This is a genomic window from Corynebacterium urealyticum DSM 7109 (genome assembly GCF_000069945.1).
In the GTDB taxonomy this organism is placed as follows: Bacteria; Actinomycetota; Actinomycetes; order Mycobacteriales; family Mycobacteriaceae; genus Corynebacterium; species Corynebacterium urealyticum.
Window position 1 is genome coordinate 633034 of the sequence record NC_010545.1, and the last position, 115343, is coordinate 748376.

Below are 115343 nucleotides of genomic sequence, written 5' to 3' on the forward strand. Positions count from 1 at the left end.
CAACAGTGTGGGTTGCTGCTCTGGGTGGGTACCATTTCTTGCGGTCGCGCAGGGCTCCAGTGAGGGGCACCGTCGTGGCTTGGGCCGGGGTGGGGTGCGTGATGCTGCTCCTTGGTTTTGGTTCGACGGCGCTTTATGCGTGGGAAGAAGTCGCGGCAGGGCAGGCGCTGCCCATAAATAACCTCTTTATCTTGCTTATCCCGCTCGGCATTATCGCGGTAGCCGTTGCTTTTTCGCGCTCTTGACTGGGGCTTGTGGGTGCCTGTGCTACCCGCGAAAATAAGCCAGCGCACGCGTTGGGCGGTGCCGGAGCACTCTGGGAAGAAGTGGCTGCTCGCATCGGGGGGGGTTCACTGGAAACAGTGAGGGGGACTTCGTCATCCCCGGGGTTGGAATTTTGTGGGAGCATGGGGTCATGAGCGCGAATAAAGATACTTCCACGAAGCAGCCGTATAACTCCGCCGGCGAAGGCTGGACGTACCTCACCCAGCTGGACGCAGAACACAGCCAGGAAGAGGGGGAAGGCCGTGCCGTCCCTGAGGTTCGCATCCAGGAAAAGCTTGGGCACGCGTCCGTCGTCCGCATTGCCTTCCGAAAGGGGGACGTCATGGCGGACCACCACGCACCGGCACCGATCATGGTGCTTGGCCAGACCGGTGAGGTCGAGTTCGACGTTGGCGGAGAGACACTTCTCATCAAGCCAGGCACCGCGGTCTCTGTGGTGGCGAACGTCTCCCACGAGCTGCGCGCGGTCAACGGACCAGCCACGGTGACCTTGATGCTGATCACCGGGCCCGAGGGGTAAAACTCCGGCACGACACGAAAAAGCAAACAGTGCCAGAATGGAAGTATGGCTGATTTTGAGAACCCCATTGAGATCCTGAAGGAAGACGAGGCCCTGGAGCTGATGGGTGACCAGCAGCTCGGTCGCCTGGTTGTTCGCATCAAGGATGACTTCGACATCTACCCGTTGAACTACGTGGTGAACGAGGGGAAGATCTACTTCCGCACCGCGGAGGGCTCCAAGCTGTTTACCGTGTCCATCAACGAGCGGGTGCTCTTCGAAGCCGATGATCACACCGAGGACAAGGCATGGTCCGTCATCGTCAAGGGACGCGCTCGCATCCTGCAGAGGACGGACGAGATCCAGGAGGCCGACGAGCTGCCGCTGAAGCCGTGGCTGCCGACCCTGAAGTACAACTACGTGGAGATCACCCCTGAGGAGATCTCCGGCCGGCGCTTCCAGCTCGGCGAGGAGCCGGAGCGCTACTAGCTCCAGCAATAATCCCCCATCCGGTGAGCACGTACTGACCGGATGGGGGATTTTTTGTGCCCAGCTGGGCTGGGGAGGGACGCGCTAGTGGGGAGGAGAAGGCGCTACTCGCGGGGGTCGGTGCTGTTGGTTGAAACAGCGGACTCGGCATCTTTCGCGGCCTCGGCATCTTTCGTGGCATCGCCAGCCACAGGCTCGTCGGCGGCAGCCTCGCCCTTCGGGTCGGTCAGCCCCCTCGTGGTTCCAGGTTTCCGAAGCTCATAGGCCTCGCCGAGTGCCGGGAACATGTCATTGCCGCGCAGATAGCGCACCACCGAGTTCACCAGTGCGGCCACCGGCACCGCGAACACCGCGCCCGCCAGGCCGAAGAGGTACGTGCCCGCGGCCACCACCACGATTACCGCGAGCGGGTGCAGCGCCACAGCGTGCCCCATCAGGAAGGGCTGCAGCACGTGGGTCTCAATCTGGTGCACCGCCGTCACGATGATCACCATGACGATCGCGGTGAACACGCCCTGGTCCACCAGGCCGATCAGAGCAGGCACCGCACCGGAAATCAGCGCGCCCACGATCGGGACGAAGGAGGCGATGAAGACCAGCACCGAAATCGGAATCGCGAACGGCACCTTCATCACCCAGCAGCCAATACCCACCGAGACCGCGTTCAACGCGGCGACCAGCACCTGGACGTGGGCGAACGTCCCGAGCGAGACCCAACCGCGGCGGAAAGCCTCATCCATTGGCACCTGCGATGCCTGGGGCGCCAGGGATACCAGCCACAGCCAGATGCGCCGGCCCTCGTAGAGGAAGAAGAACAGGGTGATCAGGAAGATCAGCAGGGCAGCCCCCGAGTTCACCGCCGTTGTGCCGGTGCGCACCGCGCCGTCCGCGATGGTTTTGGAGTTCTCGGACAGCGCGCCCTGCACGTGGCTAACCATCTCGGAGAGCTTCGCCTGCGTGAGCTTAAACGGGCCGTTCTCCAGCCAATCAACGATCTGATTCACGCCCTGACGGGCGGAATCCCGCATCGCCGGCACCCCAGAGATCAGCTGGGTCGTGAACAGCGTTATGCCCGCCGAGATGAGCCCGATCAGCCCCAGAACCGTCAGCAAAGATGCCAGGGAGCGGGGGAGGCGCAGCTTGACGTCGAGAAAATTGACGACCGGGGTGAGCATCGCGGAAAACAGCACCGCGATGGCCAGCGGCGCCACAACCACCGCGAGCTTTTCCACCAACCGGGCGCCGACGATCGCCCCGCCCGCGATCAGCAGCAGGCATGCGCTCCACCAGGCGGCGAGCACCAGCCCGTACGGCAGGTGAGCGCGAGAGGGCAGAATCCGCTGCCTCTGCTCGGGGATAGTTTCAGCCATGCATCAAATAATAAGCCCGCGGGCGGCCCGCCACCCACCCTGCTGCAAGAAAATCAGGGGGGAATGCGACCGGGGAAGCCCAACGCATGTGGGCCTCGCGCATTCGCGTTTTAGCGCTTCAGCCCCGCGATCATGGTTTTCAAGTTGCTGCGCAGGAAATCCTCGTAAGTCCCGGCGACCGTGCCTGGCTTGCCGAGCTCATCGGAGTGCAGCGGCTCGGCGAAGATCGGAATCCCGGCTTCCTTCGAGACGGTCTTCATGGGGCGCGTATCCACGTTCGACTCCACGAACAGGTGCTTCGGGCGCTTGTCCTTCAGCTGGCGCACGAGGTGTCCGATCTGCGCGGGGGAGCCGTTTTCATCCGTGTCGATCTGCCAGATATACAGCTGCTCCATGTCATAGGTGTCGACCATGTATTGGAAGGCGTGTTCGCTGGCCACGAGCACACGATCCTCCTTCGGCAGCGCACCGATCTGCTCGCGGTAGTCGGCGTCGATGCTCTCCAGCATGGCCTTGTACTCCGCGCCCTTCTCCTCGATCTGATCGGCGCGCTCGGGCAGAGCCTCCGCCAGCGCCGCGGTCACGTTCTCGGCCATCGCGATGCCGACGGTCGGGTCCAGGAAGGCGTGCGGGTTGATCTCCTGATTGCCCTTTTCGTCCTTGAGGTACTTCGGTTCCACGCCCTTGGTGGTCTCGACCATCTGGGAATCGTCCAGGCCCGCGGTGTTCTTCAGTTTCGCGAGCCAGCCGTGCTCGCCGCCCTCGAGGTTGAGCCCGTTGTAGAACAGCAGGTCGGCCTCGCTCGTCGCATCCAGGTCCGCGGGCAGGGGGTCGTAGTCGTGCGGGTCCGTGCCGGTCGGCACGAGGTTATGGACGTTCACCGCCTCGCCGCCGATCTCCTCCACCAGGTCCGCCAGCAGCGTGAAGGTGGTGACGACGTTCAGCTGCTCACCGTCTGCCTTCTCCTCCGTCGAGAAGGTCACGGCCCCGAACACGAGGGCACCGCCCACCAGGAGGGCCAACAGCGCGGCCAGTGGCTTATTGCCCAGCGAGCGAGCGACCAGGCCCTTGCCTGGCGCGAAGAGGAAAGCCAGCAGGAACAGCGCGCTGGCGGTCAGCACGATCGTGACACCGGAGGACACGTTGTAGCTATAGCTCAGGAACAGCCCCACTACGGAGCTGAGCGCCGAGATCGCCACCGAAAGCCCGATCATCACTCCCAGCCGGTTCGTCAGCAGGTACGCCGCCGACGCCGGAGTGATCAGCAGGGAGACCACCAGGATCACGCCCACCGTCTGCAGGGAAATGACCGTCACCAGCGTGAGCACCACCATCAGCCCGTAGTGGATTGCCCGCACGGGCACGCCAGCCGACTGGGCCATCATGGGGTCGAAGGTGCTGAGCTTGAGCTCCTTGTAAAAGACCAGCGTGAGAATCAGCACGGCAGCGGCGATGCCGATCGAGAGGTTGCGGTCGGCGTCCTGAACGGTCAGGACGTTGCCGAAGAGGATCTCCGTCAGATCCGTCGCCGTCTGCGCTTTCGCCATGAGCAGCACGCCGATCGCGAAGAAGGTGGAAAAGACGATGCCGATCGCCGAATCATTCTTCACCGTGGAGCGTTCGCTGATCAGCCCGATCGCCAGTGTGGCGAGTAGGCCCGCGACCACCGCCCCGAGGAAGAGGTTCGTGCCGAGCAGGTAGGAGGCCGCGACCCCCGGTAATACGGCGTGCGAGATGGCATCACCGATCAGGGCCATGCCGCGCAGCACGATGAAGCTGCCGACGATGCCGCAGGCCACGCCCACGATCACCGAGGTGATCAGCGCTTTTTTGCAGGTAGCCGTGGCTGAGTAGTGAGTCGAGGAACTCCGCGATCATGCTGTCTCCTCCTGAAGAGCTGCCTGCCGTGGCGTGGGGTGGGCTGGTGCTGACGGCTCGCGGATGACGAGCGCGCCGAAGGCCTTCTGCAGCACGTCGGGGACGAAGACCTCCTCGGTGGGACCCGCCGCGACGAGCTCGCCGTTGAGGACGATGAGGTCGTCGTAGTAGTCGCGCACCGTGTTCATGTCGTGGTGCACGACGACGACGTGCTTGCCCGCGTCCGCCATCTGCCGCAGCAGGGTCACGATCGTCTTCTCGCTGGGGACGTCGATGCCGACGAAGGGCTCGTCCAGGAAGATGTACTCCGCGTCCTGGACGATGGCGCGGGCAAAGAGGACGCGCTGGAACTGTCCGCCCGAGAGTTCGCTGATGTGGCGGTGGCGGAAGTCCCACATGTCGACGTCCTTGAGAGCCTGGGTGGCTGCTTCGCGTTCGGTCTTGCCGGGGCGGTGGAAGAGCCCCAGTCGCGGGTAAGTGCCCATCAGGACGGTGTCGAAGACGCTGGTGGGGAAGTTGCGGTCGAGGTCAGAGCGCTGCTCGATATACGCGATTGCGCGGCGCTGCTCGGCGGGGGCCTTGCCGTCGAGGGTGACGGGGTAGTCGGCAGGGGTGCCGGTGGTGCTTGTGCCGTGGACGTTGTGTTTGTCCAGGATCTGAAGCATCGCCTTCATGAGGGTGGATTTGCCCGAGCCATTGGGGCCGATGATGCCGTGCATGCCGGGGGAGTCGAGGGTGAAGCTGATGTTCCGAATCGCGGTGTTCGCGCCGTAGCTCACGCTCAAGTTCTGGACGCTAATACTCATGACAGCCAAGAATAGTGTTCAGTTCAATGAATCACCAAGTTCAATGTATTGAACTTTGGGGTGGGGTGGTGTTGGGGGGGTAGCGCCAGGACTGCCATGCGCGTTGGCGTAGGCGGTGTCTGGTGCGGGCGCTATGGTTAGAGGGAATCGAGCCCCACCTGTCACATAAGGAACACGCCATGCAGCGCACCACCCGGACCCATGCCCGCCACCACCGCACCCTGCGCGGGCGCATCCTGCGAGGTGCTGCGGGTCTGCTCGCCAGCCTCGGCATCGCTGCCGGGCTGGGCGTCGGCACGGCCGGGCAGGCGGCGGCCAACCCGATGGGCTCCCTCGACGCAGCGCTCACGGCCACCGGCCAGCCAGGCCCACACCGTGTGCCGGGGCACTACTTCACCTCGCCCACCGCGCCGGCTGCCCAGCAGCGCATCAAGCCCCGCGCTCTGCTGGGGCCATCCACCCCGATCATGGTGGGCGACAGCATCTGCACCCTCTCTGTGACGGGTATTGATGCCGCGGGCAACAAGGTGGGAATCACCGCCGCTCACTGTGGCGTGCCGGGGAGCCCGGTGCGCTCCCTCGACGCCCCCGAGGCCGGTGTGATCGGCAAGGTCGTGAAGTTCGGCAACCTGGACTACTCCGTCATCCGCCTGCGCCCCGACGTGCAGCTGACCCGGAACTACGGTCGCGTGGCGCTGAACCGTAGCGGTGGCCCGGCGCCTGCTGTGCCGAATGCAGCCTGCAAGACCGGTGTGGCCACCGGCACCAAGTGTGGGCCGGTGCTGGGGCATCTTGGCCAGACCTTCGTGAGCCACATCTGCGCCTCCCTCGGGGACTCCGGCGCACCCGTCTACGCGGGTGGTCGCCTGGTCGGCATCCTCAACGGTGGCTTCCAGCCGCTGCCGAGCTGCACCACCCCGCTGCAGGGCCCGCTGCACTCCCCGGCAGTGTCCACCACCTGGGATGCCATCGCAGCGGACATGAACGCGCTCGGCGGTTCCGGCGCGGGCTTCCGCCTGCCCTAACGGATAGCGTGAGCGGAAAACGCTAGTGCGCAGCACTGGCGTGCCGGCGCACAGCAACGCCCCTGACGCCCAAGCGCGAGCGCAGAACCCTCGGTCATAAAGCTGCCCCCGACGACACATCGTCGGGGGCAGCTGCGCGTTGGGGTAGGGTGCGCAGGGTCTAAAGATTGAGGGGGTTAGCCCAGCCGACCACGGCCGAGCTGCAGCAGCGCCTTGGCGATCTCCACGCCCTCGGAGCCGAACTCCTCACGGAACTGGTTAATGATCGCCACCTCGCGGGTATAGACCAGGCGAGTACCGCCGGAGCCCAGGCGAGTCTTGCCGATGGCCTTCGAGACGGCGGAACGGCGGTGGATCGCATCAATGATCGTCCGATCCATCCGGTTGATCTCCTGGCGATACTTCTGAATCTCCTCATCGGAGAGCGGATCATCGGTACCGGAGGGCATGCGCACCTCGAAGCCCTTAGCCGGAACCTCCGGCCCCTCCCCGATGCCAGGGTTCATCGTTGCGCCATCTTCGCTAGTCATAGCTTTGATTGTACGTCGCGCAGCCGTGTCTGGGGTATCTACTAGCCTGGTAGGCGATGAACACTCCTGATGAGCAAGATGGTCTCTTTCCCATGAGCCCTGGTGCCGCACGTCCGGCGGACCAGACGGCCAGCCCTGCCGGCGAGCAGCCAGCAACCGGTGCGAGCGGACCGGAGGCAGAACAGGCAGAGGAAGTGCCGCTGCCGGAACCGCAATTCGACGCTGAGTTCGACTCTGGGTTCGACCCAGGGTTCGACCCAGCCCCGCCCCCGGAGGACGCCCCACCCGCGGGTTACGAAGAGCTGGTCGCGCTCATGAACGAGGCTGCGGCCCAGCCGAGTACGCAGGACGAACATGCCCCTGCGCAATCGATGGGCCAGCAGGTGCCGAACCAGTCACAGCCGGGGCAGGCACAATTTTCGCAGGCACAGCACACCGGGGGCGTCGACGACTTCCTGGGAACCGCAAGCGGCGGGAACCGACGTGGTGAAATGGCAGCGGGAAGTCCCTTCGACCGCCGCCACGCGCCGGACAACCGTGAGCAACTGCTGGCCGGGTTAAACCCGCAGCAGAAGGAAGCCGTGCAGCACACCGGCAGCCCGCTGCTCATCGTCGCGGGCGCGGGATCCGGGAAAACCAGCGTGCTGACCCGCCGCATCGCCTGGCTGCTGTCCACCGGTGTTGCGCCCTGGCAGATCCTCGCTATCACCTTCACCAATAAGGCTGCGGCGGAGATGCGCGAGCGCGTTGCGGACCTCGTTGGTCCCGCCGCTGAGCGGATGTGGGTATCCACCTTCCACTCCATGTGCGTGCGCATCCTGCGCAGCAACGCCCACCTCGTGGCGGGGCTGAACACCAACTTCACGATCTATGACTCGGATGACTCCAAGCGCCTGATCACCATGGTCATCAAGGACCACAACCTGGACGTCAAGGAGTTCGCGCCCCGCGGCGTGCTCTCCACGATCAGCAACTGGAAGAACGAGCTCGTCGGGCCTACTGCTGCGAAGGCCGAGGCGGACGCGGACAGCAACTTCCACAAGCAGACCGTTGCTTCGCTGTACGCGGATTACCAAAAGCGCCTGCGGGCGGCGAACGCCGTGGACTTCGACGACCTGATCGGCGAGGTCGTCGGCATCCTGCGCAATAACCCGCAGGTCGCCGAACACTACCGCCGCCGCTTCCGCCACGTGCTCGTCGACGAGTACCAGGACACCAACCACGCGCAATATGTGCTGGTCTCCACCCTCGTCGGCGAGGAGGGAAGCGGTGGTGGCGAACTCGCCGTAGTGGGTGATGCAGACCAGTCCATCTACGCCTTCCGTGGCGCGACGATCCGCAATATCGAGGAATTCGAGCGCGACTACCCGAACGCCCACACCATCCTTCTGGAGCAGAACTACCGCTCCACGCAGACCATTCTCTCCGCGGCGAACGCCGTGATCGACCGCAATACCGAGCGGCGACCCAAGAAGCTGTGGACCGACCTCGGTCAGGGCGAGAAGATCGCCGGTTACGTGGCGGATAACGAGCACGACGAGGCCCGCTTCATCGCAGGCGAGATCGACCGGCTCGTCGACGAAGGGGTGGCCTACGGGGACATCTCCATCATGTACCGCACCAACAACGCCTCCCGCGCGTTGGAGGACGTGCTCATGCGCTCCGGGCTGCCGTACAAGGTGGTGGGCGGCACCCGCTTTTACGAGCGCAAGGAGATCCGCGACATCGTTTCCTACCTCAAGGTGCTCGATAACCCGGAGGACACGGTCGCGCTGCGCCGCATCATCAACACCCCGCGGCGAGGCATCGGCGACCGGGCGCTCGCGCAGGTCACCGTCCACGCCGAAGCGCAGGGCGTGAGCTTCGCGCAGGGGCTGCGCGACGCCGCTGAGGACAAGGTCGCCCGGCTCGGCGGGCGTGGTCGCAACGCCATCGCGGGCTTCCTCAGCATGATGGACGGCTTGCGAAAGACGGTCGAGGACGCGGAACTGCGCGCCTCCGACGGCAGTCCGCTGGGCCTGCCGGACCTGGGCGCGATCATCGCCGCCATCGTGGAGCAGAGCGGCTACCGGGCCGAGCTGGAGAAGTCTAATGATCCGCAGGATCAGACCAGGCTGGATAACGTCAACGAGTTGATCAGCGTGGGCCACGAGTTCAGCCAGGAGGCGGCCCACCAGAAGGCCTACGAGGAGATGCCCGCCGGGAAGGCGGTGCAGCCCGAGGTGCAGCTCACACAGGACGTCGCCGACGCGATGCTGGACGAGGGCGAGGCCCCGCTGGGCAGCGTGCAGGCCTTCCTGGAACGGGTCAGCCTGGTCGCTGATGCCGACCAGATCCCTGAGGAGGGCGCAGGCCAGATCACGCTGATGACCTTGCACACCGCCAAGGGGCTGGAGTTTCCGGTCGTCTTCCTCACCGGCTGGGAGGACGGCCAGTTCCCGCACATGCGTGCGCTGAGCGACCCGACGGAGCTCGCCGAGGAACGCCGCCTGGCCTACGTGGGCATTACCCGCGCGAAGGAAAAGCTCTACATCTGCCGCGCGATCACCCGTTCCGGCTGGGGTGCGCCCGTGAACAACCCTCCCTCGCGCTTCCTCTCCGAGGTGCCGGAGGAACTGGTGGAGTGGCTCCGCGAGGAGCCGGATTGGTCCGGCTCGTGGGGCAGTGGCGGCTATGCCGATGGCTCAAGCTTCGGCGGCGGCTCTGGCTACTCGGGAGGCTGGGGTCGCTCCGGGGGATGGGGCTCCGGTGGTTCTGGCAGCTACGGCAGCCGGAGTGGCGGTTTCGATGGCGGGCGGACCTACGGTGCAGGCCGTGCGGGATCAGGCTTTAGCTCCGCGGGCAGCGGCTCTGGTGGCGCGTCCGGCGGCAACTCCACCGGTTTCCGTCCGGGCAAAGCTGCGGGTAAGGGCGCGGCAGCGAAGGCTAAGAAGAAGCCCACCGACCGCAGCGGCAAGCCCCTGGAGCTGGCCGTGGGTGACCGGGTTAACCACGACAAGTACGGCCTTGGCACCGTCAAGAGCGTCGATGGGGTGGGCAGCCACACCACCGTCATGATTGACTTCGGCAGCCGTGGCACCGTGCGGCTCATGCTCTTCGGCGGCGTGCCGATGGAGAAGCTCTAGGGCAGGGGCGGTACCGCCCCTAGATCGTGCGCTTTAACAAACCCAGTGCGGTCGTTATAAGAACAACAGCTCCCACCCGTGCAGGGTGGGAGCTGTTGTCGTTTTAGCGACGGCCTAGAGCTCGATGCCGAGGTTCCGCAGCCACGGCACCGGGTCGATCGGGCCGGAGCCGTTCGGGTGGATCTCGAAGTGCAGGTGCGAGCCGGTGGAGAAGCCCTCGTTGCCCATGCCGGCGATCTTCTGGCCGGCGGTCACGCGGTCACCGACGGAGACGTCGATGGTGGCGATGTGGCCGTAGACGGTGATGTCACCATTGTCGTGCTTGATGCGCACCCAGTTGCCGAAACCGGAAGCCGGGCCTGCGTCGATGACGGTGCCGTCCTTGACTGCGAGGATCGCGGTGCCGATGGCGTTAGCGATGTCCACGCCGTTGTGGTTGGTGCCCCAGCGAGCACCGAAACCGGAGGTGAAGGACCCCTCGGCAGGCTTAGCAGCCTGTGGGGCGCGGGATGCGGCGTCAGCGGCAGCGCGCTGCTTCGCGAACTCCAGAGCGGAGGAGAGCTGTGCGGACAGGTCGGCGGTGGTCTCCTGCAGCTGCGGGACCTCCAGGATGCGCGGCGCATCAGCTGCGGAGCTGCCCTCGGCCTCCTGGGCCAGGAAGGAGGAGTCAGCCGCCAGCTCGATGGAGCCATCAGCTGGGGTAGCGGAGTTTGCCTGCTGAGCGCCAGCGGTTGCGCCTGCAGCGCCAGCCGTGGATACGGCACCCGTTGCAACGGCGACCAATGCGAGACGGCGCTTGGCGCTGTTATCTACCTTGCGGTGCTGCCCAACGCGCCGGGTGCTGGAGGTCTTCTGCACGTTCCTTGCCCTTTCAAGCTCTGGAGACTGTGATCTACTCGCTGGTTTTTCGTAACCAGATCGTTATGAACGAGAGTTACTCTATTGTTTCCTTCCGTATCTTTCAACCAATATTGCGGGAATATAACAATGAGTGAACGCTGTGGCTGGTGTGGTTAACGGGGGAATGGTGGGGAGGTGGATTGAAAGTGCAGATCAGGGTGCATTTTTGCGGGATGATGTGGCGCATTTTGGTCGTCGTTTTCGCGGAATACACCCAAAAGGGTGGGGAAAGTCACATTTTTTCCGCCGATATTCCTGGCTCATGCCCCTTCTCTGGATTCGACCAGGGCAACAGTCACGCGAGGTTCACCCTGTCTTCGCCCGGAAACGCCGGAAAGTGCCGTGAATGTCACAGCGCGGGCAGCGGCAGGCACAATAGACACTGTGAGTAGACAAGCCGACAACCCCCGTTCCAGACCGCGCCGCAGTGCTGCCCGCCAGGCAGGACGCCGCCCGGCCGGCCCCCACCGGCGCCCGCCGGCACGTCCGTCGTCTATTCAGGCCGCTCCGGCCGGGCGCTCCGCGGCAGGTCAAAGCTCTCAGGACCGTTTCCACCGTTCGGAACGCGGCGAGCGTACCGTCCCACGCACGGGCCAGCGACAGCAGCCGGGAAGGGGGGCGGGGCTGAAGCACCGTTGGGCGTTGTGGCGCCCCCATATCAAGCGTTTCCTTCCCTCCCTGCTGGCCAACCACGGGGTCACGATCGCGATCGCCCTGACCTTCGCAGTGATCGTGGGAATTGGTGCGAAATTCTCGATGGTGCCCAGCGTCCTCGCCAGCGTCTGGATGGTGGCGAACGCCGCCCCGCTGAAAATGCAGGGTGTGGAGCTGGGATTCGTCCCACTGCTCCCCGCGATTGCCGTGATCCTCGGCCACTCCCGCCGCATCACGAAGGCGCTGGGGGATAAGGTCAGCGTCCGGGGCTTAAGGGTCTTCGCCGCTCTCGGTATTGGTCTGCCGATGGTGCTGACCTTTATCGCTTGGCTCATGCTCCTGGATGCAGGTCGTGTCTTCGACGTCCAGGCGCCCCACCTGGGGCGGGCGCTGTTGAACACCTTCCTCGTTAACGGGCTGGCCGTGGCTATCGGGATGCGGGGGCGCATCTGGCGGGCCCTGCTGATGCGCCGCCACTGGCCGACCTGGCCCGTGGAGTCCGTCCGCCTGGGTCGGAACTTCCTGGGCTGGATGTGTGTCGCCGGCCTCCTGGGCGTCGTGATCGCCCTGATCGGCAACTGGTCCGCCGCCAGGGCGGCTTATGAGATCGCGCCGGGCTTCTGGCCAGGCGTGGGGATGACCCTCCTGGCACTGCTCTACCTGCCGAACATCGTCATCGGGGCGGCAGCCGTCTTACTGGGCGGGGAGTACAACCTCGGCTTTGGTCTATTTAGCCTGTTCAATATCACCAACGTGGAGCTGCCCCCGCTGCCGATCCTGGCCGCCGCCCCAAATGCCCCCATCCCGGGTGGGCCGTTCCTGCTGGCGATCCCGGCGATCGTCGCCGTGGCCACCGTCTACCGCTTCGTGCGTCAGCGCAGCTACGTGGAGTCCCCGGTCTTCACGGGCCTGGGAGCTGGCGTCGCTGCCTTGGTGTTTGCCTTCATTGGTGCGTGGTTGGCACGCGGAGTGCTGGGCACCGTCGGCATCACCGGGCCGCTGCCGTGGCTCGCCGCCGTGGAGGCGGGTGGCTGGTTGCTGCTGCCCGCTACGGTGCTGATGTGGTTCCTTGCCCGCGCCGGTGCCACGGTGACCGAGGCCGTCCCGGCCGACGAGGTCGCTTCTGCCGAGGACGCCGAGCGCGAAGACGCCGAGTACGAGGACGATGACGCTGACTACGACGGCGAGGACGCCTCCGATGACGGAGATGTTGCCGCAACCGACATCGCCGATGATCAGGACGTCGAAAACGAAGATGCCGACGACGGGGACGTCGCCGCGGATGACGCTGAGGACGAAGACGCCGCCTCCAACAACGTGGACGCTGCCGCGGATGACGTCGCTGAGAACGCTGAGGGCGAGGCCGAGACCGTCGCCGCCGAAGAAGACGAAGAAAACGATGAGACCGACAACGCGGACCTCGAAGACCAGACCGACGCCGACGGCGAGAACAGCGAGATCGAGGAGAACGAGGAGAACTAATGAGTCAGAATTTTCACACCACACTGCCCGCACCCCAGGGCCGACCGCTGCGCATCGTCGCGCTGGCCTCCGGCTCTGGCACGCTCGTCCAAGCCCTCATCGACAACCTGGACTCGGCGAAGGTCGAGCTGCTCGCCATCGGGGCGGACCGCGATTGCGCCGCGCTCGAGCGAGCCGAGAAGGCGGGCCTGCCCACCTTCAAGGTGGAATACATCCCCAAGGTCACCGACCGTGGGCAGTGGAACCGTGACCTCATTGCGGCGCTGGAAAGCTGGGACGCCGACCTCATCGTTTCCGCCGGGTTTATGCGCATCATCGGCGCGGACGTCGTGGAACGCTTCCCGGGCCGCATCATCAACACCCACCCCGCGCTGCTGCCCTCCTTCCCGGGCGCACAGGCGGTCGTGGATGCGATCGAATACGGCGTGAAAGTCACCGGCTCGACCGTGCACGTGGTGGACGCCGGGGTTGATTCCGGCCCGATCGTGGCACAGGAAGCGGTAAACGTGCACCCAAGCGATAAAGTGGAATCGTTGCACGAAAAAATTAAGCACGTGGAGCGGCGTTTGATCGTGCAGGTCCTGCACGAGATCGCAGGAAACGGACTCACCATCGAGGGACGAAAGGCCCAGATCAGCAGCAATGACTGAACTTTCGAATTCTAAGAACCCAGCGCAGGCAACCGGCGAGCGCAAGCCCATCCGCCGCGCCCTGGTCAGCGTGTACGACAAGACCGGCCTGGAGGAGCTCGCGCAGGGCTTGCACGCCGCAGGGGTGGAGATTGTCTCCACCGGCTCGACCGCCAAGAAGATCGCTGATGCCGGCGTGCCCGTCATCGAGGTGGAACAGCTCACCGGCTTCCCCGAGGTCCTCGAGGGCCGCGTGAAGACCCTGCACCCGCGCGTGCACTCCGGCATCCTCGCCGACACCCGCAAGCAGGACCACCTTGACCAGCTCAAGGAGCTGGAGATTGAGCCCTTCGAGCTGGTGGTCGTGAACCTCTACCCGTTCACCCAGACCGTCGCCTCCAGGGCCTCCTATGACGAGGTCATCGAGCAGATCGACATCGGCGGCCCGTCGATGGTGCGCGCCGCCGCGAAGAACCACGCCTCCGTCGGCGTCGTCGTGGACCCGACCAGCTACGACGAGGTCGTTGCTGCTGCGAAGGAGGGAGGCTTCACCCTCGCGCAGCGCACCGAGCTGGCCATGAAGGCCTTCCAGCACACCGCCTCCTACGATGTCGCGGTAGCCAGCTGGCTGACCGCCCAGGTTGGCAAGGATGACGAGCAGTTCCCGACCTGGTCCGGCGCCTCCTATGAGAAGGCCCACGACCTGCGCTACGGCGAGAACCCGCACCAGAAGGCCGCGGTCTACACCGCGCCGGGCGAGGAGCCTGGCCTGGCGCAGGCAGAGCAGTTCCACGGCAAGGAGATGTCCTACAACAACTACACGGACGCCGACGCCGCGTGGCGCGCCGCCTGGGACCACGAGCGCCCGGCCGTCGCGATCATCAAGCACGCCAACCCGTGTGGCATCGCTGTGTCCGAGGAGTCCATCGCTGCCGCTCACCGCGCCGCGCACGCCTGTGACCCGATGTCCGCCTTCGGCGGCGTCATCGCCGTCAACCGCCCGGTCAGCGTGGAGATGGCCAAGCAGGTTGCGGAGATCTTCACCGAGGTCATCGTCGCCCCGGATTACGAGGATGGCGCGGTTGAGATCCTGAGCCAGAAGAAGAACATCCGCATCCTCAAGGCCGCCGCCCCGACCCGGGCTGCCATTGAGTCTCGCGCGATCTCCGGTGGGCTGCTGCTGCAGGAGCGCGACGTCATCGACGCCAACGGCGACGCCCCGGCCAATTGGACCCTGGCTGCCGGCGAGCCGGCCGACGAGGCCACCCTCGCCGAGCTGGAGTTCGCGTGGCGTTCCGTGCGTGCCGTGAAGTCCAACGCCATCCTTCTTGCCGCCGACGGCGCCACCGTGGGCGTGGGCATGGGCCAGGTCAACCGCGTGGACGCCGCGAAGCTCGCCGTCGAGCGTGCCAACACCCTGTCCGACGGTGCGGAGCGCGCCAAGGGTGCGGTCGCCGCGTCCGATGCATTCTTCCCATTCGCTGATGGCTTCGAGGTGCTCGCCAACGCCGGCGTGCGCGCTGTGGTCCAGCCGGGTGGTTCCGTCCGCGACGCCGAGGTCATCGAAGCCGCCACGAAGGCCGGCGTGACGATGTACCTCACCGGGGAGCGTCACTTCTCGCACTAACCCCGAGCGCATGAGCGCACAGTGAGAGGCCGAGCAGCAGAAACGCTGCCCGGCCTCTTTCTATCTTTTTGGAACCAGACGCGGTGGGGCCGAATATGAGATGATGATCACACCATAAATAGCTCGCCCAGCCGACAACGGGAGGTTTTTAACCCATGCCACTGAACCCGCAGCCACAGGACGTCGTCATCGTCGGCGCCGCCCGCACCCCGCAAGGCCGCCTGCTTGGCGCGCTGTCCCGCAAGACCGCCGTCGACCTCGGCGCCGCCACCATCTCCGCAGTGCTCGAGAGGTCCGGCGTGGGCACTGAGCCGGTGGACTACGTCCTCATGGGCCAGGTCGTGCAGGCCGCCGCCGGGCAGAACCCCGCCAAGCAGGCAGCCGTCGCCGCGGGACTGGGGATGCACGTCCCAGCCATGACCATCAACAAGGTCTGCCTCTCCGGTCTGGACGCCGTCATCAGCGCCGCACGCATGATCAAGGCCGGGGACGCCACCGTGGTCGTCGCCGGTGGTCAGGAGTCCATGTCCAACGCCCCGCACCTCGCCGCAGGCGTGCGCGCCGGCAAGGGCTTCGGCGGCCTAAAGCTGGACGACGCCCTCGAGCGCGATGGGCTCACCGACCCGGTCCAGGGCACCGCCATGGGTGTGGAGACCGATGCGAACGCCGAGGCCGCCGGCCTGAACCGTGAGGAGCAGGACCACATCGCCGCCCTGTCCCACCAGCGTGCCGAGCGCGCGATCGCCGAGGGCACCTTCGAAAACGAGATCGTCCCCATCGAGGTCGCCACCCGCAAGGAGACCATTACCGTCTCCCAGGATGAGGGCGTGCGCCCTGGCACCACCGAGGAGGGCCTGGCCAAGCTGCGCCCGGCATTCCGCAAGGAGGGCACCATCACCGCCGGTTCCTCCTCCCAGATCTCCGACGGCGCGGCAGCTGTGGTGCTCACCACCCGCGAGAACGCCGAAGCCAATGGCTGGAATATCCTCGCCACCATCGGCGCGGCCGGGCAGACCGCAGGCCCTGATACCTCGCTGTTGTCCCAGCCCTCCCAGGCAGTGGCGGCCGCCCTGGCCAAGGCCGGTTGGACGACCGGGGACCTGGACTTCCTGGAGATCAACGAGGCCTTCGGCGCGGTTGTCGCCCAGTCCCTGAAGGACCTGGACTACCCGCTGGAGAAGACCAACATCCACGGTGGCGGCATCTCCCTGGGCCACCCGATCGGTTGCTCCGGGGCCCGTGTCCTCGTCACCGCGGCCCACGAGCTCAACCGCCGCGGCAGCGGTAAGGCAGCCGTCTCCCTGTGCGGTGGCGGCGGCCAGGGCGATGCGCTGCTGATCTGGAAGTAACGCCTTAGGGAGCTGGGCTGGCTTCGGCGAGCCCAGGGGAGGGGAACCCGACCCAGCTAACCCAGGAAGAGCACGATCCCTGCCATGATCGGCAGGGAAATCGCCGTGGACACCACGCCGGTGTCCCGGGCCAACACCTGCTGGGTCTGGAAGCGCTGCGCATAGGTGAACACGTTCTGCCCCGTCGGCAGTGCCCCCATCAGCACCATCGCCAGCAACAGCTCCCCGCTCGCGCCGAAGATCAACGTGCCGACCAGGAACGCGAGCGTGGGGTGCAGCACCGTCTTCAGAAGGGATGCCACCAGCACCGACTTACGCGGGCTAATCCCCGGCTGCAGGACCTTCACCTCGGCCATGGACATGCCGAAGACCACCAGCGCCACGGCCACCATGGACTGCGCGATCAGGTCGATTGGGTCCGCGATCAGCGCCGGCAGTTCGAAGCCGAAGCGGGTGTTCATCCAGGCCAGGATCATGCCGGCAAAAGCCGAGATCAGCAGGGGAGACTTAAACAGCGCCGAGGCCACCGCCGGTGCGAGCCGGGTACGCGAAGCACCGGACTGCGCGCCCGAGCCACGTTCCTCGGCGATATCCAGCAGCAGCACCGCGGTGGGGGCGTAGAGACCTACCTGGAAAAGGATCACCGGCAGCGTCAGCGTCGGGTCGTCCAGCAGGTAGGTAGCCAACGGGATACCCAGGTTCGAGCCGTTACAGTAGCTGGCCGCCAGCATCCCGATGAGGGACTCCTTGGCGGTTCGCCGGGCAATCCAATAGAAGAGTGCGAAGCTGGTGAACCCGGTCAGCAAGCTACTGATCGCCACGACCGCGAGGTTCGGGCCGAAGATCTGCCCCAGGTCCGCATGGCTCATGAAACGCAGCAACGTGGCGGGCAGGGCGATCCAGAACACGTACATGTTCAGCGGATAGAGCGCCTTGGGCCCCAGTAGCTGCTTGTGGCCAATGACGTAGCCGAGTCCGATGATGAGGACGACGACGCCGAAGCCGGTGAGCACATTGAGCATGGCTCCCATTGAACCACCCGCCCGACTCGGCTCAACCGCCAGGGGTGCGGCCAACCCAGTGGGAGCCGGGTCAGCAGATGGTGAGTGGACACAAGAAACCCCGCCGGGCTGCTGCCACGGCGGGGAGTCCGGAGGGGGAGTGGTGCCTAGAGGGCCTTCACCACGTAGGCCTTGGCCCACTTATCGGTGTGGGACTGGTTGTACGGATCGCGGGAGATCCCCACGCCGTAGACGATCATGTAGATGAATCCGAGGAAGGGCAGGATGCTCAGCAGGCCTTGGATGAGGTAGAAGCTATTGCGCTTCAGGGACTGGCCAAAACTAAGCTGCCCGCCTTCGAAGTTCACCACGCGCTGGCCCGTGGCCAGCTTGCCCAGTGAGCCCTTCATGCCGCTGGACTCCATCGCCGCTCGGTAGACGAACCACAGGACGAAGGAGAGCAGCGAGGCGATCCCAATACCCATCGGCATCTCGGCATCGATGCCTTCGGAGACATTAAACAACCAATCAATAACCTCCTGCGGGGAGGAGAGCAGCAGAAACGCTGGTGCGCTGGCAACGTTGACCACGATTCCGTCGATGATGAGGCTCAGCAGCCGAATCCACGGCCCAGGACGCGATGGCGCCAAGGGCGCGGCACCCGCCGAGGACTCGTAGTCCGGCATGCTGGGGAAACCGCCCGCGGCCGCGGAGCGCTCATCGCCCATGGGCACGCCGAGGCTAGCCGTCCCGTAACCCTGGCTGCTCGGGGAATCGTTGAATGCGTCCCCAACGGTCGGCTGGTTGTACCCGCTAGCGTGCGCCTCGCCGCCAGGAGTAGCTCCGCTGTATCCGTTATTCGGAGTCGAGCCGCCGTAGCCACCGTCGTCTGGGGTCCCCGAATCGTTGTGATTGTTGTTATAGGGGTTCGTCATCACAGGGCCTCTCGTTTTTCGCGCAGCCCCTGCCTTGGTGCGTGCACGAGGGGCATTTCCCACGAATATAGTTACGCGCTATCCGAAGTGCACGATTGCGCCTGCCGGAAGTGCACGAAGACTCGGGGAGACCCAGGGAGTTTACGCTCGGGTTCCCACGGGTCTAGAGTGAAAAGGCGTAAAAAGTAGCGCACGATGACGCCCCGAGCGGGAGCGACCAGCGCTGCTGATGCTTTGAAAGGAATAAGCTACGCCCATGACCCACGGCATCGGTTTCGACCGCGATAAGTACATCCAGCTCCAGTCTGAGCACATCAACGAGCGGCGCGAGCAGATCGGTGGGAAGCTCTACCTCGAAATGGGCGGCAAGCTTTTTGACGACTACCACGCCTCCCGCGTCTTGCCCGGCTTTACGCCAGATAACAAGATCGCGATGCTGGAGAACATCAAGGAAGACGTCGAGATCGTCGTTTGCCTCAACGCCCGCGACCTGGAGCGGGGCAAGGTCCGCGCCGACCTTTCCATCCCCTACGAGGAGGACGCACTCCGCCTTGTCGATGTCTTCCGTGACCGCGGTTTCCGGGTGAATAACGTGGTGCTGACCCAGCTGGAGGACAGCAACCACATGGCTGTCGCCTTCGCCGAGCGCCTGGAGCGCCTCGGCCTTAACGTCGCCCGCCACCGGGTGATCCCCGGTTACCCGACGAACACCGAGCTCGTGGTCTCCGACGGTGGCTTCGGGCTGAACGACTACGTGGAAACCTCCCGCGACCTCGTCGTCGTTACCGCGCCGGGACCGGGTTCCGGCAAGCTTGCCACCTGCCTCTCGCAGGTCTATCACGAGTTCCGCCGCGGGGTCCCCGCCGGCTACGCGAAGTTCGAGACCTTCCCGATCTGGAACCTCCCGCTGGAGCACCCGGTCAACCTCGCCTACGAGGCCGCGACCGCGGACCTGGACGACATCAACGTCATCGACCCCTTCCACCTGCAGGCCTATGGCAAGCAGGTGACCAGCTACAACCGCGACGTCGAGGTCTTCCCGCTCCTGAAGACCCTGCTGGAGAAGCTCTACGGGCACTCGCCGTACCAGTCGCCGACGGACATGGGCGTGAACATGGTCGGCCACTGCATCTCAGACGACGAGCTGTGCCGCGAGGCCGCGAAGCAGGAGATCGTGCGCCGCTACTACAAGGCGCTCGTCGACGAACGCCGCGAAGACACGGACGATACCGTGTCCTCCCGTGTGGCGATCGTGATGAGCAAGGTGGGCGCGAGCACCAAGGACCGCCGGGTCGTTGCTGCGGCCAACGAGGTGGAGGAGCGCACCGGGGAGCCAGGCAGCGCCTTGGAGCTAGCGGATGGCACCATTATCACCGGCAAGACCAGCGAGCTGCTGGGCTGCTCCGCGGCGATGTTGCTCAATGCGTTGAAGCACCTCGCGGGCCTGGATGACGACATCCACCTGCTCTCGCCGAAGTCCATTGAGCCCATCCAGACGCTCAAGGTCGATCACCTGGGCTCCCAGAACCCGCGCCTGCACACCGACGAAGTTCTCATCGCGCTCTCGGTCTCCGCCGCCGAGTCTGAGGACGCGCGGGCCGCGCTGAAGCAGCTGAAGAACCTTGCGGGCTGCGACGTCCACACCACCACGATCTTGGGCTCGGTGGACGAGGGCATCTTCCGCAACCTCGGAGTGCTGGTGACCTCCGAGCCGAAGTACTGGCGCAAGGCCCTCTACCGCAAGCGCTAGGCCCGCCCGCACCGGCTGTCATCCGGGGGATTGCTTGTCTGCAGGCGGTCTTCCCCCGCGGGGTGGTGGCACGCGGAGCGTAAAAAATAGAAGAAGACCCGCCCCGGCATAAAGCCTGGGCGGGTCTTCTTTGTCTACGTAACGTCTACCTGCCGGTTCTTAACGGCTGTTGAAAGGCAGGAGAGCCATCTCGCGGGCGTTCTTGATCGCGGTAGCAACCTCACGCTGCTGCTGCGGGGTCAGGCCCGTGACGCGGCGAGAGCGGATCTTGCCACGGTCGGAGATGAACTTACGCAGGAGAGCGTAGTTCTTGTAGTCAACCTGCTCGATGCCTTCGGCCTTGAGCGGGTTCTTCTTGGGGCGGCGGGACTGCTCCATCCGCGCCCGCTTCATGTTGTTGCGCTTCATTTAAAGAGCCTCCCTAATTACCAGCTGGACTTACGAACGCCCGGCAGCTCACCGCGGTGAGCCATCTCGCGGACGCGGACACGGGACAGGCCGAACTTGCGGAGGTAGCCACGTGGGCGACCGTCGGCGGCGTCACGGTTGCGGACGCGAACAGGGGAGGCGTCGCGCGGCTGACGGTTCAGCTCGAACTGCGCCTCGATGCGATCCTCGTCGCTGGTGTTCGGGTTCTTGATGATCTTCTTGAGCTCAGCGCGACGCTCCGCATAGCGGGCGACGATTTCCTTGCGCTGCTCGTTCTTCGCGATCATGGACTTCTTAGCCATAGATTATCGCTCCTCGCGGAATTCGACGTGCTTGCGGGCAACCGGGTCGTACTTCTTCAGAGTGATGCGATCCGGGTTGTTGCGCTTGTTCTTACGGGTGACATAGGTGTAACCGGTGCCAGCCGTGGACTTGAGCTTGATGATTGGACGAATATCGTTACGAGCCATTTTAGATCTTCTCCCCACGAGCGCGAATCTTGGCAACGACAGACTCGATGCCATCACGGTCAATGGTCTTCAGGCCCTTCGGAGAGACCGTCAACGTGATCGTGCGGCCCTCAGAAGGCAGGTAGAACTTGCGACGCTGAACATTCGGGTTCCAGCGGCGGCTCGTGTGTCGGTGAGAGTGGGAAACCTGCTTGCCGAAACCCGGCTTGCGGCCCGTCACCTGGCAATATGCCGACATGGGTTTTCTCCTTCCACCATGCATTACACAACGAAAAATGCAGGCTCCCCGGTGGGTAGACAGTCCGCTGGGAAGCACGAAATGCGCTGCATGCACGGTGATGACGTTTACATAGACAACAGCAGAGGACGATTATACAGCTCAGGTGGCGAAGCTCCTAATCTTGCCCAGTTGGGGCCGGCCCTTGAGGAGTGGTTGGTCAATTATGTCCATCGGTCGACATGCGATAGACTTTTGCGGTCGTACGTGCTGCCATCGTGGCATCTCGAACGTGAAGACAATGTTTCGCCCCGACTCGGGCACGACCCGCGCTCATGCGCTCGGGACCGACCCGATGTGATCAACCTAAGGGAAGAAGTATGAAGAAGGATATCCACCCGGATTACCACCCAGTGGTATTCAAGGATTCTGCTACCGGTAAGCAGTTCCTGACCCGCTCCACCGCCACCTCCGACCGTACGGTCGAGTGGGAGGATGGCAACGAGTACCCGCTGATCGTCGTCGACATCACCAGCGAGTCCCACCCGTTCTGGACCGGCGCACAGCGCGTCATGGACACCGCAGGTCGCGTCGAGAAGTTCCAGCGCCGCTACGGTGGCATGGCTCGCCGCAAGAAGAAGACCCAGTAAGGCTCGAGGAGGGTAGAAGAAAATGGCAGTACCAAAGTTTAAGAAGTCCCGCGCCAACACCCGCGCCCGCCGCTCCCAGTGGAAGGCGGATAACGTCGAACTTCAGACTCAGAAGATCAACGGCCAGGAGGTGCAGATCCCTCGCCGTCTGGTGAAGGCTGCTCAGCTCGGCCTGATCGACCTGGATTAATTCCGGTCAGCCGGCTAGCCGGTTCAACGCCCGTACCTGCGCTCCAGGTGCGGGCGTTTTTGCTATCACCGTCACATCCGAGAGGCACGCGCAACTTGCAGCCGAGGTGTAGAAAATACCTGACCTATGGGTGCGAGTAACCTAAATAGGTGCTGAGCTTTAACACAAAGTCACGCCGGGAAGGCACAATAGCTATATGAAGATTCTCGTTGTGGACGACGACCCCGCTGTTCGCGAATCGCTCCGGCGTTCCCTGATTTTCAACGGTTACTCCATCGTGCTCGCCGCAGACGGGGAGGAAGCGCTGGCTAAGGTCCAGTCTGAGCGTCCCGACATGGTGATTCTCGACGTCATGATGCCGAAGCTCGACGGGCTTGAGGTGTGCCGCGAGCTGCGTTCCCAGGGTGAGGACACCCCCATTCTGCTGCTCACTGCCCGCGACTCCGTCTCGGAGCGCGTGGCCGGGCTGGATGCGGGCGCGGACGATTACCTCACCAAGCCCTTTGCGCTCGAGGAGCTCCTGGCTCGCACCCGCTCCCTTGTCCGGCGTGCCGCGCGACCGGCGGCGGTGGACACCCAGCAGATTGAGATCCTGAAGTTCGAGGACCTTGAACTGGACCCTGCGACCCGCGACGTTACTCGTGGGGGCCGCCAGATTAGCCTGACCCGCACCGAGTTCGCCTTGCTGGAGCTCCTGCTGCGCAATCCACGCAAGGTGCTCTCTCGCACGACGATCCTCGAGGACGTGTGGGGCTATGACTTCCCGACTTCGGGCAATGCTTTGGAGGTTTACATCGGCTACCTGCGTCGAAAGACCGAGGCCGACGGCGAGCCGCGTCTGATCCAGACGGTGCGCGGCGTGGGTTACGTTCTGCGCGAGACCGCACCATGAGTTTGCGGAGGCTCTCCTCGGACCCCCGGGGCCGTGCCTCCCACCCGGCGACGGGGGAGCGAACTGCGGGTGAGGTCGGCGACCACGGCATTATCCTCAACCACGAGCACGTCGCCGAGCTGACCAACCTTCCCCGGTGGCGTCGCTTTCTGGACGGCACCTTGGGCAGCATCAAACAACGGCTGACCGTCCTGACCTCCTTGGTCATTATTTTTTCGATCGCCACCGTGACCTTCGCTGCCTACGCGACGGTGTCCCAGATCCTGTGGCGAACCAGCGATAGCCTTTTGCGATCCCAGGCTCAAAGCATCATCGAGATGCCCCCCGAGAAGGTTCCAGGTGGTGTTCCGGGGGAGAACTATCAGCCGGCCTTCGAGCGGATCTCCAACACGCTCAGTTTGATGGTCGTGCCGGAGATCTATACCGGTGTTGCCGCTCCCGTTACGAAGTTTGAGCCCGTCCTGGAGGATGCCGAGATCGCGGTGATCCGGGGCGCGCGCCCACATTCTTACCGCTCCGATGATGACGAGCGTTATTTCGCGGTCGCGGCACCTGACGGCCGCGTCGTCGTCCTCGTTTCTGATACCTCGGCGACGAAAAAGGCGTTGGAATCGCTTGCCCTCATTTTGACGATGATCGGGATCTGCGGGGCGCTCGGCGCGATCGTGCTGGTCGCCGCTGTGGTTAGCGCCGGGCTGCGGCCCATCGACCGACTACGGCGAGCCACGGACCGAGTGACGGAGACGGGCGAGCTCCGCCAGCTCGTCGTTTTCTCTCATGACGAGGTCGGCACCCTCACCACGTCCTTCAACAACATGATGCTGGCCCTCCAGACCTCCCGGGAAAAGCAGAAGGAGCTCGTTGCAGACGCTTCACACGAGCTCAAGACACCGCTGACATCCCTGCGGACCAATATCGAACTATTGCTGCTCGCGACGCGCGAGAATTCCCCAGGCATCACGGAGGCTGACCGCCAAGACCTCGAACGTGATGTGCTGAGCCAGTTGGACGAGATGAGCGCCCTGATTAAGGACCTGGTGGACCTCGCCCGTGAGGATGGTCCCGTTCTCAGCGACGAGGAGGTTGATCTCAATGAATGCCTGCGCGTCGGTGTGGCGAAGGTTCAGCGGCGTCGCCCGGACGTTACCTTCGAAATTCACGCCGAACCCTGGGTCACCCAGGGGGATCCGCTCAGCCTGAAACGGGCGCTGTTGAACCTGCTGGACAACGCAGCCAAGTGGTCACCGCAAGGGGCCAGCGTGCGCGTCTGGATGCAACCCATCCCGCCGGCAGCGTCGGGGCTTACTGCTGGGACACCGGCAAGCGATGGGGAAGAGGAGGCCGTGGAGATCCGAGTCGCGGACTCCGGGCCGGGTATCCCCGCCGCGGATCGGAAGAAGGTCTTTGACCGCTTCTACCGTTCGATCAATTCTCGCTCGATGCAGGGCTCTGGCCTGGGACTCTCCATCGTTAAGCAGGCCGTGGTAAATCACGGCGGGGCGATCATCGTCGATGAGTCCGACGACGGTGGCGCGCTGATGCGGGTGGTATTGCCGGCCCGCCGTGGAACTCCCAGCGAAAAATAGGGCTGCGTCCCAGGATTTTTTATAAGGGAAGTGGAGGATGGTTCCTATGGAAAAAAATGGTGAAAATCTGAATAGCGGTAACGGTATCGGCGGCAACGGCGCCAGCGGTAGCGGGGGAGAGCGCTACCCGAAGGCGTCGGATTTTGGGCCATTCGGACACAATGGCCACACCGGCCGTGGTGAGGCTGGAGCGCAGTACGACCACGGGGGATGGGCGGGCGATACTCAAGACAACCAGCCTGCCCAGTGGGATCAGTCGAATACCAGCCATACCCAGCCGCACCAGTTTCAGAGTCACCAGGGCATGCAGGCGCCGCATCACCAGCAGGCGCTACCGCACGAGCCGGGCTACCCGCCCCAGGCAGGGCCGGGCGAGTCTGGGGAGGGCACCCTCACCGCCCCTCCGAAGGAGAAGAAGCGCTGGTCCACCGGAGCAGTGGCCGCCCTCATGGTGGGGGCAGTAGTTCTCGCATCCGGCACGACCTTCGCCCTGACCTCCATGCAGGGCAATTCGAGCACCCGCTCTGTCAACACTCTCGACTCCGCGCCCACCGGCAATGAGGACACCAGCACGAGCAGGCTCGAGGAATCAGGATCCATCGCCCAGGTCGCGAACAAGGTCACCCGCTCGGTGGTGCAGATCCAGGTGCAAAGCGCCCGTGGCGGGGAGGAGGGCTCCGGATCCATCTTCACCAACGACGGCATGATTCTCACGAATAATCACGTCGTTGGTGCTGCCGCCCAGGGTGGCGCGAAGATGCAGGTCATCACCGCTGACGGCCGCGTGCTCCCAGCCAAGTTCATCGCCGCTGACCCGCAGACCGATATCGCCGTCATCAAGGCGGAGGGCGCCGATAACCTGCAGCCCATGGCGATGGGGGACTCCAACGCCATCAATGTCGGCGAGACGGTCGCCGCCATCGGCTCTCCGCTGGGCCTGAACTCCACCGTGACCTCCGGCATTGTGTCTGCCAAGGACCGCCCTGTGCAGGCAGCCGGCGAGGATGGTGGCGAGGGTTCCCTCATCGACGCCATCCAGACCGATGCAGCTATCAACCCCGGCAACTCCGGTGGTGCGCTCGTGAATCTTAAGGGCGAACTCGTGGGCATCCCGACGGTCATCGCCACCCTGGGCGGAGGGGGCACCTCCGGTTCTATCGGACTGGGCTTCGCTATCCCTTCCAACCAGGCGGTGCGTATCGCCAAGCAGCTGATTGATAACGGCAAGGCCGTCCATCCGATGATCGGCGCGCAGATCAACACCGCCAGCAACTTCATCGGCGCCGAGGTCATGGAGGTCAACTCCGGAAGCCCGGCTGACAAGGCCGGCTTGAAGAAGGGGGACGTGGTACGCAAGGTCGACGATCGACTCATCGACACTGGTGTGGGGCTCATCGCCGCCATCCGTTCTCACGAGGTTGGGGACACCGTGAAACTCACCGTCTTGCCTGGGGGACGCGGACCGGAAAAGCAACTCGACGTCACTCTCGGCACCGAGGCTGAAACCCAGGAGTAAACACACACGGGGGAGGGATGAAAATAAAACCCCATTAGGGGTTTTAAAATTTCTCTCCCGCGTTAAAGTTAAAGCGACCTACCCGCCGTGAAGGAGCAAACGCGTTGACGCTAAACCGGAATGAAGCCCACGAGATTGGTGTCCGAAACCCCATCGTGGACGACATCGACCACAGTCAGCTAGACCGGCTGGACGCCACCATTCCGGAGCCAGACGATAGCTTCCTCCACAGCCTTGACCAGAGCCTCGATGCGCAGGCCGCCGCCAAGCGCGCAGCCGCCGAGGCCGTGCCCACCCGCCACGCGCTTGTCGTGCTGATCGGGGAGGACCGCGCTGGCCAGGGCGGCAGTGGCGAGCTCGTTGCCGAACTGCTCGCAGAAGACCGCTTCATCGTCGATGCGGTGGTCGATGTCGCTGAGCGTAAGAGCGAGATCCGGCACGCCATCGAAACTGGGGTGGTCGGGGGCGCGGACCTCGTCATTACCATCGGCGGCACCGGCTTCGGCCCACGTGACCGCGCCCCCGAGGCCACCCGCAAGTTGCTGGATCGCCGCATCCCGGGCATCGCGGAGGCGATCCGCAGCTCCGGGCTGGCCGCCAATAATAAGGATGCTGCCCTCTCCCGCGGCCTCGCCGGGATCTCCGGGTCCACCGTGGTCGTCAACATCGCTGGCAGCCGGGGCGCAATCCGCGACGGCATGGCCACGCTCGGCCCGCTGGTCAACCACGTGCTCGACGAGCTCGGCGTCTAAATGGCCTGCCGCGCACCACGCGGGCTTGCCAGCCTCGCTAAAGCCCGCAGTGCCCGGAACGCCGCCGGGAGGGTCAAAGACCCCAAAGCCACGGGCCGGGGCGTCGATAAAGAAAAGAACTCGGCCGACGATGGCGGGTTCGATAAAAACTTCTGGATAGAACAACGCCCGCCCCACTGGGGGCGGGCGGAGAACTAGTTCGACGGGCGTCGAGCTGGCATTCGTCTGAGCGAATTTCTTAGCGGGAATTACTCAGCGTGACGACCGGTCGGGTCATCGTCGTTGACGACAGAAGGGTCGACCTTCTTGGTGGAAACGCCGTTCTGCTGCTGCAGCAGGTCGCGGATCTCGGCCAGCAGCTCGGTCTCGGTTGCAGCTGCCTCCTCGGTGGAGATTCCCTTGCGGCGAGCGTTCATCTCAGCCAGCTTGTTCATCGGCATGATGAGGATGAAGTAAACGACGGCTGCGACAATCAGGAAGTTGATCGCGGCGGTGATCACGGCACCGAAGTCGACGAAGGTGGCCGGGTTGCCCTCACGGATGTGGAAGCCCAGGCCGAACTCCGGGGAGCCTCCCAGTGCGGCGATCAGCGGGTTGACGATCTTGTCAGTGAAAGCGGTGACGATTGCGGTGAACGCGGAACCGACAACGACGGCCACTGCGAGCTCAACCACGTTGCCGCGCATCAGGAATTCCTTGAATCCAGATAGCATTAAAAATCCCCTTCTTAAAGGTATAAAAGACTGGGTTTATTATACTGATGAGCTGGAGAAATGATAGACCCCGTTTTGTGTGATGCCCGCCGATACGGCGAGGTCATGTGGGGCGGCGGGAACGCGGACTCGCAGTTCGGCGTGGTCGACGACAGCCCAGATTGCCTGCAGCCGAGGTCCAGGGAAACGTTGGTCGACGTGCGGTTTTGTGAAGGGGTTCACATCATGCGTTGGGGTGGCGTTGGCGCTCGAGGGCTCCTCGCTTTCTGACGGGAGGGCGGAATCGCCCGGTACGAAGGCTGCGAGCGTGCGGTCGTAGAACCCGCCGCCCTGGCCCAGCCGGGTGCCTTTGGGACCCAGGGAGAGGGCAGGAAGGATGGCGACGTCCGCCGCATCGACCAGTTCGCCGAGGTTCTCGCCCGTGGGTTCCAGGATCCCCATCGAGTTTGCCACCAGGTCAGCTTGGCCCGTGAAGGTGCGCCATTCCAGCCGGCGTGGGTTGTACTGAACCACCGGCAGAATCACCTCATAGCCCGCCTCCTGCAGAGCTTCCGGCAGGTCCGCCCCTCCTGGCTCACCCGGCAGCGCGCAGAAAGCGGCCACTACCGGCCGGGAGTTGGGGAACTGTTGTCCCAGGGCTGCCACCAGATGGCGTTGGATGGCCCGGTCGCGGCGGGCGCGCTCGGTTGCTGGGACCTGCTTGCGGGTGCCGCGAACCTCAGCGCGCAGTGCAGCCTTCGCGGCGCGGGTTTCTTCGGGGTTATGGGGCATGGTCTCCTTCGCTGCTCGTGCTCTCTGTACGGGTGGGTTGGCGGCGCCGGAATTCTCAACGGATCTTTTCCGGCCCGCACCGGGTGTAAGTCCAGCATTGTGGCCCAGCTGGGCGGTACGATGCACCTCATGACATCCAATGAGCTTCGCACAGTTGTAGTCCCCGCCGCAGGACTGGGGACGCGCTTCCTGCCTGCAACGAAGACGGTGCCCAAGGAACTGCTCCCCGTGGTCGACACTCCCGGTATCGAGCTTATCGCCAAGGAGGCCGCCCAGGCTGGTGCGGAACGGCTGGCGATCATCACCGCCCCGAAGAAGCAGGGCATCATGGCCCACTTCCGCACCGATGCTGAGCTCGAGGCCACCCTCGAAGCCCGCGGTAAGGAGGACCAGCTCGCGAAGGTTCGCGCCACCGACGGCCTGATCGACGTGGCAGCCATCGAGCAGCCGGAGCCACTCGGCCTCGGCCACGCCATCGGCCTGGCCGAAACCCACCTCGCCGAGGATGAGGAATGCTTCGCCGTCATGCTGCCAGACGACCTCGTCCTGCCCTACGGGGTCATGGAGACCATGCTGGAGGTGCGCCAGCGCTATGGTGGCTCCGTCCTGTGCGCAGTCGAGGTGCCGGAGGAGGACGTCTCCAAGTACGGTGTCTTCGATATCGCCGCCGACTCCGATGACCCGCAGGTCAAGAAGGTCAACGGCATGGTCGAGAAGCCGGACCTCGAAGACGCCCCGTCGAACTTCGCGGCCACCGGCCGCTACCTGCTGGACCGGCAGGTCTTCGAGGCCCTGTCCCGCACCAAGCCGGGCAAGGGTGGGGAAATCCAGATCACCGATGCCATCGAGCTGATGATCTCCGAGGGGCACCCGGTGCACATCGTCGTCCACCAGGGCAAGCGCCACGACCTCGGCAACCCAGGCGGCTACATCCGCGCGTGCGTGGACATGGCTCTCGAGGATGAGACCTACGGGGAGTCCCTGAAGCAGTGGCTCGAGCAGCGACTCGGGGAGTAGCCCCATGCGCAGCGTTGAGGAACAGCTAGCGATCATCTCCGCGGCGGCGGTCACGCCGGAACCGGTGCGCATCTCCATTTCTGAGGCGCTCGGTCTGCGCTGCGCGGAGCAGATCGAGGGGGACCGGGCGGTACCCGGCTTCAACCAGGCCGCCATCGACGGCTACGCGGTGCGCGCCGTGGACGTCCGCGAGCCCGCCGACGGCGAGCTGCCCACCCTCCCGGTCGTCGGTGAGGTCACCGCAGGTTCGAGCCGTCCCGTTCGGCTGCAGCCGCGCCAGACCGTGCGCGTCCACGCCGGGGCGCCGATCCCGACGCTCGCCGATGCTGTTCTTCCGCTTGACTGGGTGGAGGTCGACGGCCGCCACGTGGAACCGCTACGCACCGTGAACTCGGGGGAGTTCGTCCACCGCCTCGGTTCCGACGTCCAGCCGGGCGACGTCGTCGTCGAGCAGGGCGCAGTGCTCGGCGCGGCCCAGGTGGGCTTGCTCGCAGCCATCGGCCGCTCCAAGGTGCTGGTCTACCCACGCCCGCGACTGAGCGTGCTCGCCTTCGGCCCCGAGCTCGTCGACATCGACCGCGACCCGGGTCTGGGGCAGGTCCACGACGCCAATTCCTATGCGCTCGCCGCCGCCGCTAAGGAGGCGGGTGCCGAGGCCCACCGCATGGGCATCCTCGCGGGTGAACCGCGCCGGATTAAGGAGGTCGTGGAAGCCCAGCTGATGCGCAGCGAGGTGCTCGTCATCACCGGGGCGATCGGTGGGGAAGGCAGCGACCAGCTGCGCCAGATTTTGGGCGAGCTCGGCCCAATGGAAACCACCCGCATCGCGATGCACCCGGGCTCCATCGTGGGCTTCGGCACCCTCGGTGCCGACCAGGTGCCGACCTTCTTGCTGCCTGCCAATCCCTCCGCCGCGCTCGTGGCCTTCGAAGTGCTGGTCCGACCGCTGATCCAGATTATCCGCGGCCAGCGCCAGGCCACCCGCCGGGTGGTGCGGGCCCGCACCATTGCCGCGATCGACTCGGCGCCGCGCCGCCGAGGCTTCATCCGTGGCCAGCTGATGCGCGACCGGGAGACCCGCGAGTTTCTCGTGGACCCGCTCGGCGCGGTCGGCGGCGGGGAACCGACCCACCTGCTGGGCAGCTACGGCCAGGCAAACTGCCTGATTACCGTGCCTGCGGAGGAGACGCACGTCGCGCCTGGTCAGTTCGTCGACGTCCTCTTCCTGACGAACCGCTCCTAGCCGCGGGAACCTCACAGGGGAGCGGTGGACGTGGAGCTGGATAGGCGCCTGGCCAGGGGTAATGGGGCGCGGTGGCGCGTACCTACCGTGTGGTTGCCTCCAGCACTCCAGCGGCCAGGCGCCGTGCCCGACGCAACCGTAAGGGCTACCACGAGCGCAGCCCCCGCACGTGGCGTTCATCGGACCAGCGAGCACCTACACGCCCAGCCCTCCGCGGAATTGCCGGTGCGGCTGCGGGAGCTGCGCCGCTCCGACGGGGCATCGTGGCGCGCGTTCCGCATCGCCGATGAACACCTCTTGCGCCCCGTCGAGCCGACCGTGGCGACCTCGTGGGAGGAGGCGCACTCGCCGAAAATGTGGCGCCAGACTTACCGCGGGCTCAAGTTCGCGGAGCGCCAAGGGATAGCGATGTCCTTGGCGATCGAGGTGGCCGGCGAGTTCGCGGGCCAGCTCACGCTAGGCAATATGCAATACGGCACGATTGGTAACTGCTGGATCGGCTACTGGGTGCATTCCCGCTGGCAGGGGCGCGGGGTCGCCACCGCGGCCGTCGCTTTGGGCACCGACCTGGCGATGCTAGGGCTCGGCCTGCACCGGGTGGAGGCTACCGTCATGGAGGACAACCCCGCGTCCCGCCGCGTGCTGGACAACACCGGTTACCGGGTGGAGGGGCGGCTGGAGCGCAACCTGCACATCGATGGGCAGTGGACGGACCACCTGCTGGTCGCCCAGACGGTCGAAGAGCTCGGCCCCGGCATTACCCAGCGGCTCGCGTCCCAGGGGCGTTTTCGGGTCGATTAGGGCGGCGGCAAAACTTCCGCGTTTTGGCCCGCCGCGCGGCGTGGCAGAAAGCGAAGCGCCCAGGTTGTCTATACCTTGGAAGGTATTGTTGCTGGCCCTGCCGCCATCCTCCGGCGGGGCTGGTTCATCCGCTGGGCAAGTCCCAGGGGTTCAAACCGCTGTCTAGCTTTTAGGAGCATTAGTGTCCGGCTCCCTTCTGTTGATCCTCGCAGTATGGCTGCTGCTGATGGCGCCGCTGTTGCTGCGCAAGCAGTCCCCGGTGCGCCGCACGTCGCGGGGCATGTCCGAGACCCGAATCCTGCACGAAGGCGGTGCCAAGCGTTCCCGCCGTCCGCGCCGTCTGCTGCCCGCTGAGGGGCACTACATGTCCTCAGATGAGGACGTGGACGCGGACATCGATTTCGTCGAGGCGGAACCGGAGTACGTCCTTTTTGACGAGGACGTCGACGCCCGCGACGAGGAGCGTGCCAGCGAGCATGCCGACATCGCTGACGGCGTGGAAACGGTGGACGCAGAGGTCGACGAGGACCACGCCGACGTCGTCGAGCACACCGCAGACGAGACCACCAACCTGGAGACCCTGGAGGGAGAGCTCGTCGACGCTGATGCTGAGGAGCTGGACGGCGAGGAGCACGTGGCGGACGCCCAGCACCGCACTGTCCCGGCCGAGGCACCGGCCATGAGCGCTGAATCCGTCACGGTCGACGCGGAGCTGGCCGACGACGCAGCAGACACGATGGCGCACGAGGATGACAAGCACGAGGACGCCGGTGCGGACACGCCGACGACCCTGCGCGTGGCTGAGGCCGAGGCGGACACTGCCGACGCGGACACCGAGAATGAGCCGGAAGAGCAGCCCGCGCTGCGCACCATCTCGACTGCCTACTTCCGCGGCGGGGATCTGCACGTGGATGCAGGGGTCCGCGAGGAAGGCGAGGCTGCGGAGGCCGAGTCGCCACTGACTGAGGCGGAGGAGGAGAGCTTCGAACTGTCCGAGGAGGACATGGAATTCATCGCTTCCCGTCGAGGTCGTGGCGTCTACGACCCGGTCGCATCCCAGCAGCTGTACAACCGCCGCCTGCAGCGCCGCAAGCAGGTGCTCGGGGTGCTGGCTGGCCTGACCGCGATTGCGCTGATCGTTAGCCTCCTCGTCGGCGGTGGCCTGTGGATTGCCTTCCTCGTCACTGCCGCACTGACCGGCGTGTACCTGTTCAACCTGCGCCGCCAGGCGATCGAGGAGGCTAAGCTGCGCCGCCGTCGTCTCGCACGGATGCGCCGGGCCCGCCTGGGCGTGCGCAACCTGGAGGATGCAGAGCTCGGTGTACCGGACCGGCTGCTGCGGCCAGGCGCGATCGTCGTCGAAACGGACGAAGCGGACCCGGAGCTGGAGAACCTGGCCTACGCCAATGGTGGAGACTTCTTCGACGACGGCTTCGACGACTACCCGGGCGAGGACGCGAACCTGGACAACTGGGATGGCCCGCACGGTCGCGCCCACATCCGCGCGGTCTAAGCCGTACGAACACACCACGGCGGATCATTAACGATGCTGGAACACCCGGTCGCCCGCGACGGCGCATTGCTGCTCATCCGCGCCGTGCTGGGCACCATCTTTATCGCCCACGGCTGGCAGAAACTCTTCATGCAGAAGCTCGGGGGCGACTCCGGGGTGATCGCGGACTTCGCCCACCAGGGGATCCCGCAGCCTGAACTCTCTGCCTGGTTAGCTACCGGGCTGGAACTCATCGGGGGAGCCCTCCTGATCGTGGGGCTGCTGGCGCCACTGATGGCCGGCCTGCTGATCCTGCATATGATCGCCGCGATGTACCTGATCCACTGGTCCCAGGGCCTCTTTGCCGCCGATAACGGCATCGAACTACCGCTGGTGCTGTGCGCGGGGCTGCTGTCGATCGTGGTCTTCGGCTCCGGTCGCGCCAGTCTGGACCGGGCGTTTTCCCGCTTCGGGTGATCCTGTGCAGAGGACTGCGACTCTCGCTGCTTGGCAGCGGGCGGATTTTGGGGGAGCATAAGTCCTGTGGAATGCGCAGAAGTTCGGGCAGCGCTCTCGGCGAGGCTAGACGGCGAGGAGGTCGCCCTGCCGGGAGACATCGTGGACGCCCACGTGGCCCAGTGTGAGGAGTGCCAGGCGTGGTACGCACAGGCGACTGCGATTGGCCGCGATCTGCGGTTGCGGGCTAACCCGCCCGCGCCGACCCAAGGGGCAGGCGCGGATCTCGCTGCCAAGGTGCTTCAGGTGGCTGAGGATATCCCAGAAGTTGGCGGTGACATGCGCCGCCGGCAGCTTCCGCTGCTGGGAGCCCGCATTGCGCTAGCGGTGCTTGCGGTCGTCTACTTCCTCTGGGCGATCCTGCTATTTGCTGGCTCGACCGCAGGCACCGCGGACCCCGCGCAGCTCTACGAGGCTATCCGACCGGGGGAGGGGCCGCAGGCGGGGGCCGCGGACCCGAAGCTCGCGAAATACATGATCGATGCGGCCATCAGCCGCTTCGCCTTGGGCGCGGGACTGGCCTGGGCGTCCTGGGCGCCGCGAGCTGCCGGCGGGCTGCTGCCGATCTACCTGGGGATGTGGGCCTTCGGCGGAGGCTTCGCCACCCGTGATATCGTCATGGGGCTGACGGGTGGCACTGGGGTGGACCCGGAGCTCATCGGCAGCCTCGCCATTCACCTCGCCGCGGTGATCGCGCTGGTCACCTGCTGGCTTTCCCGGCACCACACGATCAGGCCCCTGCGCGATTCCTGGCACGTGCTCTCAGCCAAGCCGATGAACTTTTCTGCGGTGGATGCTGAGGCCCACTCCCGCTACTATCCCGGCGATCACCGTCGCGGCTAGCCGACCCCCTAGTGCCAGGAGGGTAGCCACATGCGGGCTGCCCACTCGGCTGGGCTCAGTGGCATTGCTGTGTACAGCGGCAGGAAGAACAGGAAATTCCACACCGCAAAGCCCACATACGCAACGACCAGCACCAGTCCGGCGTGCGCCTGCAGCCACGCCACCGGGCGGTGCTTGCTGCTGGGCGCCATGCGCCACCCGAGTACGCGGCCGCACACGAGCGCCAGTCCGATGACGAGGAAGGGCGCGAGGTTCAGCGCGTAGAAGAGGTACATCTGGCGGTCGGTGTTCAGCAGCCACGGCAGGAAGCCCGCGGCGAAACCGACGACGGGGATGACCCACGCTAGGTCCCGGAACCGTGCCAGTCTGTAGCAGCCATAGGCCAGCACCCCCACGGTGGGGAACCAGATCGCCGGCGTGCCGACCAATAGCTCTACGGTGCGGGTGCCGTCCTCGTGGCTGGGGTTGTAGTACATCAGCCCGCGGGTGGAGGCCAGCCACGACCACGGCTTCGACTCCCACGGGTGGATGTGACCATTCGAATTGGTCAACTCCGAGTGAAAGCGCAGCACGGAGACGTGGTAGTAGAGGAAGTTCAGGAAAGAATCCGGAAGGAAGCCCAGCGGTGACTCGGCCAACGCGGTGGCGTCCTCGACGAGGCCGGATTCCACCGCGTGCCGGTAGACGGAGGTCTCGCTACCGAACCATGCCCGCCAGGACAGCAGGTAGCAGCACAACGGGATGATGACGACCGCGAAGAAATGCGGCGGGGCGTCCCGAAGCAGCGCACCCAGCAGTGGACGGCGCACGCCAAAACGCCAGCGCCGGTGCGCATCCAAGGCGACGAGGACCACGCCGAAGAAGGCCATGTAGTACAGCCCAGACCACTTGATCGCCAGCGTGCCGCCGAGCGCGATACCGGCGGCGAAGCGCCACCAGCGGAAGCCCAGCCGCGGGCCAGCAGGAAAGTCCCCGATTCGCCCCTCGCGGAACACCACCCGGTAGCGGCGTTCCATCTCCTCGTGGTCCCGGACCAGGAAGTACACGGCGGCCACCAGGAAGAGCGTTTGGAAGTGATCCAGCATCCCGGAACGGCTGGTCAGCAGCAGAATGCCATCGGAGAGGGCAAGGACGCCGGCCAGTAGACCGACCAAATCCGAGCGGGATATCCGCCGGGCGATGCCCGCGATCAGGCAGACCACCGCCACGCCGGCAAGCGCGGCGCACACCCGCCAGCCGAAGGGGGTGTAGCCGAAGAGCCCCATCCCGGCGGCCATGATTTCCTTGGCCAGCGGCGGGTGCACGACCAACCCATAGCCGGGGTTATCCTCGATGCCGCCCAGCACCAGGTGGTCCCAGCCTCGCAGGATCTGCCAGGCCTGGGGGACGTAGTGCTTTTCGTCGAAGACCGGGGTGCCGCCGTCGGTGGGGGAGCCCAGATTAACCAGCCGAAGGAGGGCAGCGAATGCAGCCAGGAGGGCCTGGATGATCGCCCAGCGGCGTTGGTTTTGCCGCTGATTCGGCTGGGCCACGCGGGGTTCGGCTGAACCGGCTGCTGGCGCCGGGGAGGTCTTCATTGTCACAGGGAAAGCTTATCCGATGTGGATTTTGGTTTAAGCGGTGCCATGCTGGTGGCATGAGCTCCGCACCTACGCATTCCCACACCATTGACGCCCCAGCACCGGACTTCGGCCGCCTATGGGAACAGGCCTGCGCCAATCCGCCGCTACCGGGCGGCGGCATCATCCTCGCGGCCACGCCCCTGGGTAACCCGCAGGATGCGTCGATCCGGCTGCTCCACGCCCTGGCCACCGCAGACGTCATCGCGGCGGAGGACACCCGCCGCAGCCGGGCGCTCGCCGACGCGCTGGGGCTCAGCATCCGCGGCAAGGTGCTCTCAAATTTCGATCACAACGAGGAACACCGCGCCGAGGAGCTCGTCGATGCCGCAGCCACCGGCCAGCGGGTGCTCGTGATCACGGACGCGGGCATGCCCTCCGTGTCGGACCCGGGCTTTCCCGCGGTCGTCGCAGCCCACCGGCGTGGCGTCCCGGTGACCTGCCTTCCGGGCCCGTCCGCGGTTCCGACGGCACTGGCGCTCTCGGGGATCGGCGTTGGTCACTTCCGCTTCCTGGGTTTTGCGCCGAGAAAGGACGGCCAGCGCCGCCAATTCTTCGACGCGGCCCGCAGCGGAGACGAGGCCGTCTGTTTCTTCGAATCACCCCATCGGTTGGCCTCCACGCTGGGGATTGCCGCCGAGGTACTGGGTGCGGAGCGTGCGGCGGCGGTGTGCCGGGAGCTCACCAAGACCTTCGAGGAGGTCAAGGCGGGCACGCTTGCGGAGCTCGCCGAGTGGGCAGCGGCTGGGGTGAAGGGGGAGATCACCGTCGTGATTGAGGCGACCGCGGCCGTGGCGGAGGTGGCGCCCGAAGACGTTGTGGGCGAGGTCGAGGAATTGGTCTCACAGGGGCAGCGGCTGAAGGCCGCCGCCGGGGAGGTTGCCGCCTCCCATGGTCTCGGAAAGCGGGACGTTTACGAGGCTGTATTAGCGGCACGGGCGGAAAAATAGGCCACAACCTGCGCGTCGAAGCGAAGTTGTTATCAAATTGTTATCCATCGGCGGGGAGGGGTGCCCTGAACAGCGCTATAGCGATTCTGGCAGCCACCTAGAAAACCGCTGTGAGCCCGTTGCGAACCCCATTGCGGCACCGAAAACTAGCGAAACGCAAAAATCCCACGCACAGTGGGACAATGAGCAAATCTGAAAACACCCTTGATCAGTTGAAGGAAGGAAGCATCTCGCCGCAAGAGGCCCAAGACGCCGCGCGGCTGAGTGAGCCCGCGGATAGCGCCGCGGCCAAGGACGAGCACGCAGGCATCGACTGGGTCGTCACCGGCCCCGCCGCCGCGCTCGTCCTCGCCGTGGTGGCCTGGGGGCTCGTGGGCTCCGAATCCTTCGCCAACTTCGCCAGCCAGGCGCTGGACTACGTCGTGGTTGACTGGGGCTGGCTGTTCGTTCTGGCCTCGACCGTGTTCGTCTTCTTCGTGCTTTTCGTGGCTTTCTCGAAGTTCGGCCACATCAAGCTCGGCAAGGACGGTGAGCAGCCGGAGTTCTCAACATTCTCCTGGGTCGCGATGATGTTCGCCGCCGGTATGGGTATTGGCCTGATGTTCTACGGAACCACTGAGCCGCTGACCTTCTTCCGCGACGGCGTGCCGGGGCGCGCGGAGGGCAACGTGGGCGAAGCCTTCGCGTCCACGCTCTTCCACTGGGGCCTCCACCCGTGGTCGTTGTACGCCATCGTCGGCCTGGCTATCGCCTACGGCACCTTCCGACTGGGCCGTAAGCAGCTGCTGAGCTCCGCGTTCATCCCGCTGATCGGCCACCGCCTGGCCGAGGGCTGGCTCGGTAAGCTCATCGACATCCTGGCCATCTTCGCTACTGTCTTCGGTACCGCCGCCTCCCTGGGTATCGGTGCCCGCCAGATTTCCTCCGGCATGGAGATTGTCAACTGGGTCGATAGCCCCGGCAACGCCCTGATCGTCGGCATCATCATCGTGCTCGGCATCGCCTTCCTGATCTCCGCCGCTTCCGGCGTGGGCAAGGGGATTCAGTGGATCTCGAATACGAACATGGTGCTGGCCTCGATCATTGCCCTGTTTGTTCTCATCGTCGGCCCGACCGTCGTCATCATGAACATGGTCCCGACGACCCTGGGTAGCTACCTGCAGGACTTCTTCGCCATGGCCTCTCGCACCGCCCAGTCCTCCGAGGACGCCGGTGACTGGCTGTCTGCCTGGACCATCTTCTACTGGGCATGGTGGGTCTCTTGGTCCCCGTTCGTGGGTATGTTCCTGGCCCGTATTTCTCGCGGCCGCACCGTTCGCGAGTTCATCATGGTGATCCTGCTCGTCCCGACCTCCGTGACGATCCTGTGGTTCTCCATCTTCGGCGGTACCGCCATCCACCTCGAGGAGACCGGCAAGTCCATTTGGGGCGACGGTGATGCCACCAAGATGCTGTTCAACCTGCTGCACGAGTACCCATTCGGTGCGGGCGTGTCCATCATCGCGATGCTGCTGCTGGCTACCTTCTTCATCACCTCGGCGGACTCCGCCTCCACGGTGATGGGCAGCATGTCCCAGCGTGGCCGCCTCGTTGCATCCCCGATCGTCACCGTCCTGTGGGGTGTTCTCACCTGCGCCATCGCGGTGATCATGCTGACCACCGGCGATGCGGACTCGCTCGATAACCTGCAGAGCATCACGATTATCGCGGCCTCCCCATTCGTGCTCATCATCATCGCCCTGATGTTCGCCGTGGTGAAGGCCCTGGGAGACGACCCGCTCTACCTGGACCAGAAGAACCAGCGGAAGATGGTGCTGCGCGTGGCCCGCGAATACCGGGAACGCGAAAACCGCGAGCTCGTGAAGCGAGCCCTCCGCATGAAGAACCGCCGCGAAGAGGGCGCCGCCGCGACGGCAGCCGCAGTACCGGACGCTCCGGCCACGGCAGAGGCCGAGGCCGCGGTCGAGGACTCCTCCGATGCACACAGCTACGTCGCCGAGGACCTCGACGGTCTGGAGACGATGAGTGTCTACGACGGCGACAAGGTCGTTGAGGTCGTCGACGCCGAGGACGTTGCTGACTACATCAATAACCGCAATGACGAGAACGGCGACGGGCGCAGCTAAGCGCCCCCGCGGTCCCTCGTAGAACCCAGCCCCACCTACCCGGTCGGAACTAGCCCCGGGAGGTGGGGCTTTGTTCGCGCAGCAGGCACGGATCTAATAGGGTTTAAGGCATGTCAAAGCGCGTACTCACCTCTGTTGCCTGGCCCTATGCCAACGGCCCCCGCCACATCGGCCACGTCGCCGGCTTCGGCGTCCCGTCCGACGTTTTTGCCCGTTATCAGCGAATGATCGGCAACGACGTGCTGATGGTCTCCGGCACGGATGAGCACGGCACCCCGCTGCTGGTGCAGGCGGATAAGGAAAACACCACGGTCCGCGAGCTCGCCGACCGCTACAACCGCATCATCGTCGAGGACCTCGTGGGCCTGGGCTTGTCCTACGATCTGTTCACCCGCACCACCACCCGCAACCACTACGCGATTGTGCAGGAGCTGTTCCGCGGGCTCAATGAGAACGGATACATGCTGAAGCAGACCACCCGTGGCGCCGTGAGCCCGTCGACCGGTCGCACTCTGCCGGACCGATACATCGAGGGCACCTGCCCGCTGTGTGGCGCTACCGACGCCCGCGGCGACCAGTGCGATAACTGCGGCAACCAGCTGGACCCGGCCGATCTGATCGACCCGCGCTCCAAGATCAACGGCGAGACCCCAGAATTCGTGGACACCGAGCACTTCATGCTCGACCTGCCCGCTTTGGCCGAGGCACTGGAGGAGTGGCTGAAGGGGCGCAACGACTGGCGTCCGAACGTCCTGAAGTTCTCCCTGAACCTGCTGAAGGACATCCGTCCACGCGCGATGAGCCGCGATATCGACTGGGGTGTGCCCGTCCCCATCGAGGGCTGGCAGGACAATAACGCCAAGAAGCTCTACGTCTGGTTCGACGCGGTCGTCGGCTACCTCTCCGCATCCATTGAGTGGGCCTGGCGTACCGGCGACCCGGAGGCCTGGCGCAAGTGGTGGAACGACCCAGAGGCAGTGTCCTACTACTTCATGGGCAAGGACAACATCACCTTCCACTCCCAGATCTGGCCAGGTGAAATGCTTGGCTACGCCGGCAAGGGAAGCAAGGGCGGCGAGCAGGGCGAACTGGGCGAGCTGAACCTGCCCACCGAGGTCGTCTCCTCCGAATTCCTGACCATGTCCGGCTCCAAGTTCTCCTCCTCCAAGGGGGTCGTGATTTACGTCCGCGACTTCCTCAAGGAATTCGGCCCCGACGCGCTTCGCTACTTCATCGCCGTCGCTGGCCCCGAGAACACGGACACGGACTTCACCTGGGACGAGTTCGTCCGCCGCATCAACTCCGAGCTGGCCAACGAGTGGGGCAACCTCGTCAACCGCACGGCCTCCATGGCGCACAAGAACTTCGGTGAGATCCCGCAGCCTGGCGAATTCACCGCCGAAGACCAGGCGCTGCTCGACGAGGCGAAGCAGGCCTACACCGTGGTCGGCGACGCACTGCAGCTCTCCAAGTTCAAGGCCGGCATGACCGAGGCCATGCGCATCGCAGCGCGGGCCAACCAGTACATCGCAGCCCAGGAGCCGTGGAAACTGGCGAAGGACGAAACCCAGCGCGAGCGCCTGGCCACCGTCTTGTACGTCGCCCTGCAGGTTGTCTCTGACGTCAACACACTGATGACCCCATACCTGCCCTTCTCCGCGCAGAAGGTCTTCGAGACTCTCGGTGGCGAGGGCATCTGGGCGGCCCAGCCGGAGATCGTCGAAGTCAAGGATGAGTCCCCCTACACCCCGGTCGGAGTTGGCCTGCCGGAGGAGGGGAGTAGCTACCCGGTCATCATGGGTAACTACACCGAGCAGAAGGCTATCTGGCAGCGCACCGAGCTTGCCCCGGGCACCGCGCTGAGCAAGCCGAAGCCGCTGTTCCAGAAGCTGGACCCGGAGCTGGCGGAGACCGGCCCGGAGTGGGCACCGGTCGTCAAGGACTAGTCACCCGGTAGCGTGGGGACCATGTCTAAGAAGAAACGCCCCACGCCTGTCCTGCCGGAGAGCATCGGAGCTCTCTTCGATTCCCACACCCACCTGGCCTCCACCATTGCCAAGGGGGCGCAGGAAGGGCAGGATCGCCGTGCTGCCACCGCAGAGCTGGTCGCCCGCGCCGGGCAGGCCGGGGTTGAGCGGATCTGCACCGTCGGTGATGGGCTGGCCGAGACCGAGCTGGCGCTGGAAGCAGCGCAGCAGTTCGACAACGTCTGGGCCGCCTGCGCGATCCATCCCACCCGCGCCGACGAGCTGGATGAGGCGGCCAAGGCTCGGCTCACCGACATGGCGGCCAATGACCGTTGTGTGGCGATCGGGGAGACCGGCCTGGACGCGTACTGGATCAAGCACGACGAGTCCACGCCTTCCCTCGAGGTGCAGGAAGCCGCGCTGCGCTGGCACATCGACCTCGCGGTCAACTCTGGCAAGCCACTAATGATCCACAACCGCGAAGCCGACGAGGACCTGATGCGCATTCTCGCGGACGCCCCGCAGCCCAACGACGTCATCCTGCACTGCTTTTCCTCCCCGCTGGAGGTGGCACGCGAGGCCATCGACCGTGGCTATGTGCTCTCTTTCGCGGGCAACGCGACTTTCAAGCGCAATGATGAACTGCGGGAGGCTGCGCGCCTGGCCCCGGCCGACCAGATCCTTGTGGAAACGGATGCTCCCTATATGACCCCCGAGCCCTTCCGAGGGGCGTGCAACGAGCCGGGGTTCGTGGGATACACGGCCCGAGTGCTCGCTGAAGCGCGCGGCCAGTCGCCGGCGGAGTTCGTGGAACTCGCATGGGCGAATGCCAACCGGGTCTTTGGGCTCCAGGGTTAAGGGCGAGCCAAGCGCCGTTATATTTTTGTGCGGCCCGGGGGATCGCAGGCGCGTGCGGCGCCGTTTACCCTGGTGCGCAATCAGGCTGCCGTTGCGCATGTGACGAGTTGTTATTGCTGTTAAAGCGCGCATTCCCCGACTGAGGGTGATTTTGCGCACGTCTAGGGATTCTTCTGGATTTAATCTCATCGTTATCGTATTGTGATAAAAGTTCAGCCCCGCCAGGGGGTCGGAGCGATCACGGGAATAACGAGAGGTTTCGAGTGTCTCCTAAGAAGAAGTCCAGCCTGCACCGCATCAACAACACCAACTCCACGCCACTGCGCCTGGCCACCGGCGGCATGCTGGCGACCCTGGTTGTCGGCGGTGGCGTTGCTGCTGCGGCACACAAGAACATCACGCTGGACGTCAACGGCGAAATCATCGAGGCTAGCTCCGTCACCGGCAACGTCGGCGACATCCTGGAGAAGAACGGCGTCGAGGTCAACCCCAAGGACCTGGTCAGCCCGGCACCGTCCGAGTCTGTCTCCAATAACGACACCATTAAGGTGCGCTCCGCGAAGCAGGTTGCCCTCATCATCGACGGCAAGCGCGAGAACGTCGACACCACCTCCGTCACCGTCGAGGAGATGCTGCGCCAGGTCGGCAAGTACGACGAGATCGCTACCGGCTCCCTCTCTGCCGGTATGAACACCAAGATCCCGGCTGAGGGCATGGATCTGGATGTCACCACGTCCAAGTACTTCACCCTGAACGACGGCGGCAAGCAGGGCCGCATGAAGCTGCCCGCCCGCACCGTCGGTGACATCTTCGAGCTGCGCGGCACCCCGCTGGGCGAGGACGACATCGTCACCCCGTCTGCGGATACCCCGCTGCGCGAGGGCATGCATATCGATGTCGTCCGCGTCTCCAAGAAGGATCACACCTTCGAGCGCACCGTCGCTGCACCGGAGCGCGAGATCGAGGACGCCAACCTGCCGGAGGGCGAGCGCAAGGTCGTCAAGGAGGGCAAGGACGGCAAGGAGCGAGTCAAGCTGCTGGTCACCCGCCACAACGGCAAGGTCACCGACCGCAAGGTCCTGGAGCGCGAAGAGCTCGAGGCCCCGGTTGAAGCCGTGGTCAAGGTTGGCACCAAGCCGAAGAAGCCGGCCGGCCCGGATGCCCCGGCTGTCGCGAACGGCTCCGTTTGGGACGAGCTCGCACAGTGTGAGTCCACCGGTAACTGGTCTATCAACACTGGCAACGGCTTCTCTGGCGGCCTGCAGTTCACCCCATCCACCTGGGCGGGCTTCGGTGGCACCGAATACGCTCCGGCAGCCCACATGGCCACCCGCGAGCAGCAGATCGCCGTGGCAGAGCGTGTCCAGGCCGCGCAGGGCTGGGGCGCATGGCCCGCCTGCACCGCGAAGATGGGTCTGCGCTAAAGCCCACCGGCGGCAAAACACAAAACTCACCGGCAGTCGTAGCGGGGAAGCATTTTCGCTCGCTACGCTGCCGGTCGTTTATATTCGAAGGCGTGAATGATGACGTGCGTGCCCAGGATGCCCCGGAGTTAGACGGGGGAGTATCGCTGCTCGGGCCGGTGGAGATCCGCCAGCTCGCCGAGGAGCTGGGGGTCAACCCCACTAAGAAGCTCGGCCAGAACTTCGTGCACGACCCCAACACGGTCCGCAAGATCCTGCACGCCGCAGATGTCGGCCCGCAGGACCACGTGATCGAAGTTGGCCCCGGGCTGGGCTCCCTGACGCTAGCGTTGCTCGGCGCGGTGGGGGAGGTTACCGCGATCGAGATCGACCCGCTGTTGGCAGGACGTCTGCCGCGCACCGTCGCCGAGCACGCCGCCCCCGTCGCCGACAAACTCCACCTCATCCTCCGCGACGCCCTGAAAGTCACCGCTGCGGACTGGGCTGAACAGGGGCTGGCCGCACCCACCGCGCTGGTGGCGAACCTGCCCTATAACGTCTCCGTCCCGGTGCTGCTACACCTGCTGGAGCAGTTTCCCACGATCAGTCGGGTGCTCGTGATGGTGCAGCTGGAGGTCGCGGACCGGCTGGCGGCCAAGCCGGGCAGCAAGATTTACGGGGTGCCCAGCGTGAAGGCTCGCTACTTCGGCGATACCTTCCGTGCCGCGACGATCGGCAAGAACGTCTTCTGGCCCGCGCCAAAGGTGGACTCCGGGCTGGTGCGCATCGACCGCTGGGGCGTGGGCGACAAGCCGGCTGCCCCGTGGGCCGAGGCGGTCGCTTCCTCCGGATTCGCTGAGGAGGTCGTGCGCGGGGAGACCTTCGCTCTGGCCGACGCAGCCTTTCTGCAGCGTCGTAAGACCCTGCGTGCCGCCCTCTCCGGCCACTTCGGTGGCGGCCAGCAGGCCGAGGACGTACTGCGAGCGGCAGGTATCGACCCGAAGCAGCGGGGGGAGAAGCTCGGTGCTGAGGAATTTTTGGCGCTTGCCCTGGCTAGCCTCGCGAGGAAGGAGGGCGAGCAGTGAGCACGCAGCACCCCGGTGACGAGCGCGGGGACACCCCGCGCATCAGCGTGGCCGCCACCGCGCACGGCAAGATCAACCTCCACCTAGGGGTCGGCGACGTCCGGCCGGACGGGTACCACGAACTGGAAACCATCTTCCAAGCCGTAAGTCTCACGGAGACCGTGACCCTCACCGCGGTTCCGCGCGGAGCAGAACCTGAGCTCACCGTCGCGGGACCGGATGCCCACCTCGTGCCGCGCGACCCCAGCAACCTCGCCTGGCGGGCCGTCGAGCTCGTCCGTGACCTGTGGTGCGAGCGCGCAGGGCTCTTGGAGGACCCCGCGGCCGACCCGGCGACCCGCGCGCCGTTGGTGAGCATCCACATCGATAAGAACGTGCCCGTGGCCGGCGGGATGGCCGGTGGTTCCGCGGACGCTGCCGCAGCCCTCGTCGCCGCCGTGGAGTTCTACTTCGGCCGCCAGCCCCTGCCATATCCCACCCCGCGCAAGGCTGTGGCGCCCAGCCAGGCGGAGTTACTGCAGATCGCCGCCACCCTGGGCGCCGACGTGCCCTTCTGCGTGCTCGGCGGCACCGCGCTCGGGACCGCCCGCGGGGACGAGCTGATCAGCATCATGTCCCAGGGGCCGTATCACTGGGCGATTGCCACCGACAAGCGCGGGCTGTCCACCCCGCAGGTCTTCGCGCAACTGGACCGCCAGCGGGAGGCCGCCCGCACCGGCAACCGGCCAGATATCCGCGCCCAAGGCATCGAGGAGTTGATGCGCGCGCTGGTGACCGGCGACCCCCATCAGCTCGCCCCGCTGCTGGTCAATGACCTGCAGGCCCCGGCGATCAGCCTGCTGCCCAGCCTGCGGCAAACGCTGGCGGTGGCCAAGGAGGCCGGCGCGCTCGCGGCCATCGTCTCCGGTTCCGGGCCATCCATCGCCATGCTGTGCGAGGACGAGGCCAGCGCCGTGGAGGTCGCCACCGCCGTGTCCGTGGCGGGCAAGGCCAGCGCAACGGTCGTGACTAGTTCGCCCGCGCCGGGGGCGCGCGTGGTCCGCAGCTAGCCTGGAAGAAGCACAAGAAAACACAGCGCTGCGGCAACCCCGTCGTGAATGTGAAGAAATTAAAGGAGAGCGAAAACCCACCGTGGTGAACCTCATCAACCTGGAAAACGTCGAGAAGTCCTATGGCCTGAAAACCCTGCTGGACAAGGTCAGCCTCGGGATCAACGAGGGCGACCGCATCGGCGTCGTGGGCCTCAACGGTGGCGGTAAGTCCACCCTCCTGAAGGTGATCTCCAAGCAGGTCCCCGCCGACGCGGGGCGGGTGTCCCACAACAACGACCTGCGCCTGGCCATGGTCACCCAGGATGTTCTTCGAGAGTGCCTCACCGACCCGGAGAAGAAGGACCTGACAGTCGGGCAGGCTGTCCTCGACCCGCTGGGCATGGAGACCTACGAGTGGGCCTCCCAGCCCAAGGTGCGCCGCGTGCTGCACGGCCTGGGCATCGTGGAGCTCGGCCTGGATACCCCGGTCTCGCAGCTTTCCGGTGGTGAACGCCGCCGCACCGGCCTGGCCGCCGCCCTGGTTCAGGACCTCGACCTGCTCATCCTTGATGAGCCCACCAACCACCTCGACGTCGAGGGAGTCCAGTGGCTAGCCGAGCACATCCTGTCCCGCAATACCGCGCTGCTCGTCGTCACCCACGACCGTTGGTTCCTCGACACCGTCGCCACCTACACCTGGGAGGTCCACGACGGGAAGGTGGACGTTTACGAGGGCGGCTACAACGACTGGACCTTCGCCCGAGCCGAGCGCACCCGCCAGGCCAACGCAGCCGAGCAGCGCCGCCAGAACCTCGCCCGCCGGGAGCTCGCCTGGCTGCGACGCGGGGCACCGGCCCGTACATCCAAGCCGCGCTACCGCATCGAGGCCGCCGAGGCCATCATCGCGGACGTCCCGCCGCTGCGCGACAGCGTGGAGCTGATGAGCTTCGCCGTCCGCCGGCAGGGTAAGAAGGTCATCGACCTGGAGGATGCCAGCATCAGCACGCCGGACGGTCGGCGCCTCATCGAGCACCTCACGTGGCGTCTGGGGCCCGGTGAGCGCATCGGCCTGGTGGGGGTCAACGGCTCTGGCAAGACCACTCTGCTGCGCACGCTGGCGGGCGACTACCCGCTGGACTCAGGCAAGCGCATCGAGGGCAAGACCGTGCGCATCGGTTGGCTCCGGCAGGAGCTCGACGATCTGGACCCGGAGCGCCGTCTGCTGGACACCGTCACGGACGTGGCGAGCTACGTGACGATCGGGGAGAAGGAGATCTCGGCCTCCCAGCTGGCCGAGCGGCTGGGCTTCAGCCCGAAGCGGCAGCGCACGCCGGTGAAGGACCTCTCCGGTGGTGAGCGCCGCCGTCTGCAGCTGACCCGAGTGCTCATGAGCGAACCCAACGTACTGCTGCTCGACGAGCCCACCAACGACCTGGACATCGACACCCTCCAGGAACTGGAGACGCTGCTGGACAACTGGGCTGGCACCCTCGTGGTCATCTCCCACGACCGCTACCTCATTGAACGGCTCTGCGACTCCACCTGGGCGCTCTTCGGCGATGGGGAGCTGACAAACCTCCCCGGCGGCATCGAGCAGTACCTCACGCTGCGCGCCGAGCAAGCCAAGGCCGACGGCACGGATGAAAACTCCATGAACCTGGGTGGCCAGGGCGGCGACGTCGAGAAAGCAGAAAAGAAGGAATCTAGCGGCCTGAGTGCCCAGGAAGACCGCGAGCTGCGGAAGCAGATGAACGCCGCGGAGCGGAAGATGGCGAAGCTGGCCGAAAAGATCACGGGGCTTGAAGAGGAGATGGCCGCGGCAGCCGAGGCCATGGACCACGAAAAGCTCGCCGAGCTCAACGAGGCGCTGCAGGCCGCCAACGATGAGCACGAGGAGCTGGAAATGGAGTGGCTGGAGGCCGCCGAGCGCCGCGAAAACGCCTAGCCACCTGCGGGCGCTCGCCCTCTTCCTCGGTCATCAGTACCTTCTCCCCACTGGGATTCAATCATCCGTACCAAGCAGAACATCGCGCCAATGGCCTGCTTGATCTTCGGGTTTCCCTAATGGGAGCTTTCGTGGCGAGGAAGCGGAACACTACTGGAGGCATGATTCTTCAGTGCCACCAGCCTGAATACATTTCCAGAAATTTGCGGTCGCGTCGTGCTCGATGTTGCCGGTGGTGGACATAGGTACTTCGCCCTTAGGCACGAACTTTTCCGTGTTCAGTGGCCCTACGTCTTCCGGCTGCGGTGCCGGAGCTTCTGGCTGTGGCGCAGGGGTTTCTAGGCCTCTAGGGGTCGAACTCTTAAGTTCCTCTCCCAGAGGTTTGATGTCTTCGACCTTGATTTTCTGCCCGAGTAGGTAGACATAGTCGGTATTCTCGGCGACTTCCCAGGAGCCGTATACCTTCATGCTGTGTCCCTCGTCGAGTGTGCTGCTCCAGTCCTCGTAGCCGGAGTCTGCGTCGTCGCAGACGTTGGCCTGTGCTGGAGGCTCGGTGTCCCTGTCTCTGTTGATGGTGGCGGGGTCGTCCAGCATCGTCCACCCGTTTTCGGCGGTGTCAAGTGTGAAGTGCCCCTTGATCTGAAGCAGGCTGTTTCCGGGTTTGATGGTGCGAGGGTCGTAGTCCTTCATCCCGTAGTCGCAGGAGCCGCCGAGGGTGATGGTTTCTATCTTGAGTTCGCCCTCGCAGGGGAGGTGTGAGTAGCAAGTGATGGGGAGGGGGTCGGCGATGTTGTGTTCTTCGGAGCTGCAGCCTGCGATGAGGAGGGGGACGGCGAGGATTGCTGGGATGATGCGGGCCTTCATGGTTTTTCTTCCTAGTGGGTTAGTGCTTGGCGCATGTAGACGGCGAGTAGGTGCTGGGTGACTGCGAGTTCGTCGGCGAGTTCTTGCTGGTCGCCTTAGCACCCCGGTACGCCGTAGCGAAGGTCGCGCGGGGGATCAGCAGGCGGGCGGCGTACTCGTCGGTGCGGGCTTCTTGTCCTTGGTCGTAGTGTCCGTTGCCAGTCGGCTCGTCGCCGTAGTACGCGTGCCCCAGCTCGTGGGCGAGCGTGGACCGATATTGGGTGATACTCATGCCGCGTCTGGTGCTGATCGTGCGGGGCTTGTGGTGGTAGTAGCCCTTCGCCCCGCCCGTGTGGCGTACGAGGCGTAAACCAAGTTCGCGGGCGTGGTCATGGAGGTCAGGGGCAGGTGGGGGTGTTCATTCACCGTTCCTTCGCCGTGGCCGTGCCCGGGGGTGGGGCGTGTTAGTACTGTTTCCAGACTTGAGCGCTGCTGCTTTCGACCTCTCCGTCGGAGTAAATGTCAGCGGTGCACGCGTACTCCATCCGCACGGGGGTCCCAAAGCCGTTGGGGAAGTCCACAACGCCTTCTGCGGTGTAGGTTCGGGGACTGTCTAGCCAGTCGTTGGCGGTGGCCGGCTTGGGGCCGTCGTCGGGGAAGGTAACGCCACCTGGGTACTTGGCGCGCTTTTCGACATCTTCGATGCAGGCCGCTTTGGCGCGTTCGAGATCGAGATCGTCTGACTTCGTTTTGACGTAGTAGAGGCTGAGGGCCGTGGCTACAGCGAGGGCGAGGAGTGCGAGCAGGACGGCCGTAAGGATTCTCATTGTCGACGAGTTTCCGGTGGCCGGGCTGAGGTGGGCCGATGGTGGGTAGCCCGGGTTGTGGGTCGTTGGTGGGTAGCCCGGGTTGTGTTTTTGGTTGGTCATGGGTGCTGCCTTATGGGGTATCGAAGGGGTCGTCGTGGTGAGGGTTGCGTAGCGCGTCTTCGTCGGGGCTGAAATCCGCCACGGCGTGGAGGTGCGGGGTGGCGCTGCGCGCTTCTAGCTCGTCGATGAGAGGGGCGTGAGTAGCGGGGTTCAGCTTCCGAGCTAGTTCTAGTGCAAGATAACCCGGTTCAGCCGTGGCGACTAGGGCGCCGTCAGAGTCGAGGTAGTTCGTAACTTCTGCGTGGGTGATGTAATCGAGTTCCACCAGAGCGATGACGGGGTTCACGTCGAGGGCGCGGCAGATTGTGATGAGGTCACCTGCATCGAGTTGAGCGTTCAGCCGCTTGTTGGCCGTTTTGCGCGTTACGCCCAAAACATTTGCGATGTCTTGGTCGTAGATGGGGCGCTTGGCGGCTTCTGACAGCCACTGCTTGATATCCACACCGGAATCGTAATGTGTAGTTTCCTGCCCATCAAATACATCTTTAGGTACCCATATGGGCGATCATGTGTCCGCGTGAGAGTAATTACCGTCGCATGACTAGGGGTTAGGTTACAGGTAATCGAGGAAATAGGAGATGAAGATAATGCTTCTACTGTCGATCGATGAGATTGACCGGGGTTAACTGACTTCATTGCATTACCTCGTGCATCGGCCTGGAAGAGAAAACGGGGGCGCCCAAGACATGGACTAAGGCCGTCTTGAATCAGTAGTTCGCCCAAAAGACCCTTATCGCGCCCAGTGCGGGGAGGATCTTTCGTGCCTAAAATCCCGCAAAAATCCCGCACGCGGTGCGATAGCGACCATAACCACGGCACCAGTGGCACTAGTGGTACGCCCCTGACCAGCAGAAATAGCGAACCCGCAGGTGGGCAAGTACCGTCGAAATTATGATTCTCATTAATGTTCGATTCAAGCCCCTGGACGAGTACGTGGAGAACTTCCGCGAGCACGTCGCGGAGTTCACCGAGGCTACCCGCAAGGAGCCGGGCTGCCTCTGGTTCGACTGGTTCCGCAACACGGATGACCCGAGCGAGTACATCCTCATCGAGGCTTTCGAGGACGATGCCGCGGAGGCACACGTGAACTCCGAGCACTTCAAAAAGGCCACGGAACTGTTCCCGAAGATCCTCAAGGAGACCCCGCAGATCATCAACACGCTGATCCCGGGCAAGACTGAGTGGGATCGCATGGCGGAGTTCCAGGTCGACTAAAATTATCGTGGCGGCGCGCCGGGAAACCCGGCCCGTCGCCACAGCTATATCTAGCGAAAAAACGATCAACTAAGGGTGGGTATCGTGACGCAGTTTATTTCCACAGTGGTTGAAGGACGGACGGGCATCATCGAGCTCAACCGTCCAAAGGCGCTGAACTCCCTCAATCCGGAGATGATCACGGGGATCCGTGAGGCCGTGGATGCCTGGTTGGACGACGCGGCCGTCGAGCAGGTCCTCATCCGTTCCAGCAGCGAGCGGGCGTTCTGCGCCGGGGGCGATGTCCGATCCGTGGCCGAGGAGGACGCCGCCGGCTTCCACCAGTCCGGGGACGAGTTCTTTACGGAGGAGTACGGGCTGAACCGCCGCCTGGCTACCTACCCAAAGCCTATCGTCGCCGTCTGGCAGGGCGTGGTGATGGGTGGCGGCTTCGGGATCTCCGCCCACGGCTCCCATCGCGTCGTCGGACCCAAGGTGATGGCTGCGATGCCGGAGGCGGCGATCGCTTTCGTTCCGGACGTCGGCATGACCCACCGCCTGAACAATCTCACGCCCCCGGAGGGGTACGCGGAGCAGCTCCCGGAGGCGGGGGCGTTGGCTGTGTTCCTCGGCACCACCGGCTGGCGGATGAATAGCGCCGATCTGCTGGCCACGGGGCTGGCCACGCACTTCGCGCCCGATCCGCAGGCCTTCGGCGACGCGGTGGGGGCGAAGGGCCTGGATCGGGCACTCCGGGAGGATGCTCAGGAACCGGCCACGGCCTTGGCCGGTGGCGCGGTGGGTGAGCCCTCTACTCTCCTCGCGAATGCACAGCTGATCAGCGAGATTTTCGGTGGGGAGACCTGGCTGGAGATCGACAAGGCGCTAGCTGCGGCCAGCGCCCCAGATGAGGCGGGGGAGAAGTTCCTCGAAGACGTGCGCGCGGCGGTGAAGAAAGCGAACCCGACCAGCTTGGTGGCGATCACGGAGATCATGCGGCATGCCCGCCACACAGACCTGGCCACCGCGTTGCGCAACGAGTTCGCGGTTGGGGCTGCCCTGCGCCGCGACCCCAATTTCCCGGAGGGCATTCGGGCGGTGCTGGTGGATAAGGACCAGTCGCCTCACTTCGAGCCGGCGGATGCCGGCGAAGTGGACCCAGCCGTGTGGCGAGAGATGCTGGAGTCCTAACCCGGCTTAGTTAGCGCCGAAACCGCGCTCGAGGCGGTTGAAGCCGGTGTTGAGGATGTCCTCGAGCGCCTCTTCGCCGGCGTAGCCCGGGTTGTTGGCGATCTCGGTGGCGGCATTGACCATCGCGGTCACCGCGTTGATGAGCAGGTGGATCTCGACGAGGCTGAGCGAGCCATCGCAGTAGCGGTGCACCGCGTGGGTCAGGCTGCCGAAAAGCTCGAGCAGCACGCCCGTGCCCTCGCGGTCCATCTGCACCGTCATGTGCTCGCCAAGGGAGGACGCGAGGTTGATCGCGGGTAGCGGGTTCTCCCCCGAGGTCATAATCTCGTGAGTGATCTGGCGTAGCAGCTGTACCGGGGTCAGTCCCGGCTCGGTCCGATCGATCCACCCGGCGATCTGGTGCACGTAGGTCTCGATGAAGTACAAGAACGCCGCGTCACGGTTGGGGAAGTAGTTGTGGAAGGTGCGGGAGGACACCCGGGCGCGCCGGGTGATCGCCCGGATGCTGGCGCCGTCGGAGCCCTCTTCGAGCATGAGCTCGGCCGCCGCACGGGCGAGGGCGTCACGGGTATCCGCCTTCTTCCGGTCCCGCAAGGTGCGTAGCTTCTTCGCAGCGCCATCGACGACCAGCGGCCGCTGGCCCTCCGAGCCCCCGCCGAGGGGAGTGCGTGAGCTGTTCTGTACTGTGCTCAACTCGAACCACCTAAATGACTAGCTTCTTGCCCTTATGTGCGGGGCAAACCTTATAGGGATTTTCCCTGTCTGGTGCAAAACTACGTGAAATTCTGTTCATCAATGATAGCCGAATATGTAGCTGCCCTATGGAATAAGGAAACTTTCATTGTCTGCTACGCCGTGGCGGGGGTGGCTCGTAGGGCTGTAGGGGCCGTGCGTGCCAGTGATGGGGTGGTGAGTGCATCGGTCAGGGACGTTCGGCCATAGGGGTTCTAACGGGTGTTCAAAATCACGGCGAGGCGCCACCTGAGAATGCACGTTATCAGCTTGTTCCCAGTATTCTATTAACTATGAACAATGCCATAACCTTTCAGGGACCGCACAACCCTCACCCGAAGAAGCTGAAGAAGAAGGCTTATGAAAAGGAGCTCAAGCGCCTGCAGGCTGAGCTCGTAGAGATGCAGCAGTGGGTCGTCGAGACCGGAGCCCGTGTCGTCATCGTCATGGAGGGGCGCGATGCCGCTGGTAAGGGATCGGCTATCAAGCGCATCACCCAGTACCTTAACCCGCGCTCCTGCCGCGTCGAGGCGCTGCCGGCGCCGACCGAGCGCGAGAAGGGCCAGTGGTACTTCCAGCGCTACGTTGAGAAGCTCCCCACCGCCGGTGAGATCGTGATCTTCGACCGCTCCTGGTACAACCGCGCTGGCGTGGAACGCGTCATGGGCTTCTGCACCACCGACGAGTACCGCCGCTTCCTGCACCAGGCCCCGATCTTCGAGCGTCTGCTCGTCGAGGACGGCATCATCCTGCGTAAGTACTGGTTCTCTGTCTCCGACGAGGAGCAGTACGCGCGCTTCACCTCTCGCCTCGAGGATCCGCTGCGTCGCTGGAAGCTTTCCCCCATGGACCTGCAGTCCATCACCCGCTGGGAGGACTACTCCCGCGCGAAGGACGCCATGTTCGTCCACACGGACATCCCATCTGCCCCGTGGTACACGGTGGAGAGCGAGGACAAGAAGCGTTCCCGCGTGAACGTCATCGCCCACCTGCTGGATTCCATCCCGTACCACCACATTGAGCGCGAGCTGCCGGAGATCCCGGAGCGACCGGTCTCCGAGTCCAACTACCAGCGCCCGCCGCGCGAGGAATTCCGCTACGTACCGGACTACGCCGCCAAGCTCGAGGTCGATGAAGAGCCCAAGGGCAAGGGCTCCAAGAAGTCCTAAAACCCGCCGATGGGGTAGCGGTGACGAAGTGCTAGTAGCCTAGGGCGTCATGCTGCATGCCGTTTCCTTCGCGCTAGTTGATTCGCTCAACGCGCTGCTCATCGGAGTCATCGTCGCCCTCGGCGTGATGCTGCCGCCCGCCGCGCCCTATCGGCGCATCGCCGCGCTTGTGGTGGGCGGGGACTGGCTCGGCGTGCTTGTTCTTTCTGTGGTGACCATGCTGGCGTTCGACGGGCTCGGCGACGCGGTGACCCGCGCGCTGGAGTCCCCGGTCTTCGCCATCGTGCTCATCGCTATCGGTGTTCTCACCCTTGTGCTGACGCTGCGCAGCAAACCAGGCGCCGAGCAGTCCCAGCTGCTCAACCGGATGGTAGGACCGCTGACTACCCCGTCCGCCGCGACCTTCGGCCTGGGCTTTCTGCTCGGCGTGATCCAATCCGCAACCTCAGCGCCCTTCTTCACCGGCCTGGCTTACCTCTCCGCCGGGGACTATTCTGCGGTCTTGCGCTACGTCGGGCTGATTTTCTACGCCAGCCTGGCGCTCAGCCTCCCTGCCTTGAGCGCCGTGTTCGTCGGCCTCGTGCGGGCCTACCCGAACGGTGCGTTCGGCTCGGCGATGGCAGCTATGCGCGAACGCAAAGCCGCGATGGCCAAGGCTGCCGGCTACCTGGTTGCCGCCGTCCTCATTCTTTTCGGCGCCTCGCTGCTGCTGTAAAAATCTTCTTTGAGGACGTCAACGGCCCCGCTGCAGGAAAGCAGCGGGGCCGTTCGTGGTACCGGCTGGGCGGCGCCTTGCTCTCGTGCCCATGCACACCAGGCCGAGGCTAGTCTGCGACCAGCGTCTCCAGGGTCAGATCCGGGAACTCCTTCTCAATGAAGGCCAGCTTCCACTTATCGCCGAACAGGGCGATCAGCTCGCCATCGCCGCGGGTGAAGATCTCCACGCCACGCTGGCGTCCCAATTGTGGGGCGGAGGCCTCATCCGTGCGGCGGGCCACCGAATACGGCACCGGCTCGGTGACGGTCTCCACGTTGTACTCCGCGGCCATGCGCCCCTGCATCACCTCGAACTGCATCGGGCCCACCGCGGCCATCACCGGGGCAGCGTCGCCGCGCAGGTCGTTGCGCAAGATCTGAACAACGCCCTCGGACTCCAGCTGCTCCAACGCCTTGCGGAACTGCTTGTACTTGCCCAGGGACTTCGCGCGCAGCGTCTGGAAGTGCTCCGGGGCGAACTGCGGCATCGGTGGGAACTGCACCTTCTTGCCGGTGTAGATCGTGTCGCCCGGGGCCAGCGCGCCCGCGTTGACCAGGCCGATGATGTCGCCCGGATAGGCGTTTTCCACCGTCTCGCGGGTCCGGCCAAACATGGTCAGCGCGTGCTTGGAGGAGAAGCTGCGGCCCGACTGGGCGTGGGTGACCTGCATGCCACGCTCAAACTCGCCGGAGATGATCCGCATGAACGCCAGGCGGTCGCGGTGGTGGGCGTCCATGCCGGCCTGCACCTTGAACACCACGCCGGAGAAATCATCTCCGGTATCGCGGAACTCCTGCACCGCGGCGGAGGCGCCGGACTGGGCGGCCAGCGTCTTCTCGTCGGATGCCCGGCCGGCGGGGGATGGGGCGAGCGCGCACAGGGTGTCCAGGATCTGGTGCACACCGAAGTTCAGCATCGCGGAGGCGAAGATCACCGGCGAGGTCACGCACTGCAGGAAGAGCTCCTGATCGTGCAGTGCGCCGTCGGCAGCCAGCAGCTCGGCCTCCTCGACGGCCGTCTCCCACACATCCCCCTCACGGTCGGCGGCTTCATCCGGGGTGTAGTGCTCCTCCGGGGCGATCGTGGAACCACCGGCGGTGCGGGTGAAGTGGATGTACTCCTCCGCGTTGCCGTCTTCGTCGATGCGGGCGAGTCCCCGGAAGTCCCCAGCCTCGCCGACTGGCCAGAACAGTGGGGTGGGCTGGAGGTCGATCTCGCTGACAATCTCCTCCACCAGGTCCAAGGCGTCCCGGCCCACCCGGTCCCACTTGTTAATCACCGTGACGATGGGCAGCCCACGGGCCTTGCACACCCGGAACAGCTTCAGAGTCTGGGGCTCCAGGCCCTTGCCGCCGTCCACGAGCATCACTGCGGCGTCCACAGCGGAGAGCACGCGGTAGGTGTCCTCCGAGAAGTCCGCGTGCCCCGGGGTATCCACCAGGTTGATGACGTAGGGCTCGCCCTCGTGCCCCTCCGGTGCGTAGTCGAACTGCAGTGCCGAGGAGCCGATCGAGATTCCGCGGTCCTTCTCCATCTCCATCCAGTCCGAGACGGTGGACTTGCGTCCAGCCTTGCCGTGCACCGCGCCGGCCTCCTGAATGACGTGGGCATGCAGCGCCAGTGCCTCGGTGAGGGTGGACTTACCGGCGTCCGGGTGGGCGATGACAGCGAAGGTACGGCGTCGGGTTGCTTCAGCAGCAGCGTGGGCGTTCATGAGTACCCAGGGTAGCGCCCCACAAGCCCCAGCCCGAATCCCTCCAGCCGCTGGGCAGGGGGCGGGGCCAGTCGGCTAAACTTTCACACCATGTCCAGCACTGACCCCCAGCACGTCGCGATCGATACGGTCGTGCCCGCAGTACTTGGGATCGTGCTGATGATCCTGATTTGGGCGACCCTGCGCTCCATGCTGGTGCTCTCCTCGGAGGACAGGATGTTGGGCGTGCGCATCCCTCGAATCAAGCGCCTCAACCCCGTTGTCTTGGCCGCGAAGTCTGACTTCAAGAAGGCCAATACGCGAGTGCTGCTGCTGTTCGCCATCGCGGTGCTGGTCGCGCTCGGGCAGGGGGCGCACCGCCTGGTGCTGTGGGGCTGTGTGGTGCTGCCCGGGATCCAGATCTGCGCAGGATTGTGGTTCTGGGTGAGGGGACGCCGGGCTATCCGGCAGGAGCGACGGCTCTCGCGATGGTGGGAGATCGGCGACGAGGACGCGGACTTCGCGGACACGGCATCGGCCTCGGAATCAGCCCGCCAGCAGTACGCCCACTATCAGCAGCAGCCCGGCACCGTGCCCCGCTCCTTTGACCAGCTGGTGTACCCGAAGACCGCGGGCTGGTTGTTTATCTTCGCCTACGGTGTGGTGGTCGCCGCCGGGGTGGTGCTGTGGTGGAACACCGATGTACACAGTGGCCGGGAACTGGGGCAGGTCTACCGCACCCCGCTTTTCGCGGCGCTGCTCGCGCTGGTGGCCTTCGTTGTCTCCTACTGGCTGAGCTTTTATGACCCCTCGGCACCTGGGCAGCCCCGTGGTCCGGAGCTCATTGCGTGCATGGCGAGGTTGCAGCGAGGGATCGCGTTGCTGACGCTTATCGGCCTCATTGTGGTGAACGTGGGCGTAATCACACCGGCTGTCCCTGAACTCGCGGAGTACGCAGGGATGGTGGGCACACTGCGGGCCGCAGGCTGGGTATGTGCCGCCGTCGTGCTTGCCGTGGATATCCTCTGGCCTGCGTTAACGCTGTTGAGGCTGCGCAAGAATGCAGTGGCGAAGAAGTACTCCTAACGCGCCGGGGAAGCGGGTCGTCGAGCCGGGCCTGGGGGAGACGGAGCGAGAAAAAGGGGCAACACTAGGGGTGGAATCCCACTTTCAACCCCAAGACAATTAGGGTTTAGGGTGGTTAATCGTTACCCCTTTAATTTTTGGAGGTCTCATGTCCGCTTCTGCGTCCATCGACAAGCAGCAAGCTGATTGGAACGAGCGCGTCGCCCTGGCGGAAAAGATGATCCCGCTGCTCGGGCAGCTCCGCCGCGAAAAGAACGTCGTGACGTCCATCTTCGGTCGCCAGCTCATCAACGTTGCTGAGACCGACATTCTGAAGCAGCACCGCTTCGCACGTCGCATCACCAACAACGACCTGCCGATCGCGCACACCATGCCGATCCTCGAGCGCATCGCAGAGCTCGACCTGAATACCGTCGCCGCAGACCTTGGTGCCCTGGCTACCGCATTCGAGGACAAGGGGGGTGACTTCGGGGACACCGCAGCCATCGACGAGTTCCTCAAGGAGCAGTTCGCCGACGTCATCGGTACTCGCGGTGACACCCCGACCACCGACGTCGTCCTCTACGGATTCGGCCGCATCGGTCGCCTCCTGGCCCGCATCCTGCTCGCCCAGAGCTCCGAGAAGGCCGGCCCGCGCCTGCGCGCCATCGTCGTCCGTAAGAACTCCGAGGACGACCTGCAGAAGCGTGCCTCCCTGCTGCGCCGCGACTCCGTCCACGGCAGCTTCGACGGCACCATCTGGGTCGACGAGGAGAACAACGTCATCTGGGCCAACGGCACCCCGATCCAGGTCATCTACGCCAACAAGCCGGGCGAGATCGACTACACCCAGTACGGCATCGACAACGCCATCGTCGTCGACAACACCGGTGTGTGGCGCGACCGCGAGGGCCTGGGCCAGCACCTGCAGGCCAAGGGTGTTGCACGCGCGCTGCTCACCGCACCGGGCAAGGGCGACATCAAGAACCTCGTCTTCGGTATCAACCACACCGACGTCGACCTGGACGCCGAGGACGACCGCATCCTCTCCGCCGCGTCCTGCACCACCAACGGCATCACCCCGGTGCTGAAGGTCGTCAATGACAAGTGGGGTGTGGACCACGGCCACGTCGAGACCGTCCACGCCTTCACCAATGACCAGAACCTCATCGACAACTTCCACAAGGGCGAGCGCCGCGGCCGTGCCGCAACCCTGAACATGGTGCTCACCGAGACCGGCGCTGCCAAGGCCGTCTCCAAGGCCCTGCCGGAGTTCGAGGGCAAGCTGACCGGTAACGCCATCCGCGTCCCGACCCCGGATGTCTCCATGGCCGTGCTGAACCTCAGCATGTCCCGCGAGGTCACCAAGGACGAGGTCAACAACTACCTGCGCGACGTCTCGCTCGTCTCCGAGCTGCGCCCACAGGTGGACTACATCGACTCCCCGGAGGTCGTCTCCACCGACTTCGTCGGCTCCACCCACGCTGGTGTCGTCGACGGTCGCGCGACGATCGCTGCTGGCAAGAACCTGGTGCTCTACGTCTGGTACGACAATGAGTTCGGTTACTCCTGCCAGGTGGTCCGCATCATCGAGCAGCTGGCCGGCGCCCAGCACATCGTGGTGCCTGCCCGCACCGCACTGGACGCCCTGGACTAAGGAGCACTCCCGGGGCTGTGCTATGCCCCATAGCGAGCTGAGGGCCCGCGACCGAATAGTGGTCGCGGGCCCTTTCACGTCTGCCTGCTAGCGGCTACGCCCGTGGATCTCATTCTGGGCGATCGCCACCCCACGGCTCACGGTGAGCCGCACCGCGTCCGCCGCGTCCCCCAGGGATAGTGGCAGCCATTCGAGCTCTTGTTTGCTGAAGGGTTTGAGCACGAAACTCGCCGGGTCCATGCGCCCCGGGGGCCGGCCGATCCCCATCCGGATGCGCACATAGTCCCGGGTGCCCAGCGCCTGGGTGGTGGACTTCAGCCCATTGTGGCCGTTCTCCCCGCCGCCGACCTTGATGCGCACGGCCGCTGGGTCGAGGTCCAACTCATCGTGGATCACGATCACGTGCTCGGCCGGGATCTTGAAGAACTTCGCCAACGCCCCGATCGCCCCACCGGAGAGGTTCATGTAGCTGCGGGCCCGGGCGATGATGACGGACCGCCCGTCGATCTTCGTCTGGCAGATCAGCGAGTTGGTGCGCTTGTGGGCACTCAGCGTGCCCGGCATGGGCGTGAGATCATCCAGCAGCTCGTCCACCGCCAGGTAGCCGATGTTGTGGCGCGTGGTCTCGTACTGGGCGCCCGGGTTACCGAGCCCAACGACGAGCCACGGGGCATCCGCGCTGCCAGCCGACTTCGGGGTTCTCTTGGGGGAGGAGTTCTTCAGCTTTCCACACACAGTTGGAATCCTTCCATAGAAAGACCCGCCGCGCTGGGGTGCAAGGTATGGTTCATACCTCGTGCCCGGCGCAGCGGGTGAAAGTTGCGACCCCGGCCGTGAGCTCGCACTCAGCGGTCGGCGTGCAGGGGAGGGGATTAGTCCTCGGACTCTGCCGGTGCCTCGGCCTCTTCGCCGGCAGCAGCGTCCTCGCCCTCGGCAGCAGCCTCGTCGTCCTCAGGCAGCTCTTCCTCCTCCGGCTCGACGATGTTGATGACGAGCTCCTCGGCGTCGGAAACCAGGACAGCGTTGGACGGCATCTTGACGTCCTTCGCCAGGATCTGCTCGCCGATCTCCAGGCCGTTGATGTCCAGGACGATCTCTTCCGGAATGTCGAGGACGTCCACCTCGAGCAGCAGGACGTCGACGTCCTGAACAACCATTGCACCCGGTGCCGGGAGGCCCTCGTGGATGACCGGAACCTCGACCTCGACGCGCTCGCCGCGCTTGACGTTCAGCAGGTCAGCGTGGTCGATGTCCAGGGTCAGGACGTTCTGGTCGATGGCCTTGACCATCACCAGGTTGTCCTCGCCGTCGATGTTCAGCTCGAACACGGCGTTGACGCCCTCGTTACGGACCAGTGCGTGCAGGTCCAGGGTATCGACGTGGACGTGGACCGGGTCCAGCTCGTTGCCGTAGACAACCAGTGGGATCCGGCCGTCGCGACGCAGGCGACGGGATGCGCCCTTACCGAACTCGGTGCGCAGAACGCCTTCGATACGAGTCAATTCAGCCATGAGTGCTCCTTAGAGTTAAGAAGTTGAAGTGTAAATATTGCGGTTGCCACTGCTTTTCTCTTCGCCCGGGATCGTTAACCGGAAAAGAAAAAAGCCGCGGTTTCTCGCGGCGGGTGTCCACCCCGCCCACGTGAAGCCCCTCGAATACAAGGAAGCCGCATGGCCGGGTAGTTCATCGCGCCGATAACGGCCAGCTTGTTTAAGAGCCAGCCCTCGCCGAGATCAACCGACATCTTACAAGCTGGAAGGTGGTGGGCGCAAACCCCTCCGGGGAGGGATTCGGGGCAGGTCGCGGCGTGGTTTTCGCTTGTGGGGTATCGGAGGGATTTAATCCTCGAAGGTGAGGGTGAACTCGCGGTACTGACCCCAGCTTCGATCCACGCAGTAGCCTTGGACCTTTCCACCAAGCCTCGGATATCCCAGTGCACAGCTATATCCGGTGCTGAGCTTTTCTGGTGCACGACGCCGGTAGCCGCTGTCGATGAACTCCTGAAGGGTTTTCTGCATGGTCTCGCAGTTATTGCCCCCGCGACTCACGGTTGCCTTGATGTACATCCCGTGTTGATCCTCGAGCGGGACGCACGAGCCACCGAGGGGCTCCTTCTGTCCATCGATGTACACGTGCTTCTTAGTGATACGCATCCAGTGTCGACCGCCACCCTTTTTCACTCCGGTTTTTTCACTGGCTTCGCACTCGAGCTCGCCATCATCATTTTTGCAGGTCACGGTGCCAAAAGTGGTTTTCTCTCCGGGAGCGAGTTCCCTCGGCTCCTCCGTGAGGGATCCGCCGAGAGAGGCGAGGGTTGCTCGCCCTTGCCACGCGTATCCAGTGGGGCCGTAGTCCAAGGCCATTGAGTTTTGGGGCATCGGGTCGACCTCCTCGGCTGGGACATCCCATGTTCCGTGTAACTGACCCTCCAGGTTGCTGCAGCTGAACTGTGCGGTAGTTCCGTCGTCTTCTTTTCGGCTCAGGTCAATGCACAGAACATTCAGGTTCTTCACGTACAAGACTGCCTGTCGGCCGTCTCCGATGAGGAACTTCTCCCTAGGTATCTCCGTGTAGCCGCGGGCGCTGTGCTTCCTTGGCTCCTCGCCTGCGGCGCGGTCTCCGGACTTCCCGGAGCCCTTGCCTCCCGTCGGCTTCGGGGCCTTGCCCGGCTTCGTGGTGGTCACCGTCACCGTCGGCGGGCCAGATGCGTCGTCATCGGATTGGATGCTGGAGCAACTGCTCAGGGCGAGCAGACCGGCGACCAGGACGGCGAGGATGGCGGAGCGGCGCATAGAAACCTCCACTGCATGCCGGGAGGGGCAGGGGCCGCCCGGCATAAGGAACGTGATCGAAGCTAAAGATTAGCTGAGAGGTCGCTCGGGGTCCTGCTAAACCCGCCCTGCAACAGCAAAACACCCCCGTTTCCGCCCACAGGCGGGCGGAAACGGGGGGTGTAGGGCGCAGGCAGGCGCAGGGGACTACTCGAAGAGAGTGGTCACCGAGCCGTTCTCGAAGATCTCGTGGATCGTCTTTGCCACCAGCGGGGCCACGGAGAGAACCGTGAGGTTATCCCAGCCCTCGGTGCTCTGCGGCAGGGTGTCGGTGGTGATGATCTCACGGGCGCCGCACTCGCTGAGGCGCTCGCGGGCCGGGCCGGAGAAGACACCGTGGGTCGTGGCGATGATGACGTCGCCCGCACCGGCGTTCTTCAGCACCTGGACAGCGCCAGCGATGGTGCCACCGGTGTCGATCATGTCGTCCAGTAGCACGCAGGTGCGGCCCTCGACGTCGCCGACCACGCGGTTGGAGGTGACCTTATTAGCCACGTCGATGTCGCGGGTCTTGTGGATGAAGGCCAGCGGGGCGCCGCCCAGCTGGTTGGCCCACTTCTCGGACTCCTTCACGCGGCCAGCATCCGGGGAGACGACCACGATGTTGTCCAGGTTGTAGTTCTCCTGGATGTGCTTGGTCAGGATCGGCAGCGCGTGCATGTGGTCGACCGGACCATCGAAGAAGCCCTGGATCTGGTCGGTGTGCAGATCCACAGAGACCAGGCGGTCCGCGCCAGCGGCCTTGAACAGGTCAGCGACCAGGCGAGCGGAGATTGGCTCGCGGCCGCGGTGCTTCTTGTCCTGGCGGGCGTAAGGGTAGAACGGGAGGATCGCCGTGATCCGCTTCGCCGAGCCACGCTTCAGGGCGTCGATCATCAGCAGCTGCTCCATCAGCCAGTCATTCAGCGGCTGCGGGTGGGACTGCAGGACGAAAGCGTCGGAGCCACGGACGGACTCCTCGAAGCGCACGAAGATCTCGCCGTTGGCGAAGTTGCGCGCCGTGGTCGGAGTCAGCTCGACACCAAGCTCGCGGGCTACTGCCTCACCCAGCTCCGGGTGCGCACGACCCGAAAACAGCATGAGGTTCTTTTGGTTGTCGATCCAGTGAGTGGTGGACACAGATCAGCCTTCCCGAGGATTTGTTTTCTTGTGTTCGCCGGTACGTTGCCGCCCGTCGACCCTTGCGCAGGATCTTTGAGGGCGCCACCCGCTCGCCGCAGTGACCAGCTTTACATGAACTGATGATAATTGCCCTGGGTTTAAAGAACCAACGAGGGCTAGGTCTACTGCCCCTGCTCCGGGGTCTCGCCTTCGGGCTGCGGGATAGCAGCGTCGCTAGCGGCGCGTTGCGCGGCCTCCGCCGCCGGGGTGCCGGGGCGGCGCTTGACCACCCAGCCCTCAATGTTTCGCTGCTGACCACCGGAGACGGCCAGAGCGCCGGCGGGGACGTCCTCCTTGATGACGGTTCCGGCCCCGGAATAGGCGCCATCGCCGACGGTGACCGGCGCGATGAACATCGTGTCCGAGCCGGTGCGCACGTGCGAGCCGATCGTGGTGTGGTGCTTATTCACCCCGTCGTAGTTGACGAAGACGCTGGATGCCCCGATGTTGCTGTACTCGCCGATGGTGGCATCACCCACATAGGTCAGGTGCGGCACCTTCGAGCCACGCCCGATGGTCGCGTTCTTGGTTTCGACGAAGCCACCCAGCTTGCCCTCCTCACCGAGTTCCGTGCCCGGGCGCAGGTAGGTGAACGGGCCAACGGTGGCGCGGGCGCCGATGGAGGAGCTCAGGGCGTGAGTGCGCACCACGGATGCGCCCTCGCCAACGGTGGTGTCCTGCAGGGTCGTATCCGGGCCCAGGGTGGCGTTATCCGCAATCCGGGTGCGACCCAGCAGCTGGGTACCCGGCAGGATCGTGACGTCCTGGCCAACCTGGACGTCCACGTCGATGCGGGTGCTGTGCGGGTCCACGATCGTCGCCCCGCCGCGCATCGTGCGCTCCAGCACGCGGCGGTTGAGCTCCTCGCCGGCGCGGGCCAGCTGGACTCGGTCGTTCACGCCCGCGAGCTCCGCGGGATCGTTGGCGGTGTGCGCGCGCACCGGGTGGCCGTCGGCCCGTGCGATGGAGAGAACATCGGTGAGGTAGAGCTCGCCCTGCGCGTTATTCGTGTTCAGGCGGCTCAGCGCATCGCGCAGGATCTCGGCGTCGAAGGCGAAGACACCGGAGTTGACCTCGGTGATCGCGCGCTGTTCCTCGGTGGCGTCCTTTTCCTCGACGATCTGCATGACGTCGCCGTAGTCGGAACGCACGATGCGGCCATAACCGGTGGGGTTAGCCTGCTCGACGGAGAGCACCGTCACCGCGGTCGGCACCTCAGTGTGGGAACGGTAGAGCGCGGTGATCGTCTCCCCCGTCAGCAGCGGGACGTCGGCGTTAGTGACGATGACGGTGCCGTGGAAGTCCGCCAGTTCGTTCATCGCGCACTGCACAGCGTGCCCGGTGCCGTTCTGCTCCTCCTGGACGGCCAGGTGGATCTCACGGCCCAGGTCTTTAGCCACCTGTTCGCAGGCCGGGCCGACCTGCTCGCGGCCGTGCCCGATCACGGCCACCATGTTGCTTGGCTGCGCCCCCGCCGCGGCGTGAAGGCTGTGGGCCAGCAGCGTACGTCCGCCGATGGCGTGCAGGGTCTTCGGCGTGGCCGACTTCATGCGCGTGCCGGCGCCCGCAGCGAGGATGACGACGGCCAGATCCGAGCCCGCAGAAGTCCCACCAGCTCCCGTGGTCTGGGTCTCCGTTGGCTGGTCGGTGGCTTGGTTCCTGTTCGGAGTGCGCGACACGGCGGCAGCCCCTCCTTGAAAATCGGGTGTGGACGGTCTTGGTCGTACACCAGCATAACTGCCGTGCCGGACAAAGCTTTGCGGGCCACGGGCTGTGTCGCGTCCCGAGTAGGCGGGGTCTAACCCTGGCGGGCGGAAACCTCAGGCAGCTTCGCCGCAAGCAGGGAACCCAGCGCGCCGACCGCGGCCAAAGCGCCGAGTGCCCAGAGGGTTCCCATGAGGCTCAACAGCGCGGTCAGCGCACCGATGAGCAGCAGGATGATGCCCATCAGCGTGTTGGAGACCGAGACATAGCGGGTGCGCTGATCGCCCTCAGCCATGTCCACCACATAGGTCGACCGGGAGACCCGGATCGCCGCGTGCGCCACCGAAATGCCGAAGAAGGCGACGGGCAGCCACCAGTACAGGGCGTCCTCCCAGACCAGGGCCAGGCCGATGGTGATCAGCAGCAGAACGACGGCGAACAGCGCGCCGCCCGAAAGAGTGTTCTTCGAAGATTTATCCGACAAGGCACCGGTCACCCGGCCGGCGGTCAGCGAGGCAAGGCCTGCGGCGACGACGAACAGGCCCAGGCCGGTCACGCTCGAGCCCGCCCGTCCCTGCAGAGTGACAAGAAAAGTGGGGGAGAGGGCGGAGGCCAGCATGAGGGAGCGGACCAACACAAAGTTTCGGAAGGGCTTGTCGTCACGCATCAGGCCCCACACGTCGTCCCAGATGGCGCGATTCATCTCGGTAACGGAGTGCGGCGGCTCAGCGAGATCCCCCTCGTCCACTGGCGGCTCCTGGATCTTTCTGAAGAGCAGGAAACTCACCACCCACGCGCCCGCTCCGGCCGCAAAAAGCACGCCAAAGGTGCCGGGGCTCAGGTTGTCGCGCAGAGCGGCGATGACCAGTCCCACCACGATGGTCACCGCACCTGCGAGCGTCGTTGCGAAACCAGTGACCCGGCCGCGGTACCCCTTCGGCATCGTGCGGCCCTGGATGTCCTTACTCGTCAGCGACACCAGCGAACGGGCGGCGGCGAGCAGCGCGAGGCCGAAGAGGATGAGCAGGCCAGCGGTCGTGCCGGAGGTGAACAGGGCTGCACACATCGCGATGATGCAGCCCAGCGCCTGACCCAGCGTGCCCAGCAGCAGGATCGGCAATCGACGGGAGCGGGCCTGGACCCACGGGCGGAGCCCGGCCTGCGGCAACATCGAGCCGGCCTCGCGGATCGGCACCAATAGCGGCGCGATCCAGGTGGGCGCGGCCAGCATCTGCAGCAACCACGGCAGCGTCGTCTTCGCGCTCATGATCTGGTCGCCGATGTTTTGGAAACCAAAGGCCGTGGAGAAGCGCAGGCCGTTGTGCTCCACGTTCGGGAGATCAGACTTCGGTGGCTTACCGATCAGCTTGTGGGACAGGCGCGTCGAAAAAAGGCCCCTGCTCGGAGTGAGTAGGGGCCTGAGCTTGTTGGTCTTCGCTCGTCATGCTCCCCCACCAGGACTCGAACCTAGAATGACGGTACCAAAAACCGCAGTGTTGCCAATTACACCATGGGGGAAAACGCTAGTCGTCGAAGATCCCGCAGGATGACGCTAACGGCTTAACACCCTACCCCATGCCACACGGCGGGTGGAAAATCACCGAAGCGCCACGGCAACGGGACGGTGCAGGCTAGGCGCGGGGGTGTCTGCCCCCACGGCTACACTGGGGCGCTATGAGTACCACGGTCCGCCCATCGGCAAGCCAAAATACGTCCGCACCAGGGAATAAGGGGCACGCGGCTCCCGCGCTGTCGGGTGTGCTGCGGGCCGCCGCGCGCGACTCGAAGCTCAAGGGCCTGGTCACCCATGTCGGTGCCGCGCAGTTGGCGATCCAGGGCCCCGACGCGGTGTGGCCCTTCGCCGTCGGCACCATTGCCCAGCACGCTCCGGTGTTGGTGATCACGGCGACCGCCCGGCAGGCCGAGGATCTCACCGAGCAGCTCAAGGCCATGCTGGGCGACGAGGTGGAGCTCATGCCCGCCTGGGAGACCCTGCCGCACGAGCGGATCTCCCCGAACGTGGAGACCGTCTCCCAGCGGATGAAGGTGCTCCGCCGCCTACACCGGCAGACCGCCGGCGAGCTGGGGGAGTCCGATACCCATATTCGGGTGGTTGTCGCGCCAGTGCGCACGTTGGTGCAGCCCATCCAGGACAGCCTCGGTGCCGTAACTCCCGTCCACTTCGCCGTCGATCAGGAGGTGGATTTCGAACAGATCCAGCACGAGCTGGTGGAGCGCGGTTACTCCGCGGTGGACGTGGTCGCCAAGCGCGGGCACTTCGCGGTGCGCGGTGGCATTCTCGACGTCTTCCCGGCCACGGGAGAGCTGCCCGTGCGCGTGGAATTCTGGGGCGACGAGGTCTCCGACATCCGCCCCTTCAGCGTCGGCGATCAGCGCACCATCCCCGGGGTGGAGCTCGACGAGGTCACCGTCTACCCAGCCCGCGAGCTGCTCATCACCGACTCCGTGGCCACCCGCGCCGGGCAGCTGGCTAAAGAACACGCCAGCCATGCTGAGCTGGCGGATGTGTACCACAAGATCAGCGAGAAGATCGTCGTGCCCGGCATGGAGGCACTGATCCCGAGCCTCCACGACGGTGAGCTGAAGCTCCTGCCGGAATTCCTGCCGGAGGGTACGCACACCATCGTGCTTGCCCCGGCCGCTGTCGAGCGCCGCGCCGCAGACCTGAAGGAGACCGGCGAGCAATTCCTCGAGGCCGGCTGGGAGGCCGCGGCCATGGGGGCGAACGCTCCCGCTGACGGCGTGGCCTACGTGTCCGTCGCCGCTGCCCGACATGCCCAGACGGCATTGGACCGGCCGTGGTGGACACTGTCCCCGCTCGGCATGCTGGACTCCGACGAGGGCTTCGACGGCGACGCCCTCCTTCTCGACTACGATGCCGCGCCCCAGCCCCGCGGCGAGATGGAGGCCATCGAGCACATGATGGCCGATATCCGCACCCGCGTGGAGGCCGGCGGTCGGGTTGCCTTCGCCGCCCCAACATCCACCGTCGCTGCCCGCATGCTGCGCCGCTTCCACGAGGCAGGCATCGCCGCAGAGGCCGTGGGGGTGGACCTGCGCGGCCAGCGCGGCATCGGCCGTCAGGCCGCATCCAAGGCGACCCCGGACCAGGAGCCGGCGCCGAAGAAGGTCAGCATCTACCACGCGGTCGCCCACGAGGGCCTCGTCTTCCCGATGGCGGGGGGAGAGCACCCCAGCCTGCTGTTCCTGACCGAAACGGACGTCACCGGCAACCGCGTGGAGGCGGCGGCGACCGGTAAGCGCAAGCCAGCCAAGCGCCGCAACCGCGTGGATCCGCTGGCCCTGGAGCCCGGCGACCTGGTGGTCCACGATTCTCACGGCATCGGCAAGTTTGTGAAGATGACCGAGCGCACCGTCGGCAAGGGTGCGGACGCCTCCCGTCGCGAATACCTCGTCCTCGAATACGCACCCAGCAAGCGGGGTGGACCAGGCGACCAGCTTTACGTCCCCATGGACCAGCTCGACCTGCTGTCCCGCTACGTCGGTGGGGAGAAGCCGGCCCTATCCAAGATGGGTGGTGCGGACTGGAAGAACACCAAGCGCAAGGCCCGCAAGGCCGTCCGGGAAATCGCCGGGGAGCTCGTGCAGCTCTACGCCCAGCGCCAAGCCGCGCCGGGCTACGCCTTCGCTCCGGATAGCCCGTGGCAGCGGGAGATGGAGGAAGCTTTCCCCTTCACCGAGACCGAGGACCAGTTCAACGCCATCGAGGCCGTGAAGTCCGACATGGAAAAGCCGGTGCCGATGGACCGCGTCATCGTGGGTGATGTGGGCTACGGCAAGACGGAGGTCGCGGTGCGCGCCGCCTTCAAGGCCGTCCAATCCGGCAAGCAGGTCGCCGTTCTCGTCCCAACGACGCTGCTCGCGCAACAGCACATGAAGACCTTCCGGGACCGGATGCAGGACTTCCCGACGCGCATCGCGGAGCTGAGCCGTTTCACTACCCCTGCGCAGTCCAAGGAGATCCTCAAGGGGCTGGCCGAGGGCACCATCGACATCGTCGTGGGCACCCACCGCCTGCTGCAGACCGGCGTGACCTGGAAAAACCTGGGGCTCATCATCGTCGACGAGGAGCAGCGCTTTGGCGTGGAGCACAAGGAGCACATCAAGTCCTTGCGCACCCACGTGGACGTCCTGACCATGTCCGCTACTCCGATCCCGCGCACGCTGGAGATGTCCATGGCCGGCATCCGCGAAATGTCGACCATCCTTACCCCGCCGCAGGACCGTCATCCGGTGCTGACCTACGTCGGTGCCCAGGAGGACAAGCACGTCGCTGCCGCGATCCGCCGCGAGCTGCTGCGTGACGGTCAGGTGTTCTACATCCACAACCGGGTGAAATCCATCGAGAAGGCGGCGGAGCACATCCGCAGCCTTGTGCCCGAAGCCCGGGTCGTGGTCGCCCACGGGCAGATGAGCGAGGAACAGCTGGAAACCACCGTGGAGGGCTTCTGGAACCGGGAGTTCGACATCCTGGTGTGCACCACCATCGTGGAGACCGGCTTGGACATCTCGAATGCCAACACCCTGATCGTGGAGAACGCCCACCACATGGGCCTATCCCAGTTGCACCAGCTGCGCGGGCGCGTGGGTCGGTCCCGGGAGCGGGCCTATGCCTACTTCCTCTATCCGAAGGGCGAGGTTCTCACCGAGACCTCCTACGACCGACTGTCCACCATCGCGCAGAACAACGAGCTCGGCGCGGGTATGGCCGTCGCGATGAAGGACCTCGAGATGCGTGGCGCCGGCAACGTGTTGGGCGCCGAGCAGTCGGGGCACATTGCGGGGGTGGGCTTCGACCTCTACGTCCGGCTTGTCGGTGAGGCAGTGGAGGCCTTCCGTGCGATGGCGGACGGCAAGCCGGTGGACGGGCGCGAGGAGGAGAAGAAGGAGATTCGTATTGACCTGCCGGTGGATGCTCACATCCCGGTGACCTACGTGGCCTCCGAGCGACTCCGACTGGAGGCCTACCGCAAGCTTGCCGAAGCGCAGGATGAGGACCAGATTGAGGAGGTGCTCACCGAGTTCCGGGACCGCTACGGCGAGCCGCCGGCCCAGGTGACTAACCTCGCGGTGCTGTCCCGACTGCGGTTGGTTTGCCGTGACCTGGGGGTCTCGGAGGTCGTGGCGACGGGCTCTCGCATCAGCTTCAGCCCCATCGATTTGCAGGACTCCGGCCAGGTGCGATTGAAGCGTCTATTCCCGGGGGCGACGTACCGGGCGACCACTAAGGTCGTGGTTATTCCGGCGCCGAAGGAGGGTGCGGGGATGCGGGCGGTCGCGCTGCGGGATGTGCCGTTGGCCCAGTGGTGTGCGAATGCTCTCACCCAGCTGGCTGGCATCCCGGAACGGGACATCAGCGGAGGTAGCGCCCCGACGCGTTAGCCCCTCGGTGCGAAAACTTCCGAGTCACTAGCGTAAACTTTAGCCCCATGACAGTCGTACTCCTCGATCCTCGATTCCCCTCGATGATTCCCGTCGACGCCGTGACCCTGCTCAGTGGCAAGGTTTCCTATACGGAGGAGGTGCCGATCCGCATCCGCTGGGTCATCGGCGACCTCGGCGGCCACACGGTGTACGAGTCCGACATTCTCGTCACCACCGATCTGCGAAACGACCTGGTCATCGAACGGATCGAGGAGGGCGACGAGCTATTGGCTGCTCCGAGCCTGCTGGTGCACCTCTCCCCAGATCGGGAGATCGGGCCGCGGGATTCCGGCGAGCTCGCCCCGGCGCACACACCCGCGCTGCCCTCCGCAGAGGCAATTGGCCAGGCGATGTCTGGGATGGGGGAGCAGGACCCGGCGGAGGCGCTGGAGTCTTATCAGCAGTACGCCGATGCCGTGGACGACGCATATCAGCAGTCTGCGCATCTGTACCACCAGCCGAGCGCCCAGCAGGGGGATGAAGACTACGCCGCCGACGCGGCGGCCTCGGCTGCCTATAGCGGCGAGGGCTTCGTTGAGGGCGAGGTTCTTTCCGCCGACGAGCACACGGCCGCCGTGGCGGGTAGTCGCCGCACTGCGCGCACCGAGGTGCCTGAATCTGTCATGGACGAGATTGAGGACGCCGTGGCGCTGATGGCTCGCGCGCTGCGCCAGGGCAAGTGGGAGCAGTCCATGACCCACGCCGACCTTGTGCCCTTCTTGCGGGAGGAGACTGAGGAGCTGGCGAGCACCATCGAGCTGCGGGATGTTCTCGCCGCCGTGGGCTCCGAAGACAAGGCCGATGGTGATGGCGAGGTGCCTGAGTGGGCTGAGCAGGACCTCTGCGAGGAGCTTTCGGACGTGCTGCTGCAGGTCCTCTTCCACGCGGAGATTGCGAACCGCCGTGGTGCCTTCGACATCGGGCATGTGGCTGGCTCGTTCGTGGCGAAGCTGCGTGATCGTGCACCGTACCTCTTCGAGGACGTCGAGCGCGCGGTGGGTATTCAGGAGCAAAACGAGCTGTGGCGTGCTGGTAAGGAAGCGCAGGAGCAGCGCAAGCGCGAGGCGCATGGCCCGGCCTTCCGCGATTACCTGGATCGGAAGGCCGAGCTGAAGCAGCAGGCTGGTCAGTCGCAGCGTGGCCCGCTGGGTGCGCAAACCACTGAGCAGGCCGGCAACGCTGGCCAGGGGGCTTCGGCGAAGCAGGGCAGCCCGGCCGCTCATAGGGCCCAGGCCACGCAGGGCGCCAAGGCGCAGCCGACGCAGGAGGCTCAGGCACAGCCGCAGCGGGCGGGTCAGCCAGCCCCAGTCGCCCAGCGGGCCGCAACCGCCCAGCCTGCTCAACCGCGCCATACCTCTGCGCTGTCCGCAGCCGATGAGATCATCCGCGAGGCCCGCGAGCGTGGCCTGCGGGACGCAGACATTCCGACGGATATCCGTTACCCGATGGTCGGCCTCGAACTCGACGAGCCAGGCGGGGCAGAGGACCGCCTGCTCAAGGCGGTTCAGAACTTCCGCCAGCAGCTCGACCGCATGGGACGCTAGAGCCTTCGCCGTGCGCCTTTCCGATCTCCCTTCCCGCTCGCAGGACTACCTCAAGGCGATCTTTGACGTTCAGGAGTGGAGCGGCACCGGGGTGGGGCTGACCCAGCTTGCTGCCAAGGTCGGCCAACAGAACTCCACCGCTTCCGAGGCTGTGAAGCGGTTGGCCACCCAGGGGCTGGTCAACCACCGCCCCTACGCGCCCGTTTCCCTGACGGATTTGGGTCATGAGCTCGCGATTCAGATGGTGCGCCGTCACCGGCTGATCGAAACCTACCTCTGCCGCGAGCTGGGCTATTCCCTCGACGAGGTCCACGATGAGGCCGAAGAACTCGAGCACGCCGTCAGCGAGAAATTCCTCGCCCGCATCGACGAGCTGATGGGCTACCCAGACCGGGACCCACACGGTGACCCGATCCCGAACGCGGCGGGTCAGCTCCCCGAAACCGAATCTTTCCCCCTCTCCGAGGCGGCAGCCGGCGATGTGCTTTGCGTCGAGCGGGTCTCCGACTCTGACCCTGACCTGCTCCGTCACCTGGAGGGCAGTGGCGTGACCCCGGGGGTTCACATCCGCGTCGACCCCCGGCCTTTCGAAGCGCTCGCTGAATTCAGTATCGTGTCCGGTACGCGATCCGGTTCGGTGGTGTCCCTGCCCGCCGCGCAGTTATCCGCGGTTCGGTGTATCCGGCCCGCGTAGCCCGCCACCGCCGGTATCATTCTTTGCCCATGCCCAACGCACGCCGCAAGGGCGCTTTTCAGCGCGCCAGCGGGAAGGAAGTCCTGTGAATCACAACCGCTACGAGCCCGCGGCCTCGGTCCCACGCCGTCGCCGCTCCGGGTGCGCTGTGATGGGCTGCGGCGTCGTCGTGGTCGCCCTGCTGAGCATCATCGCCCTGGTCGGCTTTCTGGTGGCTGCCTTCACCGGAAACTCACCGATCAAGGCCAATCGCCTTCCCATTCCGGACGACGTCCCGCCCGCCGCCGCGGCACCTGCACCGACCATTGATATTCATCAGCCGGGGCGCACCGCGAACCAGCTGGCCCGCTGGGCGCGGGGTCAGGTGTCGGAGACGAACATTCCCTACCAAGCGCTGATTGCCTACGGGAATGCAGAGAACATCGCTCGCCAAACCAAACCGGAGTGCAAGCTGAGCTGGAATACCCTCGCTGGCCTGGGCTTTGTGGAAACCAAGCACGGCTCCTATGCCGGCTGGACCCTGCGTGGCACGAAGCTCAATGATCAGGGAACCGCGGATCCGAAGATCTTCGGCCCCCAGCTCAACGGGGAGAAGTTCGCCCGCATCGAGGACACGGACGGCGGCGAGCTCGACGGGGATAAGGAATTCGACCGCGCGATGGGGCCGATGCAGTTCATCCCCGAGACCTGGAAGCATTACGGCGTGGACGCCAACGGCGATGGGGTGGCGGATCCGCAGAACATCGATGATGCAGCCGCCGCTGCTGCCCGCCTGTTGTGTGACTTCGGCCGTGACCTGAGCACCCCGGAGGGGTGGACGCAGGCGATCCGCTCCTATAACCAGTCGGATCAGTACGTCCGCGACGTCCGTGACGCCGCGGCGAATTACGCGCTGGGCCAGTCCGCCAGCGTCATTTAGCGCGCTGTTAGGGGCTGGCCCAGGGGCGCGGTTTAGCGCACCGACTCGCGCATAGCCCATTCGACGGCGTCGAGCGGCAGCTCCGGGTCGACGCTGTCGCGAGCCTCGCGGATCGCGGCGAGGTAGGTGCCGTAGTCCGCGGCGGACCAGTCGGAATCCTTCTCCAGGCCTGCGATCTTCGCGCGATTGGAGCAGATCACGAGCGGCTTATCCTCGCCAGCCGCCTGCGGACCGGCCAGGAAGTAGGCGACGTAGGAGGCGAACTTCGCCGGCAGGCCGATGCTCGTCAGCGCCTCGTACTGCGCTGCCGGTTCCTTGGACTCCAGGGCCGGGATCGTCTTGAGCAGGCTGGCGGCCTTGGCCTTGTTGCGCAGGAACTGCTGCAGCGGCAGCACCGCCTGGGACTGGCCCGCCCCGTAGGCGAAGGCGGCACCGATGAAGTCGATGACCCGCTCCCGGGCGTAGCCGGAGGCGACAGCGCCCTCCGCGAAGCGAAACACTTCTGCACGCGTGATGGAGGCGGTGGCGTCATCCCGGAAGGGCGGGACGTGGCGCAGGTGGAACGGCCAGCCGGACTTCCAGCGACGAGGGGAGAAGGTCACCGAATCGTTCATGACCCTCTCGGTGGTGGGGGACACTTTATTCACAGCATCTACGATCTGATTCATGGCCCCATTGTGGCAGAACTTGGCTCGGGGGCGACCGCGTGGGTCGATCGGCGGTCCGGTGGCGGGCGCATGGCAAAATAGAGGCGGCTAGAATAGTTCCTGGCTTTCGGGTCCGGGGCCGGTGCGAAGGTGCCCGGCTCAGCCCGTCCACGCCAGTGGTCAAAGCAACGTCGAATGTGCCTAGGAGGCAGACACAGATGGCCGGAATCCTTAACGTCAGCGCGCTGGAGATCATGGACTCCCGCGGTAACCCCACCGTCGAGGTCGAGGTCATCCTCGACGACGGTTCGATGGGCCGTGCCGCCGTGCCTTCGGGCGCGTCCACCGGCGTGCACGAGGCGCACGAGCTGCGCGACGGCGGAGATCGCTACCTGGGCAAGGGCGTTGCCAAGGCTGTCGATTTCGTCAACACCGAGATCGATGACGCCCTGGCTGGCCTGGAGGCTGACGACCAGCGCCTCATCGACCAGACCCTGCTGGAGCTCGATGGCACCGAGAACAAGTCCCGTCTGGGCGCCAACGCCCTGCTCGGCGTCTCCATGGCCGTAGCCCACGCGGCCGCTGACTCTGCTGGCCTGGAGCTCTTCCGCTACGTCGGTGGTCCGAACGGCCACGTCCTGCCGGTTCCGATGATGAACATCCTGAACGGTGGCGCACACGCGGACTCCGGCGTGGACGTCCAGGAGTTCATGATCGCACCGATCGGCGCGGAGACCTTCGCCGAGGCGCTGCAGGTCGGTGCCGAGGTTTACCACAGCCTCAAGGACGTCATTAAGGCCAAGGGCCTGTCCACTGGCCTGGGTGACGAGGGCGGCTTCGCTCCGTCCGTCGAGTCCACCAAGGCGGCCCTGGACCTCATCGTCGAGGCTATCGAGAAGGCTGGCTACACCCTGGGCGAGGACGTCGCCCTGGCGCTGGACGTCGCCTCCTCTGAGTTCTACGAGGACGGTGTGTACAACTTCGAGGGCGGTAAGCACAGCTCCGCCGAGATGGTTGAGGTTTACGCTGACCTGGTCGAGCAGTACCCGATTGTCTCCATCGAGGATCCGCTGGACGAGGACGACTGGGAGGGCTATGTCACCCTCACCGAGAAGCTCGGCGACAAGATCCAGATCGTTGGCGACGACCTCTTCGTCACCAACCCGTCCCGCCTGCAGGAGGGCATCGACCGTGGCGCGGCCAACGCCCTGCTGGTCAAGGTGAACCAGATCGGTACCCTTTCCGAGACCTTCGACGCCGTAGAACTGGCACACCGCAACGGCTACCGCACCATGATGTCCCACCGCTCCGGCGAGACCGAGGACACCACCATCGCCGACCTGGCGGTCGCCCTGAACTGCGGCCAGATCAAGACCGGTGCCCCGGCCCGCTCCGAGCGCGTGGCGAAGTACAACCAGCTGCTCCGCATCGAGCGCTACCTGGAGGGCGCAGCAGTCTACGCCGGCCGCTCCGCTTTCCCGCGCTTCAAGAACTAGGACGAGCGGACTAGAATAGCCCGTTATGACCCACCCCTCCCGCGATAATTCGCCCCGCCCCGCTGGCAGTGACCAGCGTGGTGGGGCGAACGCGGATTCTACGGGCCAGCGCCTGCCACAGGCCCGCTCTATGGAGCGCAATCAGGCCCGGCGTCGTCGGATGCGGCAAGCGCCTCAACGCGTGGCTCGCCGATTCGTCGCCCTGCCGTCCCGAATGAGCCCCGGTGCCGCGATCGTCGTGATCCTGGTGGTCGGTCTCATGGCCCTGTCCCTGGCCACCCCGCTGCGTAACTACTACGAGCAGCGCACGGAGCTTGCCCAGCTGCAGAGCACCATCCAGGAGCAGGAACGCCACAAGGCAGAGCTCCAGGCGGAACTCAACCGTTTCGAGAACGAGGACTACCTCAAGGAACAGGCGCGCATCCGACTCGGCGTCATCGAGCCCGGCGAGTCCGCCTACCGCATCATCTCGCCGAAAATCACCGGCGCTGCAGGGGAGGACGCCCCCGGGGCAGGAAAGAGCCCGTCGGAGCAGGAATACGAGAACAGCCCGTGGTTTAAGAAGCTGTGGGATTCCGTGGCGGTCGAACCTGGCGAGGCAGCGCCGGGCGATGCTGGCAGCGCTCCTGCCGGGCAGAGCGAGGAGCAGGACTCCGGCGGCAGCCCCGAGGGTGGCGTGCAGCCAAGCGGCGATATGAAACTTCCGATTCTGCCCGACAACCAGCCATAATCGCCGGAGACGGCACACCCCGCGGAAGAGCTTGGGAAAACCCAGGCCCGCGGGCTTTTTCAAGAGGAGAATGAATGACGGTCAGTCGTGAAGACCTGGATATCATGGCCGCCCAGCTCGGCCGAGAGCCGCGCGGCGCGGTGGAGGTCAGCTACCGAACCCCGGACGGCCAGCCCGCCGTCGTGAAGACCCACCCCAGGCTGCCGGACGGCACCCCGTTCCCGACGCTGTACTACCTCACCGACCCCCGCCTGACCGCAGAGGCCAGCCGCTTGGAGGTCGCCGGCGTCATGAAGACAATGCAGGAACGTCTCAGCACTGATGAGGGCCTGCAGCGGGACTATCAGGCTGCCCACGAACACTACCTGGCCACTCGCAACGCAATGGAGGACCTCGGCACCGAGTTCTCGGGCGGCGGCATGCCCGATCGGGTGAAGTGCCTGCACGTTCTCATGGCCTATGCGCTGGCCGAGGGGCCGGAACGCCTCCGGCTCGGGACCGAGACCGTGGCTCTGGCCGTGGAACACGACCCGAGCTTGTCCGGCACCGCGATCCCGGCCGATTGGCCGACCTCCGAGGAACTGGGCATCTCCCTCGTCCAGGCCACGACCGTGGAGGGTGCGGAGAACACCGGTATGTTCCTGCCCGAGCGCGAACGAGACCAGAGGAGCTAGACGCATGGCTCAGCCCGACGCCCCACGCCGCTTCGCCGCGATCGACTGCGGAACGAATTCCATCCGCCTGCTCATCTCCGAGCGGGCGGCGGACGGCACCCTGACAGAGCTTAACCGGGATAACATCATCGTCCGGCTCGGCCAGGGGGTGGACGCTACCGGGGGCTTCGCGCCAGAGGCCCTCCAACGCGTCGACGACGCCCTGGCCACCTACGCCCAGCGCATGGTGGAGCACCACGTCGAGGACGTAATGATGGGGGCGACGAGCGCTACCCGTGATGCGAAGAACCGCGATGAGTTCTTCGCCATCACCGCCCGCCACCTGGGCCGCATCGTCGATGGCCGGCAGGCTGAGGTCATCAGCGGCGAACAGGAGGCCGAGCTGAGCTTCGCCGGGGCAGTGGCCGACCTGCCGTCCGGAACCTCGGAGCGCATCTGCGTCATCGACTTGGGCGGCGGCTCCACCGAGTTCGTCGTCCACGACGTCGACGCCGACGGCGCCGTCGCGGACACCGGGACCGTCGAGGCCTACTCCGCGAACATGGGCTGCGTGCGGCTCACTGAGCGCTACCTGCACAGCAATCCGCCGACCGCGGAGGAAATCGCCGCGGCGGAGGACTTCGTCGCCGAGCAGCTCCGAGAGGTGGAGGAGCACGTTGACCTCACTGGCGTGACTCGCCTGGTGGGCGTGGCCGGGACCATGACCACCCTCAGCGCGATCACCCAGGGGGTGGATAGCTACCAGCCGGAGAAGATCCACTTGAGCCGACTGCCGCTGCGCACGTTCCGGAATACTGCCATCGACCTGCGGGATAAGACCGTCGACCAGCGACTCGAGTGCGGTCCCATGCACCCCGGCCGCGCGGACGTCGTTGGCGGTGGCGCGGTGGTCATCGACGCGGTAGCCAGCCGCTTCATGGCCCTCGGCGTCGAGGAGATCACGATCAGTGAGAAAGACATCCTCGATGGTATGTTGGCAAAAGTTATGCGCCGCAACGGTGCCTAAAATCCGCGCGCGGTAGTGCGCGCGGGCACTAGCCCCTATAGCCCAATTGGCAGAGGCAGCGGACTTAAAATCCGCGCAGTGTCGGTTCGAGTCCGACTGGGGGCACAAAACAAAAGCTAGGCCGGAGAGCATTTCTCCCGCCTGGCTTCGTTATTGGTGCCGGTGGCTATGCGCCGCCGCCACTAGTCGTTCTTTGCTGCCTTCTCGTCTTCCTTGGCAGCCTTTTCTTCGGCCTTGACGGCGGCCTTCTCGACCTTCTTCAGCTGCTTCTCGAGGTTGAAGTCCACCTCTGGCCACTCCAGCTTCATGTTCCGCAGCTCGTTGAGCAGCAGGTAGCGCACGACCAGGCGGGCGTAGTCCTGCGTATCACTAGGAATGATGTACCACGGGGCGACGTCGTTGGTCTTCTCGATGGCCCGGGCGTAGGCCTCGTGGTATTCATCCCACTTCTTCTGCACGCTGAGATCGCTGGGGGAGTAGCGCCAGCGCTGCGCCGGGTTGCGCAGGCGGGAGAGGAAGTTTTTGGTCTGGAACTGCGGGGAGATGTGCAGCAAGATTTTGATGACGCGGGTGCCGTCGGCCTCGAGCTGCTTCTCGAAGCGACGGATGGCGTCGTAGCGGCGGTCGATTTCCTCGACGTCGCTGAGCCCCTCCACGCGGGAGACCAGAACATCCTCGTAGTAGGAGCGGTCGAAGATCGCGATCTCGCCGTTACCTGGCAACTCGCGGCGGATGCGGGCAAGGAAGTCGCGGTTGTCGGTGTCGTCGATCGACTCGACTGGTTCGGCGAAGGTGGCGACGTTCACGCCCTGCGGGGACACGGCCTGCAAGATGGCGTTGGTGGCACCGCTCTTACCGGAGGCGTCCACGCCCTGCAGGATGATGAGGATGCTGCCGACCTGCTCGTCGCTGGCACCGTTCGCGTAGAGCTTGGCCTGCTCGGCGCGCAGCTCTTCGGCGATCTTCTTATAGGCCTTGTTGACCCGCTTCTCGAACTTCTCGCCTTTGCCCCTCACCCCCGGGGTTTCGCGAGGGTTGAATGACTTGAGGTCGATGTTGCCCTTGGGCGCGCGCAGCCCGAGAGCGTTGTTCATTCCAAAGCTCATAACCTCAAGTTTAGCGGCTCCGGTGGCTTTGCTCAGCTTGACGGGGATGGTGCAGCTCGCAGGCTGCTTATTAGCATGGTGAGCATGGATAACGCAGCTTTGGACCAGGACCATTCCACCACCGGCAGGAGCAACTGGCCGCTGGCGCTGATTACCGGAGCGTCCCGCGGCATTGGCCGGGCGATCGCCGATGACCTTTCCCGCGATCACCGGCTCATTCTGTGCTGCTCGTCGGAGACTTCCGCGCGAAACCTGCGGGAGGCTTTCCCGGACGCCCAGGTGATCGCCGCGGACCTGTCCGATCCGGCGGCGTTGGGGGAGGTCTTTTCTTCCGACGTCGCCCCGCAGCGTCTCGACCTGCTGGTGCACTCCGCGGGCGTGACGGGGCATGCACCCATCGCCGAGGCACCGTTTCAGATGTGGCGGGAGGTGCTCGACGTCAACGTCATCGCCGTCGCCGAGCTCACGCGGTTGCTACTGCCGGCGCTGCGTGAGGCACAAGGCATGGTGATCGCCATCAACTCCGGGGCGGGGCACAATTCCGGCCCTGGCTACGGGCCCTATGCGGCCTCGAAGTTCGCGCTCAAGGCGATCACGGACGCCCTGCGTGAGGAGGAGCGGGGGAAGGTGCGGGTGAGCTCCGTCCACCCCGGGAAGGTGGACTCGGATATGCAGCGCGAGCTGCAGGCCCAAGCGGGGAACGCCAACTATGACCCGGGTGTCTATGTCCGCGCGGAGGACATCGCCGCCGCGGTGCGGCTGGCCGCGGAGATGGGACCTGAGGCCTGCCTGGAGACCGTGAGCGTGCGCCCGGTCGTCAAGTAAGGGCGTGGAACCGCTGCTGATAATGCCGCGAATGCTTCTTGGGGAGCTGGTGCTCCATCAAGAAACCCTCCCCGGGGAAAGAATCCCGTCGGGGAGGGTCGGCGCGCGTGTGTGCGGCGAAATTAGGGCAGCATGCGCAGCTTCTTGCCGGCCAGCAGTGCGCTGCTCATGATGCGCGCGTAGGCCTTCGCGCCCAGGCTCTCCGGGCCACGCATCGACATCCACCGCTGTTCGGTGATGTTCTGGCTATCGGTGTACTTCAGCAGCCCGGCCGCGCCGTGGCGGCCGCCCATGCCGGAGTCCTTCATGCCGCCACTGGTGTTGTCGATGGCCGACCATGCGGCCGTGTAGCCGTCGTTGATGGAGACGGAACCTGCTCGGATCTGCGGGGCGATGCGGTGCCCGGTTTCGGGGCTGGCGAAGACGGAGGCGTTGAGACCATAGACGGTGTCGTTGGCGGCATTGACCGCAGCCACCAGGTCGTCGACGACTTCGACGAAGACGACTGGACCGAAGACCTCCTCGGTGCGCAGCTTCGCGTCGGCAGGGACATCCGCGAGAACGGTGGGCTCGTAGAAGTAGGGGCCCAGGTCCGGGCGAGCCTTGCCGCCCGCGAGAACTCGCGCGCCCTTGGCGACAGCGTCATCCACGTAGCTGGCGACCGTATCCAGCTGCTGTTGGGAGGCCAGCGAACCCATCGCCACCTCCCAGTCGAAGCCGGGGCCGAGCGTCATGGCGCGCACGGCGTCGGCGAACTTGGTGCTGAACTCCTCGTAGACAGGTCGCTCAACGTACACCCGCTCAATGGACACGCACAGCTGGCCCGAGTTGGAGTAGCAGGCATCGACGACGCCTCGGACCGTGTAATCCATTTTCGCATCCGCCGCGACGATCAGAGGGTTCTTGCCACCCAGCTCCGCGGAGAAACCGATCAGGCGGGAGCCCGCGGTAGCCCCAAGAATCTTGCCGGTGGCGGTAGACCCGGTGAACATCAGGAAGTCGCAGGTATTGGCGATCTCGCTGCCTACGACCCGGCCGGAGCCGGTGACCAACTGGACGAGATCGCGTGGCAGGCCGGCCTCGAAGAGCAGGCCGAACACCAGCAGGGAGGTAAACGGGGTCGCGGAGTCCGGTTTCGCGACCACCGCATTGCCTGCGATGAGCGCAGGAAGGGCGTCGGAGATGCCCAGGGTCAGTGGGTAGTTCCATGGCGAAATCTGGCCGACCACGCCCACCGCCTGGAAGTGCTGGCGGGACTTGGCGAGCACCGGAACCGCGGAGCGGCGGCGCTTCGGGCTCAGGATCTTCTCCGCGTTATTGGCGTAGTAACGGGAATTATTCGCGACGTCCATGACCTCGTCGAAGGCGGAGGCGCGGTTCTTGCCGGTCTCCAGCTGCACCATGTCCATCAGCAGCTCGCGGTTCTTCAGGACGGCGTCGTGGAAACGCAGGAGGATGGCCTTGCGCTCGGAGAAGGGGACGTGAGCCCAGGAACGCTGTGCCTGACGGGCGGCGCCCACGGCACGGTGGACGTCCTCCTCATCGCCGGAACCGACCCAGCCGAGGTGCTCCGCGGTAAAGGAAACCTCGACGTCGATCGTCTTCTCGGGCTTGGAGCCATCGGCGGGCAGCTTATTGGCGGACAGCCCGCGCAGCGCCTCCTGAAAGTCTGTCGGGAGTGCGCCGAGGGACAGTCGCTTGGGGAATCGCAAAGCAGTCATGGGTGGAAATATACCTTTGTCGAGGAACCTATGCGGGGGGTTGAGAAAGAAAATCCGCAGCGTCGGGAACTAAAAACGCGTCACCTGCGTTGGTACATTGTGAAGTAGGAATTTTTAACCGACTACCAGCGTCGTGGCGCGCCCCAGCAGTGCCGGGACATCGCCCGACATGAATCCCGGTCTCCGATCGGGTCGTGTAGACGCACCGCTTGGGTGTGTGCATGGCAGCAAGAACGAGTTTTGACGAAGAATCGAAAGTTGAGGCTTTCAGGTGAAGAAATCTAATCCATTTATGGCTGAGCTGACCGGCCAGAACCGCCAGGGCCAGCAGGCCCAGGGCTATGGTCAGCCCGGTTACGGACAGCAGGGCAGCGGACAGCAGGGCAGCGGCTACGGCCAGTTCGCCACCAGCGCCCGTGGTGCCGCTGCCACCGCGACCTACCAGGACGGGCTGCAGGACGCCGCGAATTACGGCCAGGCCGGCCCGGCCGACCGCCCGATTACCGTGGACGACGTGGTGGCTAAGACCGGCATCACGCTGGCCGTCATCGTCGTACTGGCTGCGGCGAACTACTTTATCTTCGGCACGAATCCGGCAACGGGCTCGATCCTCACCGTGGTTGGCGCTATCGGTGGCCTCATCACCGTGCTGGTCTCCGCCTTCGCGAAGAAGTACGGCTCCCCGGTCGTCACCCTGCTTTACGCAGGCTTCGAGGGACTGTTCGTCGGTGGCTTTAGCTACATGCTCACCGGCATGGCGGTGGGGGACACCAACGCTGGCGCCATGATTAGCCAGGCGATCCTGGGCACCATCGGCGTGTTCGCCGGCATGCTCTTCGTCTACAAGACGGGTGCGATCCGCGTGACCCCGAAGTTCACGAAGTTCATGGTCGCCGCACTGATCGGTGTACTGGTGCTGGCGCTGGGCAGCATGCTCATCGGCCTGTTCACCGGTGGCGCTGGCCCGCTGCGCGACGGCTCCCCGCTGTCCTGGATCTTCTCCCTGCTGTGCATCGGCCTGGCAGCGCTGAGCTTCCTGCAGGACTTCGACGCCGCCGACCGCCTCGTCCGCGCCGGTGCGCCGTCCAAGATGGCCTGGGGCGTGGCCCTCGGCTTGGCCGTGACCCTGGTCTGGCTCTACACCGAGATCCTGCGCCTGCTGTCTTACATCAATAGGGACTAGCGCTAGCAGCACAGGGCCAGGGCGTATGACGCGGGCTGGCCCATCGAAAAACTCTGCCCTTGGGGATCAACCCCAGGGGCTTTTTCATGCCCCCGGGGAGGGGCACTTTCCCGCGCCGCCCCCGCGTGTCTCTAGATCTTGGTAGCGTGATCAGGTCAACAGACTGTAAAACAGCTGGGCGCAGAAGTGCCGACCCAGCTAGCAAGGAGCGCCGATGAGTCTCGGCGAAAACCCCCGTCCCACTAAGGCCCAACCCGCGGCAGAGCTGCTCAAGGCCGGAAGAAGTTCCCAAGTCGGCTTGTATCCGCACGACCTGCACCCCGGGTTGGTCCCGGGCTTGAGCGTCGAAGACCAAAACAAGAGCTTCGCGCTGGACCGCATCGTCTTCTTCGTCACCGCCACCCTCATCGTGGCGTTTATCGCCTGGGGAATCGCCTCCCCAGAGTCGGTGTCCACTGCGTCGGCCGCCGCGTACGACTGGGCTATGAACAATGCCGCGTGGCTGCTCAACCTCGTCATGAGTATGGGGATCATCGTCATGCTCTACCTGGCGTTCTCCCGTTATGGCCAGATCCCACTGGGCCGGGACGATGAGGAGCCGGAGTTCTCCCGATACTCCTGGATCGCGATGATGTTTGGCGCCGGCATTGGCGTGGGCGTGTTCTTCTTCGGTCCCTCCGAGCCCCTGGCCTACTACCTCTCGCCGCCGCCGGAGACCGTAGCCGCGGAAACCCCGGCGGCCCTGCACCAGGCGTTGGCCCAGTCCCACTTCCACTGGGGACTATCCATCTGGGGTCTCTATGCGCTGGTGGGCGGCGCACTGGCCTATTCTACCTATCGCCGCGGGCGCCCCTCGCTGCTGAGCTCCGTGTTCCGGCCACTGCTGGGTACTCAGCCGAATGAGGGGATCGCGGGCAGGGTGATCGACATGATGGCGATCGTCGCCACCCTCTTCGGCACCGCCGCCACACTCGGGCTATCTGCCTTACAGATCGCCCAGGGTGTGGAGATCATTTCCGGGGCAGGCCCATTGGCCAATAATGCGGTGATCGCCATCATCGGTGTGCTCGGAGTTGCTTTCATCATCAGCGCGGTCTCCGGCGTAGCGCGGGGCATCCGCTACCTGTCGAATATCAACATCGCGCTGACGCTGCTGCTCGTGGCCTTCGTATTTCTCTTTGGTCCGAGCCTCTTTCTGCTGAACCTGGTGCCATCCGGAGTTGCGACCTATATCGATCAGCTGCTGCCGATGATGGGCAAGTCCCTGTCCTGGGGCCAGGAGACCCTTGAGTTCCAGGGCGCGTGGACGGCATTCTACTGGGCTTGGTGGATCGCCTGGACCCCGTTCGTTGGCATGTTCATCGCCCGGATTTCCCGTGGCCGCACCATCCGTGAATTCGCGCTCGCAACGATCGCCGGCCCGACCGCCATCCTGGTCCTGGCCTTCAGCATCTTTGGTGGTGCCTCCATCACCTTCAGCCGGGAGGGCCGCGAGATGTTCGACGGCTCCGCGAATTCCGAGCAGGTCCTCTTCGCGCTCTTCGACCAGTTGCCCCTGAACGCGATCACCCCGTTCCTGCTGATCACGGTGCTCACGATCTTCTTCGTCACCTCCGCGGACTCGGCGTCTGTGGTGATGGGAACCATGTCCTCCCAGGGCAACCCTGCGCCGAACAAGCTGGTCGTCGTGTTCTGGGGTGCATGCATGATGGGGATTGCCACGGTGATGCTGCTGGCCGGCGGGGAAACCGCGCTGACCGCGCTGCAGAACCTCACGATCCTTATTGCGCTGCCGTTCTCGATTGTCCTGCTGGTGATGACCGTGGCCTTCCTCAAGGATCTCCGCACCGACCCTGCAGCGATCCGTAAAGACTACGCCAGCACCGCGGTGGAAAATGCGGTGGTTCGTGGCCTGGAAGAGCACGGCGATGACTTCGAACTCAGCGTCGCTTCTGCGCCGGAGGGCAGGGGAGCGGGCGCCCACTTCGACTCCTCCTCTGAGAACGTCACCGACTGGTACCAGCGCGTGGATGAGGAGGGCGAAGAGATCGCCTACGACCACGAAACCAAGCGGTGGGCGGACCAGGAAGATAGCGCAGCGGACGCGCCGGCGGAGTCCATAGACACCGCGTCACCCGCTGCTGATGAGCGCTCGCCGGAGCACCCGGAGCGTTAACACCGCCAGCAGACTCTGTCCGTGACAACTAGGCACAAAGAAACCCTCGGCCCTGGAATTTAACGGGCCGAGGGTTTTCGCGTTGCCAGAGTGGGGCAGTGCCGCGCCAGAACTACTTCTGCATTGCGCGCGGGATGTCCAGATCCGGGTTATACGGCTCTGCCTCCACGAGGGTCACCCGGACCGTGTCGCCGGTCGGGGTCTCGTACTCACGGGTCTCGCCGACCTTCGCGCCGACCAGTGCTGCGCCCAGTGGGGCATCGGTGGAGTAAGTCTCCAGCTCCGGGTTGGAGGACTCCAGGCCACGGGTACCGATCAGGAAGGTCTCCTTGTCTTCCTCATCGTCGTCGTAGTAGACGTGCACGACGGTGCCGACCAGGGCGACGCCGGACTCCTGTGGAGCCTCACCGATGGTGGCGTTGTCAAGCAGCTCCTCGAGGTAGGCGATGCGGGCCTCTTCCTGGCCCTGCTGCTCGCGGGCGGCGTGGTAGCCGCCGTTCTCCTTGAGGTCACCCTCTTCGCGGCGCTCATTGATTTCGGCGGCCAGGACCGGGCGGTTCTCCTTCAGGGCGAACAGCTCCGCGTTGAGTCGGTCGTAGGATTCTTGGGTGAGCCAGGTGGTCTGATTGTCTGCCATCTGCGCCATCCTCCTTGGAAATTATTTCAGTAATTTTCAGCTGATCCGGGCAATCACGGTCCACGCACCGTCCCCGGCGGTAGTGCCGTGGGCGGCGATAGCTTTGCAGGAAATGTCCCACGGTTTCGCCGACGCCTGCCGGTTCTCGCTTGTCCGGGCGTATTCTAGCACCGAATAGACACGAAAACTTCAGTGGACGCGTCGTTGGTGGCCCGCTTTTTGGTGGGCTACTGCTTCAGGTGGGAGGGGATGATCGAAGAACAGCCGTAGATCTTCCCGGCGTAGCCCTGCACGCGGGTGTTGATATCCACCGAGTGTCGGGACGTTACTGGCCCACCGGCCGGGATGTAGAACTCGCGGCGGCCGACCTCGTTCTTGTCGTAGTCCATCGCGGTGACGACGCAATAAGCCGGCTTGGATGGATCTTCCCGGGTGACGTCGACGCGCATGTTCAGCCGGTTGTCGGACACCACGGAACCGCCGGACTCGACTGCGGTGACGTCCGCAGAGGACGCATTCATGAACTGGTTGACCGCATAGGCCATCGCCCCAGCGATGAGAACAACCAACGCAATGACCAGTACCTTGCCGGCAAAGGGGCGGTTGCGCTCAGCGCCGTAGCGGGCCTTCAAGGCATCGTCCGCGGGCATGTGCGTATTACCCGGGCGGGAGTTGGGAACCGAAGGGGAAGCATCAGAGGTCATGGTGGTTTACATTCTAGGCAATGCGCCCGTAAAAGCAGATTTTCTCTCCCCAGCCGACCCGTTGCTGCGGTGGGGAGGTGCCGTGTGACTTCTCTTCATCGGGCGTGGAACAATATGGAAGTATGACTGATTCGACGACGAGCGGTGCCCAGGGTGGCTACCGCGTGCTGGCGATTCACGCCCATCCGGATGATGAATCCAGCAAGGGTGCGGCGACGATGGCTCGCTATATTGACGAAGGCCACCGTGTCCGCGTGCTGACCTGCACGGGCGGCGAAGAGGGCAGCATCCTCAACCCCAGGATGGACCGCCCCGAGGTGCACGAGAATCTAGCGGCTGTGCGAAGGGAAGAAATGGCCCGCGCCGCGGAGATCTTGGGGGTGGAGCACCGCTGGCTGGGCTATGTTGATTCCGGCCTGCCGGAATCTGGAAAGCGGGAGGATCTCCCAGAAGGCTGCTTTGCGCTGCAGGACGTCGACGAGGTGGCCGGCGACGTGGTTGCGCAGATCCGCGAATTCCAGCCGCACGTGATCATTACCTATGACGAAAACGGTGGCTACCCGCACCCGGATCACCTGATGGTCCATGCGGTGTCTATGCGCGCCTGGGAGCTGGCCGGAGACCCCGAGTATCGACCCGATCTGGGCGAGGCTTGGGCGCCGCTGAAGTTGTATTACACACACGGATTCGTGGTGACCCGTTTCAACATGCTCGCCGAGGCGGTGGCACAGCGGCAGGCTAACGGTGAGATGACCCTGCGCGAGTACCAGCGCACGATGACCCAGCTGGCCTTCTGGCGCGCGAAGCAGGACGTCTATCCCCGCGTAACCACCCGCGTGAACGCCGCGGATTGGTTCGAACGTCGCGATGCCGCGCTGACCTCACATGCCACCCAGATCGATCCGGACGGGCCGTTCTTCGGCGTGGATGTGGATGTGCAGCGCGAGACGTGGCCCACGGAGGAGTTCGAATTAGCGAAGACCCGGGTAGCCACTACACTGCCAGAGAGAGAACTCACCGCGGGCCTGCCGCCGGTAGACAGCGCCGATGAGCTCAGCCAGAGCCAGCCGCCAGAGGTGTCGGTGCGCCCCGAGCAGTAGGATTTTCGCTATAGAATTTTTAGCCCGGCACTCACACACGGCTTGACCGCCGTCGAAGGGAATGGATGACATGTTCGCAGCTCTTTCGACCCCTGCTCTGCCAGCAGCGGATCTGGTGACCGCTGGGGCGGCGTACACGACCACCGTTATTGCCCAGGGGCCAACCCCGAATACGGGCCCACGCGGCGAGGAATTCGGCAAGGCCTCACCGGTCGGGCTGTTCGTCATCCTCGGGCTGCTTTTTGTGGTCATCGTCATCGGATTCGGGATGAACCGCAGGCTGCGCCGTTTGGAGCGACGCCGCGCCTTCGCCGAGCAGCACGGCATCGACGTGTTCGATGAGGAGCGGCTCAACAAGGCTATGGAAGAGAGCGGTTACGAGGAGTACGCGAAGGGCGGGGTGATGTTTGCTCGCACCGAGGTGCCGCAGACTGATGCTCGTTTCGAGCCGGCCTCCGGGCAGCTCACGGGGCCAGACGCGATCGACGCAGAGCGCGCGAAGGCCCAGGAAGATGAAGGCGAAGACGAGAATCCTGCACGCTAAGCGAGAGGATTAACAATCGTGCGTCTACCAAAGCTCGCGGCAGCGATTGGGCGAACCGAGCCGCTGAAGAGGCTCGCCAGCCTGCTTTACCCCGCCTATGAGGCGCGGCTGGCCCGCTCTCTTCGGGATCTGCCGCGACCGGCTCACATCGCCATCATGGCCGACGGCAACCGACGCTGGGCCAGGGAGAACGGCTTCACCGACGTCTCTCATGGGCACCGCGTGGGCGCTCGTAAAATCGCCGAGATGTGCAATTGGTGCGACGAGATGGGCATCGCTTCGGTGACCGTGTACCTGCTCAGCACCGAGAACCTCAAGCGTGAGCCGGAGGAACTCGAGCTGCTGATCAAAATCATTGGGGACGTCGCCGACGAGCTTGGGCAGGCGAAAGCTGGCTTCCGAGTGCGCTCCGTGGGGCACCTCGAGCTGCTGCCACAGCAGCTGCGGGAGCGACTGGAACGCAACGAGAAGCTCACCGCCAATAACACGGGCGTGTGCGTCAACGTCGCGGTCGGCTACGGCGGACGGCAGGAGATCGTCGACGCGGTGCGAGACACCGTCGCGGAACTCGCTGCGGACGGCACGCCGGCGGAAAAGATCGCCGAGAAAATTACCGTCGATTCCCTGGGCAATCACATGTACACCAAGGGGCAGCCAGACCCGGACCTGGTGATCCGGACGTCGGGGGAGCAGCGGCTCTCTGGCTTTCTGCTGTGGCAGTCGGCCTACTCCGAGATTTGGTTTACGGACACCTACTGGCCGGCGTTCCGGCGGGTAGACTTCCTCCGAGCGCTGCGGGAATACTCCCAGCGTCACCGCCGCTTCGGGCTTTAGGCCAGTGCTGTACTGGTTGCTCTGAGCCGCCATGGGCGGCCTGGTGGCAGCGTCAGCTGTGGGAGGGCGGGGCTAAATCTTGCGCATCCGCACCCGGTCGACGAGGTGATCTGCACCCTTGCGCATCACCAGGCTGGCGCGGATCCGGGTCGGCAAGATGTTCTCCATGAGGTTGGGCAGGTTCACTGTCTGCCAGATCTCCCGGGCCACCTGGGCGGCCTGTTCGTCGCTCAATCCCGCGAGGTGGTGGAAGTGCGCTTCCGGGTCCTTGAAGGCGGTGTTTTTCAGACGCAGGAATCGGGAGATGTACCAGTCCTCAATGTCTTCAACCCGGGCGTCGACGTACACGGAGAAGTCGAAGAGATCGCTGACCATGAGGGTGGGGCCGGTCTGCAGCACGTTGAGGCCCTCGACGATGAGGATGTCCGGCTGGTCAACGACCTCGAACTCACCGGCAATTCGGTCGTAGGCCTCGTGCGAGTAGACCGGTGCCTTGACGTTGCGGGCGCCTGATTTCACCTTGGTCACAAAATTCAGCAGCGCTTGCTGATCATAAGACTCGGGAAAGCCCTTGCGGTGCAGCAGACGACGGCGTTCCAGCTCGGCGGTGGGGAAGAGGAACCCGTCCGTGGTGATCAGGTCCACCCGGGGGCTGGAGTCCCAACGCTGCAGCAGCACCTGGAGCACACGCGCGGTGGTGGACTTCCCGACGGCCACGGAGCCGGACACACCGATGATGTACGGCGTGGGAGGCATCGGTTCGCCGATGAAGGTCTCGGTGGCCTGATTCAGGCTGCGCTGGGCCTCGACCCGCAGGTTAATGAGGCGGGACAGCGGCAGGTAGACCTCGCTGACCTCGTCCAAGTCAATCTCGTCGCCGATGCCGCGCAGCTGGTCGAGCTCCGATTCGCTCAAGACCTGGGGCATGGACTTGCGGAGTTCGCGCCACTGGCTCCTTTTGAGTTCGATAAAGGGCGATTCAGTCGCGTCCGCGGAGGCGCGCTGGGGCGTACGATTCATGGCCTCATTGTGCCTGTGTGGGGGGAGATAACCCAAATGTGTTAGGTGCGCTGTGACCTGCGTCCGGGGCAGACGCTAAGATGTGGGGCGCAACGCAACAACACCTTCTACCCCCAAGAATCGGTCTGCATTCTTGGCGGTATACACCTTTTTGAAGGAAGGCCGACGGAAACTTATGTCCGATTCTCCACAGACCATCCAGCACAACGTGCCGCTGGCCGAACTCGACCCGGATGTCGCCCGCGCGATCGACGGTGAGCTGGCCCGCCAGCGCAACACTCTCGAAATGATCGCGAGTGAGAACTTTGTGCCGCGTGCAGTGCTGCAGGCGCAGGGCTCCGTCCTGACCAACAAGTACGCCGAGGGTTACCCGGGACGCCGTTACTACGGCGGCTGCGAGCACGTCGACGTCATCGAGGACCTGGCCCGCGACCGCGCGAAGCAGGTCTTCGGCGCAGAGTTCGCCAACGTGCAGCCGCACGCTGGTGCGCAGGCTAACGCCGCCGTCCTTATGGCGCTGGCGAGCCCACGGGATAAGATCCTGGGCCTGTCCCTGGCTCACGGTGGTCACCTGACCCACGGCATGCACCTGAACTTCTCCGGCAAGCTCTACGAGGCCATCGCCTACGAGGTGGACCCGGAGACCATGCGCATCGACATGGATAAGGTCCGCGAGCAGGCCCTCAAGGAGAAGCCGACCGTCATCATCGCCGGTTGGTCCGCCTACCCGCGCCACCAGGACTTCGCTGCCTTCCGCTCCATCGCGGACGAGGTCGGCGCGAAGCTGTGGGTCGATATGGCCCACTTCGCAGGTCTGGTCGCTGCTGGTCTGCACCCGTCCCCGGTCCCGCACGCTGACGTCGTGTCCACCACCGTCCACAAGACCCTCGGCGGCCCGCGTTCCGGCCTGATCCTGGCGAAGCAGGAGTGGGCGAAGAAGCTCAACTCCGCAGTCTTCCCAGGCCAGCAGGGCGGCCCGCTGATGCACGCCGTTGCCGCGAAGGCCGTTGCCATGAAGGTGGCCCAGACCGAGGAGTTCCGTGACCGCCAGGCCCGCACCCTCGAGGGCGCGAAGATCCTGGCCGAGCGCCTGTCCGCTGCTGACACCAAGGGTGCTGGCGTCGAGGTGCTCACCGGCGGCACCGACGTCCACCTGGTGCTGGCTGATCTGCGTCACTCCGAGCTGGATGGCCAGCAGGCTGAGGATCTGCTGCACGAGGTTGGCATCACCGTCAACCGAAACGCCGTTCCTTTCGACCCACGCCCGCCGATGGTCACCTCCGGCCTGCGCATCGGTACCCCGGCCCTGGCTTCCCGCGGCCTGGACACCGCTGCCTTCACCGAGGTCGCGGACGTCATCGGCACCGCGCTGGCACAGGGTAAGAACGCCGACGTCGAGGCTCTGCGTGCTCGTGTCTCCAAGGTTGCCGAGGACTTCCCGCTGTACGAGGGCCTCGAGGACTGGAAGCTGGTCTAAGAATGGCTCAGTCCGCTGTGAATCCGCAGGGCGGTGGGGCCGGAGCCGCATCCCAGCCCTCTGGGGCGGGGCACGCGCTGATCATCGTTGACGTGCAGAATGACTTCGTCGACGGCAGCCTGGCTACCGAACGTGGCGCGCAGGCCGCCGAAGCGATCAGCAAGCACATCGCCGGCCTGCACCGTTATGACGTCATCTTGGGGACGAAGGATTGGCACATCGACCCAGCCGGGCATTTCGCCCCGGAGGGTACGGAGCCGGATTACCAGGACACCTGGCCGGTGCACTGCGTTGCCGGAACCACCGGCGCACAGTCGCACCCGGCGCTTGCGACCGATCAGGTCGAGGCGTGGTTCCATAAGGGTGAGTACGAGCCCGCCTACTCGGGCTTTGAAGGCCACCTCGCGGACTCTCTTGCGGTCGCGGAAGCGAAGAGCGCTGCTGCCGAAGAGGCCCGTCCGAAGGTACTCCTCGCGGAATGGCTGCGTTCCCGCCGCATTGGTCAGGTGACCGTGGTTGGTATCGCGACCGACTTCTGCGTGCGCGCCACCGCGCTGGATGCGAAGGCCGAGGGCTTCGACGTCAATGTGATCCCGCGTCTGTGCGCGCCGGTGTCAGCAGCGGGGGAGGAAGCGACCCTCGCCGAACTGCGTGAGGCCGGTATCGAGGTGAAGTAGTCGCAGTCGTGACTCAAAGCCGAAAGAACCCGATGGTTTCCACCATCGGGTTCTTTGTTGTGTTGCTCACCGGGCGGGGCGCTCAAGCTGCGCCCACCGGGTGAGAAACAGGGGGAGTGGCTTACTCGCCCTTAGCCAGCTTGCGGGAGATGATCTCCAGCATGATCTCGTTCGGGCCACCGTAGATTGGCTGGACGCGAGAGTCCAGGTAGTGGGTAGCGATCGGGTACTCCATCATGAAGCCGTAGCCGCCGTGCATCTGCAGTGCCTGGTTCACGACCTCGATCTGCAGCTCGGTGGTGTGGTATTTCGCCATCGCAGCGGTGGTCTCGTCCAGCTCGCCCTTGACCTTGGCCTCGATGCAGGCATCGACGAAGGACTGTGCAGCCTGCAGGCCCTGGACCATCTTGGCCAGCTCCCAGCGGTAGGCCTGGTGGTCGACCAGACGGTTGCCGAAGGTCTTGCGGTCCTGGGAGTGCTGGTACACCAGGTCGAAGGCGCGACGGGAGGTCGCGACAGAGCCCACGGCGATGGACAGGCGCTCCTGAGCCAGGTTGTGGCGCAGGTAGCCAAAGCCAGCGCCGCGCTCGCCCAGCAGGTTCTCGGCCGGGACCTGGACGTTCTCGAAGGAGAGCTCGGCGGTGTCCTGGGACTTCAGGCCGACCTTCTTCAGCGGGCCGGTCTTGGTGTAGCCCTCCATGCCGTCCTCGACGATGAGCAGGGAGATGCCGGCGCGGCCCTTCTCCGGATCGGTGATGGCGACGATGATGGTGAAGTCTGCCTGAACACCGTTGGAGATGAAGGTCTTCGCACCATTGACGGTGAAGGAGCCGTCGCCGTTGTCGCGGGCCAGGGTGCGGATGCCAGCCAGGTCGGCGCCGGCCTCCGGCTCGGTCATGGCGATCGCGGCGATCTTCTCACCGGAGCACAGCGGCTTGAGGAAGCGCTCCTTCTGCTCGTCGTTGGCGAAGCGCTGCAGGTATGGGATGACCAGGTCGTTGATGGTCTGGATGCCCACGATGATGGAGCCGGAGTCTGCCTTGGCAAGCTCCTCGGTCAGCACGGCGTTGAAGCGGTAGTCATTCATTCCGCCGCCGCCCCACTGCTCGTCGACCTCCATGCCCAGCAGGCCCATGTCGCCGGCCTTCTTGAACATCTCGCGGTCGACGTAGCCCTGGTCGTGCCAGCGCTCCACGTTCGGGCGGATTTCGGTCTCCACGAAGCCACGGACGGCCTCGCGGAACATCTCGTGCTCTTCGTTGAACAGGGTGCGCGGAAGGTAGTTCTTCATGTTGTCCTCTCCGGAAGTCGGGGGATGTTCGGTGAAAGAGCCGGCACAGTTCGCACTGTGACCCAGAACTCTTAATGCTTATGTTCATAGTAACGCTTTGTGGCCTCAGTCACCTATTTATGAAGAAATATTTTTTAAACCCTTGTGTGCGAACTTAGGTAATGCTAACCTCAAGTTAGCGCCCACGGGGGATCATCTCACGAGGTGCGCCAGTAGTGGATAGTCGTTTTCCGCCACGCCGCTCGGGAAGGACCCTCTTCTCGCCTTGCCGGGCAACTTGTCACGGCGCGACGGAAAGCGATGGGTTGAAAAGCTGCCGTGGCCTAGTCACCCACGGCGGTCAATGGGGTACACCCGGTGTCGTCGCACGGGTACCAAAAACTCAGGCGGGGCTTAAGCACTGTGATGCTTAAGCCCCGCCTGAGGTCTCTCTCAAATCTTCATGCCCCCAGCGGGGACGAGCTAGTTCTTACCGCCTGGGCGATTTTCCGCCAGCGACTTCCGAGCCTCTCGCAACCACTCTGGCTGATTCTCCAGCAGCTCCTTGATCTCAGCGGTGGTCAGCGGCTTATCCAGCTCATTCTTGCGCAGCGCAGTGATCGTAACGCCCAGCTTCCGTGCCACTTCCGGGCGTGGGTGGGGACCCTCGAGGCGCAGCTGCTGCAGCCATTCTGGCGGGTTCTGCTGCAGCTCGACGAACTCCTCGTGAGCCAGCGGGGTGTTCTGGAAGTCCTCCGGGGCGGCCGGGAGATAGATCCCCAACTTCTTCGCCGCCGTCATTGGCTTCATCTTTGGCCCCTTGGAGACCTTCTTATCTGTCATTGCTTCTCCTGAACGCTCAGACATTCTGTGCCGAGCCGATGATTCTCTCGTCCGCGCGCCGCCAGACGCAGCGCCCGCATGCTCAACTTTTCCGCCACCCATCCTAGAGCCAAGTACTCGCTAACCCCGCCTCGCGACAGCCCGCTCCTTAAGTTCCTTAAGTACCCGTGGGGCCTCGCGATAGGATGTTTCCATGGCACAGCTCGCCCCGCGATACCTCCGCGTCGTCTTTAGTCCCGGCATCAACCCGGACAAGTGGTTCGCTCGCTTCGACGACCGCGTCCCCGGTTGGCGAAGTGCTGGCGCCGCTACGGACGCCCCGCTGGCATACATCACCAATGGAGAAGCAGACGTTGCGATCGTCCGCCTCGGCCAGGGTGGTGTGCCGAAGGAAAAATTCCACGCCGTGACCCTCTACGAGGAACAAATGGGTGTGGCCGCCCCCAAGGAACACCCGATCGAGGTGCTTGACCGAGTCAAGTGGGCCGAACTCTCCGACGAGATGTTCATGTACACCACGCCCGCCGACGGCATCGACGATCTGCCTCAACTCCGCGAGATGCTGGGAGTTGTCGCAGCCAACGTCGGCATCGCCGTCGCGCCCCGCCCCCTCCTACGGGCCCTAAGAGTCAGGGGAGTGGTCAACCGCGAGCTCCTGCTCCCGACCCCACGAGGCGAAGATCCGGAAGCAGGCTCAGCCGATAGCGCGGCGGGGAGCAGCGAGGCGGAGGGCACCGCACCCGTGCCGGAGCTGCCCGGCACAACCGTCGTCGCCGTCGTATGGCTGAAAGAACGGGACGCCGAGGAAATACAGGAATTCGTCGGCATCTGCCGCGGCCGAAAGGCCGGAAGCAGCCGAGGGGAACTCAGCGGCGCGGAACAGAAACGCGCTGGTCGAGCGCAAAGAAACGCGACGTCGTCGACAAGTGCCTCACGACGATCCCGCGGACCCGCAGGTGCGCGCAAGAAAAGCGGAAAGAGAAGTTGGAAAGGTCGCCGGCACTAAGGCAGAATCTGTGCCATGACGACCGTGGGTAAGAACACTCCAGAGACGACGGGCGGATCCGAGCAGAAGATCCAGGACGTCGAAAGCCCGAAGCGCGCAGAAGATAGCGTCATCATCCGCAACCTCCGTGAAGAAGACTACCCGGAAGTGCGCGCCATCTTGCAAGAAGGAATGAATACCGGCGAGGCCACCTTCGAGGCTGAAGCCCCCGAATGGGAAGACTTCCGGGCAGCCCGCCTACTGGAGCTGACCTTCATCGCCGAGGACGAAACCACCGGCAAGATCCTCGGCTGGATCGCAGCATCCCCAGCGAGCCAGCGCGAAGTCTTCCACGGCGTGATCGAAGACTCGATCTACATGTCCAGCGACGCCAAGGGGCGCGGCGTAGGCGGCAAGCTCCTCGACACCCTCATCGCCGAGGCCACCAAGGCAGGTCGCTGGTCCATCCACTCCCACATCTTCCCGGAGAACGAAGGCTCCGTGCGCCTGCACGTCTCCCGTGGCTTTGAGCTCGTCGGGACGTTCCACTCCATGGCGAAGATGAGCTACGGGCCCAAGAAGGACGTCTGGCGCGATAACCAGGTCTACGAACTCGTCCTCGAAGAAGGGCCCGCCCGCAACGGCGAATAATTCCCCCGCCCCAGCTGAGGCGCTGGGTTTGATGTCGCGCCCAGCTGAGCCGCTTCGCTAGGATAGCGTCTCGCTGAGGCGCTGGGTTTGATGTCGCGCCCAGCTGAGCCGCTTCGCTAGGATAGCGTCTCGCTGAGGCGCTGGGGCCGAATAAAGACCAGCACTAACCCCGCCACCAGCATCGCCGGCGCCAACCATCCCAACACCGGCACCAGCGCATCGTTATACGCGCCCACCACAGCATCCCGCACCGGAGTCGGCAGCTCGTGCACCGCATGTGGCGTCAAACTGTGCTGACCGCCGTGGGTGAACTTCTCCGCGTACGGCGCCGCCTCAGGCCCCATCGCAGCCAGCGCCTCCGGCAGCCGCTGCGACATAAACTCACCGGCCCGGTGGCTGAACAAACTGCCCACCACCGCGGCACCCACCGAACCGCCGATCTGACGGAAGAAGTTATTCGCCGCCGTCGCGGTACCAACAATCTTGATGGGGAAGGTGTTCTGCACCACCAGCGTCAAGATCGGCACCGTCAAGCCCAACCCCGCACCAAACACCGCGAGGCATAGCCCGAGGTACTTCATGGAGGAATCCGGGGTCAGCCGTCCCACCATCACCAACGCGACCGTCGCGATCCCCAGCCCCACAATGGGGAAGTACTTGTACTTGCCTGTGCTGGAGATGTAGCGGCCCGACGTCGTCGAGGAGATGAGCATCCCGGCCATCATCGGGATCATCATGAGGCCCGCAGCAGTGGGGGACAGGCCATGAATCATCTGGATATACGTCGGCAGATAAGCCATGGCGCCGAACATCGCCACACCAACGATGATGCTGGAGATCGTGGTCAGCGCGAAGTTGCGCACCCCAAAGAGATTCGTCGGCAGCACCGGGTTCGACACCCGTGGTTCAACCACCAGGAACAATGCGGTGGCCACGATGGTGGTACCCAGCAGCCCCAAGATGACCGGGTCGGTCCAGCCGTAATCCCGGCCGCCCCACGTCAACGCCAGGATCAACGTGCTCGTTGCAGCAGCCAACAGCAGGGAGCCGAACCAGTCGAAAGGTGCACGCTCTCCGCGCCGCGGCAGCTTCAGCGCGAACGCCGAAAGAGTGAAGGCGATGACCGCCAGCGGCACGTTGAACCACAGCGCCCACCGCCAGCCTGGGCCGTCGGTAAAGAATCCACCCAGCAGCGGGCCGAGCACACTCGATAGGCCAAAGACTGCGCCCATGAGCCCCATGTACTTGCCACGCTCGCGAGCCGGGACTACGTCGGCGATGATCGCCTGCGAGAGAACCATCAGGCCGCCGCCGCCCACGCCCTGCACCGCGCGGGCGAGGATCATCATGCCCATGGACTGCGCATTCGCGCCGATAATCGAGCCGAGCAGGAAAACCGCAATCGCGAACAGATACAGCGGCTTGCGCCCGAGCTGATCGCCGAGCTTGCCGTAGATCGGCATGCCAATGGTCATCATCACCAAAAATGCGGTGATGACCCAGCTCATCTTGTCCGCCCCGCCCAGCTCGCCGACCAGCGTCGGCAGCGCGGTGGCGAAGATCATCTGTCCCAGCGAGGACATGAGCATGCCGATCATCAGCGAGGCGAAGACCAGCGGGACGTTATTTTGCTTGCGGTAGTCCTCCGTCGTGGAGGCAGGATCAGATTCTGTCATGAACTTTTTCTTACTGTTGGGGGTGATTGTCGAAATGTTTTCCAGTTGAGGACGCCACGTCCCCGCCTTCAGGCTTGCTACTCAAAGCTCAGCCGGTCGAAACCAGCATGGAGCGTGCCGAGAGCGTGGGTAGCGGCATCGAAAACCTCGGCATCGGCGATGCCGCTACCAGAACTATGTGCCAGGGCCAGCGCAGACCACACTGTGGAGGTCACCATGTTGACCAGCAGAAGCGCTTCCTGCTCGAGTGCTAGATCCCGCAAGCATCGATTGGCGGGGTGCTCGGTCAGATTGGCAATAATGGCCTTTTGGAGCCTCTCTTTAGCCAAATCGAGCGAGTGATGGCGGGCGTAGAGCAGCTCGGGGGAGGTGCGTAGCAGTACAGCGCGGCGCCGGGTGATCTCTCGGGAGAGCGCTGGATCGATCGAACGGGAGTGGCGCCGTTCCCTGACCTCGATATGCGCTCGGCCGACCAGCTCCACCACCCGCGCCGGGAAGGGAAGCCCCTCTTCGGCAGGCAATTCGGTGATCTCTGCGAGTAGGGCCGGGGTGATGACGCTGGCTGAAGGGCCGCTCAGCAGCTGATCCTTGGACTCGAAGTAATTGAAAAAGCTCCGGCGGCTAATGCCCGCGCCTTCGCAAATCTGCTCCACGGTCACCGCATCCACGCCGTGCTCGAGAAAGAGGCGGGTAGCTACATCCTCAATGGCGAGGGTGGTTTGGAGTCGGTTTCGCTCACGCCGCCCAGTCGGCGGACCGCTGTGGTCGGGCGAATATTCGGAATCTTGGTGCTGTGTCACCTAAAAAAGATTACACTCGGTGCACTATTGCATGCAATGCAAAAATGTGTGAGATGGCCGATACTTCGGCCGTACATTGCGCACAAGAAAACCGGCCGGGCCACGGTGATCCGTAGCCCGGCCGGCGACGCGGCGCGTGAACTGCTCTAATGCCAGTTCATCGCGGTGGAATGCTCTTTAGAAGCGATCGCGGTCGGTGTTGGCCATAGCCAGCACGTCGAGGCGCTTGTCGAGCTCCTCCTCAGAGAGCTTCTCCGGGACGAAGCCCAGGTCGATGACGGTCTGGCGGATGGTCTTACCCTCAGCCAGCGCGGTCTTCGCGACCTTAGCTGCGTTCTCGTAACCGATCGCGGAGTTCAGCGGGGTCACGATGGATGGGGACTTCTCAGCCTCCAGCTTCATGTGCTCCTCGTTGGCCTCAAGACCATCGACGAGGCGCTCGGCGAAGACGGTTGCGGTGTTCGCCAGCAGCTTGATGGACTCGAGCACGTTGCGGGCCATCATCGGGATGAAGACATTCAGCTCGAACTGACCCTGGGTGCCACCGAAAGCGATCGCGGCGTCGTTGCCGATGACCTGCGCGGAGACCTGGGTTGCAGTCTCACACAGAACCGGGTTGACCTTGCCCGGCATGATGGAGGAGCCCGGCTGCAGGTCCGGCAGGTGCAGCTCACCCAGGCCGGTCAGTGGGCCGGAGCCCATCAGGCGGATGTCGTTGGCGATCTTGTAGAAGGAGACGGCGACGCTGCGCAGCGCGCCGGACATCTCGACCAGACCGTCGCGGTTGGCCTGAGCCTCGAAGTGATCCTCGGCCTCCTTCAGGACGTCTAGGCCGGTGAGGTTCTTGAGCTCCTCGGTGACCTTCGCGCCGAAGTCAGCCGGGGTGTTCAGGCCGGTGCCGGTTGCGGTGCCGCCGATCGGCAGCTCGCCGACACGCGGCAGGGTAGCCTTCACGCGCTCGATGCCGAGCTCGATCTGGCGGGCGTAACCGCCAAACTCCTGGCCCAAGGTGACCGGAACCGCGTCCATCAGGTGGGTGCGGCCGGACTTCACGACGTTCTTGTACTCCTTGGCCTTGTTCAGGAGGGAAGCCTCAAGCTTCTCCAGGGCCGGAATGAGGTCCTTGACGGCAGCCTCGGTGGTGGCGACGTGGGTGGCGGTCGGGAAGGTGTCGTTGGAGGACTGGCCCATGTTGACGTCGTCGTTCGGGTGGACCTCGACGCCCGCCTGCTTAGCCAGGGATGCGATGACCTCGTTGGTGTTCATGTTCGAGGAGGTACCGGAGCCGGTCTGGAAGACGTCGATCGGGAACTCGGCGTCGAACTCGTTATCGGCGATACGCAGGGCGGCGTCGACGATGGCCTGGCCCTTCTCCTCCGGGAGCAGGCCACGCTCGATGTTGACCTTGGCGCAGGCTGCCTTCAGCAGGCCCATCGCGCGGATCTGTGCGCTCTCCAGCGGGCGGCCGGAGATTGGGAAGTTCTCCACTGCGCGCTGGGTCTGGGCGCGCCACAGGGCCTTCGCCGGGACCTTAACCTCGCCCATCGTGTCGTGTTCGATGCGGAACTCTTGATCGGTCATAATCGCTACCTTCTTTTCTGAAGAATTAATAGTTCGGATTATCGCGCGCCCCAGCTGGGGCGGGGAGCTCCAGGCGCTCCCCATGCCACAGAACATTCTACCGAGCTTTGCGGCAAGCGGGTTGCGCGGCGGTTTTCATGCGAGCGGGGAGCGCTTGGCGTTCGCTTTAGATGTAGTCGAGCACCGAGTACTCCTGCAGCTTGCCCAGCTGGTGCTGGGACTCCAGGAAGCGGATCGTGCCGGACTTCGAGCGCATGACCAGGGAACGGGTCACCGCGGAGCGGTTGCGGTAAGACACGCCGCGCAGCATGTCACCGTCGGTCACGCCGGTGGCGACGAAGTAGCAGTGCTCGGAGTTCACCAGGTCGTCGGTGGTGAGGATCTTGGACAGGTCGTGGCCGGCGTCGATGGCCTTCTCGCGCTCGGCGTCGTCCTTTGGCCACAGCTGCCCCAGGATCTCGCCACCCATGCACTTCATCGCGGCGGCGGTGATGACACCCTCCGGGGTGCCACCGATACCCATCATGATGTCCACGGAGTTGGTGGAGTAGTCCTGGGCAGCGGCGACCGCGCCGGCGACATCGCCGTCACCGATCAGTCGGACCTTCGCGCCGGCCTCGCGGATCTCGCGGATCAGGTCGTGGTGGCGTGGGCGGTCCAGAACCACGACGGTGACCTCCTCAGGGGCGATGCCCTTGGCCTTGGCGACGACCTGGATGTTGTGGGATGCCGGTGCGTCCAGCTCGATCAGGCCCTTAGCCTCCGGGCCGACGGCGATCTTCTTCATGTAGAACACGGCGGATGGGTCGTACATGCTGCCGCGCTCGGCAGCCGCGATAACGGAGATCGCGTTCGGGCGGCCCTCTGCCATCAGGGTGGTGCCGTCCACCGGGTCGACGGCGATGTCCACCGCTGGACCCTTGCCCGTGCCGACGGACTCGCCGTTGAACAGCATCGGCGCTTCGTCCTTCTCACCCTCACCGATGACGACGACGCCGTCCATCGCGACGGAGTTGATCATCATGCGCATCGCGTCCACAGCGGCGCCGTCGCCGGACTCCTTCTGGCCGCGACCGACCCACTTTCCGGATGCGAGAGCAGCAGCCTCCGTCACGCGCACGAGCTCCATGGCGAGGTTGCGATCTGGGGCCTGCTTGGTCGACTGCGGGGTGGCGCTGGAATTATCGGCGGACATGGTGTTAAACCAACTCTTTCACTCGATTGAATCGTGCGGGCTGAGCGTGCTGATCGACTCCACCACGGTTTTCTCGTTTCGGCAGAGTGCAGCCCTGTACGGCACTCATTTTATATCTCTCCACACACAGAGGTCGGCAGCGACGTGGGGACTGCCCTAACTGGGGTCGCACCCTTGATTGCTCGTGAGGGTGGGGAATTACCAATTCCCCCTGCTTTTGGGATAATGACCGGCGTGCGTATCGAAAAGCCCCGTCTATTTCAGTCCACGAAGGACATCCTGCTGACCCTGGGTGTCCTCCTCCTCGTGACGTTCTTCACGGTGGGTTTTACCGGCCTGTGTTCTTTCAACCCAGGCGGGCCGGATAAGTCTGGCCCGGTTCGTGAGGTGGACGCCCATTCCTTCCTGACCTTGGAGGCTCGGGGTATGAGTTTCCCGCTGCGGGAACCCAAGATGCCAGAGGGGTGGGTGCCGAACTCCGCTCGCCGATCCCAGGTTGGGGCCGAGCCGGCGCCGCTGGTGGGTTGGGTGATCGACGGAGAGCGATACATCTCGCTGCGCCAGACATCTGCGGACTTTAAGGCGGCAACCCAGCCGGATCAGCACTTCCGCGAGGCCGCGGGGACCGAGGAAGCCGGCGGGCTGACCTGGCACGTCTACAAGGGGGAGGACGCCCGCCCAATTTGGGTCGCCGACGCCGGCGAGACGCGCTTGATTCTGGAGGGGATGGCCAGCCACGAGGACATGGCCACCGCCGCTGAGATCACGGCGAAGACCGAGCCGATGGAGGTGGCAGCTGAATCTCAGACCACCGGGGGAGCTCCCGCAAGCGATGGTGCGTCAGACTCCGGAGTTGCCGGCGGAGCATCCAGCGACGCACGGTAAGAGGCTAAGAGCTGCTCGGAGTACCGGCTTGGGCCCCGGCCCCGTCCTGTGCTGAAGAGCCCTGGCTCGCATTGCCCTGCGGCGAACCGCCCTGGCCTGCGTTTTCCCGCGCGGCCAGGGCTTTTTCGATGCGCGTGCTTGCTCCATCGAGATACTTCTCGCAGTACGCTGCTAGCTCCTCGCCCCGCTCCCAGTAATTCAGCGATTCGTCGAGGCTCATCTGGCCAAGCTCGAGGATGCGAACGACCTCTACCAGCTCGTCGCGAGCCTGCTCATAGTTCAGTTCCTCGATTGGGCGAAACTTCTGCTGTTCACTCATGGGTGCTCCTTGTACTGATCTTTAAAAACTATTCTTCGTCGGTCTTCGTCGCCGCATTATCCCGCGCCGTATCGGAAGCCTCCGCGCCGGGGGCTCGCTCGACCGCCATGGCGGCTGCGGTCACGGAACCATCCGCCACCCGGATGCGCAGCTGCGAGCCAGGGCTGACATCCGCCACCGTGGTGACCACGGCAGGTCCCGACCCATCTCGGGGGATGACCTGCATGATCGAATAGCCACGGGCTAGAGTCTGGGAGGGCCCCAAGGCGTTGACCTGGGCGCGCAGCGAGCTGATGCGGGAGCGCATGTCGCGAACGAGTAAGCCCAGCGCGCGGTCTTTTCGGCCCACCGCCTCTTCGATGACCTCCCGCTGCCTGCGTAAAGGGAGCAATGGGTCAGCCAGCACTGGTCGGGAACGGACCCCCTCAAGCTGCCGTCGCTCCGAACGCACCCAACTGCGGAGGGCACCAACGGCCCGTTGGCGCAGTTCCGCGATAGCCTGCTGCTCGCCGAGCACATCCGGAACCACCTTCTTCGCCGCATCGGTCGGTGTTGCGGCGCGCACATCGGCAACCAGATCAAGCACTGGATTATCCGGCTCGTGCCCAATTGCCGAGACCACGGGAGTACGCATCCGTGCCACCGCGCGGACGAGCGCTTCCTCGGAAAACGGCAGCAGGTCTTCCACCGAGCCACCGCCGCGAGCGACGATGATGACGTCCACGTCCTCGTCAGCTTCGAGCCGCTGCAGCGCGGCGACCACCTCGGGCACGGTATTCGGGCCCTGCACCGCGGTATTAATCACTTCGAAGCGCACGGCTGGCCACCGCTGCTGGGCGACACTCAGCACGTCGCGTTCCGCGGCAGAACCCCGCCCGGTCACCAGCCCGATCTTCTTCGGCAGAAACGGGGGAGCGGACTTCAAACGAGGGTCGAAGAGCCCCTCGGCGCTCAGCGCCCGCTTCAACTGCTCAATGCGTGCCAGCAGCTCGCCTACACCAACCTGTCGCACTTGGGTCACCCATAGGGAGAAGGAACCCCGGCCCGCGTAGAAGGCGGGTTTGCCGTAGACCACCACTCGGTCGCCATCACGCAACGGGGTCGGCAGGTTCTGCAGAGTGCGGGTGTTCATGGTCAGTGGAATGGAGAGGTCCTTTTCCACATCACGCAGGGTGATGTAGGACAGCTTCCACGTCGGTTTCATGTTGACCTGCGTGATCTGGCCCTCCACCCACAAGAAGCCAAGGCGTTCGATCCACCCCTTGATCTTCTGGTTGACCATGGATACGGGCCACGGCTGCTCCGGTGAGTTCGCGTTCATGCGAGTCATTGTAGAGATCGCTGCAGACAAGCCAGGGAGGCCTCGCAGACAACGCACACTTGCTCACTGCTGAAGGCCACCCGGACGGTTGCGACGGAACTGCTGAAAAGCCTTGATTTGGCAGCTGGGCTAAGGTGGGGAGCATGACTCTGCCTGGTACTACCGACACCCGACCAAACGACGACACCTCTGCGGCCACCCCAGCGGACACCGCGGGGAAGAAGAAGGTTTACCTCGCCGCACCGCGCGGCTACTGCGCCGGCGTGGATCGTGCCGTTGAGACCGTAGAAAAGGCGCTCGAAAAGCATGGCGAGCCGCTTTATGTCCGCAAGGAGATCGTGCACAACAAGCACGTCGTCAAGACCTTCGAGGAACGCGGCGTGATCTTCGTCGATGAAGCCGACGAGGTGCCCCGCGGATCCAACGTCGTCTTCTCCGCCCACGGCGTGTCCCCGGCCGTCCGCGACCAGGCCCGCCAGCTGGAGCTGAAGACCTTCGACGCGACCTGCCCGCTGGTCACCAAGGTGCACCACGAGGTCACTCGCTTCGCGAAGCAGGGCTACCAGATCATCCTCATCGGCCACCACGGTCACGAGGAGGTCGAAGGCACCGCAGGCGAGGCGCCGGACGTCGTCCACCTTGTCGAGGACCAGGAGGATGTCGACAAGCTGGAGTTCGCGGATGACGAGAAGCTCGTCTGGCTCTCTCAGACCACCCTCTCCGTCGACGAGACGATGCGCACTGTGAAGATGTTGCGAGAAAAGTTCCCGCACATCCAGGATCCGCCGTCCGATGACATCTGCTACGCCACGCAGAACCGCCAGGTCGCGGTGAAGGCCATTGCTCCGAAGGTTGACCTGATGATCGTCGTCGGTTCCCAGAACTCTTCCAACTCGGTGCGCCTCGTCGAGGTCGCACTGCAGAACGGGGCGAAGGATGCCCACCTCGTCGACTACGCCGAGCAGGTCAAGCCGGAGTGGTTCGAGGGCGTTGAGAACGTCGGAGTGACCTCGGGCGCCTCCGTGCCTGAGATCCTCGTCCGCGGTGTGCTCGAGCTGCTCGCCGAGCGGGGCTACGCCGACGTCGAAGAGGTCACCACCGCCACGGAGGACTTGATCTTCTCCCTGCCACGCGAGCTGCGCCCGTCCCGCACCGCCGGCCGGAAGGCTTAGACGCCCGTACAGTGAAGCCAGGATAGGGGAATGATCCGCCTGGTTTGATGCGAAAACCCACCACGAGCATCGTCGTGGTGGGTTTTGCTCTTGCTAGGGATCGAGGCTGAAAGCTGTGTCAGCTGGCGTGTCCCTGTGCGCGGACCAATTCGGTTATCCCGCAGGTGACGCCCCGCTCCCCGCTAGTAGTCGCGGTCCTCAGCGGATGCCCGCCCGGTGCCGGTGTCTCGGCTCCGCGGCAGGGGGCTGCGGCGGTTGTCGTAATCCGAAGAACCAAAGCGCGACTCGCCATCGGCGGGGGAGGGGTAGCCAGTGGAGTATCGGGATGAAGACCCAGAGGAGCGATACCGCTGAGCCGAGCGCTCATCAGCCCGGCCCGGGACACCACGACGGCGCTCGGAGGATGCCCGCAAATCCTCCCGGCTATAGCTGCGGGCGCCCTCAGTACGGCGCTGTTGGAATCGCGCCGGGTCGAAGGGCACATTCTTCCCGCTGGTAGCCGAACGCCGGTGCGCGGCACGAGAACGAGCACGCTGGGAGAGCTCCTCGTTGGAGCGGTTGGCGTCGGACTGGCGGCGCCGGCGCTGCGTGGCCCTGGCCCGCGCACGGTCGACGCTCTCCCGGTACAGCCACCACCGCACCGCAGCGATCAGCACGCAGATCAGCATCGTGACAGCGAGCCACAGGTAATGCTGGACGATTGGGTAGGCGGACGTCGCCAACTTCGCCTTGGCCGAACCGCCGGAGGGGGCTGCGATGCGGGCGATGATGAACGTCCCCACGACGAACCAGAGTGGGAACGAGGCCACCGTCAGGAACAGGCCACGCGGCTCCACGAACAGGGTGGAGACCACCATGGCGGCGGCGAAGAGCACGAAATACCCCGTGGGCAACGTTGTGCTGCCCCAGCCGATGACAAGCCCAGTGAGCAACACCGCGGTCATCACCAGCAGGGGAGACCAGACGGGGAAGCGGGAACTTGAGTTATGCGGTGAGGTATCAGACACGGCCATTGATGTTACTTATCGCCCTTGCGTAGCGGGTTAAGCAGGTTGCTGAACGTCAGCTTTTCCTTAGTGACCTTCATCGCATGACGCTGGCCCTCCAGCCACTGCTCCGCCTTGCGCTGGGATTGCGCACCGGACAGAGAACCCGCGGTGGTGGCGAACTCGATATCCTCCATGGACTTCTCGCCCGTCGCGAGATCCGTCAGATCGCCCATGTAGCGCAGCACGACGGCGATCATTGCGGCAGCCGGCACCGCCAGGAACGCGCCGATGATGCCGAAGAGCGTGCCACCCAGCGTCACTGCCAGCAGCACGATGACCGGGTGGAGGTCCATCGCCTTGGCCTGCAGCCACGGCGACAGGACATTGCCCTCCAGCTGCTGAACAGCCAGCACCAGGATCAGGGTGAAGATCGCGGTCTTGAAACCAACGCCCACCAGTGCGATCAGGACCGAGAGAACACCGGCGACCGTGGCACCGACGATCGGGATGAAGCCCGCGAAGAAGGTCAGAACCGCGAGCGGGCCGGCCAGCGGAACACCCATGAGGAAGAGGCCACCGCCGATAAATACGGCGTCGATGAAGGAGACCAGCGCCTGGGTGCGGATGAACCCGCCGAGAGTCTGCCAGCAACGGGTCAGAGCCTCGGTGAGGTGCCAACCGACACGGCGACCGGTGATGCGGCGGATCATCGGCAAGAATTTCTCGCCGTCCTTGAGGAAGAAGAAAGTCAGCACCAGCATGATGAACAGCGTCATCAGTGCTGACAGGGTGGCGGAAGCGCCCGCGGCGACCTCAGAGGCGATACGTCCCGACTGGTTCTGCAGCCAGCTCGTCGCCTGGTTCAATGCATCGTTGAACTGGCTCTCCTGGAGATTGACCGGCGGGCCCTGCAGCCAGCGCTGAATCGTGCGAATACCGGCGTTGGCCTGGCTTGCCAGCTCTCGGGACTGATCCACCGCCGGTGGAATGATCAGTGCGAACAGGCCAGCGATCAGCACGAAGAAGCCGATGATGGTCGTGGCGACCGCCAGTGCGTTCGGGAAGTGTAGCTTCTCACGCAGCACGCGGACGACCGGCCACAACACGGTACAGACGATGAGCGCCAGCAGAACCGGCAGGATGCCCACCCACAGCTTGCCGAAAGCCTTGGACGCCACGAAGGCAGCCAGAGCGATGATCAGCAGGCGCAGGCACCAGCCCGCGAACCAGCGCACGGAGGTGCCCAGCACCTCGGCACGATCCCGCACTTCGGGGTTGAGATCCTCGGCCTCATCAAGGCTGGTGTACTTATCCAGCGACCCGTCGTGGAGGTGAGGATGCTTCTTGTGGAATTCGCGAGACTTCTCGCTCAACTTCTCGGCGAGCTTATTCTTGCCGTCGGCGTGCTCGTTGCCATCGCTTTCGTTATCCGCCATTCCTTCTGGGATAGCGGGCGCAGCACCGTCGACGTTGACGCCCTTGGCGCCGCTCTCATCGTTCTGCATGGACTGGTTGTCCGTGCTGCGACGGCTGCGACCCTGATCTTCGGGCAGGGGCAGGGTGGACTCGTGATCAGCACGTCGAGAACCAGCGAGGAAGTCGGCGAAGTCGCGCTCGCCGTCGTGGTCGGGGAGATGCGCGCCCTCGCCACGGCCACTGTTGCGGGGTTCCTTGGAAGAATTCATGTATCCATCATGCCTGAAAGGTGCGTCAAAACAATGCTTAACCCCACCGCCAAATCATGATTTGGCGGTGGGGTTAGTTTTTAACGCGGAGGAGGGGGCTAGGACACCCGCACGGCGGCGAGCGCCTCGTCGTGAGTGCCTGGGGCAGTTCCCAGCTCACCGGATTCCTCATCGGTGCTGTTGGTCAGCATGATGACAGATCCGACGAGGCCACCCCAGATGACGAGGATGAAAAGCACCATCATGATCAGCGCGATTGCGGTCATGTTAGTTGTCTCCCTTCTTGGCGGGGTTCGGGGTGGCCGTGGTGGCAGCCGAGCCCTGTGCGGCTACGGCCAGGGTGTTTGGTTCGTTCTTCTTGCGGCCGAACTTCGGCACGCCGTAGTCCGAGCCCGGGATGCCATTGACGTGGACTCCCTGGCGGAACGGAGCGGTCGTCATGGTGACGGCTGCGATTGCGATGACCACAAGCACTAACCAGCCATACGTGGTGATCTGAGCGGTGCCGTAGCCCTCGTAGGGCTCCTTAATCAGGCCGAGGATCTCCGAGATCATCGTGTACAGCAGGACGATCGGGGTCAGGACGAAGGCGAAGAACTGCCAGATCGGACCGACCTTCACGGAGGACACCGCGTTGAGGTGCTGCGTCAGCTCCACGCGGCGCTTGAACACCCACGCGGTGAGAATGAGGGACAGCGAGGCGCAGAAGATGATGCCGATGTTGTTCGTCCACTTGTCCATGATGTCCAGGGCGACCAGGCCGGTGGTCGCGGAGAACAGCAGGGTGGAGATGGTGCCCATGACCGCGCCGATGATGATCGCGGCGGTCTTGCGCTCCAGGTTGAACTTGTCCTTCACAGCGGAGACCACGACCTCCATCAGGGAAATCAGAGAGGTCAGGCCGGCGATGAACAGCGAGACGAAGAACAGGATGCCAAAGACCTCACCGAAAGGCATTTCGTTAATGATCGTCGGGAAGGCAACGAAGGCTAGGCCGATGCCACCGCTGACAACCTCAGAGACGTCGGTCTGCGTCTGGTGAGCCATGAAACCCAGGGCTGCGAAGACACCGATACCGGCCAGCAGCTCGAAGGAGGAGTTCGCGAAGGCAGTCACCATGCCGGTGTTCGTCAGGTTGGTGCGTGGCTTCAGGTAGGACGCGTAGGTGGTCATGATTCCGAAGCCGATAGACAGGGAGAAGAAGATCTGGCCGTAGGCGGCGATCCACACGCCCGAGTCCGTCAGTGCGCCCCAGTCCGGGGTGAAGAAAGCATTCAGGCCATCGAGCGCACCGTCGAGGAATAGTGCGCGAACGACCATGAAGAGGAACAGGACGATCAGCAGGGGCACGAAGATGGTGGTGAGCTTACCGATACCCTTGTTGACATCTGCTGCCAGCACGATGGTGGTGATCACCCACACTGCGACCATAATCAGCAGAATGGGGAGAACGAACTTCCCCGAGTGGGTGGACTCGGCATCCAGCTGCAGGAAGTCGTTGAAGAAGTAGGACTCGGTGTCCGTGCCCCAGCCCAGGGAAAGCGACTTCCATGCGTAGAGGCCGGCCCAGCCGATGATGGCGGCGTAGTAGATGGTGATGAAGAAAGCCACGCCCACCTGCAACCAGCCGATAGGCTCCGCGCGACGGTCCATTCGGCGGTAAGCCAGAGGTGCGGAGGCGCGGAAACGGTGGCCGATGCTGAAGTAGAACCACAGCAGCGGAATACCCGCGGTCAACAGAGCGATCAGATAGGGGATGAGGAAGGCGCCGCCGCCGGAATCGTAGGCGACGTAGGGGAAGCGCCAAATGTTGCCCAGTCCCACGGCCGAGCCAATCGCCGCCATGAGGAATACCAGGCGGGTGTTGAAGGTCTCGCGGGCCTGGGAGCGCGAGTCAGAGGTGGGGGCGCCGGGTGAGGTCGCGGAGCCACCGGGCGTTGTGGAGCTCATGATGTGGTGCGTCCTATCGAAAAGATAGTAGCGGGAGGCCACCGGCGGTTCCGGTGATCTACCTCACGCTCTTGAAAAGGGGATATTAGCAACACACAGCTAACTCCAAGTGATTTTTGACGTACTTTCTCGATCAACATTGGGTAGGGTGGCGCGTTTGAACCAAGGGGAGTACTTCAGGCAAGCTAGAAGGCAATATTCGATCGCATCTGTAAGGACTTGTTGAGTGTCTCTCACCCTTGGAATCGTTGGCCTGCCGAACGTCGGCAAGTCCACCCTTTTTAACGCGCTGACCCGCAACGACGTGCTGGCGGCGAACTACCCCTTCGCCACGATCGAGCCGAACGAGGGCCTGGTGGAGTTGCCGGACCCGCGCCTGGATCGCCTGGCGGAGATCTACGGCTCTGAGCGCATCCTCCCGGCCACCGTTACCTTCGTGGACATCGCTGGCATCGTGAAGGGCGCATCCGAGGGCGAGGGCATGGGTAACGCCTTCCTGGCTAATATCCGCGAGGCCGATGCGATCTGCCAGGTGGTGCGCGCTTTCACCGATGACAACGTCATCCACGTCGACGGCCGCGTCGACCCGGCCAGCGACATCTCGGTCATCAACACCGAGCTGATCCTCGCCGACCTGCAGACCCTGGAGAAGGCCCTGCCGCGCCTCGAGAAGGAAGCGCGCAAGGATAAGGACGTCGCCGGCACCGTCGAGGAGGTCAAGAAGGCTCAGGCCGTCCTCGAGGACGACCGCACGCTCTTCGCCGCCTCGAAGAGTGGTGAGGTCGATCTGGATCTGCTCCGCGAGCTGCACCTGATGACCGCCAAGCCTTTCCTCTACGTGTTCAACTCTGATGAGGACGTCCTCACGGATGACGCGAAGAAGGACGAGCTGCGCAAGCTGGTCGCCCCGGCCGAGGCCGTCTTCCTGGACGCCCAGAGTGAGACCGACCTACTGGAGCTGGACGAGGAGGACGCCGCGGAGCTGCTCGCCGCGGTTGGTCAGAACGAGCCAGGCCTGCAGACCCTTGCCAAGGCTGGTTTTGAGACCCTCGGCCTGCAGACCTACCTGACCGCTGGCCCGAAGGAGGCCCGCGCCTGGACGATCCACCAGGGCGATACCGCACCGAAGGCCGCCGGCGTGATCCACTCTGACTTCGAGCGCGGCTTCATTAAGGCGGAGATCGTCAGCTTCAAGGACCTCGATGAGCTGGGCTCTATGGCCGAGGCCCGTGCGGCGGGCAAGGTCCGCCAGGAGGGCAAGGAGTACGTCATGGTCGACGGCGACGTCGTCGAGTTCCGGTTTAATGTGTAAAATCGCTGGTCAGGGGCAAATGTTGGGTCGGAAGGAGGAGCCTCGAGTTCCGGTTCAACATCAGGTCGCGTCTGATCGGAGTGACTCTCTGCGTACTGGTGAACCGCCCCCGCGGCACGTGCTAGCCTAGGGCTACTAGATCCCCCACGCCTCTCCATGGAAGCGCACTTGGGGGATTTTTCTACCCAGAGGAGAGCGGATGGGCAGCCGAGTCCCTCGTCAGCGGGGCGTCGGCGTCTACGACAAGCCTCCACTTGGCCATGCTGATCTCGTGGCGCGCATGCAGGATCGTGGTCTCGTCATCCCCGACGTTGGGCGTGCGGAGCGATACGTGCGGAGCATCGGCTACTACCGACTGTCGCCCTACATGATCCCTTTCCAACGTGCAGGGTCGGATGACTTTCGGTCGGGCGTGGGTTTCGATGACGTCCTGGATCTCTATGTCTTCGACCGCAAGCTCCGGTTGCTGGTGCTCGATGCCGTGGAGCGCGTGGAAGTGGCGGTGCGGTCTGCATTGACCGATCACATGGCGCAGGCTCACGGGGCCTTCTGGTATGCGGACCCGACCCACTTTCGGGATGTGCGGAGGCATCGAGACTTCGTGACAACGGTCCACGATGACTGTGCTCGCCAGCTGCTCGCCAAGCCCGAGCAAACGGATGGTGCGCTGATGCATCGATCTGCACTGGAGCACTATCTGATGACGTACGGCACGCCCGAACTCCCGCCCTCATGGATTGTCATGGAGCGTCTCACCTTGGGGCAGGTGGAGCGCCTGATCGGCAACTTGAAGCGGCGCGCGGATCGGACGGCGATCGCCAAGTCTCTGGGAATCAATGAGCCACTGCTCGTGTCCTGGATGCGGACCTTCGTGCGTGTCCGGAACATCTGCGCCCACCATGGTCGGTTGTGGAACGCCGTCCTGGGCGTATCCCCGGCGCTGCCCACGTCGCCGTTGGTGACGTGGCTGGCCGATCCTACTGCGATTGCACACAGTCCGGCGCGACGGGCGCGGCTGTACCCCGTCCTGGTGGCGCTCCAGTCCCTGCTGTCGACGCTGTCCCCGGGAAGCAGCTGGGCACAGCGGCTGAAGGCGTTGATCGATGAGCACCCGGGCGTTCCACTCGTAGCCATGGGAATGCCGCCTGGTTGGTCGGATGATCTTTTCTGGGCGCGGCGTATCGAGGTGAGGTCGCCTGGGAGGCCTGCATCCAGGTAGGGATCGCGTGGTTGGGTGGCCACCAGACGGAATCGCGTCATCGTTCAATACGTGGGCATGCGGAGACGTCGCCGACCTACCTCATGGCCCCGGTCGAGGTCGTGGCCGACTACCGGACCTACGACCTCAGGGCTTCGGCGCTGGAGAACCTCCTGCACCGCGTCTTCGCCGACGTCCGACTCGACCTCACCCAAGCTGGCCGCAAGGGTCGAAGTTACGACCCGTCCGAGTGGTACGTCGCCCCCCCTCAGCGTGATCGACCAAGCGATCGACCTGATTATCTCGGGAGACATCGTCAATTTCGTATACGACCACTCAACCGAACGACTCGTTGGGCGCTGAGCGCGGCATCCGGGTCAGGCGCCGACCGAAAGGTCGATCGGGTACCAACTCCGGTATTACAGCGTCAGTTCTCGGCCAGATGCTGCGCGCCAGATGACGTGATCCAAGGTCCGCGGGCTGACATCAAGCGTGTCAGCCGCGGACATGACCAGCTCAAATGCACGGTCGGTGGTCATCGGCACGCCGGTTCCCAGTGCCCGTTCCAGGAACCGCAGGACCATGCGGTCCGGTTTCACAGACGGCAGCCCAGCGAGCAGCAGCAGGTACGAGTACGTCACCCCGGATCTTTGGCTGGGCAGTTTCTTCCAGGCGTCGTGGACTGGGTTGCCCTCAGGGCTGGTCTCGACCGCCAGGACCAAGTCCTCGACCGTGTCAATGCCGTGCTTGAGCAGGAGCGCAGCCGCCTGTTCGATGACCTCGGCTTTGAGGGGAGCCCCCGGTTTCGTGTGAGCCGGCTTCAAGTTGTCCGCGATGGAGTTCGCCCAAGCTCGAGCACCACCGGCCGCGGAGATCGACTCCAGCAGGCCTGCGGCGCCGTCGCGTTGTCCATGCGCGGCCCGGTATCGGTTGATGACGTTCACGACTGACGTGTAGTGCGATCCCGTCGAGTAGATCGAGTCGATGATGCACAGCGCGAGGCTGTTCGGGTACCCCTCCGGAGTGATCCACAGGTCCTTTTCACCGAGGTTGCTCCGGCAGTACGAGACCAATGCATCGACTTCGATCTGGCTGACGGTCATTAGCTTCTCCGTAAGTGGCGTGGCTAGGAGGTGTCCAGAAATCTCAACTCTACGGAGCGTCACGCCCCCCGTTGTCGGTCACTCACAATTGTAGCGCTAATCGGCGTCCACTTGGGTAGCGAGTCGGGATGTCAGTTGTCTTATGACTCGACTCGTAGGTCACCGCCAAGAGATGGTTACTGTGTCCGGATTGAACGTCTTCCGGCCTCGCGGATGGTGATGCAGGCGCACCTCGCACAGGACTTCGATGGTGCTACGCCGTGTCGCCAAGTCGCCGTTGTCGAAGGCTGCGACGGGGTCCTTGGAACTGACGACGCCGTGTGCATTGCGTCCAAGAGAGAGGCGAAGCCTCTCAACCTCCAAGGTGTCGATGGCGGCGTTCACGCGGTCCCGAACCCGCTTGAGGTCGAGGCCCTCGATCAGCTCGTCGTCGTAGTCGCGCTGCGCTCTGCGGATCTTGGCGCGGTGCTCGTTGATCTCGTCCTTGATCTCGCGCAGCCGCGGTTCGTCGGCATGGGGGAGGAGGTCCTGAAGATCGGGAAGCCCAAGCCTCCGTCGAATGATCTCGACGACGAAGGCATCGACCTGCTCACGTGCGCGCACGACATGGCCAGCGCAGCGATACCTTTGCCCGTGGGCCTTGACCGGCTTGTCGCAGACCCCGCACAGGTAGAGGCCGGAGCCAAGGTGCTTGCGGTCGGTGCCGACTCGATTGGTGACTCTGCCCGGGTCATCGAGCCTGTCCTGCACGGCCTCCCAGACGTTGACGTCCACGATCCGATCCCAGAGGCCGAGGACTGGCTCGCCGTGCTCATCACGCACGATCTGGGCACGCCACGACCGGCGGCGATCGCCATTCGCGAGCGTCTCCTTCGGCGTGTAGGTGCTGTACCCGGCGTAGCGCGGGTTGCGCAAGATTCCCAAAACGGTCGAAGGCGCCCACGGGCCGTCGTCGGGTACTGGGCGGGTATGCAGGCCCTCGTTGGCCCGACGCTCGTTGCGCTCGAGCGTCAGGGCCCGGTTGTGGCGGGGGAGCGTCGGCACCTCGGGAACGTCCTCGCCATCGGCGCCAGACAGGGCAGCGGCGATCGCGCGCAGCGAGGCCCCCGAAGCGAAGGATGCGTAGATCTTCCTGACCGCTTCAGCCTCGTGCTCGATCACGTCACCGTTCGTGGTGAAGCCGAGAGGTCGAACGCCCTTGGGAGGCCTGCCCTGTTGTTCGCGCTGGCGCTGTGCCCGCGACTGCCGCTCGGCCTTGACCTCGATCTCGTTGCGAGCGATGGCCGAGAAGATGTCCGCGGACAGCCGCCCTGCAGCCGTCGTGCAATCGATGTCGGAGCCCTTGGCGAAGGTCAGCAGTACATGGTGTCGCTGAGCTGCTTCGATGACCCGCACGCCATCCGAGCGGTTGCGCTCCAGGCGGGGCCACTCCTGCGCTACGACGACGTCGATCAGTCCGTGTTCGAAGTCAGTGAGGAGGCGCTCGAAGGCAGGCCGCCTCTTGTGGCCCTTGCCTGAGATGTCGTTTTCCTCGTAGATCTCCACGAGTGACCAGCGCCTGGCGGCGATGAGTGCCTCGGCGTCTTCGCGGTGCCGATCTACACCGAGGCGTGGGCCCTCCCGGTCCTGAGATATACGCAGATAGATCGCTGCACGACGGGGGGCTGAGGGCACCACTTAAGACTAGGGCAGAGGTTGCTCAGCTACGCGACGCCGCATGTACTGGCCTGCGCTTTGGCCCCTCTAGAGACATCAGTCGGCGGGGCGCTCAGAGGTACTGCTTGAGCCAGTCCGGCATGCTCGGGTCATCGAGCTCCCAGGAATCCTCTGCGTTCTCGCTTCTGTCCCAAGCGCTTTCGTCGCCGTCGAAGAACTTCTGTCGGTGGCACTTGCACTTCACAACCCTGTCGCCCTCGAGCCTGTACTAGTTCCAGTAGTAGTTCTGCTTCCCGTAGCCCTTCCATTCGTTGGTCGTATAGAGCGTCATGGTGGTCACCTCGGTGTCGTTGGCTTCATGAAGCGGGTGCCCGCGGTCACCTGACGTTCTCCCGGACAGTGTCGCCGAGTCTAGCCTCGATGTTTCATCGAAGGCCGTCAGCTGGTGCAGACGGGTGTCACGGTGACCGTCGGGGGCTGATTCTGGCAGTCAGGTACGATAGGGGCCCGGAGGGCGCCCGGGGGCGTCGGGTTCCATGTGCCGAGGGATGGTGCGGGCTGGTCGGGGCAGGACGAGCTGGGCGTACGCGGCGTCGGCCTTGAGGTGCAGGCGGACCCGGCGGCCGGTGCGGGCCAGGGCCGCGGGGATGGTGAAGACGCGGTGTCGTAGCCGCTTGGGTTCCCACCGTCGGGCGGCGTGGCCGGTGAAGGCGAGCAGCTGGGTCCAGGCGGTCATCTCCAGGGCCATCAGCACGAGCTGGCACCAGATCCGGTTCTGGTCGAAGCCGTGCAGGGGCAGGTTGGCAAGGCCGGTGTCCTTGGCGATCCGGATCCGGTCCTCGGCCCGGGCACGTCGGCGGTGGCGCAGCTCGAGGTCGGCCAGCTGGCCACGGACGGTGTTGGTCGCGAACGCGGTGATGCGGTACCCGTCGACGTCCTCGAAGCGCAGCTGGGCGCCGGGATGGGGCCGTTCGCGGCGGGCGATGACCCGCATCCCGGGTGGCCACCCGGTCAGCGTGAGCAGCCCGGTGAGCTCGGCCACGTCCGCGCCGGGACGGACCCTGCCCTCGGTGTCGTACGCCGGGGCCCACACGTCCTGGGGAATCTTGGCCAGTAAGTCGGGGGTGTGCCCGGGCAGGGTGAACCCGACCGAGTACTGCACGCCGCGACGGTGAGCCCAGGTGGTGAAGTCCTTGGTGCCACCGGCGCCGTCGGCACGGATCAAGACCT

The 115343-nt window shown here is 64.6% G+C and carries 105 protein-coding genes, 2 tRNA genes and 1 pseudogene (2 of these 108 only partly in view); 59 read left to right on the forward strand and 49 right to left on the reverse strand.

Annotated features, from left to right (window positions below; all coding sequences use genetic code 11):
- The 3 genes from CU_RS02595 to CU_RS02605 all read left to right on the forward strand — a co-directional run.
- Positions 1–245, forward strand: the 3' portion of a protein-coding gene (locus CU_RS02595; protein ID WP_012359773.1) for a hypothetical protein. It extends 148 nt beyond the left edge of the window; 245 of the gene's 393 nt are visible here — the last part of the coding sequence; the start codon falls outside the window, past its left edge; the stop codon is at positions 243–245.
- 170 nt (positions 246–415) lie between these two features.
- Positions 416–805, forward strand: coding sequence for a cupin domain-containing protein (locus CU_RS02600; protein ID WP_012359774.1), 390 nt, complete (start codon positions 416–418; stop codon positions 803–805).
- Between the two features lie 45 nt (positions 806–850).
- Positions 851–1273, forward strand: a complete 423-nt coding sequence (locus tag CU_RS02605; RefSeq protein ID WP_012359775.1) for a pyridoxamine 5'-phosphate oxidase family protein — start codon at positions 851–853, stop codon at positions 1271–1273.
- Between the two features lie 104 nt (positions 1274–1377).
- On the opposite strand, the gene CU_RS02610 is transcribed toward CU_RS02605, so the two are convergent.
- From CU_RS02610 to CU_RS02620, 3 genes are all read right to left on the reverse strand, one after another.
- Positions 1378–2643: an AI-2E family transporter gene (locus CU_RS02610; RefSeq protein ID WP_012359776.1), complete on the reverse strand. Its 1266-nt coding sequence runs from the start codon at positions 2641–2643 to the stop codon at positions 1378–1380.
- 110 nt (positions 2644–2753) lie between these two features.
- Positions 2754–4466, reverse strand: a complete 1713-nt coding sequence (locus tag CU_RS02615) for a metal ABC transporter solute-binding protein, Zn/Mn family (protein ID WP_331370642.1) — start codon at positions 4464–4466, stop codon at positions 2754–2756.
- A 51-nt stretch (positions 4467–4517) separates the two neighbouring features.
- Positions 4518–5327 carry a metal ABC transporter ATP-binding protein gene (locus CU_RS02620; protein WP_012359778.1) on the reverse strand — a complete coding sequence of 270 codons (810 nt, stop codon included), beginning with the start codon at positions 5325–5327 and terminating at the stop codon, positions 4518–4520.
- Positions 5328–5506: 179 nt separating this feature from the next.
- On the opposite strand from CU_RS02620, the gene CU_RS02625 reads away from it, so the two are divergent.
- Positions 5507–6352 carry a S1 family peptidase gene (locus CU_RS02625; RefSeq protein ID WP_231837730.1) on the forward strand — a complete coding sequence of 282 codons (846 nt, stop codon included), beginning with the start codon at positions 5507–5509 and terminating at the stop codon, positions 6350–6352.
- Between the two features lie 176 nt (positions 6353–6528).
- Here the strand turns inward: CU_RS02625 and CU_RS02630 are convergent, their stop codons facing one another.
- Entirely contained in the window at positions 6529–6858 is a 330-nt protein-coding gene (locus CU_RS02630) for a chorismate mutase (RefSeq protein ID WP_173362334.1), read from the reverse strand.
- 515 nt (positions 6859–7373) lie between these two features.
- On the opposite strand from CU_RS02630, the gene CU_RS02635 reads away from it, so the two are divergent.
- Positions 7374–10007, forward strand: a complete 2634-nt coding sequence (locus CU_RS02635; RefSeq protein ID WP_231837774.1) for a UvrD-helicase domain-containing protein — start codon at positions 7374–7376, stop codon at positions 10005–10007.
- 114 nt (positions 10008–10121) lie between these two features.
- Here CU_RS02635 and CU_RS02640 read toward each other — a convergent pair whose 3' ends face one another.
- On the reverse strand, positions 10122–10865 hold the full coding sequence (locus tag CU_RS02640; protein ID WP_012359782.1) for a M23 family metallopeptidase: 744 nt from the start codon (positions 10863–10865) through the stop codon (positions 10122–10124).
- A gap of 426 nt (positions 10866–11291) precedes the next feature.
- Between CU_RS02640 and CU_RS02645 the strand changes: the two genes are divergently transcribed.
- The 4 genes from CU_RS02645 to CU_RS02660 all read left to right on the forward strand — a co-directional run bounded on the left by CU_RS02645 (position 11292) and on the right by CU_RS02660 (position 16648).
- Positions 11292–13043, forward strand: a complete 1752-nt coding sequence (locus CU_RS02645) for a cell division protein PerM (protein WP_231837731.1) — start codon at positions 11292–11294, stop codon at positions 13041–13043.
- Positions 13043–13693, forward strand: a complete 651-nt coding sequence (gene purN, locus CU_RS02650) for a phosphoribosylglycinamide formyltransferase (protein ID WP_012359785.1) — start codon at positions 13043–13045, stop codon at positions 13691–13693. The genes CU_RS02645 and purN overlap by 1 nt, the downstream gene beginning before the upstream one ends.
- Positions 13686–15299 carry a bifunctional phosphoribosylaminoimidazolecarboxamide formyltransferase/IMP cyclohydrolase gene (gene purH, locus CU_RS02655; RefSeq protein ID WP_012359786.1) on the forward strand — a complete coding sequence of 538 codons (1614 nt, stop codon included), beginning with the start codon at positions 13686–13688 and terminating at the stop codon, positions 15297–15299. The genes purN and purH overlap by 8 nt, the downstream gene beginning before the upstream one ends.
- Before the next feature lie 155 nt (positions 15300–15454).
- A complete protein-coding gene (locus tag CU_RS02660; RefSeq protein ID WP_012359787.1) occupies positions 15455–16648 on the forward strand; it encodes an acetyl-CoA C-acetyltransferase in 1194 nt (397 codons plus the stop codon).
- Positions 16649–16704: 56 nt separating this feature from the next.
- Here the strand turns inward: CU_RS02660 and CU_RS02665 are convergent, their stop codons facing one another.
- Entirely contained in the window at positions 16705–17679 is a 975-nt protein-coding gene (locus tag CU_RS02665; RefSeq protein ID WP_012359788.1) for an AEC family transporter, read from the reverse strand.
- Between the two features lie 137 nt (positions 17680–17816).
- Positions 17817–18584, reverse strand: a complete 768-nt coding sequence (locus CU_RS02670) for an RDD family protein (RefSeq protein WP_012359789.1) — start codon at positions 18582–18584, stop codon at positions 17817–17819.
- Between the two features lie 256 nt (positions 18585–18840).
- On the opposite strand from CU_RS02670, the gene CU_RS02675 reads away from it, so the two are divergent.
- The gene (locus CU_RS02675; protein WP_012359790.1) at positions 18841–20334 is read left to right on the forward strand and encodes a DUF1846 domain-containing protein; all 1494 of its coding nucleotides are present in this window, start codon (positions 18841–18843) and stop codon (positions 20332–20334) included.
- Positions 20335–20493: 159 nt separating this feature from the next.
- Here the strand turns inward: CU_RS02675 and rpsR are convergent, their stop codons facing one another.
- From rpsR to rpmB, 4 genes are read right to left on the reverse strand one after another with little or no spacing between them, the layout of a single operon-like run.
- Complete coding sequence (rpsR, locus tag CU_RS02680; protein ID WP_012359791.1) at positions 20494–20742, reverse strand: 30S ribosomal protein S18; 249 nt, start codon at positions 20740–20742, stop codon at positions 20494–20496.
- Between the two features lie 17 nt (positions 20743–20759).
- Positions 20760–21065 carry a 30S ribosomal protein S14 gene (gene rpsN / locus CU_RS02685; protein WP_012359792.1) on the reverse strand — a complete coding sequence of 102 codons (306 nt, stop codon included), beginning with the start codon at positions 21063–21065 and terminating at the stop codon, positions 20760–20762.
- Positions 21066–21068: 3 nt separating this feature from the next.
- The gene (rpmG, locus tag CU_RS02690; protein ID WP_012359793.1) at positions 21069–21233 is read right to left on the reverse strand and encodes a 50S ribosomal protein L33; all 165 of its coding nucleotides are present in this window, start codon (positions 21231–21233) and stop codon (positions 21069–21071) included.
- Between the two features lies 1 nt (position 21234).
- On the reverse strand, positions 21235–21471 hold the full coding sequence (rpmB, locus tag CU_RS02695) for a 50S ribosomal protein L28 (protein WP_012359794.1): 237 nt from the start codon (positions 21469–21471) through the stop codon (positions 21235–21237).
- A 359-nt stretch (positions 21472–21830) separates the two neighbouring features.
- On the opposite strand from rpmB, the gene CU_RS02700 reads away from it, so the two are divergent.
- The 6 genes from CU_RS02700 to CU_RS02725 all read left to right on the forward strand — a co-directional run bounded on the left by CU_RS02700 (position 21831) and on the right by CU_RS02725 (position 27036).
- Positions 21831–22100 (forward strand): type B 50S ribosomal protein L31, encoded by a 270-nt coding sequence (locus CU_RS02700; protein WP_012359795.1) that lies wholly within the window; start codon positions 21831–21833, stop codon positions 22098–22100.
- Positions 22101–22122: 22 nt separating this feature from the next.
- On the forward strand, positions 22123–22290 hold the full coding sequence (rpmF, locus tag CU_RS02705) for a 50S ribosomal protein L32 (RefSeq protein ID WP_012359796.1): 168 nt from the start codon (positions 22123–22125) through the stop codon (positions 22288–22290).
- Between the two features lie 196 nt (positions 22291–22486).
- Positions 22487–23182, forward strand: a complete 696-nt coding sequence (locus tag CU_RS02710; RefSeq protein ID WP_012359797.1) for a response regulator transcription factor — start codon at positions 22487–22489, stop codon at positions 23180–23182.
- Positions 23179–24768 carry a sensor histidine kinase gene (locus tag CU_RS02715; RefSeq protein WP_012359798.1) on the forward strand — a complete coding sequence of 530 codons (1590 nt, stop codon included), beginning with the start codon at positions 23179–23181 and terminating at the stop codon, positions 24766–24768. Before CU_RS02710 ends, CU_RS02715 begins: the two co-directional genes overlap by 4 nt.
- 46 nt (positions 24769–24814) lie before the next feature.
- Positions 24815–26284: a S1C family serine protease gene (locus CU_RS02720; RefSeq protein WP_328701704.1), complete on the forward strand. Its 1470-nt coding sequence runs from the start codon at positions 24815–24817 to the stop codon at positions 26282–26284.
- 104 nt (positions 26285–26388) lie between these two features.
- Positions 26389–27036 carry a MogA/MoaB family molybdenum cofactor biosynthesis protein gene (locus CU_RS02725; RefSeq protein WP_012359800.1) on the forward strand — a complete coding sequence of 216 codons (648 nt, stop codon included), beginning with the start codon at positions 26389–26391 and terminating at the stop codon, positions 27034–27036.
- 248 nt (positions 27037–27284) lie between these two features.
- Here the strand turns inward: CU_RS02725 and mscL are convergent, their stop codons facing one another.
- Both mscL and CU_RS02735 read right to left on the reverse strand, forming a co-directional pair.
- Positions 27285–27749: a large conductance mechanosensitive channel protein MscL gene (gene mscL / locus CU_RS02730; RefSeq protein WP_012359801.1), complete on the reverse strand. Its 465-nt coding sequence runs from the start codon at positions 27747–27749 to the stop codon at positions 27285–27287.
- Positions 27750–27788: 39 nt separating this feature from the next.
- Positions 27789–28520, reverse strand: coding sequence for a 5-formyltetrahydrofolate cyclo-ligase (locus CU_RS02735; protein ID WP_012359803.1), 732 nt, complete (start codon positions 28518–28520; stop codon positions 27789–27791).
- 129 nt (positions 28521–28649) lie between these two features.
- Here CU_RS02735 and CU_RS02740 point away from each other — a divergent pair, with 129 nt between their 5' ends.
- From CU_RS02740 to CU_RS02765, 6 genes are all read left to right on the forward strand, one after another.
- Entirely contained in the window at positions 28650–29537 is an 888-nt protein-coding gene (locus tag CU_RS02740) for a UTP--glucose-1-phosphate uridylyltransferase (RefSeq protein WP_187289732.1), read from the forward strand.
- Between the two features lie 4 nt (positions 29538–29541).
- Positions 29542–30780 (forward strand): molybdotransferase-like divisome protein Glp, encoded by a 1239-nt coding sequence (gene glp, locus CU_RS02745; protein ID WP_012359804.1) that lies wholly within the window; start codon positions 29542–29544, stop codon positions 30778–30780.
- Positions 30781–30810: 30 nt separating this feature from the next.
- Positions 30811–31581 carry a GNAT family N-acetyltransferase gene (locus tag CU_RS02750; RefSeq protein WP_012359805.1) on the forward strand — a complete coding sequence of 257 codons (771 nt, stop codon included), beginning with the start codon at positions 30811–30813 and terminating at the stop codon, positions 31579–31581.
- A gap of 181 nt (positions 31582–31762) precedes the next feature.
- Positions 31763–33094: a divisome protein SepX/GlpR gene (gene sepX / locus CU_RS02755; RefSeq protein WP_012359806.1), complete on the forward strand. Its 1332-nt coding sequence runs from the start codon at positions 31763–31765 to the stop codon at positions 33092–33094.
- Positions 33095–33127: 33 nt separating this feature from the next.
- The gene (locus CU_RS02760; protein ID WP_012359807.1) at positions 33128–33550 is read left to right on the forward strand and encodes a DoxX family protein; all 423 of its coding nucleotides are present in this window, start codon (positions 33128–33130) and stop codon (positions 33548–33550) included.
- Between the two features lie 66 nt (positions 33551–33616).
- Positions 33617–34432, forward strand: coding sequence for a zf-HC2 domain-containing protein (locus CU_RS02765; RefSeq protein WP_012359808.1), 816 nt, complete (start codon positions 33617–33619; stop codon positions 34430–34432).
- A gap of 8 nt (positions 34433–34440) precedes the next feature.
- Here the strand turns inward: CU_RS02765 and CU_RS02770 are convergent, their stop codons facing one another.
- Positions 34441–36009 carry a dolichyl-phosphate-mannose--protein mannosyltransferase gene (locus tag CU_RS02770; RefSeq protein WP_012359809.1) on the reverse strand — a complete coding sequence of 523 codons (1569 nt, stop codon included), beginning with the start codon at positions 36007–36009 and terminating at the stop codon, positions 34441–34443.
- 59 nt (positions 36010–36068) lie between these two features.
- On the opposite strand from CU_RS02770, the gene rsmI reads away from it, so the two are divergent.
- From rsmI to CU_RS02810, 8 genes are all read left to right on the forward strand, one after another.
- Positions 36069–37001, forward strand: coding sequence for a 16S rRNA (cytidine(1402)-2'-O)-methyltransferase (gene rsmI / locus CU_RS02775; RefSeq protein ID WP_231837733.1), 933 nt, complete (start codon positions 36069–36071; stop codon positions 36999–37001).
- Between the two features lie 182 nt (positions 37002–37183).
- Positions 37184–39127, forward strand: a complete 1944-nt coding sequence (locus CU_RS02780; RefSeq protein ID WP_012359811.1) for a BCCT family transporter — start codon at positions 37184–37186, stop codon at positions 39125–39127.
- A gap of 110 nt (positions 39128–39237) precedes the next feature.
- Complete coding sequence (metG, locus tag CU_RS02785; protein WP_012359812.1) at positions 39238–41073, forward strand: methionine--tRNA ligase; 1836 nt, start codon at positions 39238–39240, stop codon at positions 41071–41073.
- Between the two features lie 21 nt (positions 41074–41094).
- Complete coding sequence (locus tag CU_RS02790) at positions 41095–41952, forward strand: TatD family hydrolase (RefSeq protein WP_012359813.1); 858 nt, start codon at positions 41095–41097, stop codon at positions 41950–41952.
- 263 nt (positions 41953–42215) lie between these two features.
- Positions 42216–43376, forward strand: coding sequence for a resuscitation-promoting factor (locus CU_RS02795; RefSeq protein WP_012359814.1), 1161 nt, complete (start codon positions 42216–42218; stop codon positions 43374–43376).
- Complete coding sequence (gene rsmA / locus CU_RS02800) at positions 43340–44440, forward strand: 16S rRNA (adenine(1518)-N(6)/adenine(1519)-N(6))-dimethyltransferase RsmA (RefSeq protein WP_012359815.1); 1101 nt, start codon at positions 43340–43342, stop codon at positions 44438–44440. Before CU_RS02795 ends, rsmA begins: the two co-directional genes overlap by 37 nt.
- Positions 44437–45489, forward strand: a complete 1053-nt coding sequence (locus CU_RS02805; RefSeq protein WP_012359816.1) for a 4-(cytidine 5'-diphospho)-2-C-methyl-D-erythritol kinase — start codon at positions 44437–44439, stop codon at positions 45487–45489. Before rsmA ends, CU_RS02805 begins: the two co-directional genes overlap by 4 nt.
- Before the next feature lie 82 nt (positions 45490–45571).
- A complete protein-coding gene (locus CU_RS02810; RefSeq protein ID WP_012359817.1) occupies positions 45572–47416 on the forward strand; it encodes an ABC-F family ATP-binding cassette domain-containing protein in 1845 nt (614 codons plus the stop codon).
- 150 nt (positions 47417–47566) lie between these two features.
- Here the strand turns inward: CU_RS02810 and CU_RS02815 are convergent, their stop codons facing one another.
- The 4 genes and pseudogenes from CU_RS02815 to CU_RS02830 all read right to left on the reverse strand — a co-directional run bounded on the left by CU_RS02815 (position 47567) and on the right by CU_RS02830 (position 49630).
- Entirely contained in the window at positions 47567–48280 is a 714-nt protein-coding gene (locus CU_RS02815) for a hypothetical protein (RefSeq protein WP_012359818.1), read from the reverse strand.
- Positions 48281–48299: 19 nt separating this feature from the next.
- Positions 48300–48620, reverse strand: a pseudogene (locus tag CU_RS02820) (ImmA/IrrE family metallo-endopeptidase); the annotation flags it as partial.
- Positions 48621–48723: 103 nt separating this feature from the next.
- Positions 48724–49188, reverse strand: coding sequence for a hypothetical protein (locus CU_RS02825; protein ID WP_012359820.1), 465 nt, complete (start codon positions 49186–49188; stop codon positions 48724–48726).
- A 10-nt stretch (positions 49189–49198) separates the two neighbouring features.
- Positions 49199–49630, reverse strand: coding sequence for a hypothetical protein (locus CU_RS02830; RefSeq protein ID WP_012359821.1), 432 nt, complete (start codon positions 49628–49630; stop codon positions 49199–49201).
- A gap of 449 nt (positions 49631–50079) precedes the next feature.
- Here CU_RS02830 and CU_RS02835 point away from each other — a divergent pair, with 449 nt between their 5' ends.
- Together CU_RS02835 and CU_RS02840 are read left to right on the forward strand one after the other, a co-directional pair.
- A complete protein-coding gene (locus CU_RS02835; protein ID WP_012359822.1) occupies positions 50080–50403 on the forward strand; it encodes a putative quinol monooxygenase in 324 nt (107 codons plus the stop codon).
- A gap of 84 nt (positions 50404–50487) precedes the next feature.
- Complete coding sequence (locus CU_RS02840) at positions 50488–51573, forward strand: enoyl-CoA hydratase/isomerase family protein (RefSeq protein WP_012359823.1); 1086 nt, start codon at positions 50488–50490, stop codon at positions 51571–51573.
- Positions 51574–51579: 6 nt separating this feature from the next.
- On the opposite strand, the gene CU_RS02845 is transcribed toward CU_RS02840, so the two are convergent.
- Complete coding sequence (locus CU_RS02845) at positions 51580–52266, reverse strand: TetR/AcrR family transcriptional regulator (RefSeq protein ID WP_012359824.1); 687 nt, start codon at positions 52264–52266, stop codon at positions 51580–51582.
- 332 nt (positions 52267–52598) lie between these two features.
- Between CU_RS02845 and ppk2 the strand changes: the two genes are divergently transcribed.
- Both ppk2 and CU_RS02855 read left to right on the forward strand, forming a co-directional pair.
- Positions 52599–53474, forward strand: a complete 876-nt coding sequence (gene ppk2, locus CU_RS02850) for a polyphosphate kinase 2 (RefSeq protein WP_012359825.1) — start codon at positions 52599–52601, stop codon at positions 53472–53474.
- Positions 53475–53523: 49 nt separating this feature from the next.
- The gene (locus CU_RS02855) at positions 53524–54189 is read left to right on the forward strand and encodes a membrane protein (RefSeq protein WP_012359826.1); all 666 of its coding nucleotides are present in this window, start codon (positions 53524–53526) and stop codon (positions 54187–54189) included.
- Positions 54190–54298: 109 nt separating this feature from the next.
- Here CU_RS02855 and CU_RS02860 read toward each other — a convergent pair whose 3' ends face one another.
- Positions 54299–55945, reverse strand: a complete 1647-nt coding sequence (locus CU_RS02860; RefSeq protein WP_012359827.1) for a peptide chain release factor 3 — start codon at positions 55943–55945, stop codon at positions 54299–54301.
- 90 nt (positions 55946–56035) lie between these two features.
- Between CU_RS02860 and CU_RS02865 the strand changes: the two genes are divergently transcribed.
- Positions 56036–57010, forward strand: a complete 975-nt coding sequence (locus CU_RS02865) for a hypothetical protein (RefSeq protein WP_012359828.1) — start codon at positions 56036–56038, stop codon at positions 57008–57010.
- 148 nt (positions 57011–57158) lie between these two features.
- Complete coding sequence (locus CU_RS02870) at positions 57159–58646, forward strand: glyceraldehyde-3-phosphate dehydrogenase (protein ID WP_012359829.1); 1488 nt, start codon at positions 57159–57161, stop codon at positions 58644–58646.
- Between the two features lie 87 nt (positions 58647–58733).
- Here CU_RS02870 and pth read toward each other — a convergent pair whose 3' ends face one another.
- The 7 genes from pth to CU_RS02905 all read right to left on the reverse strand — a co-directional run bounded on the left by pth (position 58734) and on the right by CU_RS02905 (position 65860).
- Positions 58734–59381: an aminoacyl-tRNA hydrolase gene (gene pth / locus CU_RS02875; RefSeq protein ID WP_012359830.1), complete on the reverse strand. Its 648-nt coding sequence runs from the start codon at positions 59379–59381 to the stop codon at positions 58734–58736.
- Positions 59382–59518: 137 nt separating this feature from the next.
- A complete protein-coding gene (locus tag CU_RS02880) occupies positions 59519–60157 on the reverse strand; it encodes a 50S ribosomal protein L25/general stress protein Ctc (RefSeq protein WP_012359831.1) in 639 nt (212 codons plus the stop codon).
- Between the two features lie 327 nt (positions 60158–60484).
- Positions 60485–61438 carry a hypothetical protein gene (locus CU_RS02885; RefSeq protein ID WP_012359832.1) on the reverse strand — a complete coding sequence of 318 codons (954 nt, stop codon included), beginning with the start codon at positions 61436–61438 and terminating at the stop codon, positions 60485–60487.
- 186 nt (positions 61439–61624) lie between these two features.
- Complete coding sequence (locus CU_RS02890) at positions 61625–62596, reverse strand: ribose-phosphate diphosphokinase (RefSeq protein ID WP_012359833.1); 972 nt, start codon at positions 62594–62596, stop codon at positions 61625–61627.
- Positions 62597–62760: 164 nt separating this feature from the next.
- On the reverse strand, positions 62761–64227 hold the full coding sequence (gene glmU, locus CU_RS02895; RefSeq protein WP_331370643.1) for a bifunctional UDP-N-acetylglucosamine diphosphorylase/glucosamine-1-phosphate N-acetyltransferase GlmU: 1467 nt from the start codon (positions 64225–64227) through the stop codon (positions 62761–62763).
- Between the two features lie 209 nt (positions 64228–64436).
- Positions 64437–65672: an MFS transporter gene (locus tag CU_RS02900; RefSeq protein WP_012359835.1), complete on the reverse strand. Its 1236-nt coding sequence runs from the start codon at positions 65670–65672 to the stop codon at positions 64437–64439.
- Positions 65673–65788: 116 nt separating this feature from the next.
- A tRNA-Gln gene (locus CU_RS02905) sits at positions 65789–65860 on the reverse strand.
- A 156-nt stretch (positions 65861–66016) separates the two neighbouring features.
- Here CU_RS02905 and mfd point away from each other — a divergent pair.
- From mfd to CU_RS02925, 4 genes are all read left to right on the forward strand, one after another.
- Positions 66017–69766, forward strand: coding sequence for a transcription-repair coupling factor (gene mfd, locus CU_RS02910; RefSeq protein WP_012359836.1), 3750 nt, complete (start codon positions 66017–66019; stop codon positions 69764–69766).
- 47 nt (positions 69767–69813) lie between these two features.
- A complete protein-coding gene (locus tag CU_RS02915; RefSeq protein WP_012359837.1) occupies positions 69814–71352 on the forward strand; it encodes a MazG nucleotide pyrophosphohydrolase domain-containing protein in 1539 nt (512 codons plus the stop codon).
- Positions 71353–71362: 10 nt separating this feature from the next.
- On the forward strand, positions 71363–72046 hold the full coding sequence (locus CU_RS02920) for a metal-dependent transcriptional regulator (protein WP_012359838.1): 684 nt from the start codon (positions 71363–71365) through the stop codon (positions 72044–72046).
- 151 nt (positions 72047–72197) lie between these two features.
- Positions 72198–72965 (forward strand): lytic transglycosylase domain-containing protein, encoded by a 768-nt coding sequence (locus CU_RS02925; RefSeq protein WP_012359839.1) that lies wholly within the window; start codon positions 72198–72200, stop codon positions 72963–72965.
- A 32-nt stretch (positions 72966–72997) separates the two neighbouring features.
- On the opposite strand, the gene CU_RS02930 is transcribed toward CU_RS02925, so the two are convergent.
- Positions 72998–73633, reverse strand: a complete 636-nt coding sequence (locus tag CU_RS02930) for an 8-oxoguanine DNA glycosylase OGG fold protein (protein ID WP_012359840.1) — start codon at positions 73631–73633, stop codon at positions 72998–73000.
- A gap of 197 nt (positions 73634–73830) precedes the next feature.
- On the opposite strand from CU_RS02930, the gene eno reads away from it, so the two are divergent.
- The 5 genes from eno to CU_RS02955 all read left to right on the forward strand — a co-directional run bounded on the left by eno (position 73831) and on the right by CU_RS02955 (position 77623).
- Positions 73831–75108: a phosphopyruvate hydratase gene (gene eno, locus CU_RS02935; RefSeq protein ID WP_012359841.1), complete on the forward strand. Its 1278-nt coding sequence runs from the start codon at positions 73831–73833 to the stop codon at positions 75106–75108.
- Between the two features lie 25 nt (positions 75109–75133).
- Positions 75134–75838 carry an FtsB family cell division protein gene (locus tag CU_RS02940; RefSeq protein ID WP_012359842.1) on the forward strand — a complete coding sequence of 235 codons (705 nt, stop codon included), beginning with the start codon at positions 75134–75136 and terminating at the stop codon, positions 75836–75838.
- 74 nt (positions 75839–75912) lie between these two features.
- Entirely contained in the window at positions 75913–76512 is a 600-nt protein-coding gene (locus CU_RS02945) for a DUF501 domain-containing protein (protein ID WP_012359843.1), read from the forward strand.
- Positions 76513–76516: 4 nt separating this feature from the next.
- Positions 76517–77518, forward strand: a complete 1002-nt coding sequence (locus CU_RS02950; RefSeq protein ID WP_012359844.1) for a Ppx/GppA phosphatase family protein — start codon at positions 76517–76519, stop codon at positions 77516–77518.
- 31 nt (positions 77519–77549) lie between these two features.
- Positions 77550–77623, forward strand: a tRNA-Leu gene (locus CU_RS02955).
- 77 nt (positions 77624–77700) lie between these two features.
- Here CU_RS02955 and CU_RS02960 read toward each other — a convergent pair.
- Positions 77701–78624: a PPK2 family polyphosphate kinase gene (locus tag CU_RS02960; protein WP_231837734.1), complete on the reverse strand. Its 924-nt coding sequence runs from the start codon at positions 78622–78624 to the stop codon at positions 77701–77703.
- A gap of 75 nt (positions 78625–78699) precedes the next feature.
- On the opposite strand from CU_RS02960, the gene CU_RS02965 reads away from it, so the two are divergent.
- Entirely contained in the window at positions 78700–79449 is a 750-nt protein-coding gene (locus CU_RS02965; RefSeq protein WP_012359845.1) for an SDR family oxidoreductase, read from the forward strand.
- 122 nt (positions 79450–79571) lie between these two features.
- On the opposite strand, the gene CU_RS02970 is transcribed toward CU_RS02965, so the two are convergent.
- A complete protein-coding gene (locus CU_RS02970; protein WP_012359847.1) occupies positions 79572–81170 on the reverse strand; it encodes a succinic semialdehyde dehydrogenase in 1599 nt (532 codons plus the stop codon).
- Positions 81171–81441: 271 nt separating this feature from the next.
- Here CU_RS02970 and CU_RS02975 point away from each other — a divergent pair, with 271 nt between their 5' ends.
- Positions 81442–82353: a Bax inhibitor-1/YccA family protein gene (locus CU_RS02975; protein ID WP_012359848.1), complete on the forward strand. Its 912-nt coding sequence runs from the start codon at positions 81442–81444 to the stop codon at positions 82351–82353.
- Between the two features lie 214 nt (positions 82354–82567).
- Complete coding sequence (locus CU_RS02980; RefSeq protein ID WP_012359849.1) at positions 82568–84529, forward strand: BCCT family transporter; 1962 nt, start codon at positions 82568–82570, stop codon at positions 84527–84529.
- Positions 84530–84641: 112 nt separating this feature from the next.
- On the opposite strand, the gene greA is transcribed toward CU_RS02980, so the two are convergent.
- Together greA and CU_RS02990 are read right to left on the reverse strand one after the other, a co-directional pair.
- Entirely contained in the window at positions 84642–85166 is a 525-nt protein-coding gene (gene greA / locus CU_RS02985) for a transcription elongation factor GreA (RefSeq protein ID WP_012359850.1), read from the reverse strand.
- Positions 85167–85393: 227 nt separating this feature from the next.
- Positions 85394–85870 carry a DUF4307 domain-containing protein gene (locus CU_RS02990; protein ID WP_231837736.1) on the reverse strand — a complete coding sequence of 159 codons (477 nt, stop codon included), beginning with the start codon at positions 85868–85870 and terminating at the stop codon, positions 85394–85396.
- Positions 85871–85992: 122 nt separating this feature from the next.
- Between CU_RS02990 and mca the strand changes: the two genes are divergently transcribed.
- The 3 genes from mca (at position 85993) to CU_RS03005 (ending at position 88348) form a co-directional block, all read left to right on the forward strand.
- Positions 85993–86970, forward strand: a complete 978-nt coding sequence (mca, locus tag CU_RS02995) for a mycothiol conjugate amidase Mca (protein ID WP_012359852.1) — start codon at positions 85993–85995, stop codon at positions 86968–86970.
- Between the two features lie 70 nt (positions 86971–87040).
- Positions 87041–87514, forward strand: coding sequence for a hypothetical protein (locus CU_RS03000; RefSeq protein WP_012359853.1), 474 nt, complete (start codon positions 87041–87043; stop codon positions 87512–87514).
- Between the two features lie 45 nt (positions 87515–87559).
- On the forward strand, positions 87560–88348 hold the full coding sequence (locus tag CU_RS03005) for an isoprenyl transferase (protein ID WP_041628571.1): 789 nt from the start codon (positions 87560–87562) through the stop codon (positions 88346–88348).
- A 72-nt stretch (positions 88349–88420) separates the two neighbouring features.
- On the opposite strand, the gene coaA is transcribed toward CU_RS03005, so the two are convergent.
- On the reverse strand, positions 88421–89368 hold the full coding sequence (gene coaA, locus CU_RS03010; RefSeq protein ID WP_012359855.1) for a type I pantothenate kinase: 948 nt from the start codon (positions 89366–89368) through the stop codon (positions 88421–88423).
- Positions 89369–89543: 175 nt separating this feature from the next.
- On the opposite strand from coaA, the gene glyA reads away from it, so the two are divergent.
- Entirely contained in the window at positions 89544–90845 is a 1302-nt protein-coding gene (glyA, locus tag CU_RS03015) for a serine hydroxymethyltransferase (RefSeq protein WP_012359856.1), read from the forward strand.
- Positions 90846–90847: 2 nt separating this feature from the next.
- Positions 90848–91522: an isochorismatase family protein gene (locus tag CU_RS03020; protein ID WP_012359857.1), complete on the forward strand. Its 675-nt coding sequence runs from the start codon at positions 90848–90850 to the stop codon at positions 91520–91522.
- A gap of 121 nt (positions 91523–91643) precedes the next feature.
- On the opposite strand, the gene CU_RS03025 is transcribed toward CU_RS03020, so the two are convergent.
- Both CU_RS03025 and CU_RS03030 read right to left on the reverse strand, forming a co-directional pair.
- Positions 91644–92813 (reverse strand): acyl-CoA dehydrogenase family protein, encoded by a 1170-nt coding sequence (locus CU_RS03025; RefSeq protein ID WP_012359858.1) that lies wholly within the window; start codon positions 92811–92813, stop codon positions 91644–91646.
- Positions 92814–93275: 462 nt separating this feature from the next.
- Complete coding sequence (locus CU_RS03030; RefSeq protein WP_173362336.1) at positions 93276–93602, reverse strand: DUF5997 family protein; 327 nt, start codon at positions 93600–93602, stop codon at positions 93276–93278.
- A 226-nt stretch (positions 93603–93828) separates the two neighbouring features.
- Between CU_RS03030 and CU_RS03035 the strand changes: the two genes are divergently transcribed.
- Positions 93829–94641: a LysR family transcriptional regulator substrate-binding protein gene (locus CU_RS03035; RefSeq protein ID WP_012359860.1), complete on the forward strand. Its 813-nt coding sequence runs from the start codon at positions 93829–93831 to the stop codon at positions 94639–94641.
- Positions 94642–94656: 15 nt separating this feature from the next.
- Complete coding sequence (locus CU_RS03040) at positions 94657–95271, forward strand: GNAT family N-acetyltransferase (protein WP_012359861.1); 615 nt, start codon at positions 94657–94659, stop codon at positions 95269–95271.
- A gap of 116 nt (positions 95272–95387) precedes the next feature.
- On the opposite strand, the gene CU_RS03045 is transcribed toward CU_RS03040, so the two are convergent.
- From CU_RS03045 to glpX, 4 genes are all read right to left on the reverse strand, one after another.
- Complete coding sequence (locus CU_RS03045; RefSeq protein WP_012359862.1) at positions 95388–96947, reverse strand: MDR family MFS transporter; 1560 nt, start codon at positions 96945–96947, stop codon at positions 95388–95390.
- Positions 96948–97024: 77 nt separating this feature from the next.
- Complete coding sequence (locus tag CU_RS03050) at positions 97025–97747, reverse strand: TetR/AcrR family transcriptional regulator (RefSeq protein ID WP_012359863.1); 723 nt, start codon at positions 97745–97747, stop codon at positions 97025–97027.
- 177 nt (positions 97748–97924) lie between these two features.
- Positions 97925–99328, reverse strand: a complete 1404-nt coding sequence (locus CU_RS03055) for a class II fumarate hydratase (protein WP_012359865.1) — start codon at positions 99326–99328, stop codon at positions 97925–97927.
- A gap of 166 nt (positions 99329–99494) precedes the next feature.
- Positions 99495–100523, reverse strand: a complete 1029-nt coding sequence (glpX, locus tag CU_RS03060; protein ID WP_012359866.1) for a class II fructose-bisphosphatase — start codon at positions 100521–100523, stop codon at positions 99495–99497.
- 225 nt (positions 100524–100748) lie between these two features.
- On the opposite strand from glpX, the gene CU_RS03065 reads away from it, so the two are divergent.
- Positions 100749–101408, forward strand: coding sequence for a DUF4245 domain-containing protein (locus CU_RS03065; RefSeq protein ID WP_187289733.1), 660 nt, complete (start codon positions 100749–100751; stop codon positions 101406–101408).
- 4 nt (positions 101409–101412) lie between these two features.
- On the opposite strand, the gene CU_RS03070 is transcribed toward CU_RS03065, so the two are convergent.
- Together CU_RS03070 and xseA are read right to left on the reverse strand one after the other, a co-directional pair.
- The gene (locus CU_RS03070; protein ID WP_012359868.1) at positions 101413–101727 is read right to left on the reverse strand and encodes an exodeoxyribonuclease VII small subunit; all 315 of its coding nucleotides are present in this window, start codon (positions 101725–101727) and stop codon (positions 101413–101415) included.
- A gap of 28 nt (positions 101728–101755) precedes the next feature.
- Entirely contained in the window at positions 101756–103048 is a 1293-nt protein-coding gene (gene xseA, locus CU_RS03075) for an exodeoxyribonuclease VII large subunit (protein ID WP_173362307.1), read from the reverse strand.
- A 143-nt stretch (positions 103049–103191) separates the two neighbouring features.
- Between xseA and CU_RS03080 the strand changes: the two genes are divergently transcribed.
- The gene (locus tag CU_RS03080; RefSeq protein WP_012359870.1) at positions 103192–104220 is read left to right on the forward strand and encodes a 4-hydroxy-3-methylbut-2-enyl diphosphate reductase; all 1029 of its coding nucleotides are present in this window, start codon (positions 103192–103194) and stop codon (positions 104218–104220) included.
- Positions 104221–104402: 182 nt separating this feature from the next.
- Here CU_RS03080 and CU_RS03085 read toward each other — a convergent pair whose 3' ends face one another.
- The 4 genes from CU_RS03085 to CU_RS03100 all read right to left on the reverse strand — a co-directional run bounded on the left by CU_RS03085 (position 104403) and on the right by CU_RS03100 (position 108844).
- Positions 104403–105233, reverse strand: coding sequence for a DUF6542 domain-containing protein (locus CU_RS03085; protein ID WP_012359871.1), 831 nt, complete (start codon positions 105231–105233; stop codon positions 104403–104405).
- Between the two features lie 5 nt (positions 105234–105238).
- Positions 105239–106894: an AI-2E family transporter gene (locus CU_RS03090; RefSeq protein ID WP_012359872.1), complete on the reverse strand. Its 1656-nt coding sequence runs from the start codon at positions 106892–106894 to the stop codon at positions 105239–105241.
- A gap of 98 nt (positions 106895–106992) precedes the next feature.
- Positions 106993–107160: a methionine/alanine import NSS transporter subunit MetS gene (gene metS / locus CU_RS03095; RefSeq protein WP_012359873.1), complete on the reverse strand. Its 168-nt coding sequence runs from the start codon at positions 107158–107160 to the stop codon at positions 106993–106995.
- A 1-nt stretch (position 107161) separates the two neighbouring features.
- Complete coding sequence (locus CU_RS03100) at positions 107162–108844, reverse strand: sodium-dependent transporter (protein WP_012359874.1); 1683 nt, start codon at positions 108842–108844, stop codon at positions 107162–107164.
- A 226-nt stretch (positions 108845–109070) separates the two neighbouring features.
- On the opposite strand from CU_RS03100, the gene ychF reads away from it, so the two are divergent.
- On the forward strand, positions 109071–110156 hold the full coding sequence (ychF, locus tag CU_RS03105; RefSeq protein ID WP_012359875.1) for a redox-regulated ATPase YchF: 1086 nt from the start codon (positions 109071–109073) through the stop codon (positions 110154–110156).
- A 199-nt stretch (positions 110157–110355) separates the two neighbouring features.
- Positions 110356–111375, forward strand: a complete 1020-nt coding sequence (locus CU_RS03110) for an Abi family protein (RefSeq protein WP_012359876.1) — start codon at positions 110356–110358, stop codon at positions 111373–111375.
- A 398-nt stretch (positions 111376–111773) separates the two neighbouring features.
- On the opposite strand, the gene CU_RS03120 is transcribed toward CU_RS03110, so the two are convergent.
- From CU_RS03120 to CU_RS03135, 4 genes are all read right to left on the reverse strand, one after another.
- On the reverse strand, positions 111774–112457 hold the full coding sequence (locus tag CU_RS03120) for a hypothetical protein (protein ID WP_012359877.1): 684 nt from the start codon (positions 112455–112457) through the stop codon (positions 111774–111776).
- Positions 112458–112616: 159 nt separating this feature from the next.
- Positions 112617–114131, reverse strand: a complete 1515-nt coding sequence (locus CU_RS03125) for a recombinase family protein (protein WP_231837737.1) — start codon at positions 114129–114131, stop codon at positions 112617–112619.
- A gap of 94 nt (positions 114132–114225) precedes the next feature.
- Positions 114226–114357: a hypothetical protein gene (locus CU_RS11025; protein ID WP_262368077.1), complete on the reverse strand. Its 132-nt coding sequence runs from the start codon at positions 114355–114357 to the stop codon at positions 114226–114228.
- A 246-nt stretch (positions 114358–114603) separates the two neighbouring features.
- Positions 114604–115343, reverse strand: the 3' portion of a protein-coding gene (locus CU_RS03135) for an IS1380-like element ISCur1 family transposase (protein ID WP_231837738.1). 691 nt of this gene lie beyond the right edge of the window; only the last 740 of its 1431 coding nucleotides appear in the window; its start codon lies beyond the right edge, outside the window — the gene reads right to left on this strand; the stop codon is at positions 114604–114606.

Coding starts and splice junctions, on each gene's coding strand:
- CU_RS02600 (WP_012359774.1), top strand. CDS start 416: ATGAGCGCGAATAAAGATACTTCCACGAAGCAGCCGTATAACTCCGCC.
- CU_RS02605 (WP_012359775.1), top strand. CDS start 851: ATGGCTGATTTTGAGAACCCCATTGAGATCCTGAAGGAAGACGAGGCC.
- CU_RS02610 (WP_012359776.1), bottom strand. CDS start 2,643: ATGGCTGAAACTATCCCCGAGCAGAGGCAGCGGATTCTGCCCTCTCGC.
- CU_RS02620 (WP_012359778.1), bottom strand. CDS start 5,327: ATGAGTATTAGCGTCCAGAACTTGAGCGTGAGCTACGGCGCGAACACC.
- CU_RS02625 (WP_231837730.1), top strand. CDS start 5,507: ATGCAGCGCACCACCCGGACCCATGCCCGCCACCACCGCACCCTGCGC.
- CU_RS02630 (WP_173362334.1), bottom strand. CDS start 6,858: ATGAACCCTGGCATCGGGGAGGGGCCGGAGGTTCCGGCTAAGGGCTTC.
- CU_RS02635 (WP_231837774.1), top strand. CDS start 7,374: ATGGCAGCGGGAAGTCCCTTCGACCGCCGCCACGCGCCGGACAACCGT.
- purN (WP_012359785.1), top strand. CDS start 13,043: ATGAGTCAGAATTTTCACACCACACTGCCCGCACCCCAGGGCCGACCG.
- purH (WP_012359786.1), top strand. CDS start 13,686: ATGACTGAACTTTCGAATTCTAAGAACCCAGCGCAGGCAACCGGCGAG.
- CU_RS02660 (WP_012359787.1), top strand. CDS start 15,455: ATGCCACTGAACCCGCAGCCACAGGACGTCGTCATCGTCGGCGCCGCC.
- CU_RS02665 (WP_012359788.1), bottom strand. CDS start 17,679: ATGGGAGCCATGCTCAATGTGCTCACCGGCTTCGGCGTCGTCGTCCTC.
- CU_RS02670 (WP_012359789.1), bottom strand. CDS start 18,584: ATGACGAACCCCTATAACAACAATCACAACGATTCGGGGACCCCAGAC.
- CU_RS02675 (WP_012359790.1), top strand. CDS start 18,841: ATGACCCACGGCATCGGTTTCGACCGCGATAAGTACATCCAGCTCCAG.
- rpsR (WP_012359791.1), bottom strand. CDS start 20,742: ATGAAGCGCAACAACATGAAGCGGGCGCGGATGGAGCAGTCCCGCCGC.
- rpsN (WP_012359792.1), bottom strand. CDS start 21,065: ATGGCTAAGAAGTCCATGATCGCGAAGAACGAGCAGCGCAAGGAAATC.
- rpmG (WP_012359793.1), bottom strand. CDS start 21,233: ATGGCTCGTAACGATATTCGTCCAATCATCAAGCTCAAGTCCACGGCT.
- rpmB (WP_012359794.1), bottom strand. CDS start 21,471: ATGTCGGCATATTGCCAGGTGACGGGCCGCAAGCCGGGTTTCGGCAAG.
- CU_RS02700 (WP_012359795.1), top strand. CDS start 21,831: ATGAAGAAGGATATCCACCCGGATTACCACCCAGTGGTATTCAAGGAT.
- rpmF (WP_012359796.1), top strand. CDS start 22,123: ATGGCAGTACCAAAGTTTAAGAAGTCCCGCGCCAACACCCGCGCCCGC.
- CU_RS02710 (WP_012359797.1), top strand. CDS start 22,487: ATGAAGATTCTCGTTGTGGACGACGACCCCGCTGTTCGCGAATCGCTC.
- CU_RS02715 (WP_012359798.1), top strand. CDS start 23,179: ATGAGTTTGCGGAGGCTCTCCTCGGACCCCCGGGGCCGTGCCTCCCAC.
- CU_RS02720 (WP_328701704.1), top strand. CDS start 24,815: ATGGAAAAAAATGGTGAAAATCTGAATAGCGGTAACGGTATCGGCGGC.
- mscL (WP_012359801.1), bottom strand. CDS start 27,749: ATGCTATCTGGATTCAAGGAATTCCTGATGCGCGGCAACGTGGTTGAG.
- CU_RS02735 (WP_012359803.1), bottom strand. CDS start 28,520: ATGCCCCATAACCCCGAAGAAACCCGCGCCGCGAAGGCTGCACTGCGC.
- CU_RS02740 (WP_187289732.1), top strand. CDS start 28,650: ATGACATCCAATGAGCTTCGCACAGTTGTAGTCCCCGCCGCAGGACTG.
- glp (WP_012359804.1), top strand. CDS start 29,542: ATGCGCAGCGTTGAGGAACAGCTAGCGATCATCTCCGCGGCGGCGGTC.
- CU_RS02760 (WP_012359807.1), top strand. CDS start 33,128: ATGCTGGAACACCCGGTCGCCCGCGACGGCGCATTGCTGCTCATCCGC.
- CU_RS02770 (WP_012359809.1), bottom strand. CDS start 36,009: ATGAAGACCTCCCCGGCGCCAGCAGCCGGTTCAGCCGAACCCCGCGTG.
- rsmI (WP_231837733.1), top strand. CDS start 36,069: ATGAGCTCCGCACCTACGCATTCCCACACCATTGACGCCCCAGCACCG.
- CU_RS02780 (WP_012359811.1), top strand. CDS start 37,184: ATGAGCAAATCTGAAAACACCCTTGATCAGTTGAAGGAAGGAAGCATC.
- metG (WP_012359812.1), top strand. CDS start 39,238: ATGTCAAAGCGCGTACTCACCTCTGTTGCCTGGCCCTATGCCAACGGC.
- CU_RS02790 (WP_012359813.1), top strand. CDS start 41,095: ATGTCTAAGAAGAAACGCCCCACGCCTGTCCTGCCGGAGAGCATCGGA.
- rsmA (WP_012359815.1), top strand. CDS start 43,340: ATGGCCCGCCTGCACCGCGAAGATGGGTCTGCGCTAAAGCCCACCGGC.
- CU_RS02815 (WP_012359818.1), bottom strand. CDS start 48,280: ATGAAGGCCCGCATCATCCCAGCAATCCTCGCCGTCCCCCTCCTCATC.
- CU_RS02825 (WP_012359820.1), bottom strand. CDS start 49,188: ATGACCAACCAAAAACACAACCCGGGCTACCCACCAACGACCCACAAC.
- CU_RS02835 (WP_012359822.1), top strand. CDS start 50,080: ATGATTCTCATTAATGTTCGATTCAAGCCCCTGGACGAGTACGTGGAG.
- ppk2 (WP_012359825.1), top strand. CDS start 52,599: ATGAACAATGCCATAACCTTTCAGGGACCGCACAACCCTCACCCGAAG.
- CU_RS02855 (WP_012359826.1), top strand. CDS start 53,524: ATGCTGCATGCCGTTTCCTTCGCGCTAGTTGATTCGCTCAACGCGCTG.
- CU_RS02860 (WP_012359827.1), bottom strand. CDS start 55,945: ATGAACGCCCACGCTGCTGCTGAAGCAACCCGACGCCGTACCTTCGCT.
- CU_RS02865 (WP_012359828.1), top strand. CDS start 56,036: ATGTCCAGCACTGACCCCCAGCACGTCGCGATCGATACGGTCGTGCCC.
- CU_RS02870 (WP_012359829.1), top strand. CDS start 57,159: ATGTCCGCTTCTGCGTCCATCGACAAGCAGCAAGCTGATTGGAACGAG.
- CU_RS02880 (WP_012359831.1), bottom strand. CDS start 60,157: ATGGCTGAATTGACTCGTATCGAAGGCGTTCTGCGCACCGAGTTCGGT.
- CU_RS02885 (WP_012359832.1), bottom strand. CDS start 61,438: ATGCGCCGCTCCGCCATCCTCGCCGTCCTGGTCGCCGGTCTGCTCGCC.
- mfd (WP_012359836.1), top strand. CDS start 66,017: ATGAGTACCACGGTCCGCCCATCGGCAAGCCAAAATACGTCCGCACCA.
- CU_RS02915 (WP_012359837.1), top strand. CDS start 69,814: ATGACAGTCGTACTCCTCGATCCTCGATTCCCCTCGATGATTCCCGTC.
- CU_RS02925 (WP_012359839.1), top strand. CDS start 72,198: ATGGGCTGCGGCGTCGTCGTGGTCGCCCTGCTGAGCATCATCGCCCTG.
- CU_RS02930 (WP_012359840.1), bottom strand. CDS start 73,633: ATGAATCAGATCGTAGATGCTGTGAATAAAGTGTCCCCCACCACCGAG.
- eno (WP_012359841.1), top strand. CDS start 73,831: ATGGCCGGAATCCTTAACGTCAGCGCGCTGGAGATCATGGACTCCCGC.
- CU_RS02940 (WP_012359842.1), top strand. CDS start 75,134: ATGACCCACCCCTCCCGCGATAATTCGCCCCGCCCCGCTGGCAGTGAC.
- CU_RS02945 (WP_012359843.1), top strand. CDS start 75,913: ATGACGGTCAGTCGTGAAGACCTGGATATCATGGCCGCCCAGCTCGGC.
- CU_RS02950 (WP_012359844.1), top strand. CDS start 76,517: ATGGCTCAGCCCGACGCCCCACGCCGCTTCGCCGCGATCGACTGCGGA.
- CU_RS02960 (WP_231837734.1), bottom strand. CDS start 78,624: ATGAGCTTTGGAATGAACAACGCTCTCGGGCTGCGCGCGCCCAAGGGC.
- CU_RS02965 (WP_012359845.1), top strand. CDS start 78,700: ATGGTGAGCATGGATAACGCAGCTTTGGACCAGGACCATTCCACCACC.
- CU_RS02970 (WP_012359847.1), bottom strand. CDS start 81,170: ATGACTGCTTTGCGATTCCCCAAGCGACTGTCCCTCGGCGCACTCCCG.
- CU_RS02980 (WP_012359849.1), top strand. CDS start 82,568: ATGAGTCTCGGCGAAAACCCCCGTCCCACTAAGGCCCAACCCGCGGCA.
- greA (WP_012359850.1), bottom strand. CDS start 85,166: ATGGCAGACAATCAGACCACCTGGCTCACCCAAGAATCCTACGACCGA.
- CU_RS02990 (WP_231837736.1), bottom strand. CDS start 85,870: ATGACCTCTGATGCTTCCCCTTCGGTTCCCAACTCCCGCCCGGGTAAT.
- mca (WP_012359852.1), top strand. CDS start 85,993: ATGACTGATTCGACGACGAGCGGTGCCCAGGGTGGCTACCGCGTGCTG.
- CU_RS03000 (WP_012359853.1), top strand. CDS start 87,041: ATGTTCGCAGCTCTTTCGACCCCTGCTCTGCCAGCAGCGGATCTGGTG.
- coaA (WP_012359855.1), bottom strand. CDS start 89,368: ATGAATCGTACGCCCCAGCGCGCCTCCGCGGACGCGACTGAATCGCCC.
- glyA (WP_012359856.1), top strand. CDS start 89,544: ATGTCCGATTCTCCACAGACCATCCAGCACAACGTGCCGCTGGCCGAA.
- CU_RS03020 (WP_012359857.1), top strand. CDS start 90,848: ATGGCTCAGTCCGCTGTGAATCCGCAGGGCGGTGGGGCCGGAGCCGCA.
- CU_RS03025 (WP_012359858.1), bottom strand. CDS start 92,813: ATGAAGAACTACCTTCCGCGCACCCTGTTCAACGAAGAGCACGAGATG.
- CU_RS03030 (WP_173362336.1), bottom strand. CDS start 93,602: ATGAAGCCAATGACGGCGGCGAAGAAGTTGGGGATCTATCTCCCGGCC.
- CU_RS03035 (WP_012359860.1), top strand. CDS start 93,829: ATGGCACAGCTCGCCCCGCGATACCTCCGCGTCGTCTTTAGTCCCGGC.
- CU_RS03040 (WP_012359861.1), top strand. CDS start 94,657: ATGACGACCGTGGGTAAGAACACTCCAGAGACGACGGGCGGATCCGAG.
- CU_RS03045 (WP_012359862.1), bottom strand. CDS start 96,947: ATGACAGAATCTGATCCTGCCTCCACGACGGAGGACTACCGCAAGCAA.
- CU_RS03055 (WP_012359865.1), bottom strand. CDS start 99,328: ATGACCGATCAAGAGTTCCGCATCGAACACGACACGATGGGCGAGGTT.
- glpX (WP_012359866.1), bottom strand. CDS start 100,523: ATGTCCGCCGATAATTCCAGCGCCACCCCGCAGTCGACCAAGCAGGCC.
- CU_RS03065 (WP_187289733.1), top strand. CDS start 100,749: ATGACCGGCGTGCGTATCGAAAAGCCCCGTCTATTTCAGTCCACGAAG.
- CU_RS03070 (WP_012359868.1), bottom strand. CDS start 101,727: ATGAGTGAACAGCAGAAGTTTCGCCCAATCGAGGAACTGAACTATGAG.
- xseA (WP_173362307.1), bottom strand. CDS start 103,048: ATGAACGCGAACTCACCGGAGCAGCCGTGGCCCGTATCCATGGTCAAC.
- CU_RS03080 (WP_012359870.1), top strand. CDS start 103,192: ATGACTCTGCCTGGTACTACCGACACCCGACCAAACGACGACACCTCT.
- CU_RS03085 (WP_012359871.1), bottom strand. CDS start 105,233: ATGGCCGTGTCTGATACCTCACCGCATAACTCAAGTTCCCGCTTCCCC.
- CU_RS03090 (WP_012359872.1), bottom strand. CDS start 106,894: ATGAATTCTTCCAAGGAACCCCGCAACAGTGGCCGTGGCGAGGGCGCG.
- metS (WP_012359873.1), bottom strand. CDS start 107,160: ATGACCGCAATCGCGCTGATCATGATGGTGCTTTTCATCCTCGTCATC.
- CU_RS03100 (WP_012359874.1), bottom strand. CDS start 108,844: ATGAGCTCCACAACGCCCGGTGGCTCCGCGACCTCACCCGGCGCCCCC.
- CU_RS03110 (WP_012359876.1), top strand. CDS start 110,356: ATGGGCAGCCGAGTCCCTCGTCAGCGGGGCGTCGGCGTCTACGACAAG.
- CU_RS03120 (WP_012359877.1), bottom strand. CDS start 112,457: ATGACCGTCAGCCAGATCGAAGTCGATGCATTGGTCTCGTACTGCCGG.